Raw genomic sequence first — 91,365 nt, forward strand, 5'->3', positions numbered from 1 at the left:
GAAGAACTTAATAAAGAAGAAATTGTTATGATTGGAGATAGAAAGCACGATATAATCGGTGCGAATTATAATGAGATTGCTTCAATTGGTGTTTTATACGGTTATGGTAGTGAAACAGAGTTGACTGAAGTTGGTGCGACTCATATCGTAAATGATGTAAAAGAACTACATCATTTTTGTTTAGAAAATAGTTTGATAAAGAAGTAAATATAGAGACTAATAATCCCTTTATAACGTATGATGATGAAATCGTTTTTGTTTAAAGGGATTTTTTATATGTAATCGAATATGTATAATTAGACATTTTTAGCATGAAAAATTTGTATGAATAAGAGGAGGGATGTCAGAATCAAAAGATTAGTAGTAGAAGTTTATCAATAAAAGTTTGAATTTTCTGTTAAAGGAGGGGTATAATTGGAGCTAGTTATTATATTATTAGCACTTAGTTTACTTATGTTTGTAGCTTATAGAGGCTTTTCTGTTATTTTATTTGCACCGATTTTTGCTTTATTTGCGGTATTTTTGACAGAGCCTAGTTTTGTATTACCGTTCTTTTCGAATATTTTTATGGAGAAAATGGTAGGTTTTATTAAACTATATTTTCCTGTATTTTTACTCGGGGCAATATTTGGGAAAGTAGTAGAAATGTCAGGGATTGCGGACTCAATTGCAAAGACAATTATAGAGTTAGTTGGTGAAAAACGTACAATATTAGCGATTGTATTAATGGGTGCTATTTTAACGTATAGTGGTGTTAGTGTGTATGTAGTAGTGTTTGCTGTATATCCGTTCGCAGCTAAGTTGTTTCGACAAGCGAATATTCCAAAACGTTTAATTCCTGGAACAATCGTTCTTGGAGCGGTCACGTTTACGATGGATGCGCTACCTGGATCACCACAAATTCAAAACGTTATACCTACAACGTTTTTTAAAACAGACATTTATGCTGCGCCGATACTTGGTATTGTAGGGGCAATTTTTGTACTTACGTTAGGTTTACTATATTTAGAGAGTAGACGTAAGAAGGCGAAAGCAGCTGGAGAAGGATATTTTGGTTTTAACGATGGGAATACGGAAATGGCAGCTTCTTTACAAGCAGAACAAAAAGATATGCAGCTGGTTAAAAATATTGAAATTACAAGAGCGCAGCAAGTAATTGCTTTTATACCACTTATTTTAGTAGGTGTAATGAATAAAGTTTTTACTATTATGATACCGAAGTGGTATCCGAATGGTTTTGATTTTTCTGCAATTGGTATGAAAGCATTTGGAAAAGTAGAATTAAGTGCAGTAGTTGGAATCTGGTCAGTAGAATTAGCACTTATCATAGGTATAGTAACAACGTTATTATTATATTGGAAACGAGTAGTAACAGGATTCCAAGCTGGATTGAATACAAGTATTGGTGGAGCGCTACTTGCAACAATGAATACAGGAGCTGAGTTTGGATTCGGTGGTGTTATCGCAGCACTTCCAGGTTTTGCGATTATGAGAGATGGCATTTCTGCCACGTTTACCAATCCGCTAGTGAACGGAGCAGTCACGACGAATATTTTAGCTGGCATTACAGGTTCTGCATCAGGAGGAATGGGAATCGTTTTAAGTGCAATGGGTGATAAGTTTATTGCAGCAGCTAATCAATTCGATATTCCGTTAGAAGTAATGCATCGTATCGTATCAATGGCATCAGGAGGAATGGATACATTACCACATAACGGAGCTATCATTACTATTCTTACAGTAACTGGGTTAACACATAAACAATCTTATAAAGATATATTTGCTATTACAGTTTTGAAAACGTTTGCTGTATTTTTAGTTATCGCGTTCTATACTTTAACAGGAATTTATTAAATAGATATTTTATAGACGAAAATATTAATTAGGGAAAGAAGAGGTGGAGTACTTGCAAGAAGTTGCTGAATTTCGTATGCCGAAGTCTGTATTATATGGAAGAAATTCGCTTGAAAAACTGGGGGAACAATCCAAGAAGTTTGGAAAAAGAGCTTTTATAGTAACTGATACAATTATGGAGAATTTAGGATATGTTGAGAGTTGTATACAACAATTAAATACAAAAGGTATTACCGTTATTACATATAATAAAGTAAATGCTGAGCCTACAAATATACATGTGTTAGAGGCGTTAACTATTTGTAAAGAGGAAAAGTGTGATTTTATTATCGGTCTTGGTGGTGGAAGTTGTATTGATGCAGCAAAAGCAGTTGCGGTGTTATATACAAATGGCGGAGAAGTGGAAGATTATGTCCAAAAGGATATGGAAATAGACAATGATCCGCTACCGCTCATTGCAATTCCAACAACTTCGGGTACTGGATCAGAAGTAACAAGTGTAGCAGTAATTACGAATAAACGAACAGATGTAAAAATGATGATGAAGAATCCGAGTTTTACCCCGCAAGTAGCGATTATTGATCCGATTTTAACACGTTCCGTACCACCTCATATTACAGCAGCAACAGGGATAGATGCATTATGTCATGCAGTCGAAGCATATATTTCTAAAGTTTCACAATCACTTACAGATGTACTCGCTCTTTCCGCTATTGAAAGTATTATGAAATATTTACGTATTGCATATGAAGATGGAGAGAATATGGAGGCAAGAGAAGCGATGATGATTGCTTCCTTACAAGCTGGAATTGCATTTTCAAACGCATCTGTTACATTAGTTCATGGAATGTCAAGACCAGTAGGAGCGTTATTTCATGTACCACATGGTATATCAAATGCAATACTATTACCTACAGTTTTAGATTATACAAAAGTGAGTGCAGTAAAAAGACTAGCAGAAATTGGACGCTGTTTAAATAAAGATATGTATTCCTATTGTGATGAAGAAGTAGCCGATTACACGCTCAGGGAAATAAAAAAACTTTGCTTTGATCTTCGTATTCCAAATTTAAAAGAATACGGAATTGGTGAGGTTGAATTTGAAAAAGCTATTTCTAAAATGGCATCAGATGCAATTGAAAGTGGAAGTCCAGCAAATAATCCACGAGTACCATCCTATGATGAAATTAAACAGTTGTATCGAGAATGTTTTCATTATCGATATGAAGATTCTATAAAAACATTAGAGTTTTAATTTCAGAATATTCTTATAAAATTTCCTTGGAAATAGTTAAAACAAGACTTTATATTTTGAACGTAAAGTCTTGTTTTATTATGTATAATATACATAATAAAATGTTTGAATCAGGTTATAAAAATAGTGTGAGGTAGGTGTAGTAGTTATGAAAACAATAGGATTAATTGGTGGTATGAGTTGGGAATCAACTGCTGAATATTATCGAATCATAAATGAAGAAATAAAAAAGAGATTAGGAGGGTTACATTCAGCAAAATGTATAATCAATAGTGTGGACTTTGAAGAGATTGAACGGTTCCAATCTAACGGAGATTGGAATGGAGCAGGAGAGGTATTAGGGAATGCAGCATATTCGTTACAGAGTGCAGGGGCAGATTTTATAATTATTTGTACAAATACAATGCATAAAGTAGTTGAGAAAATAAAGGAGAATATTCATATTCCAGTCTTACATATCGCAGATGCAACTGCGAAAGAAATGAAAAGAAAAGGTATTCAAACTGTTGGTTTACTTGGAACAAAATATACAATGGAGCAAGATTTCTATAAATCACGTATTAAAGAGAATGATATAAAAGCCATAGTACCATTAGAAAAAAATAGAGAAAAAATAAACGAAGTCATATATACAGAATTATGTTTAGGAAAAATCGTATCTCAATCCAGAGAGTATTATAAAACAGTTATAGAAGATTTAGTGCAAAAAGGCGCACAGGGTATCATTTTAGGTTGTACAGAAATAGGATTATTAATAAAGCAGGAAGACGTATCAGTTCCAATATTCGATACAACTTATATACATGCAGTTGAAGCAGTTCATTTCGCCTTACAAAATAGATTATAATTATATTATGTAATCTAGTTCGTGTATGTGGAAAACATTCAGAAAATATTTTATAATGTAAGTGGTTACATTGAAGGGGGAATGCGTGTGTTTTCAGTTCAACCAATCGCATTTGTACATAATGAAAGAAAGGAAATAAAAGATGATGAGTGGGGAGAAGTAAAATCCTATATTACTTTAACTGAAATGTATACAGAAGAAAGTATACAAGGGATTGAAGATTTTTCACATATTGAAGTTGTTTTTTATTTTCATAAAGTAACTGATGAACAAATTCAATATTTTGCTAGATATCCTAGAAATAATCATGATTATCCTAAAGTAGGTATTTTTGCACAGCGTGGAAAAAATCGTCCGAATCGTATAGGAGCAACCATTGTAAAGGTAATCAAAAGAGAAGGTAAATCAATTATTGTTGAGGGGTTAGATGCTATTGATGGCACCCCTGTATTGGATATAAAGCCAATAATGAAAGAGTTTATGCCGAAAGAAGAAATTGTACAGCCTAAATGGGCAACGGATATAATGAAACGGTATTGGAAGGGGAATGGAGTAAAATGAGAATATATGAGGCAACAATTGCAGATTTAGATGGACTAGCATCGGTTTTTAATAACTATCGTATGTTTTATAGACAAGATTCCGATCTAGAAGGAGCAAAAGTATTTTTACGAAATCGAATGGAGAGAAAAGAATCTGTTATCTTCGTAGCAGTTGAAGATGGTGAATATATTGGATTTACACAATTATATCCATCATTTTCTTCTATTTCGATGAAAGAATTATGGATTTTAAATGATTTATTTGTACAAGCTGCTAAGCGCGGGGCAGGAACAGGGAAAAAATTATTAGAAGCTGCGAAAGGATTCGCCTTAGAAAATGGTGCAAAAGGTGTAAAATTACAAACAGAGATTGATAATTTATCAGCACAGCGATTATACGCTGAAAATGGATATTTGAGAGATAATCGTTATTTCCATTACGAATTAACGTTTTAAATAATATTAAATTAAAAGAGGCGCTTTCATTTTGAAGGCGTCTCTTTTAATTCGCATTATAGTTGACTTAAAATCCAATTTGTCGCATCTTCAAAGTTTTCTGCAATGTAGTTTGGTTCAATATGTGCCCACTTGTCTCGGTACGTATGTAAAGCGTCGTATCCAGCACCTGTTCGTACTAAAATCGTTGTCGCATTCACTTTTGCTCCTGCAACGATATCAGTCCAGCGATCACCAATTACAGCACATTGTGTTAAATCAAGCCTGTGTTTTTCGGCTGCTTGTAGCAGCATGCCTGTATTTGGTTTACGACATTCGCAACCATCACCGTGTTTATGAGGACATACGTAAATATCATCAAAACCGAAGCCTTTTAATTCTTGTGAGAAATCGGCTATGGTCGCTATCCCATCCGCGATACCTGGTTGATTTGTGAAAGAGAAAATTTTTATATGATTAGCTTTTAATTTTTGCAGTGATGCTTTTGTAAAAGGAAATAATGTAAATGATCCTGGGTAATGTATTGTAGTGTCGCCGCCAATTGTACCGTCACGATCAATGAAAATTGCTTTAATAGTTGTCATAGTTATAGTCCTTTCTATTAAGAAGTAATTTAAAAATGTTTTACAAATCGATATCCATTCACTTCATATCCTAATTTTTTGTAAAAAGGATGAGCTTCTACTCTTTTTGTTCCACTAACTAGCCATGTGCCAATGCAATTATGCTTCTTTGCTAATTGCTCTGCATAATCCATTAATGCTTGCCCAACGCCTTTCCGTCGTATTGTAGAATCAACGCTAATAATTGAAATTTCTCCATACCGAGTTACATCTTCTAAATTTTCACGTATACGAAACCCAAGTAATCCAAGTATAGTTTTTTCTTCCTCATAAACATATAAAAAATCAAAAGGACTCATTTGTACGAATTGCAATCGGTTGTTCATATCTTCATACGAAATAGAGGAACCTTTTAATTCTTTTGTTAAAGAACAAAGTGCATCTATATCGTCTATCGTAGCTTCACGAATTTGAAAAGACATATTATCCACTCCAATTAAATGTAATCAAACATTAAGTATTCTGTTAAAAAATATTTATTCCTGCTATGAAAATAAATATTTTATAATGATATATAGATAGTTATATGTTATTCTTTTCCTAGTTTGTATTGGAAATGGAAAGAAGGGGAATGTATGTTAGAAGTAAATATCCGTTCTGCTGGATATGAAATAGGTGAAAAAACAATTCATGATATTGCCTTTTCGATTGAGCAAGGCGAATTAGTTGCTCTTATTGGCGCAAATGGTGCCGGGAAAAGTACAACGATTAAAACGATGCTCGGGTTACTTGTAAATGTGGATGGTGAAATATCATTTGGCGAGAAGAAAAATCCGTATGCATATGTGCCAGAACACCCGACATATTATGATTATTTAACGCTTTGGGAACATATTGAATTATTAATGGCTGCTCGCGAGAACGAAGCCGGAAGCTGGGAACGGAAAGCTGAAGAGTTATTACATATGTTTCGAATGGATAAGCATAAACATGAGTATTTATCAAAGTTTTCAAAAGGGATGAAACAAAAATCGATGCTTATATTAGCATTTTTAACTGAACCAGATTTTTATATCATTGACGAACCTTTTATCGGTTTAGATCCGGTAGCTACGAAAGAGTTTTTAAGTTATTTATATAAAGAAAAAGAACGCGGGGCAGGAATTTTACTTTGTACGCACGTATTAGATACAGCTGAAAGAATTTGCGAAAGATTTTTACTCATATCTCAAGGTACATTAGTCGCAGATGGCCATTTAGAGGCAATTCAAACGTTAGCAGAAATGCCAGGAAGTTCATTATTAGACTGTTTTGATGTAATTGTAAGGCGTGAACAACATGATTAAAAAACAATTTTATAAAAGATTACGCCATGAACTAGGGCGGAAATGGAAGTCCATACGTTCTATAACGGATTGGACGGTTGCGCTATATATTGTTATTCCAGCATTTATATTTATGGGGATTTATTATCGTTCACTATGGACGGAAGAATTATCGATGGGAGAGACTGTTTATTTCGGATTAAGTCTACTCGCATTTTATGCGATTACATATGGAAGAGGAGTTCGCTCATTTTTTGAGCAAGCGGATAGTTTATTTTTAATTTCGTACCCCGCTCACATGCAAAAATTAATCCAGTATGGCATGACATATACGTTTATTCGAATAGCAATAACGAATGTAGTAGTTGTTGTTGCGATGTTACCAGTGTTGATGAAAAGTATTGGAGTGACGAAGATACAAGTCGTATTATTTTGGCTATTCTTTACTGTATTTCGATTTTTGTTGGCGTTATTAACGAGATTTATTCATGTACGTGTGGGGAAACGATGGCTACTATGGATTATAAAAAATGTAATATTTTCTATAAGTCTATCCTTTTTTGGATTGAGTTTGTTTCTTATTTATAAAAATCCATGGTATTCTATACTAAGTATCGGTCTAACAGTGTTTCTAATTATCATATTGATAAAAGAAAAATTAAATTATAAAAATTGCTTTTTTAAAGAAGTTGAGAGAGAAAAAGAAGAAAGTATGCGCTGGACGAGTCGGATTATGCAAGTTGGTGGTCATACAGCTAAACCGAGTAGTTCGAATAAAAAGGCGTGGATGTTTCCATGTTCTAAAAAGTTTTTAGGGAAGAAAAAGGATTCTCGTATTGTTGAATCCTTTTTAAAAGAATTTTTTCGTACAAGTAGTGCGCGAATATTTTATATTCAAATTGTATGTATAAGTACTGTTAGTATTATTATGAGTCCGAAGTGGATTGCCGCTATTATTCTTGCATTTGCTTTATTTGCAATTTCCCGTTATGCGCGCGACTATTGGAATGAGTTTACGAACAAAATGTTTCTTCATTTATATTGTGATGAAGGCAAATTACTCTTGTTAAGATGGAAGACAGATCGCTATTTATTGTTTCCAGTAATACTTTTGTATGGAATAGTTATACTTTCTCATTTTTATTTATTACCAGCTGTAATTGCCGGGATTATTTTTATAGTATTAATTGGTTGGATAGTATTCTTACCATAGAAAAAAGAGCCGAAAAATGGCTCTTTTTTCTAATCCGTAACACATTGATAAATAAAATATACTAAAACGAGTATGCTTGCGGCGGAATACATGACATCTAAAGTCATCGGATCTCCTCCTCATTGTTGTTGTATTTTATTGTATGAAATCTTACAATTTCATATTCAAGTGAAAAATATGTGAACGTTAACAAAATTGTAAAGTGCAAAAATTACAATCATTTTGTATAATAGAGAAAACAACCGTTATATAAAATATAATGAGTGAAAGGGGAGGAAACATACATGCCAAATTGGTTTAGAAAAACCTTAGTCGCATTAATTACCGTATTTACATTTGGTTTAGTGACGCCTCCTTCCATATTGCTTGATAATGCCAAAGCTGCGGACAAGCCTACGAGCACAGCTGGGCAACAAAATTTGGAGAGTACGTCCTATACATATGAAGAAACGAATGACAGGTTAACCACCGATACTTTTATTACGTATGCAATGCAAGAAGCAGAGAAGCAGTCGATGCAAAAGTTTGGAACTAAAATTGGTCCAGTAATTGAAGATGAATTTAAAGATGTAATATTACCGAAAATTGAAGAGGCAATTGCTGAGCTTGCCAATGATGTACCAGAAGATTCACTACAATCATTAGCGATTTCCCAAAAACCAGCTGGTGGGAATAATGAAAAAATCTTTCACGTTTATGACACGAAATCAGGAAATGACTTATTGCGATTTCATGTAAGGAGAGATCATCCACCGCAAGATGGTTACTATTTTAATTTCCACTATCACCGTTTTGATGATGGGTACTCTGGACACCATGAGTTAGGGAATATTTATTGGAATACGAATGTACCGCCAAAGTGGCTTTCTTAAAAAGAACAAGAGAAAATCTTGTTCTTTTTTATGTGTATGGAAGGGTAAGACAACTACGGTGTTGAATAAGATAGGTTTAGAAAAAGAAGCAAAGGGAGTATGGGAATGCAAAAATATATTGTTTTTGACTTTGATGGCACATTAGTAGATTCACAAAATACATTTGTACCAATTTATAATCAAATTGCTAAAAAGCACGGATATAAAACGGTAAAGGAAGAAGAAATTGAGTATTTACGTAAATTAACGATGCCAGAGAGATGTAAACAACTCGATGTACCATTGTATAAACTACCGATATTAGCACTAGAGTTTTATAAATTGTATCAACCTGCCATAAAAGATCTTATTTTGTTCCATGGGATGAAGGATGTATTAGATGAGTTACATAAAAAAGGCTACGGAATTGCAGTCATATCATCCAACTCAGAAGAGCATATTCGGGCATTTTTACACAATAATAATATAGAAAATATACAAGAAGTATATTGTTCTAAAAATTTGTTCGGTAAAGATAAAATGATAAAAAGATTTTTAAAATCGAAAAAAATAACTGAGCAAGATATGTTATACGTCGGTGACGAACAGCGAGACGTAGCAGCGTGTAAAAAGGCTGGGGTGAACGTAATATGGGTATCTTGGGGATATGATGTCATTGAAACAGTGAAAAAAGATGCACCAGATTATATGGTCAATACACCGATGGAAATTGTGCAAGTAGTACAAGGAGCGTATTCTTAATAGGAATAAACTTCGAGCAGGCATTCATCATATGTAATTTTGGGTAGCGTATACACCAAATGTAGAAATGTAAGGGGGAATATGCATGAAAACAATTACAACATGGCAAAACAATATACAAATAGTAAAAGATGCAACGAATATTGTAGAAATTTCTAAAGGTTTTTCACCGGATAAGAAATATATAGTTACGACAATTGATGAGGAAAAATATTTGTTACGGATTGGCGATATACAAGAGTATGAAAGAAGAAAAATAGAGTTTCAAATTTTAAATGAAATGGTAAAACGTAACGTACAGGCACAAAGGCCAATTGAAATAGGTATATTGGAAGAAGAAGGTGTATGCTATAGTATTTTTTCATATTTAGAAGGGGAAGATGCGAAGAAGCTATTGCCTACGTATTCACCAAAAAAACAATATGAAATTGGCATAGAGGCAGGAAAAGATTTAGCAAAAATGCATACATATGAAGCTCCTAATGATACACTTCCATGGTATGAAAGAGCCATGAAAAAACATCAAAAATATGTAGAGGCATACAAAACATGCGGAATAAAAATAAAAAATGATGATAAAATCATTAAGTTTATTGATGAAAATGAAATGTATTTACAAAATCGCCCCAATCAATTTCAACACGATGATTTTCATTTAGAAAATATAATTGTACGGGATGGGAAATATGTAGGTGTTGTTGATTTTAATGGTTATGATTGGGGCGACCCACTTCATGATTTTGTAAAAATAGCACTATTTGCAAGAGACATTAGTATTCCGTATTCAATCGGACAAATAGAAGGATACTTTAATGGGAGAATACCAGAGGAGTTTTGGAAATTATATGCGGTATACGTAGGTATGACAGTGTTCTCATCAGTTGTATGGACATTACGAGCAGCACCACATATGTTAGATGATACGCTAGAGCGTCTTACTGTAGTTTTAGAGGATCATAAAGACTTTGAGCTATTAAAGCCAATTTGGTTTCAACCAGAAAAAATTGATATAAAAAAATAAAAGGCAGGTGTGAATCACATCTGCCTTTTATTTTTTACCATTCTTCGTTTTGAAGTAGTTGCATCCTTTTTGCATAGAGAAAAGGGGAATAGAGGGAAGAGTTATCGTCCCTCTATTAAAATATTTATTTTGTTTTCTTAAATGCAAGTGGCTGAGTACTAAGTGTAGCTGGCACATGTAACTGAAGCGATGGAAATTCACCACTCACATTCATTTCATAAGCGAATAATAAACTCATTTTCATTTGGAATAAATCAACTTTTGCAGAAAAGATGTCGTAATGATGATGCGTTAATTGAATGTCCATCTCCATAAATTGTACAAATAACGAATCATCTCGTTTGTATACTTGTAATGTTCCGTATGCAGGGTGTTCAAAAGTACCAGTATAATCCTCTAACTTGTGCGAAGGTGTAGTCCCTTTCATTTGTTCTGGGAGGGATTCAGTTGCTTCTTTCATCATTTCCTTCATTTTTTCAGTATCTTCTACAGCACGTTTATGCCAATCAATGGATTCTAATTCAAGTAGTTCGTCATAAATTTGATTAGCGAGATAAGTAGGAAGTAATGTTCCTCCAGCATTCGTTAAAATGACAAGGCCTATGTTTTCTGTTGGTATGAATGAAACAAGCGCTGAAAATCCATCGATATTACCGCCATGATGAATCACTTTTTTACCACGATAAGCGCTAATAAACCAACCAAGACCGTAACTATTTAATGGAGATTCAGGGAGTGATAAAACCGGTTGGTCTGGAATGGAATTGTGTGGTGTATACATTTGTTGTAATAATTCAGAGGAGATTAATTCATGATCTCCAAATTTTCCTTCATTTAAGTGAAGAAGTACCCAATTTGCCATATCTTTAATTGTAGAATTGATACAACCAGCAGCGCCAACGGTATCAATGTTGCGGAATGGAACTTCTTTTATTTCACCGTCATTTTCAATGTAAGGTAAAGCGTATTCATCTGTCGTTTGTGAATCGGTAACAGAGAAGTTTGTATGTCTCATATTTAAAGGTTCTAAAATATGTTCTGTAGTGTATTGCTCCCACGTTTGATTCGTTATGTTTTCTACAATATAGCTAATTGTCGCATACATTAAGTTGTTATATAGAAATGATGTGCGGAACGGTGCATCAAGTGGTAAATGTTTTATTTTTTCAACGAGATCTTTTCGAGATAAGGAAGAGCTGTACCAAAGGGCATCATGACGACTTACCCCGGTACGATGAGAAGCTAAATCTCGTCCTGTAACTTGTGAACTAGCAAGTAGTTCAGATAAAGAGAAGTTAGGTATATAAGACTGGACAGGAGTATCCCAATTAAACCTTTTTTGCTGTGCTAACAAACTTAATGAAAGTGTGCCAAAAGCTTTCGTTGAGGAACCAATTGCGAACAAAGTACGCGGTGTAACTGGTTCTTTTGTCTCTAAATTTCGATAGCCAAATCCTTCTGAAATAATAACGTCACCGTCTTTTATAATAGCTACAGCAGCTCCCGGAACGTTTAAATCCTTCATCATTTTTTCAACCGTTTTTTGTAAAGAAGTCATAACAGGCGTTTCAATTTTAGACATACTTCTAACCTCCAAATATAATTTTTGTTCTACCGCACTATACTTTCGGTAATAGAAAATAAAAACCTTTATAAATATGGAAAGTTAATAATTTTGTAAGGATGAATGAAATTATTATTTATTTAGAATTTTGTTTTTATTATAATTAATTTAAATTAATATTTAGAAAAGATGGTGAAGAAGTGTGCTAATAATAAAGAAATTGCGCTGTGATAATAAAAATAATCCGATAGGTATAGATTCGAAAGTTGTTAAAATTAGTTGGCAACTCGAGTCGAGTAACCGAAATGTAAAACAACTTGCGTATCAATTGCAGGTTGCGAAGGATAAAGAGTTTCAAACTATAGTATTCGATTCGCAGAAGGTAGAGACAGATCAAAGTTTATATATACCAATCAATTCGTTTTCATATAGTAGGGAAACACGCTATTTTTACCGAGTGAAGGCATGGGATAATCATGAAGAAGAGTCAGCTTGGTCAGAAGTAGCATTTTGGGAGACTGGATTACAAGGGCAAGATAATTGGAGCGGGAACTGGATTGCTGCGAAAAAAGAGCGCACGAAGGTAATGTCTTTTAATAAAAGCTTTTCTATTAAAAAATTAGTTGAAAAAGCACGTTTATATATCACTAGTTTAGGATTATACGAGGCTTCTATAAATGGAGAGCGTATTGGAGATTGTTATTTTACCCCAGGATGGACAAGTTATGATAAGAGAGTGTTGTATCAAACGTATGATATAACGCATGTATTAAAGATTGGTCAAAATGATATTTCCGCAATGGTAGGAAATGGGTGGTATAAAGGGCCGATTACTATGCATCATGTACGTAATTATTACGGGAGAAGGAGAGCGATAATTGCTCAAGTACATATCACGTATAAAGATGGAACGAAAGAAAAAATTGTAACAGATGAAACATGGAAAGTAACTCCAAGCCCTATTTTGTATTCGGAAATTTATGAAGGAGAAGTTTATGACGCTAGGCTAGAAGAAAGTGATCAAGAGCTAGAAGATGTTGAAGTAATTGAGCATGCCAAACAAATAATTGTTGCACAGGAAAATGAAGCGATTCGTAAAATGAAAATTATAAAACCAATCGCTATTTCAAAACTACCAAATCATGAATGGCTTATTGATATGGGACAAAATATGGTAGGTTGGGTTCGGTTTAAAGTCCGTCATGTTTATACTGGACAAAAGATAGAATTGCATCATGCTGAAATATTAAATAAAGACGGTAGTTTTTATAATGGAAATCTCCGCAAGGCAAAACAAAAAATAGTGTATATAGCAAAAGGAGAGGAAGAGGAAACGTTTGAACCTCATTTTACCTACCAAGGCTTTAGGTATGTGAAAATAAGTGGATTAACCCAGCCGCCTCAAATAGCAGATTTTGAAGGGTGTGTATTACATACAGATATGGAAAAAGCGACAGCATTTGAAACGTCTAATCCATTAATCAATCAACTTCATCATAATGTGGAGTGGTCTCAAAGAGGGAACTTCTTTGATGTACCAACAGATTGTCCGCAGCGAGACGATCGACTTGGATGGACAGGAGATGCACAAATGTTCATTGGGACGGCTACACAAATTATGAATGTGCAATCGTTCTTTAAAAAGTGGCTCCAAGATTTATCATTAGACCAAAATGTTAACGGAGCAGTGCCGTTAGTTATTCCAGATGCATTTGGGAAAAGACCGGACTTTGATTTAGATACTTCTGGCGGTTGGGGCGATGCAGCAATTATTTGTCCATGGGTTCATTATTTACATTACGGAGATGTATCCATTTTAAAAGAACAATATGACAGTATGAAGAAGTATATAGATTACATACGTTCACAAGGTGAAAATGAGTATTTATGGGATACAGGCTATCATTTAGGGGATTGGCTCGCATTAGATACGAAACCTGATGTATATGAAGGCGGAACAGACAAGCATTTTATTGCGACAGCTTATTATGCGTATTCTACATCGCTTTTACGAAAGGTTGCTGAGATTTTAGGTGAAAATACAGATGCTAAGTTTTATGCAGAGCTACATGGAAATATTGTTCAAGCGTTTCAAAATGAATTCGTTACACCGAATGGTAGGTTAATTTCAAATACACAAACAGCCCACATATTAGTACTTCTTTTTGAATTAGTGAAAGATAATATGAAGGAGAAAGTATTTAATCGCTTAATTGAGCTTTTAAAAGAAAATAAAAATCATTTAACAACAGGTTTTATAGGAACACCGTATTTAAATTTAATATTAAGCAAGTTTAACCGTCATGACCTTGCTTGTAAGCTTCTATTTCATGAAGATTATCCATCATGGTTATACCAAGTGAAACAAGGTGCCACAACGATTTGGGAACATTGGGATGGTGTGAAAGAGGATGGAGCCCTTTGGAATGATAGTATGAATTCGTACAATCATTACGCATATGGTTCTATCGTTGAATGGATATACCGATATATTATTGGATTAGAAGTGGATGAAACAAAACCAGCATATAAACATTTTTATATTCAGCCTCATTTTAATTCTAATCTAGATTGGGTTTGTATTAAGCGTGAAACAGCATATGGGGAAATTAAAATTGATTGGCGTGTAGAACATGGACAAGCAGTATTAAACGTTGATGTGCCAACAAATACATCTGCTACATTACGAATAGTGGAAGATGATTGGAGGTCAAGTGATATGCCTGAAATGAAATTAGGTTCAGGCGCATATGAATTTAGATTTTGTAAGAACATACAGAAGTAGAATTTTGTTAAGTATAGAAATGTTTTTTTATAAATTTAGTTTGTTCAATCTGTTAGCATTAAATTTATGATAAAATCCATATAGACTAGAGATTTGAAAGAAGGTTTTTCTACATATGAAACATGCTGAAAATGAATACTTAAATTTATGCCGCCATGTAATGGAGCATGGTACGAAGAAAGAAGACCGTACAGGGACAGGCACTGTATCTGTATTTGGATATCAAATGCGTTTTGATCTAAGTAAAGGTTTTCCTTTATTAACAACAAAGAGAGTGCCGTTTCGACTTGTAGCAAGTGAGCTACTTTGGTTTATGAAAGGTGATACAAATATTCGTTATTTATTGCAGCATAATAACAACATTTGGAATGAATGGGCATTTAAGAGTTGGGTAGAAAGTGACGAGTATACGGGTCCTGACATGACTGATTTCGGTCTTCGCTCACAACAAGATGAGGAATTTAAAGTTCAGTACGATGAGCAAATGGAATTGTTTAAAAAGAACGTTTTAGAAGATGATGACTTCTCAAATAAATATGGTTATTTAGGAGACGTATACGGTAAGCAGTGGCGTGCTTGGAAAACGACAGCTGGTGAGACGCTTGATCAATTAAAAGATGTAATTGAAATGATTAAAAAAACGCCAGATTCACGTCGCCTAATTGTATCTGCTTGGAATCCTGAAGATGTACCAAGTATGGCATTACCACCTTGTCATACGTTATTTCAGTTTTATGTAGCAGACGGTAAACTTTCTTGTCAGCTATATCAAAGAAGTGGTGATATATTCCTTGGAATTCCATTTAACATTGCAAGTTACTCGTTACTAACACATTTAATTGCACATGAATGCGGACTTGAAGTGGGAGAATTTGTTCATACAATTGGAGATGCCCACATTTATACGAATCATTTTGAGCAAGTAGAAAAGCAATTGGCGCGTGAACCACGTCCGTTCCCAAAACTTACATTAAATCCAGATGTGAAATCTGTGTTTGATTTTGAAATGGAAGATTTAACGATTGAAGGATATGATCCACACCCAGCAATTAAAGCACCGGTTGCAGTGTAATTGTAGAGGAGATGAAAAGATGATAGTTTCATTTATGGTCGCAATGGACGAGAATAGAGTAATTGGTAAAGATAATAATTTACCTTGGCGTTTACCGAGTGAATTACAATATGTAAAGAAAACAACGATGGGTCATTCGCTTATTATGGGAAGAAAAAACTATGAAGCGATTGGTAGACCGCTGCCTGGAAGACGTAATATTATTGTAACTCGTAATGAAGGGTATCATGTTGAAGGCTGTGAAGTAGCACATTCTGTAGAAGAAGTGTTTGAGCTATGCAAAAATGAAGAAGAGATCTTTATTTTTGGCGGAGCGCAAATTTATGATCTCTTTTTACCTTACGTAGACAAGTTATATATAACAAAAATCCATCATGCATTTGAAGGAGATACATTCTTCCCAGAAATGGATATGACAAATTGGAAAGAAATTTTTGTTGAAAAAGGTTTAACGGATGAAAAAAATCCGTATACGTACTATTATCATGTATATGAGAAGCAACAATAGTAAAAAAGATTGATGTGAAAATTCACATCAATCTTTTTATTTGTATCCATCAATATAGGTTTAAAGATGAGATTCGATAGTGCTATAATGAATGGTAGCATGTAAAAATGCTAAAATTTTCAAGAGTATTAAGATAGAAAGAGGAGGAGAATCGATTGAGAAAGGTATGGGGGATTCTTTTTCTTTGCTTAACATTCATGTTAGTCGGATGTGGTAAAGAAGAAAAACCACAAGAAGCATTTGATACATATGCAAAAGCATGGAATAAACAAAAATTTGCAGAAATGTATGATCAATTGTCAGAAAAGGCGAAAAAAGATATTTCAAAGAAAGAATTCACTGAGAAATATGAAAAAATTTATTCTGGCATTGAAGTGAAAGACTTAAAAGTAGAAGCAGGAGAAGTAAAAGAAGATAAAAAAGATGAAGGTCCTGTTCCTTTTAAAGTAAGCATGGATACTGTTGGTGGTAAAATCAATTTTGCCCATGAAGCAAAAATGGTGAAAGAAAAGGATGGAGATAAAGAATCTTGGAAAATAGATTGGACTCCTGATTTTATATTCCCAGGTATGACGAAAGATAGTAAAGTGCGTATGCAAACGACAGAGCCGAAGCGCGGAGAAATATATGACCGTAACGGTAAATATCTTGCGGTAAATGGTAAAGCTTCTGAAATCGGATTGATTCCTGAAAAATTAGGGGATGCAGCTCCGCAAACGAAAGAAACGGTAGCGAAGTTACTAAATATGTCTGTCGAAGAAATTGACCAAAAACTAGCAGCTAAATGGGTAAAACCAAATTACCTTGTACCAATTGGAATATTGCCTGAAGGAGCAACACAAAATACGTACATAGATTTACCTGGTGTTGCAACAAAGCCAGTAAATGTTCGCTCATATCCATTGGGAGAAGAAGCCGCACATCTTACTGGCTATATTGGAAAAGTGAATGCTGAAGATTTAAAAACGTTACAAAAGAAAGGTTATCAAGCAGATGATCCAGTAGGTAAAGCTGGTTTAGAGCAAGTACTGGAAGAAAAGCTACGCGGTAAAAAAGGTGGTCGTGTCTTCGTAGAAGATGCACAAGGAAAAGAAATTAAAAATTTAGCAAAAACAGATGCTGTTGATGGAGAAAATGTAACTTTAACGATTGACAGTGCAGTTCAAACCGAAATTTATAATGAAATGAAAAATGAGGTAGGATCAAGTGCAGCAATTAATCCAAAGACTGGAGAAACACTTGCACTTGTGAGCACGCCAGCTTATAACCCAAATACCCTTACAAGAGGGGCGTCAAAAGCGCAACGTGATGCGGTAAATAATGATCCGAAAAAACCGATGACGAATCGATTTACACAATTATCAGTTCCAGGATCTGTATTTAAGCCGATTACAGCTGCAATCGGTCTTGAAACGAAAACAATTGATCCAAAAGAAGAGTTAAAAATTGAAGGATTAAAATGGACAAAAGATTCTTCTTGGGGTAATTATTATGTAACACGTGTAAAAGATGCAAATCCGATTGATTTTGATAAGGCGATGAAATACTCGGATAATATTTATTTCGCACAAGAAGCTTTGAAGATCGGGAAAGATAAATTTATGAGTGAAGCGAAAAAATTCGGATTCGATGAGAAATTACCAATTGAATATGGATTCCCAGCTTCTAAAATCGCAAATGATGGTATTAAAAATGATATTCAAATGGCAGACACAGGTTATGGACAAGGACAAGTATTAATGACGCCACTCCATCTAGCATTAACGTACGCACCAATTGTTAATGAAGGAAACATACCTTCTCCATATATAATTAAAACAGATAAGCAACCAAAAGCTTGGAAAGAGAATGTAATTTCAAAAGGCAATCAGGATATATTAAAAACTGCTATGACGAAAGTAATTAATGATCCAGATGGTACTGGGAAAATTGCTAAAATTGATGGCATGACTCTTGCTGGAAAAACAGGTACAGCGGAATTAAAAGTATCAAAAGAGGCTGAAGGAAAAGAATTAGGCTGGTTCGCTGCATTTGATTTAAATTCACCAGATATGGTTATTACTATGATGATTGAAGATGTAAAAGGTAGAGGCGGAAGTAATATTCCAGCTGAAAAAGTAAAACATGTATTTCAAAAATAATATGTAATAAAAGGTTAGCTCTATAATTTGTAGAGCTAGCCTTTTTCTATGAAGGAATCCTTAATATCTGTATACTGAATTTTAAGGAAACAAAACAAATCATTAACTTACGAAAAAAAAGTAGCTATTTTTTATTGACATCGAACGAAACTTTTCGTATTATACTTACATAAGGTAAGTTATTTACTTTCAAATTATAAATCTCAAATTAAAGATAAAATGTAGAAAAGGGAGAGAATACAATGACAAAAGTACTATTTATTACAGCAAATCCAAATTCAGCAGAAGGTTCTTTCGGAATGGCAGTAGGGGAAGCTTTCATCGAAGCTTATAAAAACGAACATCCACAAGATGAAGTTGTAACAATTGATTTATTCAATACTACAGTACCAGCAATCGATGCAGATGTATTCGCTGCTTGGGGTAAATTTGCAGCAGGTGAAGGATTTGAAGCTTTAACTGAAGCTCAACAACAAAAAGTTGCAGCAATGAACACAAACTTAGAAACATTTATGCATGCAGATCGTTATGTATTTGTAACTCCAATGTGGAACTTTAGCTATCCACCAGTAGTAAAAGCATACTTAGATAACTTAGCAATTGCAGGTAAAACATTCAAGTATACTGAAAATGGTCCAGTTGGCTTATTAGAAGGTAAAAAAGCACTTCACATTCAAGCGACAGGTGGCGTTTATTCTGAAGGAGCATACGCAGCTGTAGACTTCGGCCGCAATCACTTAAAAACAGTATTAGGATTTATTGGTGTAAATGAAACTGAATATATTGCAGTTGAAGGTATGAATGCAAACCCTGAAAAAGCACAAGAAATTAAAGAAGCAGCAATTGCTAATGCTCGTGAATTAGCAAAACGTTTCTAATATAGAATGGTTAAAAAGTCCAAACACTTGTTGTTTGGACTTTTTTTCTTCTTTTTCCTTCGTTTGTCTAGTATAATGAAGGTCGGAATGATAATAGGTGGGGGTTCTGTATGATTCAAACGTTTTTTAAAATCTTTTATTTAATTTTAATCGTAATTGCGATTACACCAAGAATGTGGCGTCTTAAAAGACAAGTAAATACGATGTCGCCACAAGAAAAAGATAACGCTGTGTACAAAACGACAAATTGGTTTGGTAAGAAAATGGTACGTGTAGCTGGGGGAACAGTAGAAGTTAAAGGACTTGAAAATGTTCCGAAAGATAAGCCGGTACTAGTTGTAAGTAATCACCAGAGTAATATGGATATCCCTGTTTTACTAGGTTATTTAAATAAACCAATTGGCTTCGTTTCAAAAGCGGAGATTAAAAAGTTTCCAGTTGTACCAACTTGGATGGAACTTATGAATTGTGTATTTATGGATCGTAGCGATCGTCGCCAATCACTTCAAGCGATTAAAGATGGAATTGAACTATTGAAGAATGGACATTCTATCGTAATTTTCCCTGAAGGAACGAGAAGTAAGGGTGGCGAAATTGGAGAGTTTAAGGCTGGGAGTTTTCATCTGGCTGTAAAATCTGGTGTAGCAATCTTACCTGTAACATTAGATGGGACATATAAAATGTTTGAAGCGAATGGAAATCGTATGAAGCGAGCTCGTGCAACAGTAACAATTTCTAAGCCGATTACACCTGAAGAGTATGCGACTATGGATATTAAAGAGTTAACGAAGTATACACAGGATGTTATCGCATCACAATTACATAAGTAATAAAAAAGGTTTCAGCTTACATTAAGCTGAAACCTTTTTTATGATGCTGTAGGTAGGACGTAAAAGAGTACGCAGAAGAACATCATCGCACTACCACCTAATACGAAAAGATGCCAAATGGCATGGTTGAAAGGTAACTTTTCCCAAAGAAAGAATATAGCTCCTACAGAATATAAAATTCCACCTGCTAAAAGTAGTGAAAAACCATGTCCAGTTAGATTTTCATAAAGTGGTTTAATAGCAACGATTATGAGCCATCCCATTATGATATAACATAGCGTCGATGCCTTAATAAAGCGACGTACAAAGAAAATTTTGAAGATGATACCTCCGATTGCTAGTGTCCATATAATTGCGAGTAACGTCCAACCTAATGGTCCACGAAGCGTAATAAGTAAAAAAGGAGTATATGTGCCAGCGATTAATAAATAAATGGCTGAGTGATCTAGTATAGTAAATAATTTTTCTACTTTTGGATGGTGAATGCTATGTAACAATGTCGAAAACAAGTACAGTAAGAACATGCTTACACCGTAAACCGTAAATGCAACAACAGCAGATGCGGTACCATGTTTAGAGGCATGAATAATCAATATGATTAAGGCAGGGATGCTTAAAATGGCACCGATACCATGTGTAATTGCATTTGCAATTTCTTCTTTCACAAATTGTGTCATTCGTGTCATTTTTTCAGTCATAATGGTAATCCTTTCTACTATCATAAAATAATATGTCTTTTCTCTTACCATATCATACACAAGGGCAATAGAAAATGAAATTTGTATAATTGATTATATTTTTGAATTTTTTTGACAAAAGTCAATGGATTTGTTGACGTTTTCAAACTTTTTTGACAAAATAAAATTATGTAATAGTAGGACAAGGAATCTACTAATAAAGGGGATGGGGAAATGTTTTCAAATATTGGCTTTCCAGGATTAATTTTAATTTTAGTAGCTGTACTTATTTTATTTGGGCCGAAAAAATTGCCGGAAATCGGAAAGGCTTTAGGGGAAACGTTAAAAGAATTCAAAAAATCAACGAAAGAATTGACTGATGATGCATTTCAAGAGAAGGAAAAGAAAGAAAAAATGTAATGAATTTTCTTCGAAATGGATAAATAAAGTGTGGTGAACGAGATGGAAGATCGGGAAATGAGTGTAGTAGAACATATAGTTGAGCTTCGCAAACGAGTAATATATACCGTGTTATCCTTTGTACTATTTTTAATTGTTGGGTTTACTTTTACGAAGGATATTTATTTTTGGCTTGTAAAAGACTTACCAATGAAATTAACTGTTCTCGGTCCAAGTGATGTATTGTGGATTTTTTTCTCGATTGCTACAGTATTTGCTATCGTTTGTACAATTCCTTTTGCTGCTATACAAATTTGGTTATTTGTAAAACCAGGTTTACATCCAAATGAACAAAAGATGACGTTAATGTATATACCGGTATTGTCTATATTATTTATTGCAGGTTTATGCTTTGGATATTTCGTTGTAATGCCGTTTTTATTTCATTTTTTAACTACTATAGGTAATGAAATGTTTAATACGATGTTTACGACAGAAAAGTATTTTCATTTTGTTCTTAATTTAACAGTTCCATTTGCTGTAATTTTTGAATTACCAGTAGTAGTAATGTTTTTAACGAGTATTGGACTATTGACGGCGGAATTTCTAATAAAAATAAGAAGGTATGCTTACGTAGCATTGATTATCATTGCATCGTGTATATCACCGCCAGATTTTTTATCACATAGTTTAGTTGCGGTACCGCTTATTTGTATTTATGAAATTAGTATCGCTTTATCAAAGATTGTTAATAAGCGAAAAAAGAAAAGAGAAGAAGAAATTCAGTCGAAAAGTGCCTCGTTATAAAGGCACTTTTTTTATTTATTTGTTATACTCTAGTTATAAACGTATACAATATAGAGAAGAAAAAAATTATAGAATCTCCAAAATTTAGACAAACTTTGCGCTTTTATAAGTTTATACTGAATATATTAAGCAATATACGGATAACGAGTCCTTGTCTTATTAGGAATTTAGGATGGGGGATGGATTAGGTGAAGATGAATAGAGTATAAATCTTTTAACCATAAGGACTACAGAGATTGTCTAAGGATACTTTTGTATTCATGGGAGTCGCCACTTTAAACAACGTGTTACAGCGTAAAGTAGAAGAAGTTCAAAAATCCAATGAAAAAGAGGATTGATATTGTGATTACGAAAAGTTTTTATTTCACTCATTCAACAGGGGAGTGTATTAAAATATTTGAAATCCCTGTCCTACAAGCGCAGCATCCATTATCGTTTCTAATACAGTCTCGTCTTCAATTATTTATTGCAAAAATTCAAAAACAAAAGCACCCAAGATTTTCGTATTCTTTCCGTGAATATTTACAAAATTGTTTGAAGTGGAATGATTATTTAAATGTATATAAAACAAATACTCTTGAAAAAAATGCATGATATAGAGTGGGGACAGGGTTAAGAGCTCTGTCTTTTTCATTTTAGATATAAAAATATAATTAATTTAATGAAATTTCGTTTCAAATTGTTGAAAGCAATGGGAATACTAGTATAATAACAAGGAGAGCGTATTGGAAAGGGAAGAATATAATATGCAAAAAATTAAAATTGTAACAGATTCAACGGCAGATTTATCACAAGAGGTAATTGAGAAATATGACATTCATGTTCTACCATTATCAATCTCTGTAAATGGACAAACATATTTAGATCGCGTTGATCTACAACCAGATGAATTTATTGAAGAAATGATTAAATCAGAGGAACTACCAAAAACATCACAACCAGCAATGGGTACATTTGTAGAAATGTATGACAAGTTAGGTGAAGATGGAAGTGAAGTACTTTCCATTCATATGACAAGTGGAATGAGTGGTACTGTGGCAACTGCAAATAGTGCTGCATCAATGACCGACACAAAAGTAACAGTTGTTGATTCGCAATTTATTACACATGCTTTAGCATATCAAGTAGTTGAAGCTGCGAAAATGGCAAATGAAGGACGCTCACTAGAAGAAATTTTAAAACGTGTAGATGAAGTAAGGAAGAATACTCGTTTATATGTAGTAGTAGATACATTAGAAAACTTAGTGAAGGGTGGGCGTATCGGTAAAGGAAAAGCGTTTATCGGTTCGTTGCTTAATATAAAACCAATTGCTAGCCTTGAAGATGGTGTTTATAACCCTGTAACGAAAGTGCGTAGCCAAGGTCAAATTGTAAAAACGTTAGCTAAGTTATTTGAGGAAGATACAGCTGGGAAAGTTATAAAAGCTGTGGCAATTCCGCATGCGAAAGCAATTCCTTTAGCTGAAAATGTAAAAGCGGCTGTTGAAAAAGTAAGTGGATTTGCTAAATCAGAAATTTTCTTTACAACGCCTATTATTAGTACTCATACAGGTCCGGGTGCAATCGGATTTATGTATTTAGCAGAGTAATAAAAAAGCTACTTGAAATTTATTTCAAGTAGCTTTTTTATGTGAATAGAAAGTAAGAAATAAGAAGGGCTATACAGGCACTCCCGCTAATGATATAGCGAGTCTGTAAATATTCATTCATAGAAAACACCCACTAATTAAAGTTTCACTTTATGATTTTCTATAGTATATGTTGGATATAGAAGATAAGTAGTTACGTTATACATGTAACGTGTTAATTTTTTCATTCACTTTCTTAGCATGTGTTTCGCCATTATAAGTGAAAGTTTGACCTAAAAAGAGTACATGCAGTTGTTCCCACGGTAACATACGTAAATTCCAATTATTTCGAAGTCTTGTTATTGCCTCGCGAGGTGTTTCATCGGCGAGTGCAAAAGCTCCGTAATGCATTGGTATAAAGTGTGTAGCATTTAAATCTAAATAAGCTTGCACTGCTTCTTCAGGTGAAACGTGAGATATTTTCATAAACCATTCTGGTTCATAAGCTCCAATTGGCATAAGGGCAATATCAATTGAAAAGCGTTTGCCAATTTCTTTGAAACCTTGGAAATAGCCACTGTCTCCACAAAAATAAATGGTTTCCTCCACATTGTCATTTTTAATAATCCATCCACCCCAGTGAGATGTGTTCATATCAAATAATGATCTTCTCGTCCAGTGCTGAGCAGGTACGAAGTGAAAGGAAACATCATCAATAGTCGTACTTTCCCACCATTTATACTCTTCTACATTGTTGAATTTTTTACGAGTAAATAATTTTTTTAGCCCAATGGGTACTAAGTATAATACGTCATCATTAAGTTGGCGAAGTGTTGAAAAATCTAAATGATCATAATGACCATGTGAAATGAGGACAATATCAATTTTAGGTAGTTCTTGTATAGAAAGACCAGGTTCAGTAAGTCTTGGGACTAGCTTCAATTTATTGGCCCATACTGGATCCGTTAATATATTAAGTCCATTCGTTTGGATAAGAAAAGTGGAATGCCCAATCCATGTGACAGTCGTTTTTTCAACATTACTTTGCAAAAATGCACTTTGTTTAACGGGTGATTGTTCTACTAAGAAAGAAAAATCTTTTTTGTTTTGCTTTCGTTCTTTACGCCAGCGTATAAAAGAGCGAATTGATTTTTTTGTACTCACATTATCCATATTTTCATAGCGCTTTGCCATGAACATCACCTCATTTAAAATCGTTGTAATTGTATTGTACCGAAATGTTGTTAAGGAATACAGTGTATAACATGGATGAATGTTTAAGGAATTGTTAAAAAATAGGGGGATCTATTTACAAAAGTAACAATAAAATTAGTTTTGTAACTTCTATTTAGAGAAATAATAGTGAAAAAATATATTTTGTCTAGTAATTCGCTTGAAATAAAGAAGTAACATACGTAAATTCGTACGATTTCGTGAACAAATGTAGTAAACAATTTTCTCGTAGTGTTAACTTTTGTTATGATAAGCATAGCCTATTTAAATTTAGGATAGAGAAAAGAGGTTTATAAATGAAGCGTTATCAAAAAATAATTGGTCTTATGGTTGTATTTTGTCTCTTTGTACTTGCTGGATGTAGTGGATCAGGTTCAAAGCTTCGTAAACCATTAAATTGGGATTTAGAAACTTTCCAATTTACAAATCAAGATGGAAAGCCATTTGGTACAAAAGATTTAAAAGGGAAAGTTTGGGTTGCAGATTTTATGTTCACAAACTGTCAAACAGTTTGTCCGCCAATGACTGCTAATATGGCAAAATTACAGAAAATGGCGAAGGAAGAGAAATTAGATGTTCAGTTTGTATCATTTAGCGTAGATCCTGACCTTGATAAGCCAGAAAACTTGAAAGCTTTCATTCAAAAGTTTACAGAAGATACAAGTAACTGGAACCTGTTAACAGGTTATTCGTTAGAAGATATTACAAAGTTTTCAAAAGATAATTTCCAATCACTTGTAGATAAACCAGAGAATGGTCAAGTTATACATGGAACATCATTTTATTTAATTGATCAAAACGGAAAAGTAATGAAAAAGTATAATGGTATTAGCAATACGCCGTATGAAGACATTATACGTGATATGAAACGATTAGCAGAATAAAAAGAGGGGTGCAGATTAAAGCACCCTTCTTTTTTACATTAGTCTATGGATAAAATGTCATGTTGCTGTGGAAGTTTTGGTGCCCGAATTTCTAACACGCCATTTTGATATGAAGCTTTCGCTGCTTTTTTATTAATTGAATACGGCAACTTAATTAATCTTGATGCTTCTGAAATGGAACGTTCTCGGCGATAATAGTTATGGGATGTTTGCTCTTCTTCTTCCAGTATCTCTTCTTTTACAGAGACTTTTAAGTATTCATTTTGTATTTCAATTTGAATTTGTTCTTTTTGTATACCTGGTAGTTCAGCTGTAACAACGAGTTCTTCGCCAACTTCGTATAAATCTACAGGGAATGTTAATAAACGATTTCCTTTTTGGAAAAAATGATTTAAATCAGCAATTACATTGCGAAGTGGTGTTTGCTCGAAGAAATCATCAATTTGCTTTAAATAATTGCGAACCGGTGGGCGAGAAGAGTCTTTTTTTTCTTCACTCATGGTATTCCCTCCTAGAAATCAATTTGCAATATCATATGACAAAAGCGGAGAAAGGTGATTGCCTAATTTTCATGTTTTCATAAAAATTTGTTAAAAATGTGAAATGGAGTGATTTTTTTATAGTTTTTGGTCGCCATATTCAGTTGATTATGCTAGTATAAATAGGGTTGATATAGTAGTATAGAGACAGAATGAAAACTGAAAGAGGGTAAGAAGTATGTGTGGTTTTGTAGGATGTTTATGTGAAAACCCTAGAGAGTTTTCAGAAACAGAAAAACATCAATTTGAAAATATGAACACGATGATTTTCCACCGTGGTCCAGATGACGAAGGATATTTTCGTGATGAGCATGTACAATTTGGCTTCCGCCGTTTAAGTATCATTGACTTAGAGGCAGGACATCAGCCGCTAACTTATGAAAATGATCGATATGTAATTATTTTTAATGGTGAAATTTACAACTATGTAGAATTACGTGAAATGTTACTTGAAAAAGGTGCAACGTTTGCAACGCAATCTGATACAGAAGTTATCATTGCATTGTATGCACATATGAAAGAAAAATGTGTAGACTACCTTCGTGGTATGTTTGCATTTATGATTTGGGATCGTGAAGAAAAGAAACTTTTCGGTGCACGTGACCACTTCGGTATTAAACCTTTATACATCGCACAACAAGGTGATACTACATTCTTCGCATCTGAGAAGAAAAGTATTATGCATGTGATGGAAGATAAAGGCGTTAACCCAACGTCATTACAACATTATTTTACGTACCAATATGGTCCAGAGCCAGAAACATTAACAATTGATGTTAATAAAATCGAACCTGGTCATTATTTCGTAAAAGAAATCGGTAAAGAGATGGAAATCCATCGCTACTGGAAACCTTATTTCAATGCTTCAAGTGCAACGAAAGAGGAGCATATCCAAGCAATTCGTGATGTGTTATATGATTCAGTAAAAGTGCATATGCGCAGTGATGTACCAGTAGGTTCATTCTTATCTGGTGGTATCGATTCATCTATCATCGCTTCTATCGCAAGAGAAATGAATCCAAATCTTTTAACATTCTCTGTTGGGTTTGAGCAACGTGGTTTCAGTGAAGTTGATGTTGCGAAAGAAACTGCTGAGAAATTAGGCGTTAAAAACCATAACGTATTCATTTCAGCGAAAGAGTTTATGGATGAGTTCCCAAAAATCATTTGGCATATGGATGATCCTTTAGCAGATCCAGCAGCTGTACCGTTGTACTTCGTTGCTAAAGAAGCACGTAAGCATGTAACAGTTGTTCTTTCAGGCGAAGGTGCAGACGAGCTATTTGGTGGTTATAACATTTATCGTGAGCCAAACTCACTGAAAATGTTCTCTTACATTCCTAGCCCAGGTAAGAGCGTTCTAAAAGCACTAAGTGGTGCTCTTAAAGAAGGCTTTAAAGGAAAGAGCTTCCTAGAGCGTGGATGTACGCCAATTGAAGAGCGTTACTATGGAAACGCGAAAATCTTCCGTGAAGAAGAGAAAGCTGAATTAATGAAGTATTACAATGAAAGTGTTAACTATATGGATATCACGAAACCATTGTATAACGAAATTAAAGATTATGATGATGTAAGCAAAATGCAGTACATTGACATGTTCACATGGTTACGCGGTGACATTTTATTAAAAGCTGATAAAATGACAATGGCAAACTCATTAGAACTTCGTGTACCGTTCTTAGATAAAGAAGTATTCGATGTTGCATCTAAAATTCCAACTGAATTTAAGATTGCTAACGGAACTACGAAAGCTATTTTACGTGAAGCAGCACGCGGAATCGTTCCAGATCACGTATTAGATCGTAAAAAACTTGGATTCCCAGTACCAATTCGTCACTGGTTAAAAGACGAAATGCATGATTGGGCTATCAATATTATAAACGAGAGTAAGACAGAGCATTTAATCGACAAACAGTATGTATTAAACTTACTGGAAGCACATTGTGCAGATAAAGGCGATTATAGCCGTAAAATTTGGACTGTACTTGCGTTTATGGTATGGCATCAAATTTATGTTGAGCATAAATACGATACGAATAAGTTCCACGAAGAAACGAAACGTGCGTATAGCTTAGTTTAATTAGAAAAACCTTAAGATCGTATATGGTCTTAAGGTTTTTTTCATAAATAGGACGTATTATTGATACAATAATAGTAAAAGGATGGACAACATATGATTACGTTTGAAAAAGTAACTGTAGAAAATGAAAACGTTGTAAAAGAAATGTTTCGCTCACATAGTTTAAGTGAGAAACAGGTACAGTATTGTGTGAAAGTCGATGATACATATATTGGTGTAATAGATTATCGTGTTCAAGGGGAGACTGCGATTTTATCTCAGTTAATTATTCACTTTGACTATCAAAGTTACGGTTATGGGACAAATACATATTTCACATTTGAAATGATGATGAAAGAAAGAAATGTGAAAGAGATAAAGGTATTACAAACGGAATTAACAGAACCAGTGAAATCTTTCATAGAGAGCTTTGGATTTAATGTGGAAGACGGAATATATGTGAAGAAAATATAGCGATGAGTAGTTATGCGGGATAAATATAAGGCAGGTGGATGTATGACGATGACTTCTGGTCTTGTATTAATTGGAGGGTGTTTTTTAGTAGCGGAGCTAAGCCATATGTTTATTCGAAAAAGAATGAATAAGAAGAGAAAGCCGTATGAATTACAATATGCTCCAGTGTTTTTCCTTTTGTTTTGTATGCTACTTACATTACAAAACATAACGAACTTTCCACCTCTTTTAAATGTTTTTTTAAAGTTCGGTTTGCTGTATAGTACCACTGGCATAGCCCTTTTATTTCTTTTATTTTGCATACGTTATATTCACTATCAATCGTATATATTTATATTAAATTGGTTAAAGCAAAATGATAGAAACCGCCTTACATAAGGCGGTTTTTTTATTTACGCTATGTATTGATTGGAATTACAATTACTTTCTTATGCCCATTACTTTTTTACATGTTACGCTTAAAAAATTTGAGTAGTAAATAGGTACAAAAATATTTTGAATAAAAATGAGGGCGGAATTATATATATTGAAAAAGTTTTCTGATATATCTATTGACAATGTATGAGATATACATTAATCTTTAAGTGTAAATGATAATCAATTTCATCTAGGAGGGCTTATGACACGCACTAAAAATATTCTTATACTTTGCGTTATGTTACTAATGGTCGTAATCGCAGGGTGCGGTAAAGAAGAAGAGAAGAAAGATAAAGATACATTAGTAAAGGCAAAAGATTCTTATAGTATAAAGCATGCAATGGGCGAAACGACAGTAAATGGTACGCCAAAAAGAGTTGTTGTTTTAACAAATGAGGGTGCTGAGGCACTTTTAACTGTTGGAGTAACGCCGGTTGGAACGACGAAACCACGAGCTGGTGATGAATGGTATCCTCATTTAGCGAAAGAGTTAAAAAATACGAAAGTAGTAGGAACTGAGCGTGACATTAATTTAGAAGCAGTAATGAAGCTTCAGCCGGATTTAATTATCGGAAATAAAATGCGTCACGAAAAAATATACGAGCAGTTAAAAGAAATCGCGCCAACAGTATATGCTGAAACATTACGCGGTGATTGGAAAGAAAACTTCACACTTTATACAAAAGCTGTAAATAAAGAAAAAGAAGGGAAAAATGCTCTAAATGATTATAAAAAGCGTATTGCAGCAATAAAAGGACAATTAGGTGATAAAATTAATTCTAAAGTTTCAATTATTCGCTTCGTCCCTGGTGATGTTCGTATTTATCAAAAAAATTCATTCTCAGGTGTTGTATTAAATGATATTGGATTTAAACGACCACCATTACAAGATAAAGATGAATTTGCAATTAAAGGAATTACAAAAGAGCAAATTCCAAATATGGACGGGGATTATTTATTCTATTTCACATCTGATAAAGACGCGGATAAGAATAATGAAGGAAATACATTAGCAAAAGAATGGACAGAAGATCCACTATTTAAACAACTTCAGGCTTCTAAAGATAATAAAGTATTCCAAGTAGATGAAGTGATTTGGAATACAGCAGGTGGTATTGTAGCTGCAAATCTTATGTTAGATGATATTGAAAAATATTTTCTGAAGTAAATGAATAATCTAGTGCATCACTTTAAATAGGTGATGCACTTTTTATTTTGTTAAAATACAGAAAATTCCTTCTTTTGAGTGTGCATAAGTTGTACAATTAAAATAATCATGAAATAAAGGAGTGGGAATAAATGAAAGCTACTCATAAAGATTGGGTTTTATTTAACGGAAGAATTGTAAATACGAAGGAAGAACAGCCGATGATTCCATTAGAGGAGAGAGGCTTTCAATTTGGTGATGGTATATACGAGGTATTCAGACTATATGATGGGAAGCCACATTTATTAGATTTACATTTAGAACGATTCTTTCATTCTATGGAAGAAATAAAATTAATTCCACCGTTTACTAAGGAAGAGTTAGTGGAAGAGTTATATCAAATGATTGAAAAAAATCAATTTCAAGAAGATGGTAATGTATATTTGCAAATATCAAGAGGTGCTCAAGCACGTAATCATGTATATGAGTCAAATATGCAACCAACATATTTTGCAAACATTGTTTCTTTTCCAAGGCCAATCACGGCTATGGAACGAGGAATAAAAGTTACTGTAGAAGAGGATATACGCTGGAAGTTTTGTCATATAAAATCCTTAAATCTGCTACCTAATATTATGATTAAAAATAAAATAAACGAACAAGGCTATCAAGAAGCGATATTAGTACGAGAAGGAATTGTAACGGAAGGGTGTCATTCAAATTTCTTTATGGTGAAAAATAATAAATTGATTACACATCCGGCTGACAATTTCATTCTACACGGCATTACACGTCACTACGTTATTACATTAGCGAAAGAGTTACATATTGAAGTAGAAGAAAGAGAATTTTCACTTCAAGAAGTGTATGAGGCCGATGAATGCTTCTTCACAGCGACGCCACTTGAAATATTCCCAGTCGTTCAAATTGGTGACGAGCAGTTCGGAAAAGGCGAAAGAGGACCGATTACAAAGAAACTCCAAGTTGCATATGAAGAAAGTATTCGTTTGTTTAAAGTTACGAACTAATATTGAAGAAAAAAGCTGGTATTACTCCAGCTTTTTTTCATGATATAATTCAAGCATAGGACAAGATTTGAAAACGCTGTAAAAAGGGGATTTAATGTATGAATTATGAAGATTTTAAAGAAGTAATTCACGGTAGACGAAGTGTTAGAAAGTTCACGGAACAAGAAGTAGCCACTAGTGATATAAAAGATATTATTGATTGTGCTCGTTATGCACCGAGTGATACAAACTCACAAACTTGGGAGTTCTTGGTCATTATGAACCGAGAGAAAATTAAAGAAATTGAACAAATGACATGGGATGCATTACATAAACTTGCGGCAAAAGCGGCAAAAAACGGAGAAGAGAAAGCGGGGAAATTACTTACACGTTCTTTTGGACCATATGCAACAGCTTTCTCGGAGGCACCAGTATTAATCGTATGTTTGGCAACGCCATATGAATCAAAGTTTCGTGAAAAGATATTTGATCCGATTGCTTTTGTTCCAGATTCAGTTTGGGAAGAAGAAGGAATTAAGAGCAGTTGTTTAGCGGCACAAAACTTAATGTTGGCTGCACATGCGAAGGGGCTTGGTACATGCCCAATGACAGGACCGGTATTGTTAGCTCAAGATGAACTACGACAATATTTACAAATTGAGCCTGAAAAACAAATAAATATGGTTATATCGCTCGGTTTTCCGAAAGATAAGCCGAAGAAACTTCCAAGAAAAGAAGTCGATGAGATTACAACATTTGTTTTTTAAAGCTCAAAATAAAAAGACATTGAATAAACAATGTCTTTTTATTTTGGATAGGTATGTAATTAATCTGTTAGGCTAAAATGATAGATAAGAGGGAATTACTATTTATCCCAATTTATTTCATAAAAAAAATTAATGTTCTATTAAGGAAAGTATGATACATTAATCGTGAGCAATATTCTATTTGTTCATGAAAGTGTTGAAAATAGTTTTAAAATTTAAAAGTTATTTTTGTATAATAAATTATAATGAAATGACAGGGGGGATGAATTTTGAAAAAATTCATAATCACTGGATTGTCTGTATTGTTATTAGCCGGTTGCGGCGCTCCACAAGAAAAAGAGGGTGCGCAATCAAAGCAGGAAGAAAGAGTTGTAAACGCAAGTAATGAGAATATAGTAGTATTTCCTGAAGGAGCAGTGCCAGTCGGAGAAGGAAAAGTAAAAGTTATTACACCAGACGGTACTTCTGAGAATGGTAATATACCAGCTGTATTCATTAAAAAGGATACTTTAATTCAACACGTTGAATTAGAGCTCTCTAATTTTCAAAATGATAAAGAAACATTCGTATTTGTAGATCGAGTGTTTGCAGATAAATATCAAGTAACTAGTACAACACAGACAACAGTACAATTAAAAGAAAAGACGCTTGAAACAGGTAGTCATACGATTACGGCAGTTCAGTATGAAAACAATGATCCGAAAGGAAAGGTTATTAGTTTTAATCAAGCAACATTCGAAACAAAACCAGCGTCATAAGAAGAATAAAAAGTACATTGCTCAAAAAGTAGTGTACTTTTTTGTTTATACTAGAGGATGTAATAGTGAATCACTTGTTTTGTTTTCTAATATGATTAAATTAGGAAGAGATCACTCGTTACTACTATGACAGAAAAAGCGGTTGAAGAGGTGAACCGGTATATTTGTATCTTCTTGATTAATATGATGATGTCAGTAATTTGGTTTATGATGCAAGTTACGTTCCATTATCAAATTTATGACTTATCGATAGGGTCTATTTGTTTTACCATTGTTTAGCTATTATATGATAAACTCGGAATAAGGTAAGTTTCAGAAGAAAAATGTAGGTATTTCATTTGAAATGTCGAATAGTACGTACGATGTCGTAATAACAAATTTTCTATTGTTTACTGTGAAACAGGAGAAGGAGAGATAGTAATGAAACGAGCTCTTATAAATATTGATTATACATATGATTTTGTAGCAGAGAAAGGTGCTTTAACTTGCGGTAAGCCAGGCCAAGAAATTGAGAAGGAAATTGTCCATTTAACGAAGCAATATATTGAAAATGGAGATTATGTTGTCTTTGCGATCGATAAACATGAAGAAAATGATGTATATCATCCTGAATCAAAATTATTCCCGCCTCATAACATAACGGGTACAAATGGAAGAGATTTGTTTGGTGAATTACAAGATGTGTACGAAACATATAAAAATGCAGAGAATGTATATTACATGGATAAAACGCGATATAGTGCATTTGCAGGAACAGACCTAGAGATGAAGTTACGAGAAAGAGGAATAGAAGAAGTGCATCTTGTAGGGGTTTGTACTGATATTTGTGTTCTTCACACAGCCATAGATGCTTATAACAAAGGATTTAAAATTGTAGTTTATGAAAAGGCAGTTGCATCTTTTAGTGCGCAAGGGCATGAATTTGCACTTGGACATTTTAAATCTTGCTTAAACGCAGAAGTGAAGTGAAAAAAAAGAGGCCTTTAAAAAAAGGTCTCTTTTTACGTTTAAATTGAGACGAGGTTTTGCTCAATTAATTTTTTTATAAATGGGCTAATATTCTCTGGTAGCTTATCAAAATCAAAAAATTGTACACTTAATGATTCGATCCCATCAGCTTTTAGCAAGCCGCCTTTAATGTCTTTGCAAAGATATGCGATTGTTATAGGATAAAACTCATCCCCGTTTGGTAATTTTACAAAAAATTCTTTTCCAGAAAATACGCTTATTAACTGTAAGGTTCCTATTTCAATCCCTGTTTCTTCGAACACTTCTCGTCTCCCAGCTTCTTCTGTTGATTCACCAAGTTCAACGAATCCACCAGGGGCACCCCAAATACCATTCTGCCTTTGTTGAAGTAATATTTGTCCTTGTTTATTGAAAACAGCTACAGCAACTCCTGCTAGATTGAGTGGTCTTGATCCGACAACTTTTCTAAGTTCTTCAATATATCCCATTGTATGTAACCTCCGTAAGAAAAAATAAGAGCAAATATACTATTCGTTGTTGTGTAAATATTTTCCTCTTTATAAGAGGGAGAGATATTCTATAACTTGTTTGTTTTATTTGGTAAAATATACATCAAAAAAGGTCAAACAAAATCTTTGACCTTTTTTGACCAAGTGTTATAATAAAGACAGAAAGAGATAATCTTTCATTCATAAATAATAAGGAGGAAAAAATATGCGTAATTTATTTCCAGAGATAACAAAACGTCAAAATGGTATTTTTGATTTTGGGCCTTCTTTATTAGAAGGGATGACAGATGCTTTCTTTAAACCGATGAACATGGATACTTTTAAAGTAGATGTTCATGAACAGTCTGATAAATATACAGTAAAAGCAGATTTACCTGGTTTTCAAAAAGAAAACATTCAAGTTGAATTTGAACAAGATGTATTAACGATTCAAGCAACTAATCATAATGAAGTAGAAGAAAAAAATGAGAATGGCATATATATTCGTAAAGAACGTTCTATAGGTTCTGTAACTCGACGCTTTAATTTTCAACAAGTTGAGGAAGAAAATGTTAAAGCAAATTATAAAGATGGCGTACTGACAATTGAATTGCCAAAATTGAAAGAAGAAAAAAACAGTAAAACAACAATTAATATCGAATAAAAGAGCTGATAAATTCAGCTCTTTTTTTATCTAGTTAATGAATAAATTAGTTGAAATCGTAATGAGTAGAATAAAGTTTTAACGTTTAAAAAATTTCACGATTAGCTCCCCTTAGGTTATTAAAAAGGGTATATTTAAAGGGAAAGGAAAAGAACAGCTAGACATACTGTTTAAAGTGAATTAGTAATAAAGCCAAAATACATAGTAAGGGTAGCAGCATTTTAGAGTAGATAATAGATTGTCCTAGAACAAACTGAGACGATTATGAATTTTTTAATTAGTAAGGAAGTGGTTAGATGAGTTTATTAACGTATACTGAAGAATTTTTTAATTATGTAAGAGAGTTTTTACTTTTAAGATTTTTACTATTTGCTTTCGTTCTAATCATTATTTCATTTGTCATAAACCGCATTATTGATTGGTTTTTTAGGAAATCAAGCTTTTTTGATGAAGAGGTAGAGCAAACGATTCAAAGTGTGATTCGATCTATTTTTAGATATATCATTATCATTAGTCTAATCATATATTTAATTAGCCAATTTGTAGATATAAAAAGTATCATTGCAGGCGCAGGGATAGCGGGGGTTGTTATCGGTTTTGCTGCACAACAGATGCTGAAAGATGTTATATTAGGCTTTGCGAGATTAGCGGACAAAGAGTTTCGTGTTGGCGATTTTGTTACTTTTAACGGAACAAACTCAGGAACGATTGAGGAAATTAGTATTCGTTTTATGCAAATTCGTGAATGGTCAGGAAAACTCCTTACCATACCACACGGAGAGATTAGAACGATACAAAATTTTAATAAAGGCTGGATGCGCGTAATTGAACGAATTACGGTAAGTTATCAGGAAGATCCGACAAGAGTTAAGGAATTGTTAGAGGAAGTTTGTGTGAACTGTAATGAAAAATTGGCCTCAAGTCTTTATAAAGTAGAGGATGAAGCTGTTGAACCTTTTAAATATGTAGGTGTTACAGATTTAAATCCGAATCTGAAATACGTTGGATATGAATTTTGTATTACAGGTTTAATAAAGCCAGAAGATTATTTTGAAACTTCTAGACAAGTAAGATTTGAATTAATGTCTATATTTCATAAGAATCGAGTACAAATGCCAGCAGCAAATATGGTCGTTACTACTGAAAGTTTACAGCATACCCATAGCGGACAATCTGTATCGGACAGCTAAAGTAGAATAGTTTGGTAACGGAAATGCTGCTTTCAACATTGGATAGAAAATTAATAATAAAATGATCGATATAAACAAAGAGCTGAAGAAATTCAGTTCTTTTTAATTTGTAGAATTTAGAAATTTCTTAATGTTATAATGATAGATGGTGATGAAAATGAACTTTGAAGAAAAAGAGATGCATCGTTTAGAGGCATTAAAAGCAATTGCTGAATTATTAAATGAAGCAACAGACTTACAAGACATGTTGGAAAAAGTGTTACATACATTGTTACAAGTTATGAATTTGCAAACAGGCTGGATCTTTTTTATTGATGAAAGTGGAAAGCACCGTATGCTTGTGGATGAAAACTTACCGCCAGCTCTTACGTGGCAAGAGAAGAAGCCGATGTGTGAAGGAGATTGTTGGTGTGTAGAGCGTTTTGTGAATGGAAGATTGGAAAAAGCGACAAATATTATTGAATGTAAGCGAATAGAGGATGCGATTGAATGTAATTGGGGAGATACCGAAAATGTTACGCACCATGCGACAATTCCCCTTAGGTCTGGATCGGAGAAGTTTGGTCTATTAAATGTCGCCTCTCCTCAAAAAACACATTTTTCAGAGGAAGAATTAGCATTATTAGAATCGATTGCATTTCAAATAGGAACAACTATACAACGTATTCAATTAGTAGAGAAAGAACGTAAATATGTAGTTGTAGCAGAACGAAATCGACTTGCACGTGATTTACATGATTCAGTAAAACAATTGTTATTTTCTATCATGTTAACCGCAAAAGGTACGCTAAATATGACGCAAGATAGAGACTTGCAAGAGATGTTGAGCTATATTGGAGAATTATCACAGGAAGCATTACAAGAGATGACACTCTTGATTTGGCAATTAAGACCGGAAGGATTAGAGAAAGGGTTAGCTGAAGCAATTAAAAATTACGGAAAGTTGTTAGGAATTCACGTGGAAGTTCGAATTGATGGAATGGTTTCAATTGGTGATGAAATAGAAGAAGTTTTATGGCGTATTAGTCAAGAAGCGATACATAATTGTAAAAAACATGCTTCGTGTAAAAAGGTACATGTTCTTTTAAAAATAGAAGATAACCAGTTATATTTTTGCATAGAGGATAACGGAATAGGATTTATACAAGGTCAGGTACGAGAGTCAGCACTCGGTTTAAAAAGTATGAAGGAACGTATTCAGTTAATGAGGGGATCATTTCAAATAAAAACGGAGCTGAAAAAAGGTACGAAAATTGAAATTCAATTGCCAGTTTGAAGGGGAGAAGAAGGTTGAAAATTAAATTACTACTAGTTGAGGATCATCATATCGTTCGAAGAGGACTTGTATTCTTTTTGAAAACGAGAGAAGAATTTGAAATTGTTGGGGAAGCAGAAAATGGAGAAGATGCGTTAACATTCGTCCAAACAAAAAGGCCAGATGTAGTATTAATGGATCTATCAATGCCGAAGATGGATGGCATCGAAGCAACAAAACGAATAAAACAATATGATGAAACGATAAAGATACTAATATTAAGCAGTTTTTCAGAGCAAGATTATGTTTTACCAGCACTTGAAGCCGGAGCAGATGGTTATCAATTAAAAGAAGTACAACCTGAGCAACTTGTAGCTTCTATTATTGCAGTACATGAAGGAAATACGAATTTTCATCCGAAAGTAACACCAGCACTATTAGGACGATCAGTAGTCAAGAAAGAAAAAGAAAACGAAAACCCTTTTTCTATGTTAACGAAAAGAGAACAAGAAGTACTTCGTGAAATTGCGCAAGGGCGAAGCAATAAAGAAATTGCAGCAGTGCTTCATATTACAGAACAAACTGTAAAAACACATGTTTCAAATGTTTTAGCTAAATTGGAAGTAGATGATCGTACGCAAGCTGCATTATATGCGGTGAAATATGGGGTTATTTAGGAGGAGTGTATGAAAGTAAGGACTACATTACAGGGGTACATGTCAAGTTTGTCTGAGGCTAGTTATTTTAATGGTACGGTACTGATTGCAAAAAATGATGAAATATTGTTAAGTGAAGCATTTGGAACAGCGAATTTCACATTTAACATTCCTCATACTATTGATACAAAATTTCGAATTGGTTCATTAACGAAAGGGTTTACCAGTACAGCAATTTTACAATTAGAAGAACGTGGATTGCTCTCGGTAGAAGACTCAATTTCAAAATATATAGAGGGATTCTCTTATGGAGAAGATGTTACAATTCACCACCTATTAACTCACACATCGGGTATTTCAAATTTTACAAGTTGGCCTAATTATTGGTCGGATATAATGAGAAAATCTGTATCTAAAGAAGACATTGTGCATGTATTAAAGACGTACCCGTTAGAGTTTAAACCAGGTGAGAGATATAGTTATACAAATTCTGGTTATATTTTATTAACAATTATAATCGAAAAGATTACTGGTTTATCATATAAAGAATATATACATAAATATATATGTCAACCACTTCAAATGCATAATACCGGATGTGAGGATGAGGGTAGAGAAATAGTAGAATCTTTATCAACAGGATATACGATATTTGGAGATATAAAACAAACTGAACATATTGATATGTCATTTCCATTAGGGGCATATGGAATGTATTCGACAGTTAAAGATTTGTTTAAATGGCATAAAGCATTGCGTAGTAGAGAAGTGATTTCAGAAAGTTCACTTCAAAAAATGTTTACTGCATATTCGGATCATTATGGATATGGTTGGGCTATTGAACAAGAAGAATATATTTCTACTAGTCATTTTGGTGATATAAATGGTTTTGTGAATTATTTGATTCGATATGAAAAAGATAATGTTTGTATTATTGTACTAAGTAATATAAATATTACACCGGTCATAGAGATTGCAAATAACATAGCTAAGATTATAAATGGGGAAGAGATTCAGATGCCGAGACCTATAAAGGTGTATGAGGTGAATTTTTTCGATAAATTAAAATGTGTGGGGAAATATATAACAGAAAACAATGAAGTAATTCAAGTTATAGAAAAACAAAATAAACTCTATGTTATAGTGCCGAAACGTTATGGTGTATTGTATAAACTTGAGCTGTATCTTTGTTCTTTTCAAGAGGAAGTTGCAATGTTTCGAACGAAATACGTTGATGAAAAAATAAAAATAAATACAAAAACAGGATCATTATCTTTTGAAGATGTTACGAAAAAATGCATAAAAGCTAATAAAATATATAGTGAAGCTGAATAAAGGTTTTTCTTCTTTCAATAATTAGGTACAATAAAGTGAAACTTTAATCAGTGGAGGGGCTATTCCCCACTGATTATTAGCGCATACCAATTGTGTTTTTACGGGATAAAGCTACGATGGAGGGAGAAGATATGCTATGCCTGGTACAAGAAGTGGGATTGGAAAGATTCAAGCTTCGTTAAACGGTTTATCACCGAAATTGCGAAGTATTGCTGAACATATTTTAAAACATCCACAAGATGTTGTACATAAATCTATTACTGAATTAGCAGAAGTTACGAATAGTTCCGAGGCTACGATATTTCGCTTATGTAAACACCTTGGTTTGCAAGGGTTCCAAGATTTAAAGATTACATTAGCTCGTGAAATTGTCCATACACCGATGCAAAATATTCATGAAGAAGTATCAGCAGAAGACAGTATGGTAACTGTTGCTAAAAAAGTTTTTCATTCACATATTACAGGACTACAAGATACATTGCATTTGTTAAATGATACGGCATTAGAGCAAGCTGTAAAAGCTTTGCAAGAAGCAAATCGAATCGAGTTTTACGGAAATGGTGGTTCTGGTATTATTGCGATGGATGCATATCATAAATTTATGAGAACGGGTATTTCATGTATTGCTCATACTGATTCGCATTTTCAAATTATGGGAGCAGGTTTACTCTCGAAAAATTCAGTTGTTATCGGCATTTCTCATTCTGGTAGCAATAAAGGGTTACTGGAAGCGTTAGAAGTAGCGAAAGCAAGAGGAGCTAAAATTATTGCGATTACGAGCTATCAGAAATCGGCATTAAGTCAACTGGCTGATATTACATTATACACTTCAACACGTGAAACGGAATTCCGCACAGAAGCAAGTTCATCAAGATTAGCGCAGTTAAGTTTATTAGATACTTTGTACGTTGGGTTATCGTTACAACGCCAAGAAGAAACGTTGCAAAATTTACAAAGTATCCGTGAAACAATTTCGATGAAACGAATATAAAAAAGAGGCTGTCCCAAAAGGTGCTTTTTAGCCAAAATCGAATAAAAAGTGAAAGGCAGAAATGTTGATTTTATAACGTTTCTGCCTTTTCAATTTCATGTGATCTTACTTCGAAAGAGACTTATGAGACAGCCCCTTTTTTATTAGTGAATAGTTTATTTATTTTCTTGTAGAAATATGTGACTTACTTATAGCCAGTGATGACTCTCATTTAAAAAAATAAAAAACGATTTATACAACAATTCAAACATTGTTCATAATTTCACAATTTGTTTTTGAAGTGTCATGTTATGATGAACATGTAATGATGATTGAACACTTAAACTTGGCACAATGATTAGCCAAACTAGTGAAGACAGAAGTTATGAGATGAACTCATGAAAAATTCTAAAACACTAAAGGGGAGATCACATATGAAAGCAGTAGTAGTTAATAAAAATAGTAAAGCAAACATTGAAATTATTGAAAAGGAATTACGTCCGTTACACTCAGGTGAAGCGCTAGTAGATGTAGAGTATTGTGGAGTTTGTCATACTGATTTACACGTTGCAAATCATGATTTTGGAAACACAGATGGCCGTATTCTTGGTCATGAGGGTATAGGTATTGTGACGAAAATTGCTGATGATGTTACTTCACTAAAGGTGGGGGACCGTGTAAGTATTGCATGGATGTTCCAATCTTGTGGGCGTTGTGAATATTGCGTAACGGGTAGAGAAACATTTTGCCGTGAAGTGAAGAATGCTGGTTATTCAGTAGATGGTGGTATGGCTGAACAATGTATTGTTACAGCAGATTATGCGGTGAAAGTACCAGAAGGATTAGATCCTGCTCAAGCATCATCCATTACATGTGCGGGTGTAACTACATATAAAGCTATAAAAGTATCGGATATTAAACCTGGCCAACCTATCGTCATCTATGGTTGTGGTGGATTAGGTAACCTAGCTATTCAATATGCTAAAAACGTATTTGGTGCAAAGGTAATTGCAGTAGATATTAATGACGATAAATTAGCCTTAGCAAAAGAGGTTGGCGCTGATATGACTATCAATCCAATTTCTCAAGGTCCTGCTGATAAGATTGTTCAAGAAGAGTTTGGTGGTGCTTATGCAGCTGTAGTAACAGCCGTTTCTAAAGTAGCATTCAACTCAGCAGTAGATGCGGTACGTGCTTGTGGTAAAGTCGTTGCAGTAGGTTTACCAGTGGAAACGATGGATTTAAACATTCCACGACTTGTACTAGATGGAATTGAAGTAGTTGGTTCTTTAGTCGGTACTCGTAAAGACTTAGAAGAGGCATTCATGTTCGGTGCAGAAGGAAAAGTAGTGCCGGTCGTTCAAACTTGTTCTCTAGATAAAGTACAACATGTATTCGAAGAAATGGAACAAGGTAGAATTCAAGGACGTATGGTAATCGATTTTAAACACAATAATTGTGATTGCAATTCACTTTAAATATAACAAGTATGAGTCTAGCTAAAGACATGTAAAAAAGTTAGGCGACAGAAAGAAGATGATCCCTGTTAAATGCAGGGATCATCTTCTTTGCATTCCACTACTATCAATATCGAGTAATGGGAAAGGATTAAAGGTTCACTTTATCTACAAACGAAAAAGAATCTTTACCTTTAACAAATTTTTTACGATCTGGAACGCTTTGAATTGCTACAACTTGCGTATCTCTTGCTTTCAGTGCATCTTGAATCCCGATTGTCATAAGCTTAATAAATAGAATCGTAATAAAGAATGAAGCAAGGGTGTAAAAAATAATCCACCATGAAAGATTCATTTCATTACGATTTAATCCAATAAGTCCTGCCCAATCATTAGATAGAGAAACAGGTTTCAGCACTCCGTCATAGAGTTCCCGCATTTGTATCCCGCCAATTACAATGTTAAGCAACGCTAAATGGATAACGAGTATGAGTGTTTGGACGATATGTTCCATAAATAATACAAATAAGCGGTCAAGTAATAAGACTCGTAAGTGTTTTTTCATAATATGAAAACGGCTAGCACCCAATAATTGTGAACTTAAAATGTAATCTCGTTTCATAAATTCATCAACCTCTGAGGATATATATAAAGAAAGTGTAGGCAGAGCGACGAAAATAAGTACGAGTACTTGATAAAACGTAAATGAAATATTTGGATTTAACCCATCAGCATTTGATGTGATTACAATATTAACGGGTGTGATGAGTATGAATGCGATAAATAAAGTTGGAATATAATAAAAAACTTCTGAGCATGCCTGGAAAAATCTCTTGAGTTTTGGAGCAAATAAACTTAAGAGGATTCCTATACATGTTCCGCATAAAATTCGAAAGAAGCTAATTGCCACGGCTAATAAAATAGTGAATTTTGCTCCTTCTATAATTTGTAAGAAAACAGACTCACCAAAACGATCAGATCCAAAAGGCGGAATTAACGATGGTGGAAAGGGGGCCTTTCCAAGTAATTCGTTATTGTCATTGTAAAGTAACTGTGGAGGTTTTGGGATGTTATCTTTAAAGAACCAACTATAAATAAAACTAGCTGAAATAAGTATGAATAAATAAGTGAAACCGATTAAAAAGCGTTTTGATTTCCAAATAGATTTCATAATGCTACTCCTTTCAAGTGCTTGTGCCATCTATTCATCATGAATGAGATTATTTGAAAAATAGTATAAAACGGTAAAATAATCATGACCAGTATGATAAATGCAGCGGGAGGTGAAATAAACGCCTTATTAAATAAAAATTGAATAATGCCATCCATATTAAAAACAAATTCTAAAATGAATAAATTAGAAAGTAAGAAAACAAAAATCGTTTTTAAATGGTGGAAGAAGTGGATAGATATATTTTTGAATAAATGAATGCGTAGTATATAACTTGATGAAAGGCCTTTTCCATAGGCAACTTCTACATAAGCTTTTCCATGTTCTTCTTTTATGTATAACACCATCATCCGAAACATTTGTAATGTAGGTAAGACCGCTAAAGATAAAATAGGGAGTAAATAAGCTCGATTTTCATTAAAAGAAATAATGGTGACAGGAGTTTCCCCGAATTTCTTAAGTAACCATATGAAAAATATTTGCAAACAAATCATCATCATCATATCAGGGACAGCTTCTAATATGAACACAATTCGATTTACCCATTTTTTTATATAATCTTTTGCTAAAAAATAAAAAAATGCCATGCTAGCTGATAGAAAGAGCGCAAGTAAAAAGGCTAAAAATAATACAGTAAATGAATATAGGTAAGGTTCTAAAACGGTTGGGAATAAGGGTGTTTTTTTGAAACTACCAAATTTCGGGTCTGATCCTATAACCACTAATGATTCAGGGGAGAAAACATCCTTTAACATAGTAACAATCTGATTAAAAAAAAGAATTGGTTGAAAGGTAAATCCGTTTTGAGTGATAAATAAATAAGGTAAATTTAATAATAGTAACAGTGATAAAAAAATGGATGAAAGCTTAATTGTGAATTGAGATATTTTATGTAACATTAAATCCCTCCGACATCTTTTTACAACATTATACAATAAAGTTTGAAATATTGTTTTATTTTTCTGAAAAATAAAAATATTATTAGGTTTTATCCTTTTCGGCAAGAAAACTCCATCTAATTTGTGTTATGGGTGAAACCCAACAATTTAGGTGAGATTGTTTCTTCTTTTAGGTTATGTGTGGGGAATTTAAAAAACTCCTAGGGATCAATGAATACCTAGGAGGGCGCCTGCGTCATATAACAAATTTACAATTATGTTGTGTTTTTGTTTGAAATGCATATTGTTTCATATACATTGTAATCAATATATTTAAGTTTATAAGAGTTATACTTTTATCTAAACTCGTAACCAAAATAACCACTAAATCCAAATAGTACTATTGCGGCTGATTTAGATATCCATTTAATTAAGATTGGATTTAGAAAAATTCTAGTAAAATGAACAAAGCCTAAAAGATACCAACAGCTATTATGATAAATGTAGATGTACTTGCATTATCTAATGAAGAGACTAGAACCAGACCGAAGACCCCTATCCAAAATACAAAATTAGCCGGTGATAGAGCAATCATAAAAGTTCTTCTATTTTATTCAATTACTATTCTTTTCAATTGTTTCAACAAAAAACAAGATTGTGGTGATTCTTTACATTACTTCTAGCGAGTTACAAAAGTATCTCTTTGTTGAAGTTCATTGCTTAAAACCCCATAAGATCCTTTACATGTTTAGCGTTCTGTTTAGATGTTAGTTTTTCAAGTAATAAAAATGCAACATCAAAAGCTGTACCTGGATTTGAAGATGTAATAATATTTCCATCTTGAACAATTAAATCATTTTGTACTTTTGCACCGAAATTCTTTAACTGCTCTTTTCGTTTACTCGTTGGATGACTGTATGTGGTAGCTTTTTTACCTATAAGAATTCCACTTTTACCAAGTGCTAATGATGCAACACAAATACTTGCAATAGGTTTCTGTTTGACATGAAAATGTTGAATAACATGTAAGAATTCTTTACTGTATGCATCCCGATAAAAACCAGCTTCTTCAAACCCTCCTGGAATAGCTAGTGCATCAAACTCATCCAATTGAATATTATCAACCGTTTTTTCGGGTATGATAGTAAAATTCCAAGTACAAGTTAATTTATCCCGAAGACCAACTGTTATGACCTCGGTTGACCCGTCTCCCTCCCACTTATTCCAACCTAGTACGTCTGTAAATACACTAGCTTCTACTGCTTCAAATCCGTCAGCTAATAATAATAAAATCTTTTTCATATAGTAAATCGCCTCCTAATATCCTTATTTTATATGGATATAAAAAGCTGATGAATAAGTTAAATAAGGATATTTAATTGTTTGGCTTTATTATGTAAAGAATTTAGATTATTATATTTTATAAAAAAAGGTTGGGTACTTTATGGATCAAATTGATAAAAAAATCTTAGGGTTATTACAGTCAAATGCAAAAATTTCAATGAAGGATTTAGCTGAAGTAGTTCACTTATCTTCTCCGTCAGTAACTGAGCGAGTAAGAAAGCTAGAGGCGCAACAAATTATTGAAGGTTACCATGCACATATTTCCCTAAAAAAAATTAACCGCCCAATTTCGGCACTTATTCTGTTTAAATCAACGAATTGTAAAGCGTTATCTAACTTTTGTTATAATCATCCGGATGTAATTGAGTGTTACAGAGTAGCGGGGGAAATTAGCTATATTGTCAAATTAGCAACTGATTCTGTAGAAAGTTTAGAACAATTTATTGATGATTCAATGCAGTATGGTACGCCATCAACAAATATTGTATTATCTTCTCATGAAAAAAAGGTAATCGCTCCCTTTATTAGTGAAAAATAAAAATACATGCCTAATCAATTAACTATTACTTCCTTAATGTTTTTTTGAAAATAGCCCTTATTTTTCGGACTTGTATAAAAAATAAGGGTCTCTAATCATTTTTCTTATATTGTTTTTCAACACCTTTTTCATGCAAATGAGTAAAAAGTAAAGTTTGGAAGGACTATGTATGAATGTGTTGTTAATGAAAGAAAAATAGTGTGTTGCGTAACGAATATAACGTAACTTTACCGCCGGGGGGGAATTTAAATTTAGTATGTAAGTGAAATGTCATGAGGGGAATTATATTTTATTATGAAAAAAATTTTCTTTTTAAAACTTGATTAAAGAAAAAATATTTTATATACTAATTCATGTAAACGGTTTACTAGATCATATTTTGCTAGAAACGAAGGGAAGATTCGCATGGAAACAAGGGGGAGAGTAATCGGGATTGATATCGGTACCACAAGTACAAAAACGGTTGTGTTCACAGAAAAAGGAAAAGTCGTTGCATCACATGCAGTAGATTATCCAATTATTCAACCGAACGTCGGATGGGCTGAGCAAGATCCCGATGTAATATGTGCTGCTGTTTATAAAACTGTAAGCGTTGCCATAGAAAAAAGTGACGTGTTACCAGAAGATATTTCTTCAATTGGTATTAGTACAGCAATGCACGCATTAATTGCAGTAGATGAAAAGGGTGTGCCGTTAACGCGCTCTATCATTTGGGCAGATAATCGTAGTACGAAACAAGCGGAAAAATTATTACAACATATGAATGGACATGAAATTTATAGACGTACAGGTACACCAATTCATCCAATGTCGCCACTATCTAAATTACTATGGATGAAAGAAGAGGAACCAAAATTATATAAAAGTGCTTATAAATTTATTTCTATTAAAGAGTATGTTATTTACCAATTGTTTTCACGCTACGTAGTTGATTATTCCATTGCTTCTGCTACAGGGTTATTCAATTTAGAAACGTTAAATTGGGATGTTGATGTGCTGGAAATGTTAAATATTTCTTCAGAACAATTATCAACCCCAGTACCAACTACATATATTTTATCGGGTATGAAACCGGAATTAGCACAAAAGATGGGTATTCGTGAAGATACTCCAGTTGTTATTGGTGCAAGTGATGGTGTTCTTGCGAATGTAGGCGTTGGGGCCATATCGCCTGGATCAGCTGCAATTACGATTGGAACAAGTGGTGCAGTTCGAACAATTTCATCTAATGTTAATACAGATGAAAAAGGAAGAACGTTTTGTTATGCATTAACAGACGAGCACTGGGTGATTGGCGGACCAACGAATAATGGTGGCATATTACTGAGATGGTTACGTGATGAATTTGGTAGCCCAGAACAAGAAGTTGCAAGAAAACTTGGCATTGATCCGTATGATTTATTAATTAAATATGCGGAAAGTGTACCAGCTGGAGCAGGTGGATTGCTATTTTTACCTTTCTTATCTGGAGAACGTGCACCTTACTGGAATGCAAATGCTCGTGGTACATTCTTCGGAATTAATCTTCAGCATAAACGAGAACATTTTATTCGTGCAGTCATGGAAGGGGTTTGTATGAGCGTATATTCTGTTGCACTCGCAATCAGGGATTGTACAGGGCCACTTACTGAAATACGCGTTTCAGGAGGATTTGCGAAATCTGCATTTTGGAGACAAATGTTATCCGATATGATGGGAAAAGAATTGCTTGTTCCTGAAAGTCATGAAGCATCTGCGCTTGGGGCAGCGGCAGTTGCTTTATATGCTGTAGGAAAAATTGATTCTCTTGAAGAGGTTAAGGATTGGATTGATATTGTTCATCACCATGTACCGAATAAAGAAAATACGGCTATATATTTAGAAATGTTTTATATGTATGAACGACTTTATAATCGCTTGAAAGAAGAATTTGATTGTATAGCTGCTTTCCAACGTAAACAATAGGGGGATTGGGAGAAATGGTAGTTGGAATCGTACTAGCGGCAGTTGTCATACTACTTTTACTTATTACGGTAGTAAAATGGCATCCGTTTGTCGCGTTAATTTTAACAGCAATTGGTGTAGGGCTAGCAATGGGAATGCCATTGATTGGAACTTCACCAAAAGATCCAGGGATTATTGATTCTATTAAACTAGGGCTTGGTAATACGTTAGGGTTTTTAGCGATAGTTTTAGCATTAGGAACGATGCTTGGAAAAATGATGGCCGAATCTGGCGGTGCTGAACGAATTGCTAACACATTAATTGATCGTTTTGGGAAGAAACGTGTTCACTGGGCAATGATGTTTGTTGCATTTTTAGTAGGGATTCCGGTATTTTTCCAAGTTGGATTTGTACTACTAATTCCATTGGTATTTACAATTGCATTAGAAACAGGGGTATCACTTATTACAATCGGTATTCCACTAGTAGCAGGATTATCCGTTGTACACGGACTAGTGCCACCGCATCCAGCAGCGATGGCAGCGGTAGGTATTTTTAAAGCAGATGTAGGGAAGACAATTTTATATGCGTTAATTGTCGGACTTCCAACTGCAATTATTTCAGGTCCACTTTATGGAAAATGGATTGGTGCTCGTATACATAAGGAAGTACCATTAGATATAGCGGAGCAATTTGTTGAAAAAGATAATAAAAAAGAGCTTCCTAGCTTTGGAAATACATTGTTTACAATTTTACTTCCAGTATTTCTTATGCTTGGTGCATCAATAGCGGAAGTTGCATTAAATAAAACGAGTCAACTAGCACAAGTATTACACTTTATTGGAGATCCGATTGTCGCTTTATTAATTGCAACCATTTACTCTTTCTTTAGTCTTGGATATGCAAAAGGTTTCTCAAAAGATAAAGTATTACAATTTACAAATGATTGCCTTGGGCCAATTGCAAACATATTGTTAGTGATTGGTGCAGGCGGCGCATTTAATAAAGTATTATTAGATTCTGGAATTGGAACGACAATTGCAGATATGGCGAAAGAATCGCATATTTCACCAATATTATTAGGGTGGGGAATTGCGGCACTAATTCGAATCGCAACTGGATCGGCAACTGTTTCTATGATGACAGCAGCTGGTATTGTTGCACCGATTGCAGCAAGTACACCAGGTGTAAATGTTGAATTGTTAGCACTTGCAACAGGTGCAGGGTCATTAATTTTATCACATGTAAATGATTCTGGATTTTGGATGATTAAAGAATATTTCGGGATGACTGTGAAAGAAACATTATTAACATGGACGGCAATGGAGACAATATTATCTGTTGTAGCACTTGGACTCATTTCGTTATTAAATATATTTGTATAGAATGGGAGATTGGTTAATATGAAACTAGGTTTAATTGGATTAGGAAAAATGGGATTCCCATTAGCGGAACACTTATATGAAGACAAACATGAAGTTGTTGTATATGACGTAAATAAAGAGCTTGTTGAAAAGGCTGGGGCTTTAGGGATTACTGCTCGTCATACATTAAAAGAAATGATCGCTGAACTAGAAGCTCCTCGTACAATTTGGGTAATGGTACCTGCGGGGGAAGTTGTTGAGTCAGTATTAAAAGATGTATATCCATTATTAGAGGAAGGCGATATCGTTATTGAAGGCGGGAATTCATTCTATAAAGATACGTTACGTCGTGCTGAAGAAGCGAAAAGCTTTGGTTTACATTACGTAGATATCGGTACATCAGGAGGTGTAGAAGGAGCTAGATACGGTGCTTGCTTAATGGTTGGTGGAGAAAAAGAAATTTACGATCAATTAGAACCTTTATTTAAAGATTTAGCAGTAGAGAATGGGTATTCTTATGCTGGCCGTGTTGGTAGTGGTCATTTCTTAAAAATGGTTCATAACGGTATTGAGTACGGCATGATGCAAGCAATTGCTGAAGGATTTGAAGTGTTAGATAAAAGTGATTTTGATTTCAATTATGAAGATGTTGCAAAAGTATGGGCGAACGGATCAGTTATCCGTGGTTGGTTAATGGACTTAACTGAAAAAGCATTTGCAGAAGATCCGAAACTAGATGGCATTAAAGGTGTAATGAACTCTTCAGGAGAAGGAAAGTGGACTGTTGAAACTGCACTTGAACTGCAAGCTGCAGCACCAGTAATCGCAATGTCATTATTTATGCGTTACCGTTCTCAGGAAGATGATACATTCCACGGAAAAGTAGTTTCAGCCCTTCGTAATCAGTTCGGTGGACATGAGGTTGTGAAAAAATAGAGGATGATTTTTGAAAAGAAACTTGTGCATAAGCGCAAGTTTCTTTTTTATAGTTTAAGAAAAAGGGTGTAGCAATATAGCAGCAGACTTAAAGTTGCTTGGTAGTTGTACTAAAATGGGTGATTTGTCATCTAGCCAAATGTAATCCAACAAAATAAAACCTCCTCTTAGACTTTGAAATGTACGGATTCCCGCATTATGTTTTTTGTATTGATTGTATCAAGTATAAAGCGCTGCATGAAATATGTCCCAACATAAAAATAAGAATAAATAAAATGAAGTTTTCATAAATAGTAAAAGGATGGTTATGTCATCAGTGTAGCTAAGAAATGATGTTACATATGAAAAGAGCGTGTTAATAAAATATGAGGTGGTTAAATGGGAAATGAGCAAGTGAAGTCTGTAAAGGAAGAAAAAAAGTTATGTCTTTGTATGATTGTTAAAAACGAGTCTAGGATTATGGAAAGATGTTTAAATGCTACGAAATCAATTGTAGATTTTGTTTCTATTTGTGATACTGGATCGACGGATAATACACCTGAAATTATTGAAAATTGGTGTAAGGAAAATGAGATACCTGGGACGGTTCATCATGAGCCGTTTCAAAACTTTGGTTATAACAGAAGCTTAGCTGTTTCGTTAGCGCAAAAAACATACCCAGAAGCAGATTATTTATTAATATTAGATGCGGATATGATTTTAGAGGTTGATCCGAATTTCGATAAAACGAGCTTAACGGAAGATCATTATCTTACATTGCAATATGATGTTCATATTAAATATTGGCTTACACGTCTGTTAAAAGCTTCTTTACCATGGAAATCTGTCGGTGTTACTCATGAGTATTGGGATATAGATCGTTCCAAAGTTGGAGAGAATTACAATACGAGAGTAGCTAGACTGGAGACGCTTGTCGTTAATGACCCTGGTGATGGTGGGAGTAAAGCGGATAAATTTGAAAGAGATGAGAGGCTGTTATTACAAGGATTGAGTGATCCAGAAACTACGCCAGATTTGCATATAAGATATTTATTTTATTTAGCCCAAACTTATTTTCATTTAAGCCAATTTGAAGATTCGATTAAATGGTATAAAAAACGAGTGGAAGCAGGGGGGTGGGTTGAAGAGGTATTTTATTCGTTATTGCGAATAGGATTTTGTTATGAACAATTAGCAACTCGTTCAGCAAATAAACAACATGAAGTAACAGAAGTGGATGAAAAAGAAAATGCTAAGAAACAAGAAGAGCAATATACAGCATTAGCTGTTCTTTATTTTCAAAAAGCGTGGGAATATAGACCAACTAGGGCTGAGCCGTTATATCAACTTGCAAGAATGTATCGATTAAAATCTCAAAATAACATTGCTTTGATGTATGCCCTGCAAGGGAAGGAAGTTCCTTTTCCAAAAGATGATCTTCTATTTGTAGATTATCATGTGTATGATTATTTATTTGACTATGAAATTTCTATAAGTGCTTTTTATATACCACATAAAAAACATTTAGGTGCAGTGTCACAAAAATTTTTGGAATCGAAAAAAGATGAGTTACCGTTGCATATAGCAAATATGGTAGAAAGTAATGCGAAATTTTATTAAATACAATTTCGGTTAAAGGAGTAGTGGAGTAATAATGGAATTAATACGATGGGCGCTAGAGCTAGGAGAATCTGTGCATGGAAATACGTATGAAGAATTGTTGCCACTACTAGATTATTATTATGATCGTGATCATTTAAAAGCGTATTGTATCGCAAATCTTCTGTTAAACATGGACGTATCAGATGAACATCAGCAAAGAATCGAATTAAGAAGGTGCATTGCTGCTTATTATGCTGGACTATATAAAGTAGCAAAAAAACATGCAAAGGATCTTTTACTGAAATATCCGGATGTGGATTTATATAAGAATAATTTAAGGCTAATGGAAGCTTATTTGAATAAAGAATATGATTATTGTTTGTTTATATGCCCAAAGACGTATGGTAGTTTTATAGATGTTGCGCGAGCTTTGAAATGGCGATTGGAGCAAGAGGGAAACACAGCAATCATATCAGAAACAATACTCGAAAATGTGGGGAATACAATTGTTTTTGGAGCGCATACATATGCACATAGCCCACATCTCCTTCCGAAAAATGCAATTATTTATAATTTAGAACAGCTATATGAAGGAAGCCCTTATGCGCATCCTCTTTATTTAATGTTATTAAAAGATAAGGAAATTTGGGATTATAGTAAACAAAATATAGAATGGTTAAAACAAAGAGGAGTAGGAAAAGAAATAAAACATGTAGGCATGAACTATGCACCAACTTTAGAAATAAAAAAAGATGCATTTGATGAAGAATTAACTGAAGACATTGATATACTGTTTATAGGTGCTCTTAACCCAAGACGGCAAGCTATATTGGATCAATTAAAAGTCGTTGCCCCGAATTTAAATATTGTTTTTAAAAATAATGCGTGGGGAATTGTTAGAAATGAGTTAATTGCCAGATCTAAAATTATATTAAATATCCACTTTTATTTATCTGGTATTCTTGAAACTCCTCGAGTTTCTTATGCAGTGGCAAATAAGAAATTTATTATTTCGGAAAATAGCAACCCAGAGGACGAAATAGATTGGCCGGGAATTGTATTTACTCCGTATGAAAAAATAATAGAAAATATTATGAAATATGTAGAATTGCCAGAAGAACGTATCAAATTAGCAGAAAAAGCGTATAACCATTTTGAAGCTAAAAGAAGCAATGGCATACTGAGCAATAAAGAGAAAGAAAAGTAAATGTGAAAAACTCATACTTTCGTATGAGTTCTTTTTTCGCCTATCATACTATTTTATTAAGCTAGTTCCCTCTTTATATTGTGTTTTGTATAGAAATTTCTGATAATATATAAGTATAACTTGAAAACAAAGGGGAGAAATGATGATGAAACTAGTTGTTATTAACGGTACACCAAGAAAATTCGGTAGAACTCGTGTGGTGGCAAAATATATTGCTGACCAATTTGAAGGGGAGTTATTCGATTTAGCAGTAGAAGAACTACCTTTATATAATGGGGAAGAATCACAACGTGAATTAGAAGCGGTAAAAAAATTAAAGGCGTTAGTGAAAAATGCAGACGGCGTAGTGCTATGTACACCTGAATATCATAATGCAATGAGTGGGGCGTTGAAAAATTCGCTAGATTACTTAAGTAGTAGTGAATTTGTTCATAAACCTGTCGCATTACTTGCAGTTGCAGGAGGCGGTAAAGGTGGAATTAACGCATTAAATAGTATGCGTACTGTTGCTAGAGGGGTATACGCCAATGCCATCCCAAAACAAGTTGTGCTTGATGGACTTCATGTACAAGACGGTGAACTGGGTGAAGATGCAAAACCATTAATTCATGATTTAGTTAAAGAATTAAAAGCATATATGGGCATATATAAAGAGGTGAAAAAGCAACTAGGGGTTGAGTGATATGTCATCTCTTTATAAAGATTCACGCTTGTATTTCATTCTAGGGGCCAATAGTCTATCAGCTATTGGTTCCGGTATTGTAATGATAACGATTCCATGGTTGTTAATTAAAGAGAGTGGAGGAGAGACAACGTTTGGTTATGTTTCCATCATCTCAACACTGATTATGTTTTTGTTAACTCCGTTTATCGGGCAAAGTATTGATCGTTTTTCAAGAAAATCTTTATTATTATGTAATGAAGGTATTGGGATAGCCGTAATCGGAATAATGGCTATATGGGGATTTGCTGGGCAACCTTATCATTCTATTCATTATATTCTAATATATATAGCAGGGTCATTTTACTATTTATTATTTTATCCTACAATATTTGCGTTCAACCAAGAGATATTTCAAGCAGAACATTATAAAAATTTAAGCGGAACAATGGAGATACAAGGACAGTTAACGCAAGTTATTTCAGGAGCCGCTGCTAGCTTCCTTATTGAAATCATTTCTTTAAGATGGATCTTGTTAGTAGATATGTTAACTTTTGCAGGTGCATTTTTCCTTTTCTTATGTATACCGTACGTAAAGAAAAAGGAAGTGAAAAGGAAAGTAACATTTAAGAAGCAATTGTTCGAAGGAATTCACTTTATGAAAAAATATCCTAAACTCTTTTGGTTCTTACTAGCTACTTATATGCCATTTATAGGTGTCATGATGGCAAATTATTTAATACCGGTTTATATTTCGGATATACTCAAAGCTAATGCCTCTGTATACGCAATAGAGGGCATGATGTACGGTGTCGGAGCGGTTGTTGCAGGGATCTGTATTCCACTCATAATGAAATATGTCAAAACAGAAGTTTCAATCGTTATGACGATGTGCATTTATGTAATTTCAATTACCGCAATGATTATTGAACCTTCCGTAATGTTGTTATATGGACTAGCGATTTTTCATGCGATTGGAAATGCGGGGACAAGAGTGGCGAGAAATGTATTGATGATGGAGGAAATCCCAAACGAAGTAATGGGACGTGTTGACAGCTTATTTCGATTAATTGGTACAGGAATAAGAATTGTATTATTAATGCTGTTTACAGCTGGTGTATCTAAAGCTGGGGTAATGCTGCCGTTTTACGTATTAAGCTGCATATTAATCTTCTCATTAGGTATCGCTATTTATTATGTACTATCACAACGTAAAGTAAGAACGAACATTTCTAATAAATCAATCATATAAAAAATACTTCTGCCTTCCTATCTTTTTCTATATAATTAAAAAGAAAGGGAGTGCAAACGTATATATGAACAAATGGATATTACTTATAATCTTATTATTACCACCACTATACATTCTTTATATGACCTTTCGAATGAAGAAAGTTGCTCGTGAAAAGTTGAGCCATCACTCTCCGTACGTTCTTATATTAGGTGCAAAGTTATTTGGAGATAGACCGTCTTTATCTCTTCAAAACCGTTTGGATGTAGCATTGGAATATTTAGTTTCTCATCCTGAAGCGAAAGTAATTGTTTCAGGTGGTCAAGGAGAAGATGAAGATATACCGGAAGCTCATAGTATGAGGAACTATTTAATGGTACATGGTATAGATGAGAGTCGTATTTTAATAGAAGATCAATCTACAAATACGTATGAGAATTTAAAGTTTAGTATAGATTTATATGATGTGAAACATGCGGTAGTTGTAAGCAATACGTATCATTTATATAGAACGAAAATAATTGCGAAGCGTTTAGGCATGAGGATGGAGGCACTAGCTGCTGAAACGCCAATGCGCTCTAAGAGAAAAATGTATGTCCGTGAATATGCCGCTATAATGAAAACAATATTGTTAGACCGTTAGAGCTCAAGTGTGAGCTCTTTTTTTGTTGAATAATGCGTATCATTTGAAATGAATTCCATATTCCATCAAAATAAAGGAAACAACGATAAAGGAGTTGTATTTGTGATTCAGTTTAATCAAGTGTCAAAATCATATGAAGGTGGCACAAAAGCAGTGGATTCATTGCATTTAGAAATTAAAAAGGGAGAATTTTTTGTCCTTATTGGTCCGAGTGGTTGTGGGAAAACAACGACAATGAAAATGATTAATCGTTTAATTGAAACGACAGAAGGCTCAATCTTAATCGATGGAAAAGATATTCAAGAATACAATATTAATGAATTACGCTGGGATATAGGGTACGTGTTGCAGCAAATCGCTTTGTTTCCGCATATGACAATTGCTGAAAATATTGCAGTTGTTCCTGAAATGAGAAAGTGGAGCAAAGAAAAAATAAAAGCTCGTGTCGATGAGTTGCTCCAGATGGTCGGGCTAGATCCAGACGTATATCGCGATCGCATGCCTGATGAATTATCAGGTGGGCAAAAGCAGCGTATTGGTGTTGTACGGGCATTAGCCGCAAATCCGAAAATCGTTCTTATGGATGAACCATTTAGTGCGCTAGATCCATTAAGTAGAGAACAGCTTCAGAAGGATATCGTACAATTGCAAAAGAAGATTCAAAAAACAATTGTATTCGTAACACATGATATGCAAGAAGCATTATCACTTGGAGATCGCATTTGTATTATGAAAGAGGGAAAAATTGTTCAATTAGATACGCCAGAAGAAATTATACATAACCCAAAAAATGAATTTGTAGAAGAGTTCATTGGAAATCGTGGGCGACCTTGGTATGAGGGGAAAAGTATAGAAGATGTATTGCCACTTGATGAAAGTATGCGGATAGAAGGGGAAGCACTATCATTACATTCTTCTTTACAAGAAGCATTAGTTCGCCTGCGAGCTGATGAAGTCGTTCCAGTTGAAGAAAATGGTCGATATGTTGGAGCTTTAACAAGTCGTCATATTGTCAATTATATTGTTGAACAAATGAAGGAAAGAGGCTAAACAGTGACTGATTTTATACAAACGTTTCAAGAACGAAAAATAGAATTACTAACTGCATTAAGTGAGCATTTACAAATATCGCTTATTTCATTATTTTTTGCAGTAATTATTGCGGTACCGCTTGGCATTTTATTAACGAGAAAAGAACGAATGGCTGAGTTTATTATAGGAACTTCTGCAGTTATGCAGACGGTGCCATCACTTGCATTACTCGGATTATTAATTCCGTTAGTAGGAATCGGAAAACTGCCAGCCATTATTGCATTAGTTGTGTATGCACTATTACCTATTTTACGCAATACATATACAGGAATACGGGAGTTAGATGAATCTTTAATCGAAGCAGCGAAAGCTATGGGGATGAATAGCTGGAGAAGACTGTGGAAGGTAGAGCTTCCTCTTGCTTTACCAATTATTATGGCCGGTATTCGTACGGCAATGGTATTAATTGTTGGAACGGCTACATTAGCAGCACTTATAGGTGCTGGTGGGCTCGGTAAACTCATATTACTCGGTATCGATCGGAATGATCATGCACTTATCATTTTAGGGGCCGTACCAGCCGCGTTACTCGCTTTATTCTTTGATGTAGTACTTCGAGTGCTTGAGAGGCCAACACGCTCGTCTAAGCGTGTTATATTGACGATATGTATTGTTTGTATAATGGTTGCTTCTCCATTTCTTTGGAATACAGAAAAGAAAGATATTGTTATTGCGGGCAAACTTGGATCAGAACCTGAAATTTTAATTCAAATGTATAAGCAACTTATCGAACAAGATACCGATTTACACGTACAATTAAAACCAGGTCTTGGAAAAACAGCATTTGTATTTGAAGCGTTAAAATCAGGAGAAGTAGATATATACCCTGAGTTTTCGGGAACAGCTTTATCTACTTTTGTGAAAGAAGAGCCAAAAAGTACAAATCGGGATGAAGTATATGAACAGGCTCGCGTTGGAATGGAACAGAAATATAATATGGTTATGTTGAAGCCGATGGAGTATAACAATACATATGCACTAGCTATGCCGAAAAAAATAGCAGATCAAAATAATATAAGTACAATTTCTGATTTAGGAAAAATTGCACAGAATGCGAAAGTAGGATTCACATTAGAATTTGCTGATCGTGAAGATGGTTATAAAGGAATGCGAAAATTATATAACTATAAGTTTTCAAATGTGAAAACGATGGAACCAAAATTACGTTACAGTGCAATTCAATCAGGGGATGTGAATGTAATTGATGCATACTCAACAGATAGTGAATTGGAACAATATGGACTTAAAGTGCTAAAAGATGATAAAGGATTATTTCCACCATACCAAGGTGCACCTTTATTAAGAAAAGAGACGTTACAAAAATATCCTGAACTTGAAAAAGTATTAAATAAATTATCTGGAAAGATTACAGATGAAGAAATGCGAAAAATGAATTATGAAGTAAATGTAAATGGTAAAAGTAGTGAAGAAGTAGCGAAACAATTTTTACAAAAAGAGAACTTACTTCGTTAAATTTACAAGAAATATACAAATTTATATGTATAAAATGACCGTTCATTACAAAATGAACGGTTTTTTTGTGCATACTTATACATTTTTTCAAAAAAGTATTCCATTTTTCTTCATTTTCTTTTAGAATAAGTAATGTTTTCCTGAAAAAATATAAGAGAAGCGTCTATTAGAGAAAAAGGTGACTTTAATAGTTGAACGAACATAACACCTAGAATGACAGATGGGGTGGTACAAATAGAAAAGAAGTTAGGTTTTTTTCCATTAATTGCATTAGTAGTTGGAACAATGGTTGGTGGCGGTGTTTTTAGTTTACCGCATGATTTAGCAGTAGGAGCAAATAGTGGCTCTATAATAATTGGCTGGTGTATTACAGCGATGGGAATGATTCCACTCGCGCTCGTATATCAAACGTTAGCAAGAAAAAAACCAGAGCTTGAGGGCGGAATTTATAGTTATGCACGTGCTGGTTTCGGTGAATATATTGGATTTAACAGTGCTTGGGGATACTGGCTAGCAGGAATTTTAGGAAACGTTGCAACAATCATGTTACTGTTTAGTACATTAGGCTATTTCTTCCCAATTTTTAAAGGTGGAAATAGTGTTGCGTCTATCGTAGGAGCATCACTTTTATTATGGACACTTCATTTTCTAATTTTATTTGGAATTCGTGAAGCATCTATTATGAATGTGATTGCAACAATAGGGAAATTGGTACCAATCGTATTATTTATTGTTGTAATGGTAACAGCGTTTCGCTGGGATACATTTACACATGATTTTTGGGGAGAAGGAACTATTTCAGTTTCCTCTATACTTGGTCAAGTGAAGAATACAATGCTTGTAACTCTTTGGGTTTTCATCGGGGTTGAAGGAGCGGTAGTATTATCTGGAAGAGCGAAAAATAGTCGAGACGTCGGTAAAGCGACAGTATTAGGACTTATTTTAGTAATGTCTATTTATATTTTAATTTCTGTCTTGTCAATGGGAGCGATGACAAGAGGAGAGCTTTCTGTTTTAGAAACGCCGTCAATGGGACATGTATTAGAACATGTTGTTGGGACGTGGGGCGCAGTAGCGATTAACATCGGGTTAGTTGCTTCACTTGTAGGTACATTAATAGGTTGGTTTTTACTTGTTTCTGAAATTTCCCATGTAGCAGGAAAAGATGGCGTGTTTCCGAAAGTCTTTACGAAAACAAATAAAAAACAAACGCCGCATATGGCATTATGGATCTCAAATGGCGTTGCCCAAGTTATATTTATAATCGTTCTGTTTTCAGAGTCAACATATCAAATTATGTATTTCATAGCGTCAACATCAATTTTAGTACCATATTTATTATCAGCGTTATTCCAATTCAAATTAGTAATTACAAATGAACTAAAAGATGCAAAAGTGAAAAATGGTTCGCTAGCTTTAATTGCTTCACTTTACTCTATATGGCTTATTTATGCAGCTGGTTTGAAGAATTTATTGCTCGTTTCAATCGTATACGGGATTGGGATCATTGTTTATGTGTATGCAAGAAAAGAAAAAGGAAATCGTTGTTTTACTCGTATAGAGAGATATGTAATGTGTGCAATTGTCGTAGCAGCTGTTACATCTCTTTATATGTTATTGACTGGAAATATAAAAATGTAAAAGTCCTTTTCATTTAAAGGGCTTTTTCTTTGTCTATAGAATATTTAATACATAAGATATTCAGGAGGGATGAAAATGGAAGAAAAAGAACAGTTGAACAGAATTGTTGATTTAGCGAGTGAAGTAAGGAAAGTATTAGTGCAAGAATCTTTTTTTAATCATCATCCTGAACTGCGAGGAGTGATTGAAAATTTAGCGAGTGCGGTAGAGAATTTGGCGGAATTACAGCAACATAAAGATGAAAACGCTGAAGATCGTTTACGATATGTACTTGCTAAAATGAAAATTGCTCATAATGCCATCTTACAAGAGAAAAACGCATTTCCATCTCATTAATATACGATTTCATTTTGAACCTGGCGGATAACGTCAGGTTTTTTGTTTCTAGTTTTGCGTTTCTTTCATACACTAAGAATAGTATGAAAAAAAGAAGGTGACGAAGGTGAAATTACATAAAGCTCTTCAGCCAAGTTTTATAAAACGAATGTACTATATGAGGTTTATTGGGAAGTTTACAAAAGCAGAGAGTGAGAAGAGTGGAGAGAATTTCTTTGTACAATGCCTATCGCCAATACCATTCACATTGCAAGAGCAATTGAAAAATGAACCATATGTATTTGAAGGTTTATGTAGCAATAAAAAGAATGAAAAAGTCTTTTCGGAATTAAAGAAAAGAAAACTAGAAAAGCAATTGATTATGTTTCGTCTCTATTATGAAAGAGGACATATATACGTGGAGTTAATTTGTACAGAAGAAGCGCGAGAAATAGCAAACGGTTATAAAATGATTCCAGTACCTAAAGTTTCCGATTATAAAAAGGGAGAGTCTTTAGAAAGAAAACTTAGTAATGGTTATTTGTCATTTCTAATGCCAAAATATCCGAAAGACTTTGAGCCTCCTGAGTTATTGTGGCATGAGGGAAGGTTATATGGAAATATATCTTTAAAGTCATCGTCAATTAGTTCAATCGCATATTTTGAACAGCAGCGGGAATGTAAGTATATAGAACTTAATGACTGGATGAAGTATGTAGAAATAGCGGTAGAAGATCAATTATATTTTGTAAGCAATCATGTGTATGAGCAATTAAAAAAACGAATAACTGAAGAAGGTAAGCTTGTAGAGGTAGAGGAAATAAAAGTGCAAAAGGATGAATGGGAATGGGATGAGCGTGAATCCGTCTTTTTACAGTATGTGAAAAGTTTTGTACGTAATAAAGGGCTATATTTGGATGAAACAGATATTTATAACTTTCATATAAGTACAAAAACAAATATGTTGACGATTCTGGGTGGTATACCAGGCGCTGGAAAATCCCGTTTTGTGCAAGCTTATGCAGAAGCACTTGGATTACAATACGGGGAAGAATTGGTTTGGATCCCGATTTCACCATCATATCAAGAACCACATGATTTACTTGGTTACCTTCACCCAAATGGTACTTTTATTGAAAGTGAAACAAAATTAGTTAGGGCGTTAATGAAGGCAAAAGAAAATCAAAATCAGCTGTATATAATCGTTTTTGATGAAATGAATATGTCACATATTGAGCATTGGTTTACTCCATTTCTATCTGTTCTTCAACTTGAAAAGCAAAATCGTATTTTAAATTTATATGAAGGTGTGCAAGAAAAAGAAAATCCAATTCCGCCAACAATTGAAATTGGAGAAAATATTATATTTGTTGGTACTGTGAATTTTGATGAAACGACGAAGGAGCTCTCAGATCGATTATTAGATCGGACGAATGTAATAACTTTACGAAAGATTCCGTTTTGTGAGATGTGTATGGAGCAAGAGAAAGTTGTATTACAACCACCTCTGAAAGTAACTGCAGGAGAATTTCGCATAAATTGGGTCAGGAATAAAACGATGATTGAGGTGTTTTCTGAAGAAGAGTTAGAGCTATTAGATAAGTTACATGGTGTATTGTCATCACACGATACGTCAAAGGGAATTTCTTTTCGATGTGCAAATGCAATTGCTACTTATTTGCAAAATATACCGTTCCAAAATAATCATTCTTATATGATTAGTAGAGAGGAAGGATTTGATTTACAAATAAAGCAACGTGTATTGACGAAAATAAGAGGGACTGAAATGATGGTTGGGTCTTTACTTTCAGAGGAAGTAAAAAGGGGGGCAACATTAGTACCTCTTTTGCAATCTCCACTTGCAAACAGAGTATCTACATTTGAACACTCTTTAGCATATATAAGAGAAAAGCGTAGAGAACTGGAGTTGTATGGTTATGCAAAATGATGGACGATACGAAACAGAAATCGTTGATACGAAAGAAACGCTTCCTTTTGTATTAAAGTTAATTATTGGAACGGAGTCAAAAGGAGAATATATTTTATTAAATCGTCTTTGTACCTCTGCAACAGCATTAGCTCAATGTATTTATAAAGTGCAAGAATTAAAACCAATTAGATTGCAATACCATTATGAAAATCCAATGAATATTACTTTTATATGGAATAAAGTCTATGAGGGACAGAAGAATATAAAAGAGACAAAATATGAAATAAATGACCAAAAACAAAAGGTATTAATATATGAACATGGAAAAACGGAATTCTTTTATCCATGGCGTTGTGGTTTATATCATTTTGAAGTGAATATAGAAGATCGAACGTATTATGGCGCTTTTCAAGTCGTCCCCAAAAATTTTTTTGATGATCAATTTGAAATGATTCAAAACTATGTGAAGTCGATTTTAAATGAGTTGATTTTAGATAGAGGTTATTATAAAAAGACTTTCTCTGCACTTAGCGATATTGAAGATTCTTCTTATTTAGTGTTACTTAGAAAGTTGCCGCAAAAAATGAAAAAGATAAAGCAAATTTTTAAGAAAATAGAATCGAGTTCAAAATTTATACATGAATATAAATGGGAAGAAAAGGAGCGGAAAGCAACGAGGAAAGGAGCGGTAGTGGCGGAAAGAAAACCGTATGCAAAATATTATAATCGTAAGTTTATCGAACAAAAAAATAGTATGGAAAATGCATTTCTTAAATTTAAAGCGATGCAATTTTATCTTTATTTACTTGAAGCGGAAAATTTTTTGCGTCAAACAATTGAAATATTAGAAAGAGAAAAAAAGAAGAAATCAGAAGAATTTCAAGCTGTAAAAACGATTATACAAACAATTGAGCGTAATGGATCAGTGACCGATAGAGAGAAACAAAAATATAAAAATATACATTTACTAAAAGAGGCGGATTTACGAAAAAGTTCTATGAAGATACAAGAATATAAAATTTTAGCGCATTTTGTACATGATAGTGTACAATACTTTCAAACTTTAATGTATTCTCCATTTTGGAGAGAAGTTTCTGAAACGGGTAAGATGAACTCACATAATTTACCGATACCACATCAACAATTACTACAGCATTTAGATTTACTTCCACAATATACAGATCAATCTCCATCTTTATTATTTGTTTATAAACCAACTTTTTTAGTGTATGAATATTACGCTTTCTTTATCGTTATTTCCATGTTAGAGCAAATTGGTTTTGAAGCTAGAAATTCCATTCGTGAACAAATACAAGAACATTTTTATGTAGATGGATTACAAGATGGAACGACAGTAGTTTTACATCGAGATGATATGAAAGTCCATGTCGCATTTAATGATTTAATTGAAACACATCCTCTTATTGCATTAAGTAAAGGGAGTAATTTTTATAATGGAGAAGACACGAAGAAGCCAGATATTCGATTAGACTGTTATGTAAAGGAGGAAGAGAAATACGTATATCAATCTTCTATTATTATTGAAGTGAAGTATAGCCCAATGTACAATATTTTTCAGCACGTTGGGAATACGAAAGCAACTGAGCAAATGTATAAGTACTGGTCTATAAAATTTGTAGAAGAACAGGATGGAAAGCGAATCTATCATCGAAGGGCCATTTATGAAGTCATTTGTGTATACCCAGGAAGTCATATGCATAGTAAAAAAATTGAGTCTGGATGCGGTGTTTTCTTGCAATTATACCCATATAAAACGAAACAAGGAGAAGAGAAATTAGCGGGAAAACATGGAATGGTACAAATTTTTGAGAAGTGGTTAAAAAGCATGAAGAAGTAAAAGAAATCCTTTTTTATAAAGGATTTTTTTAGATTAAGAAGAATTATATGCAGTATGGGAGACAGCTTCATATGATATGAATTTGCAAGTGATAGAAATATATTTTGAGAAGAACGGTACATGAGGGATAAAAGGCGATTATGATGGAATTTAATTTATTTTGCAGAATATAATAAGGCGTAAATGTTTTTAGTTGCATACGAAGATTTGTTCTTATATGATAGATAGTGAAAGCGTTATCAAAAACAGAGCGGCGATGGGAAAGGCGGGGAAATATGTTCCAGCGTGTTCAAACAAAGGAAGAACATTTTTGGTTCGAGCAACTGTGGGGAGATTTTTGTGAAGAAAGAAACTTAATGTTCGTAGAACGTAATTTAAATCCATCACGATTTTTATTAATAGAAGATGAACATCATATCGGTACAGTAGAATGTATTAAGTATACGGTACCAGAACAATCAAATTCTGAGTTTTTCTATCCGTTTTCTAAAAATGATTTAGTGAAAGATTTGCAAAATGTATATGAAATAGGCAAGTTAAGTATCGCGAAAACGTCTCGTGGGAGAGGACACTTCAAAAGACTAACAGCTATTTTATTTATGCATGCATTAGAAACAAAAGCAGAATGGTATATTGCAGCGGTTACAAAAAGAATGTATATGTATTTATTAACACTCGGTTTCCCAATTGAACCGATAGATAAGCCATTTCAATTTCATGATACTTTACAAGGTGTACCAGTACGAATTCATGCCCGAAAAGGGGCTACGCATTTGTATTCTTTAAAAGAATTTCGAGATGTAATTCAAGGAAATGCCCATGCACAGGCATTAATCGCAGAATACAGTAAGAATATTATGTTAACCAAATAAAACGAAATGAATATGTATAATAAAGAGAATGCGATTTTAAAATGAAATCATTCTTCATGAAAAAGACCCTTATTATTTTAATAAGGGTCTAAAAATTATAATCCAAATATACTAAAAATCATTTTACGGCGCTTCGGTTTCTTTTCACGTTCATATATTGGCTTTGTATCGGGAGTAATATAGATTGGTTCTTCTTTCTTGAGGGTAGCTTCTAGTTTTTGAATTCGCTCTAACATTTCCTCCATTTCACGGCGATGTTGTAAAAGTTGGTACGTAACAACATCATTTGCCTTATCTTGCATTTGTTCTTCCATTCGATCTAGTCTTCTCGTAATTGTGTTTAATTGAGCGGTTAATTGCTCAAAATCATGTGATGATATGTTTTGAACAATTGTATTTACTTGAGTTTTCAATTCTTCAACATCATTTGATGATGTTTTTTGAGTAGGGTGAGTGTTTTGGGACTTCTCTATTTGTGAAAGATGGTATTCTAACATTTGGTCTAAATCATCTTGTGTAAAAATAAAGTGACCATATTTATTTTTTTCTATAGTAAGATTTAATTGTTGTGCAATCCGGACAACAGCCTTTGGGCTAACACCTAATTTTTTTGCGATAAATGGTGTTTTATATTCCAAAATAATCCCTCCTATATATATCCTGTTGAATGATTTCGATCTATGAAGTAAGTTCCCTTCCAGTGTGACAAAAGAAGTGTGGAATCGGCAAAGAAAGTGTTTTTTCACGAAATGAAGTTAGGAAGAATATATCGTGAATATAAAAGTTTTTATCTTAAAATTTAGAATCATTTGACTGAGGGAAATGAATTAGATTATCATAATGATAAATATCTTTTTTATGTATGCATATAATATATAAAAAGGTGGTTGCTAATGTAGAATTTTGTTAGAGTATTAGAATGCTTACTTCACTTGAATAAAATTAAGTAGGAGGTGGCTTCCTTGCTTACAATGTAAGTAAGGAAAAGTATTTGGACATATATAGTATAAGTATAGTGATTGTTTTAATTGCCTTAACGGCATTTTTCGTTGCAGCAGAATTTGCAATTGTTAAAGTGCGAAGTTCAAGAATTGACTATTTAATTGCAGAAGGAAATAATCGCGCAACATCTGTCAAAACAGTCATTACAAACTTAGACGAATATTTATCTGCTTGTCAGCTAGGAATAACAGTTACAGCACTGGGAATTGGGTGGTTCGGTAAACCTGCGTTAAAGCAAATGTTTGACACATTTTTTGTGAATTTGAACATTTCTACTCAACTAGCAGATATTTTTGCTGTAATTTTAGTGTTTTTGTTTATTACATTTTTACATGTTGTAATAGGGGAATTGGCTCCAAAAACATTTGCGATTCAAAAAGCTGAACAGGTGAGTTTATTTGTTGCTAAACCGTTAACTTTCTTTTATCGTATGGCGTTTCCTTTTATTTGGCTATTAAATGGATCAGCCCGAATAATTACGAAGTTGCTAGGGCTGAAACCACCGAAAGGGCACGATGAAGTTCATTCAGAAGAAGAATTACGGTTATTAGTTTCAGAAAGTTACAAAAACGGAGAGATTAATCAGTCTGAATATAAATATGTAAATAAAATCTTTGAATTTGATGATCGTATAGCAAAAGAGATAATGGTACCCCGAACTGAGATGCATATTATAAGTAAAGAAATGCCTGCTGAAGAAGCGTTGCAAAAAATGTCTCGGGAAAAATATACGAGATATCCAGTTGTTGATGGCGACAAAGATCACGTAATAGGCTTTGTGAATTTTAAAGATATTTTCACAGATTTTGTGCAGCATAATGCGGTTAGTAATAAGAAAGTAGAGCAATATATTAGGCCGATTATTTTAGTTATCGACTCCATCCCAATACACGACTTATTTTTAAAAATGCAAAAAGAAAGAACACATATTGCTATATTGATAGATGAATATGGTGGTACGTCTGGACTTGTTACTGTTGAAGACATTTTAGAAGAAATAGTTGGAGATATTCAAGATGAGTTTGATACAGATGAACAGCCAGAAATCCAACAAGTTAGTGAAACGAAAACAATACTAGAGGGAAAAGTACTTGTTAGTGAAGTAAATACGTTATTAGGTTTAACGATTGATGATAATGGTGTTGACACAATAGGTGGATGGATTTTAACGAAGAATATAGAAATTGCTGAAGAGGATTTCATTGAAATCGAAAATTATAAGTTTTGCGTAAAAGAATTAGATGGACACTATATAAAGAGACTAGAAGTTACAAAAACTGTAGAATCAATTGTTATTTTAGAAGATGAAAAACAAATTTCATTGCAAGAACAAATTAGTTCGTAGACTCTGCTAGATGGCAGAGTTTTTTTGAGCATAATGTTTTTTGCAGAATAAGGGCTATGTTACAATGACATAAGTCAGACCTTTCACTAGGTGAAGTATTGTTGTATACATATATTTGAAAGGGGAAGAATTATGAAAAAGCATTTATATATAAATGGAGATTGGAAGTCTGTAAATACGTATAAGCCATTATATGCACCATATTCTGAAGAAACATTAGCGGAAATCGCGCAAGGAACGGAAGAAGATGTAAAAGAGGCTGTTATTGCTGCAAAGAATGCAATGAAAGAAATGAATAGATTATCTGCATATGATCGTGCGACTATTTTAGAGAAAGTCGCACAAAAAATGGATGAAAGAAGAGAAGAATTTGCAGAGATTATTGCAAAAGAGGCTGCAAAACCAATACGTGCTGCAAGGGGAGAAGTAGATCGTACCGTTCAGACATACAAATTTGCAGCTGAAGAAGCGAAGCGTATATACGGTGAGACACTGCCACTTGATGCAGCACCTGGTGCAGATGGGCGCATTGCATACACAATACGAAAACCGATTGGGGTTATAGGAGCTATTACACCATTTAATTTTCCATTAAATTTAGTGGCACATAAAGTGGGCCCTGCAATTGCCGCTGGAAATACAGTTGTGTTAAAACCAGCTGATCAAACGCCTCTATCATCTTATGCATTAGTTGAACTATTTGAAGAAGCAGGATTGCCAAAAGGGGCTTTAAATATTATTTCTGGTCCTGGTTCAACTGTAGGAGAAGCAATAGTTACAAATGATGATGTTGCTTCCATTACTTTTACGGGAAGTCCGAAAGTTGGACTTGGAATTAAGGCAAAGGCTGGGTTAAAGCGAGTTACGTTAGAACTAGGATCGAATGCTGCTGTTATTATTGATGAAGATGTTGAATTAACAGATGAATTAATTGAACGAGTAAAATGGGGAGCATTTGTTAATAATGGACAAGTTTGTATTTCGGTACAACGTGTTTTTGTACATGAAGAGAGAATGGATGAATTTTTATCTAAGTTACAGAAAGCGATGGAAACAGTTGTTGTTGGTGATCCGTTGCTTGAGGAAACGGATGTATCAGCTTTAATTTCGAAAAAAGATGTCGAGCGTATCGATAACTGGGTGCAAGAAGCAGTTAAAGAAGGAGCGAGCGTTTTGTATGGTGGTAACAAACGTGATGAAAGGATTTTTAAACCAACTGTATTAACGAATGTTCCAGAGCATGTATCTGTACAGTGCCAAGAAGTATTCGGTCCACTTATGACAGTAAATACATTTAAAGAATTTGATGAGGCCATAGAGCAAGTAAATCATTCGCGTTACGGTCTACAAGCAGGCGTATTTACAAATAATTTGTTTAAAGCAATGCGTGCAATTGATGAATTAGAAGTTGGTGGTGTCATGATAAATGATATTCCAACGTTCAGAGTAGACCATATGCCTTACGGTGGTGTGAAAGAAAGTGGTACGGGGCGTGAAGGAATTAAATATGCAATCGAAGAAATGACAGAAATGAAATTAGTGTGTATTAAAAAATAAAGTAACTAGAACTTAAACATCGCAAAAAAACGAGTAGGAAATGTTTACGATTCCATACTCGTTTTTTTGTTTATTTGACGTTTCTTAGAATGATTTCATTTAATCAAGTGTACCTTTTACTTCATTTCTTGTTTGAAAATAGCATCTTCTACATAAATTTGTTCTTTGTCGACAGCAGTGCTATGAGATAATACTAAACCGATTGGTGTTTCTATACCTTTATTTTGAACAATTGTAAAAGGAACATTTTTTTCATTCGCTAATTTAATGTATTTTGATAAATGTGGGTAAGCAATGCCACCATTTAGGAATATTTGTAATGATTGAGAAGAGCGCATGCTACTAGCTACTTCAGAATATACATTACTTTGCATTACTTGACCGATAGTTAAAGCGATTTCTACACGCTCACGTAATGTAGTTAAATACATATTACGTTCTTCTGGTTTGTTTTGCTTTTGGCCGTAAATGCCTTCTTGGAGATAATCTTCCACATTTTTATTTACCATATTTTTCACACCTTTCCTTTTCTATTGTACGAAAGAATGAAGCAGGATGCAAAAAAAGTCGCATCGAATATAAAAAATTTGAATGAAAGGAAGGAAAATGGAATGTAACAATCTAAACAATTAATAAAGTTATAAAAATTTTATCAACACATATTAACAAAATGTGACAATAATCTATTAACGAATCATGTTTTTTGTGTTAATATTCAAAATATAAAGGGTGTTCGTCGCATGGAAATGGAGGAATGGAGGTTTTTCCAATCGATAAGGATATTAAAGAAGTATTTTGTTCGCACTTGAAAAACAACAGGCACCAATTCGTTGAGAACTGGAAAAACAAAATGATAATTTCCGATAAAGATCCATTTAGACTAGAAGCAGTTCAAAATGGAGAGGATTTATTAGAGTTTATTATTGAACTTACTATGGAAGAAAAAGATATAAATTATCTTCAGCCATTATGCGAGAAAATTGCTATTGAACGTGCAGGAGCAGATGCGAATATAGGTGATTTTGTTTATAATGCAAATGTGGGAAGAAATGAGCTTTTCGAAGCGATGTGTGAATTAGATGTTAGTGCACGTGAATTGAAACCAATTATGGCCCAAATACATACTTGTTTTGACAAATTAATTTATTACACTGTTTTAAAATACTCGGAAATTATATCAAGAAATTTAGAGGAAAAACAGCAATATATTAACGAAACACATAAAGAAAGGCTGACGATTTTAGGGCAAATGTCAGCTAGTTTTGTACATGAATTTCGTAATCCACTTACTTCCATTATGGGGTTTGTCAAATTATTAAAGGCAGACCATCCTAGTTTATCGTATTTAGATATTATTTCTCATGAATTAGACCAATTAAATTTTCGCATTTCGCAATTTTTACTCGTATCGAAAAAAGAAATGTGGACTGAATCTGAACGGTTTTGGCTAAATGATTTGTTTCAAGACATTATACAGTTCTTATATCCAAGTTTGGTCAATGCAAATGTTTCTATTGAAAAGAATTTGCCATATCCAATTCCGCTTACTGGTTATCGGAGTGAAGTGAGACAAGTATTTTTAAATATATTAATGAACTCAATTGACGCTCTTGAATCAATGAAAGAAGAACGAAAAATTATCATTGATGTATTTGAAGAAGATCAATCGATTCGGATTGTAATAAAAAATAACGGGCCAATGATTCCAGCTGAAAATGTAGAAACGATTTTTGAACCATTTGTAACTACTAAAAAGTTAGGAACTGGTATTGGGTTATTTGTATGTAAACAAATTGTAGAAAAGCATAATGGGTCCATCATGTGTCGTTCAGATAATGATTGGACAGAATTTCAAATTGCATTTCAAAAATAAACAGTCTACACCAAATGAATGGTGTAGACTGTTTTAATTCGTAAGTATAACGGCTTCTAATTTAGGATCTTTCGTTGAATAACCTAAAATTGAAATTGTATAAATAATGTTCGGTTCGACTTTGAAATCCGGTATAGTTAGTAAGACACTTTGATGATCTGCGAGTGAAACTTCTATATCGGCTGTACCAGGGCTAACTTCTAAAAAATCTGTTATTTGTTTAAAGAGTACATTTTCAAATAAATGATCGCCACCTTTTAAACTTACATTTACAACAGGGGTATCGGGAGAAAAGTGCGCAAAGCGTATTTTTGCCTGGCCTGCTGGTAAATGAGTATTATCAAGCATAGGTTGTAATTGTAGATGATTATCACTATTTATTGCAGCAAAAGTATAAGTGTGATTTCCCATTATTGGTACTAAAGCTGAAAAGATGGGCGTTTCATTTCCGACAGGAACAATATCTATTCGGTACTTACCTTGTACTAATGTTAAATAGGGACTAAATTGTTTAAATGAAATATTTTTAATTACCTTTTGCCCGTTTACTAAAATGTCAACGGCAGGTGTATTTGAAGCAGAGTGAAAAAATCTTATGTGCGATGGTAAAGCAGCTTCTTGTGAATCTCTTTTTTCGTATGCCTGTACAAGATTCGTAAGTGCATCATAATATTTCATATATAGTTCTGCATATTTTTTTGGATTATGAAATTGATAGTAACGAGCGAGCTGTTCGTAACGTGCAGCTTCTTGTCCATATTTTTCGATTTCAGATTGAGACATGAACATTCCTCCTTTGTCATCATTAAAACTATATGCTTAGCAAGAATGAGGTTATGCGAAAAAAATTGTTTTTTAAAAGAGAAAGGTTGAAAATTAATAATAAGTATTTTTTAAGGATAAGTTAAGTTTAGGTGAACGAGAGTTATAATTTTCTAGAGGATACAAAAATATATCATCCATATTGGCTGAGGAAGTGTATATTTCGAAATGAAAAATTTGAGAGCATAATACGTGACATGTCGAAACCATGTCCTGAAACCCTTAGGAAACTAGGGATTTTTTAAATTATGGGCAAATACACATACAAAGTAATAATTGTCCTACATAAATTATAAAGGAAAGGTAGTTTGAAATTAAGGAAAGGAATGAAACCTTGGGATGGGGATATCCCGCAAGGAATTGTGAATGGAGTTATGGACGGTGTTGTGCTTTATATTGTAGGATGAATTGTGATTTTGTAATACTATTGTTTCTATTTACGTTAGCAAGTGACGGTATTAACTGATAAAAGAGCGTCGTGCCGAACTGATTAATGTGGTTAATCGGTTCTTTTTTTATCCGATTTTAATGGGCAGTAAGACCCACATCTCAAAATTCAGCGAAAACAAAGAAGTTAGGTGGGGGTCGGGCTGCCCATAAAAGTCCGATTGGTGAGGGCTGATTAAAGTTTCACTTTATTGTATAAATGGAGGAGAATGTATGTGAAATATTGGGTTCTATAAAAATAATTGCTATGCATTTAGTAGGATTAATTGTCGAGATTTGTTTGAAAATATGCAATATAAAGTAGGAGAACAGGAAGGAGTTTAAAGGGAGTTTCGTCGAAGTTTACACAATGTCGGCATTTGAGGGAAGCTGACATTATGTTGGGAAAATATTTAGTGAAGCGTTAATTTTATATAAGGGAGGGTTATTTGAGCGTATAGATAAGGGTTGGTCTTTAATTTAAGTTCTGAATTTTCTGTTTTTAAATTGATATTTAGCACTCATTTGTATATTTTATAATAGTTTTTTGATAAATTCACTGCTTTCGCAGAGGGTTCTTTTTTATGAAAGAAACGTCAATTTTCTTCATATATATATACAAATTGGAGAAATGGGGGAGCGCTATGCGCGATTACTTAATTAAACCACTTGTTGGTCAGCCGTATCCAATGATTTCACATGGAAAAGGTGTGTATTTGTATGATCAAAACGGAAATAAATATTTTGATGGCTCGTCAGGAGCAATTACGGCAGGTATTGGGCATGGCGTAAAGGAGATTGCGGACGTTATCAAAAAGCAAGCAGAGGAGATTGCTTTCGTTTATAGATCACAGTTTACGAGTGAACCAGCTGAAAAATTAGCTAAGAAATTAAGCGATTTAAGTGTAGGAGATTTGAACTGGAGCTTTTTTGTAAATAGTGGTACGGAAGCAAATGAAACAGCTATGAAAATTGCAATTCAACATTTTCAAGAGCGAGGTATTCAAGGGAAACATAAAATTTTGTCACGATGGATGAGTTATCACGGTATTACGATGGGCGCCTTATCAATGTCTGGGCATCCACTGCGTAGACAACGTTTCGTGTCAATTTTAGAAGATTATCCAACTATTCCAGCTCCATATTGTTTTAGATGTCCGGTGCAAAAAGTATATCCAACTTGTCAGCTTGCTTGTGCGACTGAACTAGAAAGATCAATCGAAAGAATTGGTGCAGAACATATCGCAGCTTTTATCGCTGAACCGATTATCGGAGCAGCTGGAGGCGCAGTCGTTCCGCCGAAAGAATATTATAAAGTTATTAAAGATATTTGTAGTCATTACGATATTTTATTTATTGCTGATGAAGTAATGACTGGGCTTGGTCGTACTGGCGCATGGTTTGCGATGGAGCATTGGGGTGTAGAACCGGATATTATGACCCTTGGTAAAGGTTTAGGAGCTGGATACACACCGATGGCAGCGACGGTTGTAAGTGACCGTGTAATGGAGCCAATTTTACGAGGATCGCGTTCTGTTATGAGTGGGCATACGTTAAGTGCAAATCCATTATCTGCAGCAACAGCTCTAGCTGTTATTGAATATATGGAGAAACATAATCTACCTGAAAAAACAGCTGAAAAGGGAGAGTATTTAATAAAGGGATTACAGAAAGTTCAGCAACAATCGACAATCATTGCTGATGTGCGCGGAAAAGGGTTGCTAATTGGAGTAGAATTGCAACCGTTTACAAAAGCGTCGGAACTTATTTCGGTTGCAGCTAAAAATGGTCTTCTTTTATACCAAGCTGTTTCAGGGCAAGCAGGAAAAGAAGATAGTGCACTGCTTGTAGCACCGCCAATGACAACTACATATTCCGAGTTAGATGAATTACTTTCAATTTTTGCAAAAAGTGTTGAAGAAATGATGCAAAAAGGAGGGCATAGTATCGCATGACAACTATTACGAATACATTCAGTAAATTAAAAGAGATAGAGGAAGTAATTTCTTTATTCCACGATGATATGACATTAATGTTTGGGGGATTTGGGGGGATTGGATCCCCTCCATCTTTAATACAGGCGATTTTAGAAAAAGGAGTTACAAATTTAAATTTAATTGGAAATGATACAGGATTTCCTGATGTAGGAATCGGTCGTCTCGTTACGAATGAAAGAGTAAAATCATTAATTACTTCTCATATTGGATCAAATCCAAATGCAGGAAGACAGTTAAACGAAGGAAGGTTACAAATTGAGTTTTCTCCTCAAGGAACATTAGCAGAGCGTATTCGCGCTGGTGGTGTAGGACTTGGTGGCGTATTAGTTGATGTAGGTGTTGATACGATTGTAGAAGAAGGAAAACGTACTGTTGAAATGAATGGTAAAACATATTTAGTTGAAACAGCATTAACTGCTGAGGTTGCGATTGTATACGCGAAAAAGGCGGATCCATTCGGTAACCTTGTGTTTGATAAGAGCGCTCGTAACATGAACCCTCACGTAGCTATGGCCGGGGATATAACGATTGTAGAAGCAGAAGAAATTGTTCCACTTGGAAGTTTAGATCCAGAAGAAATTGTTGTCCCAGGAGTATTTGTAAATTATATCGTACCGTCGGAAGGAGTGAATTGGAAATGGGTATGGGCGTAGAAGTGAGAGATAAGATTGCTAGACGTGCGGCGAAAGAAATACAAAATGGTATGATTGTAAATTTGGGAATTGGTATACCATCGCTTGTACCGAATCATTTGCCTGACGATATAAACGTTATGTTTCATGCAGAAAATGGAATTGTAGGTATGGGACCTACGCCAAGTAAAGGAAATGAAGACGAAAATTTATGTAACGCAGCAGGTTTGCCAACTTCTCTTATTACAGGAGCAAGTTATTTTGATAGTTGCACAGCGTTTGGGATGATTCGAAAAGGTTTACTAGATATAACGATTCTTGGTTCATTACAAGTAAGTGAGAATGGTGATTTAGCAAACTGGATTGTTCCAGGGAAACGCGTTCCAGGTATTGGAGGAGCAATGGATTTAGCTCAAAAAGCGAAGCGGGTCGTTGTTGTGATGAATCATGTCGATAAATATGGAAATGCAAAAATTGTTTCGGAGTGTACATTACCATTAACTTCAAAAAAATGCGTAGATTTAATTATTACGGATATGGCAGTAATGGAAGTGACGCAGGATGGACTTATTTTGCAAGAATTAATGAGCCCATACACAGTAGAAGATATAAAACAACATACAGAAGCAAATTTTAAAATTGGTTCTAATTTACTAGTAATTGAATGAGGGGAGATGTAATATATGGAGCAATTAAAAAAACAAGTTTGTGATTATATTGAGAGTCATGAAGAAGAAAGCGTAAAATTTTTAAAACGATTAATTCAAGAAAAGAGCGTATCTGGTGAGGAAAGTGGTGCGCAGGCAATTGTAATTGAAAAATTACGTGAGCTAGGTTTAGATCTTGATATATGGGAGCCATCATTTTCTAAAATGAAAGATCATCCTTATTTTGTATCACCGCGTACAAGTTTTTCAGATAGCCCGAACATTGTGGCAACCCTTAAAGGAAGCGGCGACGGGAAATCTATGATATTAAATGGGCATATTGATGTCGTACCAGAAGGAGATGTGAATCAGTGGGATCATCATCCTTATAGTGGTGAGAAAATAGGAAATCGTATATATGGTCGTGGAACAACAGATATGAAGGGCGGCAATGTCGCATTAATGCTTGCGATGGAAGCAATTATTGAATCTCGTATTGAATTAAAAGGAGATATTTATTTTCAAAGTGTAATAGAAGAAGAAAGCGGCGGAGCAGGAACATTAGCAACTATATTACGAGGATATAAAGCAGATGGTGTTATTATTCCGGAGCCAACAAATATGAAGTTTTTCCCGAAACAACAAGGATCCATGTGGTTTCGTCTACATGTGAAAGGGAAAGCAGCACACGGTGGGACGCGTTATGAAGGAGTAAGTGCAATTGAAAAAAGTATGTTTGTTGTAGATCATTTGAGAAAGCTGGAAGAGAAGAGAAATGACCGAATTACAGATCCATTATTTAAAGGAATCCCGATCCCAATTCCAATTAATATTGGGAAAATTGAAGGCGGTAGCTGGCCAAGTTCTGTTCCTGATTCGTTAATTTTAGAAGGAAGATGCGGTATTGCGCCGAATGAGACTATAGAGGCAGCAAAAGAAGAGTTCGAGAATTGGATCGCTGAATTAAATGATGTGAACAATTGGTTTGTTGAAAATCCTGTAGAAGTGGAATGGTTTGGAGCAAGATGGGTTCCAGGTGAACTAGAAGAAAATCATGAGTTAATTACAACGCTCGAGCATAACTTCGTTGAAATCGAAGGGAATAAACCGATTATTGAAGCATCTCCGTGGGGGACTGATGGAGGCTTATTTACACAAATCGCCGGTGTACCAACGATAGTATTTGGCCCAGGAGAAACGAAAGTAGCGCATTATCCAAACGAATATATAGAAGTTGATAAAATGATAGCTGCCGCAAAAATTATTGCATGTACATTACTAGATTGGTGTGAGGTGAAAAAATGAAATACTATGAATCTTTTAGAGAACAGACGAATGGCCATACAGTAGAAGGCGTTTTGGACTATTTTAATAAACGTATTCGAGTAGACCACTACACAGGAAATATTGAGAGAATCATCCAAACAATTGACGAATTAGCAGAGAAACATTCTTTCACTAAATGTATTGTTAAAGGAAAGGGAGAGCATGTTTCAACATGGCTCTCTTTCGGTTTTTTATTAGAAGCAACAATACCACATTATTTTCAAGGTCACGATGCATACTTCTTCGTGAAATTTAATAATGATGAAAGACGAAATAGTATTCATTGGGCTGAGGAAGATACTATTTTAAGCGGTGTAAAAGCAAAAGAAGTAAAGGAAAAAATAGTTCCGGAAAAATTCCTATTAAGAAAAGCGACAGAAGAGGACGCAGAAGAATTAGCAGCTGTCTTTGGAGAAGTATTTGAAGTGTATCCGACTCCTTTAAACGAAGCGAGTTATGTAAAACAAACGATGAAAGAAGACGATACAATTTACTATGTGTATGAATTCGAGGGGAAAATAATTAGTACAGCGTCTGCAGAAATGAATATAAAAGAAGGAAATGCAGAATTAACGAATTGTGCGACCTTACCCGAATATCGTAAACATGGGTTTATGAAAAGTTTATTAATTAAGTTAGAAGAAGAACTTCAAGAAAAATCGATTTTCTGTTCTTATACAATTGCTCGATCGCTTTCTTTCGGAATGAATGCAGCCTTTCATCAGTTAGGCTATACGTATACAGGAAGATTGGCGAACAATTGCTACATTTTTGATAAGCTAGAAGATATGAATATATGGGTAAAAGATTTGTCTAAATAGTACGTTATAAAAATAGAACGGAATCGTCATGCTTATAATCGCACATAGGTGTGCCGGAAATTCGGCATAGTATTTGCTGGATTTTCGGCAAGAGGGGGGATGACATTGCTAGCAGTTTCGACACAAGAAGTCATTGAGGCGATTTTGGGCAGTATTGATGAGGCTATACACGCAGTAGATGAAAATGGTATTACAATTTTCTATAATACTGTAGCTGCAAAACACGATGGATCAAAAATTGAAAAAGTGTTAGGTAAACATTTGTTAGAAGCGTTTCCTTCTTTATCTAGGGAAACAAGTACGTTGATGAAAGTATTAGATACAAAAAAGCCAATCGTTCATCAAGTGCAGCATTATCAAAACTTAAATGGGGAAGACATTTGTACAGTAAATACGACGTTACCTATTTTCATAGATGGAAATATTGCTGGAGCTGTTGAAATTGCAAAAGATTATTCCACAGTACAAAAACTTACCGATACAATAGTCGATTTGCAGTCGAAAATAAAGCGGTCATCTAGAAAAAAAGCGGTCAAAAAGGATGTTGCATTTGAAACGATCGTGACGAATGATGCTCGGTTTAAACAGACGAAAGAATTAGCACAAAAAGTAGCCCCAACCGATGCGAATGTTTTAATATATGGGGAAACAGGAACAGGGAAAGAGTTATTTGTACAAGCGATTCATGAAGCCTCTAAGCGAAAGAACAAGCCGTTTATTGCACAAAACTGTGCAGCTTTGCCAGAGTCTCTATTAGAAAGTTTATTGTTTGGAACGACGAAAGGTAGTTATACGGGGGCAATTGAACGAGCGGGATTATTTGAACTTGTAGATGGAGGGACATTGTTTTTAGATGAACTGAATTCAATGCCACTCGATTTACAAGCGAAAATGCTACGTGTATTAGAAGATGGTGTTATTCGTCGTATTGGTGATAATAAGACGAGAAAAGTAGATGTTCGCGTTATTACCGCAATGAATCAGCCACCAGAAATATGTTTAAAAGAGAATAAAATTCGCACTGATTTATACTATCGATTAAATGTCTTTTCATTATATATTCCGCCGCTCCGTGAAAGAACGGAGGATGTATTATTGTTAGCCTCTTATTTTTTGAAAGAATATAATAAAAGTTATAAAAAAGGTGTACTTCAAATGGATAAGGAAGCGAAAGAAAGACTACAAGCTTACCAATGGCCTGGAAATGTTCGGGAGTTAAAACATACGATTGAACATGCTGTCATTATTGCAGAAGGGAATACATTAACAGCTAATTGTTTACCGCGTACATTTCGGAAAGAGAGTTTTCCAAAGAAGAAGGGCATATTGCCTCTTAGAGAAGCACTTCATCAAACGGAAAAAGAATTAATAGATCAAGCGTTAATTGAAACAGAAGGGAATATATTACAAGCTGCAAAAATGTTAGGTATCCCTCGTCAGACGCTTCAATATAAACTGAGTAAGTACGACAAAACCGCCGAATAATTGGCGGTTTTTGTGTGTTTGCACCAATAAAAGAGCGTTTACATATATAAAAAGTAATGAATATGATAGTATGTATGGATTTCATACAGTGCTTAAAAATATTTTTTTCGCTTATATAATAGGGTTATCCGTACATTTACTTATCAATAAAGTAAAGTTGGCATAACTATTGCTTATATAAAGGATGAGCGTATAAAAAGGGGGAATAGCAATGTTACATGATGTATACAAACCAAATCGTCACTGGAAGGATATCGAATTATGGAAAGATGTTACTGAAGAGCAATGGAATGATTGGGTTTGGCAATTAACGAATACGATCAAAACGTTAGATGACTTAAAGAAAGTGATTAACTTAACACCTGATGAAGAAGAGGGCGTTAAAATTTCAACGAAAACGATCCCGTTAAATATTACACCGTACTATGCTTGGTTAATGAATCCTGATGACCCACGCTGTCCGATTCGGATGCAATCTGTACCGATCTCGGAAGAGTTATATAAAACAAAATATGATTTAGAAGATCCGCTTCATGAAGATGAAGATTCACCAGTTCCAGGGTTAACACATCGTTATCCTGACCGCGTACTATTCTTAGTAACGAATCAATGTTCTATGTATTGTCGTTACTGTACACGCCGTCGTTTTAGTGGACAAATTGGAATGGGTGTGCCGAAGAAACAATTAGATGATGCAATTGCTTACATTCGTGAAACACCACAAGTACGAGATGTATTAATCTCTGGTGGTGATGGTCTTCTTATTAACGATAAAATTTTAGAATATGTATTAAAAAATTTACGAGAGATTCCGCACGTTGAGATTATTCGTATCGGAACGAGAGCGCCGGTAGTATTCCCGCAGCGTATTACAGAAAACTTATGTAACATTATTAAAAAATATCATCCAGTATGGTTAAATACACATTTCAATACATCTATTGAAATTACTGAAGAATCGAAAAAGGCATGTGAAATGTTAGCGAATGCTGGTGTTCCAGTCGGAAACCAAGCAGTAATTTTAGCTGGTATTAATGACAGCGTTCCAATTATGAAAAAACTAATGCATGACTTAGTAAAAATCCGTGTACGTCCATATTATATTTATCAATGTGACTTATCTGAAGGTATTGGTCATTTCCGTGCACCAGTTTCTAAAGGTCTTGAAATTATTGAAGGTTTACGCGGACATACGTCTGGTTATGCAGTACCAACATTCGTTGTTGATGCACCAGGAGGGGGCGGTAAAATTGCGCTTCAACCAAACTATTTAATCTCGCAAAGTGCAGATAAAGTTGTACTTCGTAACTTTGAAGGTGTTATTACAACGTATCCAGAGCCAGAAAGCTACATTCCAGGAAGAGCAGAAGGGTACTTTAAAGAAATTTATCCAAACTACGAAGAAAAACGTTCAGATGTTGGTATCGCAGGCCTTATGAGTGATAAGAAATTCAACCTTGTTCCAGACGACTTACAGCGTATGAACCGTCGTAAAGACTATGAAGAGAATGAAACGCATGCAACATTAAAAGATAAACGTGATAAGCGGGACCAATTGAAAGATAAAAAATATCAAGCACAAATGGCTAAATTAGAAGAAAACGACAAAAAAACCGAGGGTGATGCAGTATGAATTGTATGTGGTGTGACAGTACAGAAGCAAAAGAAAGCTTAAATACTGTATATTGGGAATTGCCAGATGGTACGAAAGCCATTGAAATCCAAGAGACACCATGCATTTCTTGTTCCTCATGTGGTATGGACTATCAATCAGATCAAACAGTGAAAGAAATAGAAGATCAATTGTTTTTAATTTATACGAAAGATTTACCAAAACAACTAACATATGAAGAATTAATGGGAAGACCCCGTCTATTAAAAAGAAATTATTTTGACTTTTAACCAGCTTTTCTGCTGGTTTTTTTCTTTTTTGCCTTGTATAATGTACCCAAGTAAGAAAGGTAGGGAATATTTTTGAAAAAGACATTTTACCACTATATGATGAAGCATCGTGCAGCTTTATTTAGTAATGAAATATCGAATTTAGCAGAGGCAATGTACGATGATTTAAGTTTTCCGAAGCAATCTGAAGATTACGATGAAATTAGTTCATACTTAGAGCTAAGTGGAATGCTAGCAAGTATGTCTATATTTGATGAAGCGTGGGAGTTATACATACAAGATAGATAAAAACTATATGAACTTTTTTGACGTGAAGCTAGTCTATTTGCTAGCTTTTTTTACGTTGTAAATAAATTTTCATATAGTGATATTTTTTATTGAAAAAATTTATGAATATACGCTTCTGTGATAAGCGTTTTTATGTAGGTTGCATATACTGTTATCAAAATCACGACGTCAAAAAAAGGAGAGATATAGATGGCAAGGAAAAAGCAACCTAAATATAACGTAGGGGACATAGTCGTGATTACGCTATATGGAACCGTTGGTAAAATCACAAATATGAAGGTTTTAGATGGAGTTTACGTATACGAAGTCAATAATCATGATGGATTTTACGTAGAGCAAACATTGCAGCATGTTACTGAGCAAGATATGAAAAAAGGTGAAACTGAGTGGATTGAATTAAACTATAATTTCACATTTGGTGATCTCGTGCAAGTAACAGGATACGATAAAGATGTGTTTCGAATTGTTGGTTTTCGTACAGAAGTATGGAGATATAAAAATGACGCATGGGAAGATACAATATATGAACTATCACGAATTACGGATGGTGAATGGTTAGAAGCGGATGAGTCAGATTTAACGTTACTTGCTAATGCTCAAACGGCAAATGCAATTTTGAAGAAAATGAAACAAGATAAAGCAGGTATGAATAAATTAGATTTAGGAAAATTAAAGTCAATTAACAACTCAAAAAAAGTGAGTGTTAAGACAAATCGTCAAGAAATCATTGATGGATTACTTGATATTTATAACGATTATCAATTGTTATTTGATACATTTAAAGATGAAGAATACAAAATTGTTATGGATGTTGTTCATAATTATTTAGTTAAATTGACAGAGAAAAAATAGTTAACTAGAAAGAGAGAATGAATTGAACAACAACATATGCAGTATAAGGTATGCCTACAACTATTAAAAAAATAAAAAGCCATTTAATAAGAGAGTCTGCCCATTGATCTTCATGCATGAACTCTTCTTTTGTTTGCCCTACTTCTTGCGTTACCTCGTATTGATATTCCATAATTATTTCCCCCTTTTGATAGCTTGTACTACCATCGTATGCATCTCGTCCAAAGGATATGACCTATAAAAAAAGAAAAACTATTTTTCTAATCTCATATACATAATTTTGAGATTTTTTCATAAAACAGAAATAAAGGAGTGATGCTCATGAAGGAAATTGAAGTCGTAATTGATACGGAAGAGATTGCGGAGTTTTTTTATGAGCAACTAATTGAAAGAGGATACGTCCCAAAACGAGAAGAAATTGAAGATCTTGCAGATATTACATTCGAGTACTTATTAGAGAAATGTATGATTGATGAAGTTTTTGATGAAGAGGATGAGTGAAAGTAACGACGGGCCTAACTCGTCGTTTTTTACTCTTTACAAACTTGTCACAAATGTAGCCAGCAATAGTTGGTATAATTAAAAGAAAATTTTACTCAAGAGGTGAAGGGATGTTCAAAAAAATTATTGATTCTTTATTAGGAAAGAAAAAATATCGTTCGTATTCTAGTAGTGATTATCGCCATAGAGGTCGCTCTTATTCAAGTAGCGATTATAAACGACGTTCATCTGGTTATGGGCATCATCATTATAAAAGAAAACGTAAAAGCCGTAGCTTCTTTTCAAGTAGCTAATGAAATGGCGTCGTATACTAGCTTTATTAGATAGACCACTACGAAAAAACACAATTGTCGCAGAACGTTATAAAATTGAATCAGTAATTGGAATGGGCAGTTATGGGGTTACATATGTCGTTAATGATTTACAAATAAATAGATATAAAGTCTTAAAACAATTAAGACAAAGTAAACAAAGATATGAGTCCGGTAGAAAATCATTTGAGCATGAGAAAATGATTTTACAAACATTAAACCATCATGCAATTCCTAGTTTATATGATCATTTCGTATGGGAGAAAAAAAGCTTTTTTGTGATGGAATATATGCCTGGTAAAAATTTCGAGGATTATATTTTCTCGGATGGGCATGTATATACAGAACGTGAAGTTTTTAAAATTTTATATGAAATATTAGAAATTGTATCAGTTTTTCATAGTAAAGGTATTATTCACCGAGATTTACGCATTCCAAACATATTAATGAAAGAAAACGAAATTAGTATTATTGATTTTGGATTGGCGAAATTGAAAGGCGAGGGGGATGAACGAGCTACAACTTATGAGGGTGAACAAGCTTTGATGCGAGAAGTTCACTTTCGTAGCGATTTTTATGCGCTTGGTCATTTCTCATTATTTTTATTATATGCAGGCTATGAATCTAATGAAAAACATGAAAAGCCATGGTATGACGAATTAACTTTGGAAAATTACAACCGTGAAATGTTGATGCGTATGTTACAAATAAAAACGCCGTACTATGAGAATGTACAAGATTTAAAAAAAGATGTAGCTTTTGCTTTAGAAAGGATGGAGGATCCATGTTTCAAAAGTTTTTAGCAAGCGTTGGTATTAGGTTTTAAAGCGCGTCATATAGAATGTGAAGAATTACCGTATCGATTACGTAAGCAAGTTCCATTTGCACAAGAATTTGAGTTTGTTCCTGTTTCCGGAGAGTATTATGGAAAATTAGATGAACTAGAATTATTAATTTTACCAAGTGCTTACGATCGCCTAGAGATTATTATGGAAGTAGACAGAAAATCTCGCGGATTAGCAGGTTTATTTGCAGAAGCACTTGATCTTGATGAGAAAGTGAGTCGCTTTACAGTAACGAATGAAGATATTCCAACGATGAAAGAAACAATTAACAATTATATTTTTTAATAAACTATGCATAAAAAAGAAATGGAGAGGAAAACTAAAACAACCGCTCCATTTTTTTGCATAGTGAGGTTATGTATGTGAAACGATATCGACATTTATACTTGTTAAGTTTTACGCTACTCATTTGTTTTGTCGTATTATCACTTTCGTATCATACCGCTTGTATTGAGAAATTTGACAATATAGTCGCACATTTTATTCAAAGTTTTCGAAACGATTATTTGACAGCCTACTTTACTTGGGTGTCTTTTATCGGTTCCAAAAGAATATATTTTCCGTTACTCATTATTCTTGTAATGTATTTTCTCGTTAGAAAAAAGTTGCTTAGTGCTTTACTTCTAACAATTAATTATTATGGATCTCGTTATTTAAACAGTATGCTTAAACTATGGTACGAGCGAGCAAGACCTGATGTAACACAGCTTGTTACTGCAACTGGATATAGTTTTCCGAGCGGTCATACGATGAATGCTACTGCTTTTTTAGGATTTATTGCATACGTCACGATTACAGAAGAACGTATTACGTTGCATAAAAAATTGTTGATTATTTTTATAGCGAGCTTTGTTGTATTATCTATTTCAGTTAGCCGAATATATCTTGGCGTTCACTATCCATCTGACATATTAGCAGGATGGGCAGCTGGCGGTAGCTGGCTCGTTTTATGTGTTATATTTCATAAAACGTTCATTAAAAAAGAACCTATGTCATAATAGGTTCTTTTTCCATTGGTTCAACATGAATGTGCGCATGATAAATGCCAAATTTTTTCCGAAGCATTGCCTCGATGTTGTCAGTAATACAGTGACTTTCTCCAACATCCATACGAGCATCTACCTCGATTGTAATATCAACGTACGTTTGATTCCCGTACATACGAGCGCGAATATCTACGATGTTTTCCACGCCACCAATATGTTCAATCGCATCAGCGTACTCTTCCATCTTATCTGGATCGATTCCATCCGTTAACATATGAGAAGCTTCTACGAAAATCTCCCATGCAGTTTTACAAATAATAAGACCGACAATTAAAGCAGCAATAGGATCTAAAATAGGCATTTGGAACTGCGAACCGACAATACCTACTACTGTACCAATACTTACGAGGGCATCTGATAAATTATCCTTTGCAGCTGCTTCTAATGATTTACTTCTTGTTCGTGCTGCAATCTTTTTCGTATACAAATACACACAGTACATAACGACAGCAGAAAATAAAGCTACCCATGCAGCAAGTACATTAGGTGCAGCTTGTTTCGGATTTAAAAAAGATTGAATGGCACTAATAACAACTTCTAATCCGACCGTTGCCATAATAAAAGAAGCAACAAGTGATGCAATTTGTTCTGCACGCGAATGCCCATAAGGATGATCTGGATCACGAGGTTTCCGAGAGATTTTTAGACCAATTAATATAGCTAAAGAAGCACCGATATCCGTTAAGTTATTTAAACCGTCAGCACGTAATGCGCTAGAGAGGGTAATATAACTGATGATGATTTTCATAGAGGATAAAAATATGTAGGCCATAATGCTGACAATCGCACCTTTATCAGCTTCTTTATGAGAAAGAGTATCCATTTTAATCACTCACCTTTCTACAAGGAATTTCTTTCTATAAATAGAGTATCAAACGAAAGTCGTGTGGGTCTATACAAACATTGTTGACGTTTTTTAGCTTTTTAAGAAGGGGATAACAAAGTTTCGTGAAGGAAAAATATGTTGTAAAGTGCAAAGTTAGGATATGAACGCGATTTTTTAAGGGAGGAGAAGGGAGTTCAAATATGTTCAATTCTGACAGCTGATTTTTGAAAAAATAAAAACCCTCTAGAAAATATTTTTCAGAGGGTTTTCATCTTAGTATGCTTCTAAAAACTCAGTAACTTGCTCTTCAGTTTTTGCGTTAGCACTATGTAAGTGGCCTAGCTTCTCGCCATTTTGATATACAAGTAAACTTGGAATACCCATTACTTGATACTCTTCAGCGATACTTGGGAACTCATCTTTATTAATAGAATACCATTCAAACTTATTGAACTCTTCCATTACATCTCCGATAAAGTTGTCCATACGTACACAATCTGGACACCATGTAGTAAAGAACTTAACAACTACTGGCTCCTCGCTTGCGATGATGTCTTTGAATTCCTGTTCTGATTTGATTTCTTTCATGTTTTTGACTCCTCTCAATGTCAATCGGATATGCTAGTATTTTTATGCAAAATCCGTAATTGCAAACAATAGTTTTGATGAAATAAATTGTTTGCAATATCTTCGACTGCTTCTATGTCCTGATCATTCATTTGTGATTTTTGGATATACACCTTAAATCCTAGTAACGAATATTAGGAACCTCACTTTTCTTTATAAGCTTTTTCATGAGCTATGTCAAACTTCTGAAATTACATAGGTTACCGTTATATGGCGGACAAACCAAACCGTAGTTGTTATAGCCTTCAACCATATTGCTCGTTTTCCTCAGAAATTTTTTGCAGATGGTCATTTAATGCCATTAAAGTAATGTCAGGCAAAACCAGCAATCTATTTCCTATAGATGTTTTAGGTTTATGAAATTTTTTTGTGATATGAGAGAGGGAACGATTAATAGATAAAGTTCTTCCTTCAAAATCAATATCCTTCCATTACTATCAAATCATTGATTAGCGGTATCGCCATGATTTTCCGATTTTATACAGCTCAAATGAAGATGATGAGTGTTCACTTGAAACGTATATTGATGGGGAAGATCACGATGAAATTGACAAGTCAATAAAATACCAACTCATTGATTACGCACTAGACAAAAGAAATGAAAAACTGTTCCGTAAGTTGATTGCGAATTAAGGGGGAGGTGAAAGGCTAGTGGTCCTTTACAAATTCAAACTCACTACCATTTTCGAACAATGGCCGAATGAAGAATATGTGGTAGCAGAAACTGAAGGAAAGGCAAGATTCCTGTATTGGCGAAAGTTCAGAACAAAGTTTCTAATAATGCCGATGGCTGAATTCATGAAGTTTGTAACGTGCGAGAATGAAGGTGTTTTTGATAGCAAGCGAATGTATAGCGCAGAACAAGCGTTTAAGAAAATGTAGCTGGCATGTGGGGTACGCGATCGTTGGAAACTGGAAAACTGATCTATTCGTTTTGTTCGATGGGGAAATTGAGAAGCATAATTGCCATCCTTATTGGGAAATTGCTTACTATAATGATGAGGGGAACGTGGTTCGAAGCTACCAGAAGGGAGAGTATGCGATATAAGAAAAAGAGGACTAGCAGTCGTACCTGCCGTCCTTTAGTAGGAGAAAAGTATTCTTGGTTAAAACTACGAATAAACAGAAAATCTGCTTGTAATTAGTTTTAACCTAAATGTACGTGTCTATACAAAAAAAAGGAGCTGTCTCATAAGTCTCTTTGGAAGTAAAATCACATGAAATTGAAAAAGCAGAAACGTTATTAAATCAACGTTTCTGCCTTTCACTTTTTATTCGATTTTGACTAAAAAGCACTTTTTGGGACAGTCTCTAGGAAGGGAAATCCCAAGCACCAAAATGGCTCGTATTGGTCTACAGGTTCAAAAGTAGTATATGTAAAACGAAAAAATCTCATACAAAAAGCAGACAACGATTTTGGTTGTCTGCCAGTGAGTCGAATGAGTTAGCTAATTGTGATAAATTGCATTCCCATTGCGAGAAGAGTGAAGCTGCTAGTTCAAACAGCTTGTTAGTATTATTTTCGATATTTTAAAAAATATACACAGAAAGCAGATAAGTGAAGAACCTATCTGCTTCTGCTGTAACAAAAGAAAGAAGTATTAGCCGTGGATACGGCGGCTTGAAAATAGTATGTATTTTTATTTGAAAAATATTCAAGGGGTGAAGACATAGGGAATCTTTGATAAACGGTGTCTATGAAAGTACTCAGTTAATCAATAAAGAAAAAGAGTAAATATAACAGCCATTGATTTAGTTTCATTTAGGAGATAGGAATGATGATAATGGTTAAAACAATATCAATTATCGTAGGCGTTGCTTGTGATCTGGTGGGCGTCTTGTTTGTTGTTAAGGAAAGATAAAGAGGTAGACTAGCAATTTGAAGAATAAATAGGAATATTATTAGTTTAAAACACAAAACATAGGCTAGTAAACAAGCTGTTTCCCCTTTTATTCATAGAATATAATGAATTCTATTTATAGAGGAGGTAATCATATTTATGGGATGGAATAATAATTTTCGAGATTGTGATAGATTTTGGGATGATTTAATGTTTAGCAGATGCAGACACAGAGATTGTGATGACCATCGTTGTAGACGTGATCGTGACTGCGATTGTGATGAGTGTCGTCGCAGACGTAATCATGAACGTGATCGTGATCATGATCATGATGATCGTCGAAATTGGTAAATTCCTTGGAAAGAGTGCTTTGAAGAAAAGCGCTCTTTTTTGTTCAGGGATAATAGGGAAAATAAAAAAAGAGAGCTAATGCTCTCTTTTTTTGGATGTGGTAATTAATCACAAATTGGTATTCCAAGCACTCTTAGAGCCAATGCTACTTGAAGCGAAATCTCTAATCTAGCAATTTCGATACCAGCTACTGAAAGAACTAAAAAAGGTTGTCCATTTACAAACACAACGCAACTATCCATGGTTACGCCTCCTTTCTAGCAATCTACTATAGTATATGAACGGATTATTAATATGTAATAGTTGAATTGATTGATTTTATAGAATTGATAGATTAGTCCATTTAAACAAAACAAACGAACTCAACGAATTGAACAGGCAAAACAAAGGTTAGAAGAGGAAAAGAGACAGAAGTTCGCAGCAGAAGTACGTGATCTATAAAACAAAAGAGCTAGAAAAAGAGAAAAATTAAAAAAAGATTTATTAAGGATGGTTGATGGGAAAGTTATGTTTTATGAGGTTATCTCATTGATAGATAGTGGATATAACCCTTACTTGTTATCGAAAGCATTGAATATAGATTGCCAAACTATAATTACAATTAAAGAATATAGAAAAGGGTTTAAAGTACCACGGAATTATAAAAGGATGATTAAACATCAAGATATAATGTACTCCTTAACTGGGAAGGAAGGTAAAGGAAATTCAAGATTAAATCATTTACTATAAAGTAGCGAATTCGCTGCTTTTTATTTTATAAAGAAAAAAGCCCTATCTGGGGCTAGATGATTTTCTTCATGCTACAATGACGGCATTCTCTTGAGAAGATGAAATTTTTAATGGAACTTTTGAATACGGAATTACCACAATTATCACAGCGACCGCTGATCTTATCAGGATGTTCTTCGTATGTGTATATTTTGCTTAAATCGTATTTTTGTTCATGTTCTTTATTTTCCATTTGTTTCACCTGCATATCAATCTGAATTAAAACAGCTGAAGCACAATAACATGGAGTGTTCACGTAGTGGACGCTTTTTATTTTGCAAAAAGAACCTGCAAACATGCAGATTCTCCCGATAATGATTTATGAAGTAAGACCCGAAAATATAATACAATGATTTGAAAATGAGTTCAAGTAAATGAAAAGAACCCGCTGGAGTTCGGGTCCTTTTCAGAAGTGATGATGTTTTCTCGGCTTGGGAACTGAGAAAATACAAAAATATAATACAATGAGTTTTAGAGAATTTCAAGACTGAATTAGAGTAATTTTGGAAGAGAATGAAGGATGGATAATCAAAATAACAAACTGGAATTTGCAATTATTGAATTAAGAATTCAAGTTACTGGACTGCAACAAACGATTAATGAATTAACACGAAGAGTAATTATGTTAGAAAGGAATTAGTAATGAAAGTTGATACAAATCATGTTCAAGAAATAGTCAAATAATCTATGGTAATTAAAAAGATTAACGACAATAAATCGGTAGGGATGGATTGTAAAGTTGGGTATGTAAAGAGAAGCCCACATAGTACGAGTAGCCGTTTACTCAGAAGAGTCCGTATAGCATCCTATATTTGGGAGATTAAATCTGAAATGGTTGAAAATGTATTTAGGGAAGCGATGGATGTAAGGAATGAGAAAATTAAGATTGCTTTTGCAAATACGAAAAAAGGTCCTGTTGTTTTCAACAGGACCTTTCCTAAAATGGCAAAGAGTAACTCTTACCTTACTCTTCTCGTATATAATACATGAAAAAGATAGATGTGTATACAACAAGAAATTCCAATATAATTATTCTAATATAGTGTTTAAAAAAATGGTGGAATTTTAAATAAGGAATTAAATTACAAACGTTGATTTATCAATTGGTTTGAATGTTTTTCTATCAACTTGTAGTAAATAAAGTAATATTGAGATAACAAGATATGTAATTTTGTATACCGGATTGTCAAGCTGAATAAGGGGGTAAATGATACGGAAGTTGAAGGAGAGTAATACTGAAATTTCATTTGCCTGTTTACTGTGTGAAATAAATTCATTTGAATAGAAGCAAAAATAGAGGTTTGCCTTAGACATTTATGAAGGTTAAGAATATTTATAAAGAAAGGAGTAAATACACAGGGCCAATTTTTGTAATGATGGAGGGAATTGATGTGGACATAACTCAAAGTATGGCGCGAATAGTGGTTAATGGGAAAGATCTTCCGTATAATTCAGTTAGAACTTCTGCATGGAATCAAGGGCCTGTAAATGATTTAATTGTTTTAACAAACCAAAGAGTCGAAGAGTTTTATCAATTCATGTGGTCACAAGTGCCAATTACACTTGCGATGTATTTTCTTCAAGGAGCGGACTTAATGAGGTTTGTTAGAATTATTGGGGTTAATCAAAGTGTAACGGGAGAATATATTTATCATTTTTCTTGGGGATAAAACGAATATAATGTAGCATAACAGCTGCTTTTTTATTTTGTGAAATTTTATAGGGTGGTGAATAGGAGGTTAGGAAAATAAGGTTAGAGCGTGATATAGATAATTTGTGAATCTATTTAAGCTCGTAAAGATACTCGGTTACTTTTTTTAATACAATGGGTTTTACAAACAAATGTATAGAAGTATACATAAGATAATATGAAATGAGACGAATAATATCCTCTTCATGTATATTACAATTAACACGAAGTACGTAGAGAAGGCGGCTATAAATATGAAATTTTTAAGGAGCACAAAAAATAAAAAAACAGAGAGACATATTTTGTCCCTCTGTTTTTTTATATTATTCACAAATAGTTCCGGTTGCTATACCAGTTGGGGCAACACCTACTGGAACCGTATCTATAACCGTATTTGTAGCAGTATTGATAACAGAAACAGTATTACTACCTTGGTTTGTAACGTATGCGAGAGTGCCGTCTGGTATGATCGTTACTTGATCCGGGGATAAAGCAACAGGAATTGTATCGATTACAGTATTTGTCGCCACGCTTATTACTGATACATTATTACTTACTTTATTTACAACGTAAATACGAGTGCCATCTGGTGTAATATCTATACCAACCGGTTCAGAACCTACGCTAATTGTATTAATAACGGAATTCGTAGTGGTGTCAATAACAGAAACAGTATTGCTATTTTGATTTGTGACATAGGCACGAGTGCCATCTAGTGTAAAGACGATTATTCTAGGAC

At 34.1% G+C, this 91,365-nt stretch carries 92 protein-coding genes and 5 pseudogenes; 75 read left to right on the forward strand and 22 right to left on the reverse strand.

Annotated features, from left to right (window positions below; genetic code table 11):
* The 6 genes from MR083_RS07395 to MR083_RS07420 all read left to right on the forward strand — a co-directional run.
* The coding region (locus tag MR083_RS07395; RefSeq protein ID WP_242268846.1) for an HAD hydrolase-like protein at positions 1-207 on the forward strand (207 nt) is incomplete at its 5' end.
* 207 nt (positions 208-414) lie between these two features.
* Entirely contained in the window at positions 415-1,854 is a 1,440-nt protein-coding gene (locus MR083_RS07400) for a GntP family permease (protein ID WP_000424303.1), read from the forward strand.
* A gap of 52 nt (positions 1,855-1,906) precedes the next feature.
* Complete coding sequence (eutG, locus tag MR083_RS07405; RefSeq protein WP_242268870.1) at positions 1,907-3,109, forward strand: alcohol dehydrogenase EutG; 1,203 nt, start codon at positions 1,907-1,909, stop codon at positions 3,107-3,109.
* A gap of 148 nt (positions 3,110-3,257) precedes the next feature.
* On the forward strand, positions 3,258-3,956 hold the full coding sequence (locus MR083_RS07410) for an aspartate/glutamate racemase family protein (protein ID WP_242268848.1): 699 nt from the start codon (positions 3,258-3,260) through the stop codon (positions 3,954-3,956).
* 87 nt (positions 3,957-4,043) lie between these two features.
* Positions 4,044-4,517 (forward strand): SAM-dependent methyltransferase, encoded by a 474-nt coding sequence (locus MR083_RS07415; protein WP_000493234.1) that lies wholly within the window; start codon positions 4,044-4,046, stop codon positions 4,515-4,517.
* Positions 4,514-4,954: a GNAT family N-acetyltransferase gene (locus MR083_RS07420; protein WP_001223874.1), complete on the forward strand. Its 441-nt coding sequence runs from the start codon at positions 4,514-4,516 to the stop codon at positions 4,952-4,954. Before MR083_RS07415 ends, MR083_RS07420 begins: the two co-directional genes overlap by 4 nt.
* Positions 4,955-5,010: 56 nt before the next feature.
* Here the strand turns inward: MR083_RS07420 and MR083_RS07425 are convergent, their stop codons facing one another.
* Positions 5,011-5,538 (reverse strand): HAD-IIIA family hydrolase, encoded by a 528-nt coding sequence (locus MR083_RS07425; RefSeq protein ID WP_242268850.1) that lies wholly within the window; start codon positions 5,536-5,538, stop codon positions 5,011-5,013.
* Positions 5,539-5,567: 29 nt separating this feature from the next.
* The gene (locus MR083_RS07430) at positions 5,568-5,999 is read right to left on the reverse strand and encodes a GNAT family N-acetyltransferase (protein ID WP_000009784.1); all 432 of its coding nucleotides are present in this window, start codon (positions 5,997-5,999) and stop codon (positions 5,568-5,570) included.
* 153 nt (positions 6,000-6,152) lie between these two features.
* Here MR083_RS07430 and MR083_RS07435 point away from each other — a divergent pair, with 153 nt between their 5' ends.
* The 5 genes from MR083_RS07435 (at position 6,153) to MR083_RS07455 (ending at position 10,689) form a co-directional block, all read left to right on the forward strand.
* A complete protein-coding gene (locus tag MR083_RS07435) occupies positions 6,153-6,863 on the forward strand; it encodes an ABC transporter ATP-binding protein (RefSeq protein WP_000895245.1) in 711 nt (236 codons plus the stop codon).
* Positions 6,856-8,055: an ABC transporter permease gene (locus MR083_RS07440; protein ID WP_014893784.1), complete on the forward strand. Its 1,200-nt coding sequence runs from the start codon at positions 6,856-6,858 to the stop codon at positions 8,053-8,055. Before MR083_RS07435 ends, MR083_RS07440 begins: the two co-directional genes overlap by 8 nt.
* Before the next feature lie 284 nt (positions 8,056-8,339).
* Positions 8,340-8,927: a YpjP family protein gene (locus MR083_RS07445; protein WP_001134412.1), complete on the forward strand. Its 588-nt coding sequence runs from the start codon at positions 8,340-8,342 to the stop codon at positions 8,925-8,927.
* A 105-nt stretch (positions 8,928-9,032) separates the two neighbouring features.
* Positions 9,033-9,668, forward strand: a complete 636-nt coding sequence (locus tag MR083_RS07450) for an HAD family hydrolase (protein WP_001175006.1) — start codon at positions 9,033-9,035, stop codon at positions 9,666-9,668.
* Positions 9,669-9,753: 85 nt separating this feature from the next.
* Complete coding sequence (locus MR083_RS07455; protein WP_000849690.1) at positions 9,754-10,689, forward strand: aminoglycoside phosphotransferase family protein; 936 nt, start codon at positions 9,754-9,756, stop codon at positions 10,687-10,689.
* 124 nt (positions 10,690-10,813) lie between these two features.
* Here the strand turns inward: MR083_RS07455 and MR083_RS07460 are convergent, their stop codons facing one another.
* Entirely contained in the window at positions 10,814-12,271 is a 1,458-nt protein-coding gene (locus MR083_RS07460) for a serine hydrolase (RefSeq protein ID WP_000034315.1), read from the reverse strand.
* A gap of 184 nt (positions 12,272-12,455) precedes the next feature.
* Here MR083_RS07460 and MR083_RS07465 point away from each other — a divergent pair, with 184 nt between their 5' ends.
* From MR083_RS07465 to MR083_RS07490, 6 genes are all read left to right on the forward strand, one after another.
* Positions 12,456-15,038 carry an alpha-L-rhamnosidase gene (locus MR083_RS07465; RefSeq protein ID WP_016717380.1) on the forward strand — a complete coding sequence of 861 codons (2,583 nt, stop codon included), beginning with the start codon at positions 12,456-12,458 and terminating at the stop codon, positions 15,036-15,038.
* 115 nt (positions 15,039-15,153) lie between these two features.
* Entirely contained in the window at positions 15,154-16,110 is a 957-nt protein-coding gene (locus MR083_RS07470) for a thymidylate synthase (protein WP_000679600.1), read from the forward strand.
* Between the two features lie 19 nt (positions 16,111-16,129).
* Positions 16,130-16,618, forward strand: a complete 489-nt coding sequence (locus tag MR083_RS07475; protein WP_014893782.1) for a dihydrofolate reductase — start codon at positions 16,130-16,132, stop codon at positions 16,616-16,618.
* 155 nt (positions 16,619-16,773) lie between these two features.
* Entirely contained in the window at positions 16,774-18,759 is a 1,986-nt protein-coding gene (gene pbpC / locus MR083_RS07480) for a penicillin-binding protein 3 (RefSeq protein ID WP_001233539.1), read from the forward strand.
* 242 nt (positions 18,760-19,001) lie between these two features.
* A complete protein-coding gene (locus tag MR083_RS07485; RefSeq protein WP_000170016.1) occupies positions 19,002-19,637 on the forward strand; it encodes an FMN-dependent NADH-azoreductase in 636 nt (211 codons plus the stop codon).
* Between the two features lie 110 nt (positions 19,638-19,747).
* The gene (locus MR083_RS07490; RefSeq protein WP_000616585.1) at positions 19,748-20,467 is read left to right on the forward strand and encodes a lysophospholipid acyltransferase family protein; all 720 of its coding nucleotides are present in this window, start codon (positions 19,748-19,750) and stop codon (positions 20,465-20,467) included.
* A 38-nt stretch (positions 20,468-20,505) separates the two neighbouring features.
* Here MR083_RS07490 and trhA read toward each other — a convergent pair whose 3' ends face one another.
* On the reverse strand, positions 20,506-21,165 hold the full coding sequence (gene trhA, locus MR083_RS07495) for a PAQR family membrane homeostasis protein TrhA (RefSeq protein ID WP_000136895.1): 660 nt from the start codon (positions 21,163-21,165) through the stop codon (positions 20,506-20,508).
* A gap of 213 nt (positions 21,166-21,378) precedes the next feature.
* Between trhA and MR083_RS07500 the strand changes: the two genes are divergently transcribed.
* The 4 genes from MR083_RS07500 to MR083_RS07515 all read left to right on the forward strand — a co-directional run bounded on the left by MR083_RS07500 (position 21,379) and on the right by MR083_RS07515 (position 23,939).
* The gene (locus MR083_RS07500; protein WP_000492443.1) at positions 21,379-21,564 is read left to right on the forward strand and encodes a twin-arginine translocase TatA/TatE family subunit; all 186 of its coding nucleotides are present in this window, start codon (positions 21,379-21,381) and stop codon (positions 21,562-21,564) included.
* A gap of 42 nt (positions 21,565-21,606) precedes the next feature.
* Positions 21,607-22,350: a twin-arginine translocase subunit TatC gene (gene tatC, locus MR083_RS07505; RefSeq protein WP_000390138.1), complete on the forward strand. Its 744-nt coding sequence runs from the start codon at positions 21,607-21,609 to the stop codon at positions 22,348-22,350.
* Between the two features lie 342 nt (positions 22,351-22,692).
* Positions 22,693-22,944 carry a DUF2535 family protein gene (locus MR083_RS07510; RefSeq protein WP_000629015.1) on the forward strand — a complete coding sequence of 84 codons (252 nt, stop codon included), beginning with the start codon at positions 22,693-22,695 and terminating at the stop codon, positions 22,942-22,944.
* Between the two features lie 152 nt (positions 22,945-23,096).
* Complete coding sequence (locus tag MR083_RS07515) at positions 23,097-23,939, forward strand: DegV family protein (protein WP_011040282.1); 843 nt, start codon at positions 23,097-23,099, stop codon at positions 23,937-23,939.
* 198 nt (positions 23,940-24,137) lie between these two features.
* Here the strand turns inward: MR083_RS07515 and MR083_RS07520 are convergent, their stop codons facing one another.
* Positions 24,138-25,112, reverse strand: a complete 975-nt coding sequence (locus MR083_RS07520; RefSeq protein WP_242268852.1) for an MBL fold metallo-hydrolase — start codon at positions 25,110-25,112, stop codon at positions 24,138-24,140.
* 335 nt (positions 25,113-25,447) lie between these two features.
* Here MR083_RS07520 and MR083_RS07525 point away from each other — a divergent pair, with 335 nt between their 5' ends.
* Positions 25,448-26,035: an SCO family protein gene (locus MR083_RS07525; RefSeq protein ID WP_000833339.1), complete on the forward strand. Its 588-nt coding sequence runs from the start codon at positions 25,448-25,450 to the stop codon at positions 26,033-26,035.
* Positions 26,036-26,073: 38 nt separating this feature from the next.
* Here MR083_RS07525 and MR083_RS07530 read toward each other — a convergent pair whose 3' ends face one another.
* A complete protein-coding gene (locus tag MR083_RS07530) occupies positions 26,074-26,535 on the reverse strand; it encodes an Hsp20/alpha crystallin family protein (protein ID WP_001288082.1) in 462 nt (153 codons plus the stop codon).
* Between the two features lie 217 nt (positions 26,536-26,752).
* On the opposite strand from MR083_RS07530, the gene asnB reads away from it, so the two are divergent.
* The 8 genes from asnB to MR083_RS07570 all read left to right on the forward strand — a co-directional run bounded on the left by asnB (position 26,753) and on the right by MR083_RS07570 (position 34,172).
* Positions 26,753-28,654 (forward strand): asparagine synthase (glutamine-hydrolyzing), encoded by a 1,902-nt coding sequence (asnB, locus tag MR083_RS07535; protein WP_000333816.1) that lies wholly within the window; start codon positions 26,753-26,755, stop codon positions 28,652-28,654.
* A 93-nt stretch (positions 28,655-28,747) separates the two neighbouring features.
* Positions 28,748-29,107 carry a GNAT family N-acetyltransferase gene (locus MR083_RS07540; protein ID WP_000627505.1) on the forward strand — a complete coding sequence of 120 codons (360 nt, stop codon included), beginning with the start codon at positions 28,748-28,750 and terminating at the stop codon, positions 29,105-29,107.
* A gap of 48 nt (positions 29,108-29,155) precedes the next feature.
* Positions 29,156-29,485 carry a hypothetical protein gene (locus tag MR083_RS07545; RefSeq protein ID WP_000200470.1) on the forward strand — a complete coding sequence of 110 codons (330 nt, stop codon included), beginning with the start codon at positions 29,156-29,158 and terminating at the stop codon, positions 29,483-29,485.
* Between the two features lie 241 nt (positions 29,486-29,726).
* Positions 29,727-30,692: an ABC transporter substrate-binding protein gene (locus MR083_RS07550; protein ID WP_000198715.1), complete on the forward strand. Its 966-nt coding sequence runs from the start codon at positions 29,727-29,729 to the stop codon at positions 30,690-30,692.
* A 131-nt stretch (positions 30,693-30,823) separates the two neighbouring features.
* Positions 30,824-31,699, forward strand: coding sequence for a D-amino-acid transaminase (gene dat / locus MR083_RS07555; protein WP_000648394.1), 876 nt, complete (start codon positions 30,824-30,826; stop codon positions 31,697-31,699).
* Positions 31,700-31,797: 98 nt separating this feature from the next.
* Positions 31,798-32,445, forward strand: a complete 648-nt coding sequence (locus MR083_RS07560; RefSeq protein ID WP_001105292.1) for a nitroreductase family protein — start codon at positions 31,798-31,800, stop codon at positions 32,443-32,445.
* A 269-nt stretch (positions 32,446-32,714) separates the two neighbouring features.
* Positions 32,715-33,203 (forward strand): putative periplasmic lipoprotein, encoded by a 489-nt coding sequence (locus MR083_RS07565; RefSeq protein WP_000713485.1) that lies wholly within the window; start codon positions 32,715-32,717, stop codon positions 33,201-33,203.
* A 420-nt stretch (positions 33,204-33,623) separates the two neighbouring features.
* Positions 33,624-34,172, forward strand: a complete 549-nt coding sequence (locus tag MR083_RS07570) for a cysteine hydrolase family protein (protein WP_242268854.1) — start codon at positions 33,624-33,626, stop codon at positions 34,170-34,172.
* A gap of 38 nt (positions 34,173-34,210) precedes the next feature.
* Here the strand turns inward: MR083_RS07570 and MR083_RS07575 are convergent, their stop codons facing one another.
* Positions 34,211-34,660: an NUDIX hydrolase gene (locus tag MR083_RS07575; RefSeq protein WP_242268855.1), complete on the reverse strand. Its 450-nt coding sequence runs from the start codon at positions 34,658-34,660 to the stop codon at positions 34,211-34,213.
* A 226-nt stretch (positions 34,661-34,886) separates the two neighbouring features.
* Here MR083_RS07575 and MR083_RS07580 point away from each other — a divergent pair, with 226 nt between their 5' ends.
* From MR083_RS07580 to adhP, 7 genes are all read left to right on the forward strand, one after another.
* Positions 34,887-35,324: an Hsp20/alpha crystallin family protein gene (locus MR083_RS07580; protein WP_001245060.1), complete on the forward strand. Its 438-nt coding sequence runs from the start codon at positions 34,887-34,889 to the stop codon at positions 35,322-35,324.
* A 296-nt stretch (positions 35,325-35,620) separates the two neighbouring features.
* On the forward strand, positions 35,621-36,514 hold the full coding sequence (locus MR083_RS07585; protein WP_000055419.1) for a mechanosensitive ion channel family protein: 894 nt from the start codon (positions 35,621-35,623) through the stop codon (positions 36,512-36,514).
* Between the two features lie 157 nt (positions 36,515-36,671).
* Positions 36,672-37,790, forward strand: a complete 1,119-nt coding sequence (locus MR083_RS07590; RefSeq protein ID WP_459553195.1) for a GAF domain-containing sensor histidine kinase — start codon at positions 36,672-36,674, stop codon at positions 37,788-37,790.
* A gap of 14 nt (positions 37,791-37,804) precedes the next feature.
* Positions 37,805-38,446, forward strand: a complete 642-nt coding sequence (locus MR083_RS07595) for a response regulator (RefSeq protein WP_242268856.1) — start codon at positions 37,805-37,807, stop codon at positions 38,444-38,446.
* A gap of 9 nt (positions 38,447-38,455) precedes the next feature.
* Positions 38,456-39,760: a serine hydrolase domain-containing protein gene (locus MR083_RS07600; protein WP_242268858.1), complete on the forward strand. Its 1,305-nt coding sequence runs from the start codon at positions 38,456-38,458 to the stop codon at positions 39,758-39,760.
* A 136-nt stretch (positions 39,761-39,896) separates the two neighbouring features.
* A complete protein-coding gene (locus MR083_RS07605) occupies positions 39,897-40,751 on the forward strand; it encodes a MurR/RpiR family transcriptional regulator (RefSeq protein ID WP_001119639.1) in 855 nt (284 codons plus the stop codon).
* A 413-nt stretch (positions 40,752-41,164) separates the two neighbouring features.
* Entirely contained in the window at positions 41,165-42,208 is a 1,044-nt protein-coding gene (gene adhP / locus MR083_RS07610; protein ID WP_000649103.1) for an alcohol dehydrogenase AdhP, read from the forward strand.
* Positions 42,209-42,338: 130 nt separating this feature from the next.
* Here the strand turns inward: adhP and MR083_RS07615 are convergent, their stop codons facing one another.
* The 4 genes and pseudogenes from MR083_RS07615 to MR083_RS07630 all read right to left on the reverse strand — a co-directional run bounded on the left by MR083_RS07615 (position 42,339) and on the right by MR083_RS07630 (position 45,538).
* The gene (locus MR083_RS07615; protein WP_000836561.1) at positions 42,339-43,358 is read right to left on the reverse strand and encodes an ABC transporter permease; all 1,020 of its coding nucleotides are present in this window, start codon (positions 43,356-43,358) and stop codon (positions 42,339-42,341) included.
* A complete protein-coding gene (locus tag MR083_RS07620) occupies positions 43,355-44,257 on the reverse strand; it encodes an ABC transporter permease subunit (RefSeq protein ID WP_049112871.1) in 903 nt (300 codons plus the stop codon). Before MR083_RS07620 ends, MR083_RS07615 begins: the two co-directional genes overlap by 4 nt.
* A 335-nt stretch (positions 44,258-44,592) precedes the next feature.
* Positions 44,593-44,834 (reverse strand): annotated as a pseudogene (locus tag MR083_RS07625) (LysE family translocator); the annotation flags it as partial.
* 122 nt (positions 44,835-44,956) lie between these two features.
* Positions 44,957-45,538: a DJ-1/PfpI family protein gene (locus MR083_RS07630; RefSeq protein ID WP_000722332.1), complete on the reverse strand. Its 582-nt coding sequence runs from the start codon at positions 45,536-45,538 to the stop codon at positions 44,957-44,959.
* Between the two features lie 142 nt (positions 45,539-45,680).
* Between MR083_RS07630 and MR083_RS07635 the strand changes: the two genes are divergently transcribed.
* The 4 genes from MR083_RS07635 (at position 45,681) to gnd (ending at position 50,341) form a co-directional block, all read left to right on the forward strand.
* On the forward strand, positions 45,681-46,118 hold the full coding sequence (locus MR083_RS07635) for an Lrp/AsnC family transcriptional regulator (RefSeq protein ID WP_049112869.1): 438 nt from the start codon (positions 45,681-45,683) through the stop codon (positions 46,116-46,118).
* Positions 46,119-46,523: 405 nt separating this feature from the next.
* Positions 46,524-48,062 carry a gluconokinase gene (gntK, locus tag MR083_RS07640; protein WP_000450017.1) on the forward strand — a complete coding sequence of 513 codons (1,539 nt, stop codon included), beginning with the start codon at positions 46,524-46,526 and terminating at the stop codon, positions 48,060-48,062.
* A 14-nt stretch (positions 48,063-48,076) separates the two neighbouring features.
* On the forward strand, positions 48,077-49,426 hold the full coding sequence (locus MR083_RS07645) for a GntP family permease (RefSeq protein ID WP_000260196.1): 1,350 nt from the start codon (positions 48,077-48,079) through the stop codon (positions 49,424-49,426).
* 18 nt (positions 49,427-49,444) lie between these two features.
* A complete protein-coding gene (gnd, locus tag MR083_RS07650) occupies positions 49,445-50,341 on the forward strand; it encodes a phosphogluconate dehydrogenase (NAD(+)-dependent, decarboxylating) (protein WP_000765993.1) in 897 nt (298 codons plus the stop codon).
* A gap of 60 nt (positions 50,342-50,401) precedes the next feature.
* On the opposite strand, the pseudogene MR083_RS07655 reads toward gnd, so the two are convergent.
* Positions 50,402-50,580, reverse strand: a pseudogene (locus MR083_RS07655) (DUF2711 family protein); the annotation flags it as partial.
* 139 nt (positions 50,581-50,719) lie between these two features.
* On the opposite strand from MR083_RS07655, the gene MR083_RS07660 reads away from it, so the two are divergent.
* From MR083_RS07660 to MR083_RS07715, 12 genes are all read left to right on the forward strand, one after another.
* Positions 50,720-51,940 (forward strand): tetratricopeptide repeat-containing glycosyltransferase, encoded by a 1,221-nt coding sequence (locus MR083_RS07660; protein ID WP_242268860.1) that lies wholly within the window; start codon positions 50,720-50,722, stop codon positions 51,938-51,940.
* Positions 51,941-51,974: 34 nt separating this feature from the next.
* Positions 51,975-53,129, forward strand: a complete 1,155-nt coding sequence (locus MR083_RS07665; RefSeq protein WP_041184531.1) for a CgeB family protein — start codon at positions 51,975-51,977, stop codon at positions 53,127-53,129.
* A gap of 145 nt (positions 53,130-53,274) precedes the next feature.
* Positions 53,275-53,811, forward strand: coding sequence for an NADPH-dependent FMN reductase (locus tag MR083_RS07670; RefSeq protein ID WP_242268872.1), 537 nt, complete (start codon positions 53,275-53,277; stop codon positions 53,809-53,811).
* A 1-nt stretch (position 53,812) separates the two neighbouring features.
* Entirely contained in the window at positions 53,813-55,042 is a 1,230-nt protein-coding gene (locus tag MR083_RS07675) for an MFS transporter (RefSeq protein ID WP_000097176.1), read from the forward strand.
* 64 nt (positions 55,043-55,106) lie between these two features.
* The gene (locus tag MR083_RS07680; protein WP_001045793.1) at positions 55,107-55,664 is read left to right on the forward strand and encodes a YdcF family protein; all 558 of its coding nucleotides are present in this window, start codon (positions 55,107-55,109) and stop codon (positions 55,662-55,664) included.
* Positions 55,665-55,766: 102 nt separating this feature from the next.
* Positions 55,767-56,714 carry an ABC transporter ATP-binding protein gene (locus MR083_RS07685; protein ID WP_061183513.1) on the forward strand — a complete coding sequence of 316 codons (948 nt, stop codon included), beginning with the start codon at positions 55,767-55,769 and terminating at the stop codon, positions 56,712-56,714.
* Positions 56,715-56,717: 3 nt separating this feature from the next.
* On the forward strand, positions 56,718-58,229 hold the full coding sequence (locus MR083_RS07690; RefSeq protein WP_242268862.1) for an ABC transporter permease/substrate-binding protein: 1,512 nt from the start codon (positions 56,718-56,720) through the stop codon (positions 58,227-58,229).
* 213 nt (positions 58,230-58,442) lie between these two features.
* Entirely contained in the window at positions 58,443-59,870 is a 1,428-nt protein-coding gene (gene arcD, locus MR083_RS07695; RefSeq protein ID WP_046646911.1) for an arginine-ornithine antiporter, read from the forward strand.
* A 75-nt stretch (positions 59,871-59,945) separates the two neighbouring features.
* Complete coding sequence (locus tag MR083_RS07700) at positions 59,946-60,206, forward strand: hypothetical protein (RefSeq protein ID WP_000391444.1); 261 nt, start codon at positions 59,946-59,948, stop codon at positions 60,204-60,206.
* A gap of 106 nt (positions 60,207-60,312) precedes the next feature.
* Positions 60,313-62,133 carry an AAA family ATPase gene (locus MR083_RS07705; RefSeq protein ID WP_061183515.1) on the forward strand — a complete coding sequence of 607 codons (1,821 nt, stop codon included), beginning with the start codon at positions 60,313-60,315 and terminating at the stop codon, positions 62,131-62,133.
* Entirely contained in the window at positions 62,123-63,973 is a 1,851-nt protein-coding gene (locus tag MR083_RS07710; RefSeq protein WP_014893777.1) for a hypothetical protein, read from the forward strand. The genes MR083_RS07705 and MR083_RS07710 overlap by 11 nt, the downstream gene beginning before the upstream one ends.
* Before the next feature lie 275 nt (positions 63,974-64,248).
* Positions 64,249-64,845, forward strand: coding sequence for a hypothetical protein (locus MR083_RS07715; protein ID WP_000487803.1), 597 nt, complete (start codon positions 64,249-64,251; stop codon positions 64,843-64,845).
* A 95-nt stretch (positions 64,846-64,940) separates the two neighbouring features.
* Here MR083_RS07715 and racA read toward each other — a convergent pair whose 3' ends face one another.
* Positions 64,941-65,483 carry a chromosome-anchoring protein RacA gene (gene racA / locus MR083_RS07720; RefSeq protein WP_000456007.1) on the reverse strand — a complete coding sequence of 181 codons (543 nt, stop codon included), beginning with the start codon at positions 65,481-65,483 and terminating at the stop codon, positions 64,941-64,943.
* A gap of 353 nt (positions 65,484-65,836) precedes the next feature.
* Between racA and MR083_RS07725 the strand changes: the two genes are divergently transcribed.
* Both MR083_RS07725 and MR083_RS07730 read left to right on the forward strand, forming a co-directional pair.
* Positions 65,837-67,192: a hemolysin family protein gene (locus tag MR083_RS07725; protein ID WP_002163665.1), complete on the forward strand. Its 1,356-nt coding sequence runs from the start codon at positions 65,837-65,839 to the stop codon at positions 67,190-67,192.
* A gap of 132 nt (positions 67,193-67,324) precedes the next feature.
* Positions 67,325-68,749, forward strand: a complete 1,425-nt coding sequence (locus MR083_RS07730) for an aldehyde dehydrogenase family protein (protein WP_000716444.1) — start codon at positions 67,325-67,327, stop codon at positions 68,747-68,749.
* A 116-nt stretch (positions 68,750-68,865) separates the two neighbouring features.
* Here the strand turns inward: MR083_RS07730 and MR083_RS07735 are convergent, their stop codons facing one another.
* Positions 68,866-69,258, reverse strand: a complete 393-nt coding sequence (locus tag MR083_RS07735; protein ID WP_000247570.1) for a YueI family protein — start codon at positions 69,256-69,258, stop codon at positions 68,866-68,868.
* Between the two features lie 245 nt (positions 69,259-69,503).
* On the opposite strand from MR083_RS07735, the gene MR083_RS07740 reads away from it, so the two are divergent.
* Entirely contained in the window at positions 69,504-70,622 is a 1,119-nt protein-coding gene (locus MR083_RS07740; protein ID WP_000451748.1) for a BA2291 family sporulation histidine kinase, read from the forward strand.
* Between the two features lie 33 nt (positions 70,623-70,655).
* Here the strand turns inward: MR083_RS07740 and MR083_RS07745 are convergent, their stop codons facing one another.
* Entirely contained in the window at positions 70,656-71,405 is a 750-nt protein-coding gene (locus MR083_RS07745; protein ID WP_000083249.1) for a DUF4397 domain-containing protein, read from the reverse strand.
* A gap of 1,109 nt (positions 71,406-72,514) precedes the next feature.
* On the opposite strand from MR083_RS07745, the gene MR083_RS07750 reads away from it, so the two are divergent.
* The 10 genes from MR083_RS07750 (at position 72,515) to MR083_RS07795 (ending at position 81,820) form a co-directional block, all read left to right on the forward strand.
* Positions 72,515-73,825 carry an aspartate aminotransferase family protein gene (locus MR083_RS07750; RefSeq protein WP_001205894.1) on the forward strand — a complete coding sequence of 437 codons (1,311 nt, stop codon included), beginning with the start codon at positions 72,515-72,517 and terminating at the stop codon, positions 73,823-73,825.
* Positions 73,822-74,520 (forward strand): acetate CoA-transferase subunit alpha, encoded by a 699-nt coding sequence (gene atoD / locus MR083_RS07755; protein ID WP_000208119.1) that lies wholly within the window; start codon positions 73,822-73,824, stop codon positions 74,518-74,520. Before MR083_RS07750 ends, atoD begins: the two co-directional genes overlap by 4 nt.
* A complete protein-coding gene (locus tag MR083_RS07760) occupies positions 74,505-75,167 on the forward strand; it encodes a CoA transferase subunit B (RefSeq protein ID WP_000525281.1) in 663 nt (220 codons plus the stop codon). The genes atoD and MR083_RS07760 overlap by 16 nt, the downstream gene beginning before the upstream one ends.
* 15 nt (positions 75,168-75,182) lie before the next feature.
* Positions 75,183-76,451, forward strand: coding sequence for a peptidase (locus tag MR083_RS07765; RefSeq protein ID WP_000436704.1), 1,269 nt, complete (start codon positions 75,183-75,185; stop codon positions 76,449-76,451).
* On the forward strand, positions 76,448-77,293 hold the full coding sequence (gene ablB, locus MR083_RS07770) for a putative beta-lysine N-acetyltransferase (protein ID WP_000878610.1): 846 nt from the start codon (positions 76,448-76,450) through the stop codon (positions 77,291-77,293). Before MR083_RS07765 ends, ablB begins: the two co-directional genes overlap by 4 nt.
* A 99-nt stretch (positions 77,294-77,392) precedes the next feature.
* Positions 77,393-78,778, forward strand: a complete 1,386-nt coding sequence (gene rocR, locus MR083_RS07775) for an arginine utilization transcriptional regulator RocR (RefSeq protein WP_011040293.1) — start codon at positions 77,393-77,395, stop codon at positions 78,776-78,778.
* Between the two features lie 211 nt (positions 78,779-78,989).
* Positions 78,990-80,411, forward strand: a complete 1,422-nt coding sequence (gene kamA / locus MR083_RS07780; RefSeq protein WP_000902137.1) for a lysine 2,3-aminomutase — start codon at positions 78,990-78,992, stop codon at positions 80,409-80,411.
* On the forward strand, positions 80,408-80,680 hold the full coding sequence (locus tag MR083_RS07785) for a YokU family protein (protein WP_000995764.1): 273 nt from the start codon (positions 80,408-80,410) through the stop codon (positions 80,678-80,680). The genes kamA and MR083_RS07785 overlap by 4 nt, the downstream gene beginning before the upstream one ends.
* Before the next feature lie 72 nt (positions 80,681-80,752).
* Positions 80,753-80,968, forward strand: a complete 216-nt coding sequence (locus MR083_RS07790; protein WP_000750723.1) for a YozE family protein — start codon at positions 80,753-80,755, stop codon at positions 80,966-80,968.
* A gap of 189 nt (positions 80,969-81,157) precedes the next feature.
* The gene (locus tag MR083_RS07795; protein ID WP_000101501.1) at positions 81,158-81,820 is read left to right on the forward strand and encodes a hypothetical protein; all 663 of its coding nucleotides are present in this window, start codon (positions 81,158-81,160) and stop codon (positions 81,818-81,820) included.
* Positions 81,821-81,824: 4 nt separating this feature from the next.
* On the opposite strand, the gene MR083_RS07800 is transcribed toward MR083_RS07795, so the two are convergent.
* On the reverse strand, positions 81,825-81,992 hold the full coding sequence (locus MR083_RS07800; RefSeq protein WP_011040294.1) for a DUF3930 family protein: 168 nt from the start codon (positions 81,990-81,992) through the stop codon (positions 81,825-81,827).
* Positions 81,993-82,141: 149 nt separating this feature from the next.
* On the opposite strand from MR083_RS07800, the gene MR083_RS07805 reads away from it, so the two are divergent.
* The 5 genes and pseudogenes from MR083_RS07805 to MR083_RS07825 all read left to right on the forward strand — a co-directional run bounded on the left by MR083_RS07805 (position 82,142) and on the right by MR083_RS07825 (position 84,475).
* Positions 82,142-82,321, forward strand: a complete 180-nt coding sequence (locus tag MR083_RS07805; protein WP_000658451.1) for a YozD family protein — start codon at positions 82,142-82,144, stop codon at positions 82,319-82,321.
* Positions 82,322-82,431: 110 nt separating this feature from the next.
* A complete protein-coding gene (locus MR083_RS07810) occupies positions 82,432-82,614 on the forward strand; it encodes a hypothetical protein (RefSeq protein ID WP_000473370.1) in 183 nt (60 codons plus the stop codon).
* Complete coding sequence (locus MR083_RS07815; RefSeq protein WP_000872048.1) at positions 82,614-83,435, forward strand: serine/threonine protein kinase; 822 nt, start codon at positions 82,614-82,616, stop codon at positions 83,433-83,435. The genes MR083_RS07810 and MR083_RS07815 overlap by 1 nt, the downstream gene beginning before the upstream one ends.
* 12 nt (positions 83,436-83,447) lie before the next feature.
* Positions 83,448-83,762, forward strand: a pseudogene (locus MR083_RS07820) (sporulation protein); the annotation flags it as partial.
* Between the two features lie 77 nt (positions 83,763-83,839).
* Positions 83,840-84,475, forward strand: a complete 636-nt coding sequence (locus MR083_RS07825; RefSeq protein WP_000833365.1) for a phosphatase PAP2 family protein — start codon at positions 83,840-83,842, stop codon at positions 84,473-84,475.
* Here MR083_RS07825 and MR083_RS07830 read toward each other — a convergent pair.
* The 3 genes and pseudogenes from MR083_RS07830 to MR083_RS28000 all read right to left on the reverse strand — a co-directional run.
* Positions 84,465-85,346, reverse strand: coding sequence for a cation diffusion facilitator family transporter (locus MR083_RS07830; RefSeq protein WP_000380386.1), 882 nt, complete (start codon positions 85,344-85,346; stop codon positions 84,465-84,467). The genes MR083_RS07825 and MR083_RS07830 overlap by 11 nt on opposite strands.
* Before the next feature lie 276 nt (positions 85,347-85,622).
* Positions 85,623-85,937, reverse strand: a complete 315-nt coding sequence (locus MR083_RS07835) for a thioredoxin family protein (RefSeq protein WP_000658777.1) — start codon at positions 85,935-85,937, stop codon at positions 85,623-85,625.
* Positions 85,938-86,151: 214 nt separating this feature from the next.
* A pseudogene (locus MR083_RS28000) lies at positions 86,152-86,350 on the reverse strand (site-specific integrase); the annotation flags it as partial.
* A gap of 277 nt (positions 86,351-86,627) precedes the next feature.
* Here MR083_RS28000 and MR083_RS07845 point away from each other — a divergent pair.
* A complete protein-coding gene (locus MR083_RS07845; protein ID WP_071713386.1) occupies positions 86,628-86,858 on the forward strand; it encodes a hypothetical protein in 231 nt (76 codons plus the stop codon).
* A gap of 1,118 nt (positions 86,859-87,976) precedes the next feature.
* Positions 87,977-88,168, forward strand: a complete 192-nt coding sequence (locus tag MR083_RS07850) for a hypothetical protein (protein WP_242268864.1) — start codon at positions 87,977-87,979, stop codon at positions 88,166-88,168.
* A 104-nt stretch (positions 88,169-88,272) separates the two neighbouring features.
* On the opposite strand, the gene MR083_RS07855 is transcribed toward MR083_RS07850, so the two are convergent.
* Together MR083_RS07855 and MR083_RS07860 are read right to left on the reverse strand one after the other, a co-directional pair.
* The gene (locus MR083_RS07855; protein ID WP_000376554.1) at positions 88,273-88,410 is read right to left on the reverse strand and encodes a DUF3956 domain-containing protein; all 138 of its coding nucleotides are present in this window, start codon (positions 88,408-88,410) and stop codon (positions 88,273-88,275) included.
* Positions 88,411-88,949: 539 nt separating this feature from the next.
* A complete protein-coding gene (locus tag MR083_RS07860; RefSeq protein ID WP_079995151.1) occupies positions 88,950-89,129 on the reverse strand; it encodes a DUF8096 family protein in 180 nt (59 codons plus the stop codon).
* 542 nt (positions 89,130-89,671) lie between these two features.
* Between MR083_RS07860 and MR083_RS07865 the strand changes: the two are divergent.
* Positions 89,672-89,836 (forward strand): annotated as a pseudogene (locus tag MR083_RS07865) (terminase small subunit); the annotation flags it as partial.
* 416 nt (positions 89,837-90,252) lie between these two features.
* A complete protein-coding gene (locus tag MR083_RS07870; RefSeq protein WP_242268866.1) occupies positions 90,253-90,606 on the forward strand; it encodes a hypothetical protein in 354 nt (117 codons plus the stop codon).
* Between the two features lie 343 nt (positions 90,607-90,949).
* Here MR083_RS07870 and MR083_RS07875 read toward each other — a convergent pair.
* Positions 90,950-91,365: YVTN family beta-propeller repeat protein (locus MR083_RS07875; protein WP_242268868.1), on the reverse strand; the 416-nt coding region annotated here is incomplete at its 5' end.

This window comes from Bacillus cereus group sp. BfR-BA-01408 (genome assembly GCF_022663305.1).
Classification (GTDB): Bacteria; Bacillota; Bacilli; order Bacillales; family Bacillaceae_G; genus Bacillus_A; species Bacillus_A pacificus.

What these genes read in the sequence shown, in the direction of transcription:
- MR083_RS07410 (WP_242268848.1), top strand. Translation starts at nt 3,258, where the DNA reads ATGAAAACAATAGGATTAATTGGTGGTATGAGTTGGGAATCAACTGCT.
- MR083_RS07420 (WP_001223874.1), top strand. Translation starts at nt 4,514, where the DNA reads ATGAGAATATATGAGGCAACAATTGCAGATTTAGATGGACTAGCATCG.
- MR083_RS07425 (WP_242268850.1), bottom strand. Translation starts at nt 5,538, where the DNA reads ATGACAACTATTAAAGCAATTTTCATTGATCGTGACGGTACAATTGGC.
- MR083_RS07430 (WP_000009784.1), bottom strand. Translation starts at nt 5,999, where the DNA reads ATGTCTTTTCAAATTCGTGAAGCTACGATAGACGATATAGATGCACTT.
- MR083_RS07435 (WP_000895245.1), top strand. Translation starts at nt 6,153, where the DNA reads ATGTTAGAAGTAAATATCCGTTCTGCTGGATATGAAATAGGTGAAAAA.
- MR083_RS07440 (WP_014893784.1), top strand. Translation starts at nt 6,856, where the DNA reads ATGATTAAAAAACAATTTTATAAAAGATTACGCCATGAACTAGGGCGG.
- MR083_RS07445 (WP_001134412.1), top strand. Translation starts at nt 8,340, where the DNA reads ATGCCAAATTGGTTTAGAAAAACCTTAGTCGCATTAATTACCGTATTT.
- MR083_RS07450 (WP_001175006.1), top strand. Translation starts at nt 9,033, where the DNA reads ATGCAAAAATATATTGTTTTTGACTTTGATGGCACATTAGTAGATTCA.
- MR083_RS07455 (WP_000849690.1), top strand. Translation starts at nt 9,754, where the DNA reads ATGAAAACAATTACAACATGGCAAAACAATATACAAATAGTAAAAGAT.
- MR083_RS07460 (WP_000034315.1), bottom strand. Translation starts at nt 12,271, where the DNA reads ATGTCTAAAATTGAAACGCCTGTTATGACTTCTTTACAAAAAACGGTT.
- MR083_RS07470 (WP_000679600.1), top strand. Translation starts at nt 15,154, where the DNA reads ATGAAACATGCTGAAAATGAATACTTAAATTTATGCCGCCATGTAATG.
- MR083_RS07475 (WP_014893782.1), top strand. Translation starts at nt 16,130, where the DNA reads ATGATAGTTTCATTTATGGTCGCAATGGACGAGAATAGAGTAATTGGT.
- MR083_RS07485 (WP_000170016.1), top strand. Translation starts at nt 19,002, where the DNA reads ATGACAAAAGTACTATTTATTACAGCAAATCCAAATTCAGCAGAAGGT.
- MR083_RS07490 (WP_000616585.1), top strand. Translation starts at nt 19,748, where the DNA reads ATGATTCAAACGTTTTTTAAAATCTTTTATTTAATTTTAATCGTAATT.
- trhA (WP_000136895.1), bottom strand. Translation starts at nt 21,165, where the DNA reads ATGACTGAAAAAATGACACGAATGACACAATTTGTGAAAGAAGAAATT.
- MR083_RS07500 (WP_000492443.1), top strand. Translation starts at nt 21,379, where the DNA reads ATGTTTTCAAATATTGGCTTTCCAGGATTAATTTTAATTTTAGTAGCT.
- tatC (WP_000390138.1), top strand. Translation starts at nt 21,607, where the DNA reads ATGGAAGATCGGGAAATGAGTGTAGTAGAACATATAGTTGAGCTTCGC.
- MR083_RS07515 (WP_011040282.1), top strand. Translation starts at nt 23,097, where the DNA reads ATGCAAAAAATTAAAATTGTAACAGATTCAACGGCAGATTTATCACAA.
- MR083_RS07520 (WP_242268852.1), bottom strand. Translation starts at nt 25,112, where the DNA reads ATGGCAAAGCGCTATGAAAATATGGATAATGTGAGTACAAAAAAATCA.
- MR083_RS07525 (WP_000833339.1), top strand. Translation starts at nt 25,448, where the DNA reads ATGAAGCGTTATCAAAAAATAATTGGTCTTATGGTTGTATTTTGTCTC.
- MR083_RS07530 (WP_001288082.1), bottom strand. Translation starts at nt 26,535, where the DNA reads ATGAGTGAAGAAAAAAAAGACTCTTCTCGCCCACCGGTTCGCAATTAT.
- asnB (WP_000333816.1), top strand. Translation starts at nt 26,753, where the DNA reads ATGTGTGGTTTTGTAGGATGTTTATGTGAAAACCCTAGAGAGTTTTCA.
- MR083_RS07540 (WP_000627505.1), top strand. Translation starts at nt 28,748, where the DNA reads ATGATTACGTTTGAAAAAGTAACTGTAGAAAATGAAAACGTTGTAAAA.
- MR083_RS07545 (WP_000200470.1), top strand. Translation starts at nt 29,156, where the DNA reads ATGACTTCTGGTCTTGTATTAATTGGAGGGTGTTTTTTAGTAGCGGAG.
- MR083_RS07550 (WP_000198715.1), top strand. Translation starts at nt 29,727, where the DNA reads ATGACACGCACTAAAAATATTCTTATACTTTGCGTTATGTTACTAATG.
- dat (WP_000648394.1), top strand. Translation starts at nt 30,824, where the DNA reads ATGAAAGCTACTCATAAAGATTGGGTTTTATTTAACGGAAGAATTGTA.
- MR083_RS07560 (WP_001105292.1), top strand. Translation starts at nt 31,798, where the DNA reads ATGAATTATGAAGATTTTAAAGAAGTAATTCACGGTAGACGAAGTGTT.
- MR083_RS07570 (WP_242268854.1), top strand. Translation starts at nt 33,624, where the DNA reads ATGAAACGAGCTCTTATAAATATTGATTATACATATGATTTTGTAGCA.
- MR083_RS07575 (WP_242268855.1), bottom strand. Translation starts at nt 34,660, where the DNA reads ATGGGATATATTGAAGAACTTAGAAAAGTTGTCGGATCAAGACCACTC.
- MR083_RS07580 (WP_001245060.1), top strand. Translation starts at nt 34,887, where the DNA reads ATGCGTAATTTATTTCCAGAGATAACAAAACGTCAAAATGGTATTTTT.
- MR083_RS07585 (WP_000055419.1), top strand. Translation starts at nt 35,621, where the DNA reads ATGAGTTTATTAACGTATACTGAAGAATTTTTTAATTATGTAAGAGAG.
- MR083_RS07590 (WP_459553195.1), top strand. Translation starts at nt 36,672, where the DNA reads ATGAACTTTGAAGAAAAAGAGATGCATCGTTTAGAGGCATTAAAAGCA.
- MR083_RS07600 (WP_242268858.1), top strand. Translation starts at nt 38,456, where the DNA reads ATGAAAGTAAGGACTACATTACAGGGGTACATGTCAAGTTTGTCTGAG.
- MR083_RS07605 (WP_001119639.1), top strand. Translation starts at nt 39,897, where the DNA reads ATGCCTGGTACAAGAAGTGGGATTGGAAAGATTCAAGCTTCGTTAAAC.
- adhP (WP_000649103.1), top strand. Translation starts at nt 41,165, where the DNA reads ATGAAAGCAGTAGTAGTTAATAAAAATAGTAAAGCAAACATTGAAATT.
- MR083_RS07615 (WP_000836561.1), bottom strand. Translation starts at nt 43,358, where the DNA reads ATGAAATCTATTTGGAAATCAAAACGCTTTTTAATCGGTTTCACTTAT.
- MR083_RS07620 (WP_049112871.1), bottom strand. Translation starts at nt 44,257, where the DNA reads ATGTTACATAAAATATCTCAATTCACAATTAAGCTTTCATCCATTTTT.
- MR083_RS07630 (WP_000722332.1), bottom strand. Translation starts at nt 45,538, where the DNA reads ATGAAAAAGATTTTATTATTATTAGCTGACGGATTTGAAGCAGTAGAA.
- MR083_RS07635 (WP_049112869.1), top strand. Translation starts at nt 45,681, where the DNA reads ATGGATCAAATTGATAAAAAAATCTTAGGGTTATTACAGTCAAATGCA.
- gntK (WP_000450017.1), top strand. Translation starts at nt 46,524, where the DNA reads ATGGAAACAAGGGGGAGAGTAATCGGGATTGATATCGGTACCACAAGT.
- MR083_RS07645 (WP_000260196.1), top strand. Translation starts at nt 48,077, where the DNA reads ATGGTAGTTGGAATCGTACTAGCGGCAGTTGTCATACTACTTTTACTT.
- gnd (WP_000765993.1), top strand. Translation starts at nt 49,445, where the DNA reads ATGAAACTAGGTTTAATTGGATTAGGAAAAATGGGATTCCCATTAGCG.
- MR083_RS07660 (WP_242268860.1), top strand. Translation starts at nt 50,720, where the DNA reads ATGGGAAATGAGCAAGTGAAGTCTGTAAAGGAAGAAAAAAAGTTATGT.
- MR083_RS07665 (WP_041184531.1), top strand. Translation starts at nt 51,975, where the DNA reads ATGGAATTAATACGATGGGCGCTAGAGCTAGGAGAATCTGTGCATGGA.
- MR083_RS07670 (WP_242268872.1), top strand. Translation starts at nt 53,275, where the DNA reads ATGAAACTAGTTGTTATTAACGGTACACCAAGAAAATTCGGTAGAACT.
- MR083_RS07675 (WP_000097176.1), top strand. Translation starts at nt 53,813, where the DNA reads ATGTCATCTCTTTATAAAGATTCACGCTTGTATTTCATTCTAGGGGCC.
- MR083_RS07680 (WP_001045793.1), top strand. Translation starts at nt 55,107, where the DNA reads ATGAACAAATGGATATTACTTATAATCTTATTATTACCACCACTATAC.
- arcD (WP_046646911.1), top strand. Translation starts at nt 58,443, where the DNA reads ATGACAGATGGGGTGGTACAAATAGAAAAGAAGTTAGGTTTTTTTCCA.
- MR083_RS07700 (WP_000391444.1), top strand. Translation starts at nt 59,946, where the DNA reads ATGGAAGAAAAAGAACAGTTGAACAGAATTGTTGATTTAGCGAGTGAA.
- MR083_RS07710 (WP_014893777.1), top strand. Translation starts at nt 62,123, where the DNA reads ATGCAAAATGATGGACGATACGAAACAGAAATCGTTGATACGAAAGAA.
- MR083_RS07715 (WP_000487803.1), top strand. Translation starts at nt 64,249, where the DNA reads ATGTTCCAGCGTGTTCAAACAAAGGAAGAACATTTTTGGTTCGAGCAA.
- MR083_RS07730 (WP_000716444.1), top strand. Translation starts at nt 67,325, where the DNA reads ATGAAAAAGCATTTATATATAAATGGAGATTGGAAGTCTGTAAATACG.
- MR083_RS07735 (WP_000247570.1), bottom strand. Translation starts at nt 69,258, where the DNA reads ATGGTAAATAAAAATGTGGAAGATTATCTCCAAGAAGGCATTTACGGC.
- MR083_RS07740 (WP_000451748.1), top strand. Translation starts at nt 69,504, where the DNA reads ATGGAGGTTTTTCCAATCGATAAGGATATTAAAGAAGTATTTTGTTCG.
- MR083_RS07745 (WP_000083249.1), bottom strand. Translation starts at nt 71,405, where the DNA reads ATGTCTCAATCTGAAATCGAAAAATATGGACAAGAAGCTGCACGTTAC.
- MR083_RS07750 (WP_001205894.1), top strand. Translation starts at nt 72,515, where the DNA reads ATGCGCGATTACTTAATTAAACCACTTGTTGGTCAGCCGTATCCAATG.
- atoD (WP_000208119.1), top strand. Translation starts at nt 73,822, where the DNA reads ATGACAACTATTACGAATACATTCAGTAAATTAAAAGAGATAGAGGAA.
- MR083_RS07760 (WP_000525281.1), top strand. Translation starts at nt 74,505, where the DNA reads ATGGGTATGGGCGTAGAAGTGAGAGATAAGATTGCTAGACGTGCGGCG.
- MR083_RS07765 (WP_000436704.1), top strand. Translation starts at nt 75,183, where the DNA reads ATGGAGCAATTAAAAAAACAAGTTTGTGATTATATTGAGAGTCATGAA.
- ablB (WP_000878610.1), top strand. Translation starts at nt 76,448, where the DNA reads ATGAAATACTATGAATCTTTTAGAGAACAGACGAATGGCCATACAGTA.
- rocR (WP_011040293.1), top strand. Translation starts at nt 77,393, where the DNA reads ATGACATTGCTAGCAGTTTCGACACAAGAAGTCATTGAGGCGATTTTG.
- kamA (WP_000902137.1), top strand. Translation starts at nt 78,990, where the DNA reads ATGTTACATGATGTATACAAACCAAATCGTCACTGGAAGGATATCGAA.
- MR083_RS07785 (WP_000995764.1), top strand. Translation starts at nt 80,408, where the DNA reads ATGAATTGTATGTGGTGTGACAGTACAGAAGCAAAAGAAAGCTTAAAT.
- MR083_RS07795 (WP_000101501.1), top strand. Translation starts at nt 81,158, where the DNA reads ATGGCAAGGAAAAAGCAACCTAAATATAACGTAGGGGACATAGTCGTG.
- MR083_RS07800 (WP_011040294.1), bottom strand. Translation starts at nt 81,992, where the DNA reads ATGGAATATCAATACGAGGTAACGCAAGAAGTAGGGCAAACAAAAGAA.
- MR083_RS07805 (WP_000658451.1), top strand. Translation starts at nt 82,142, where the DNA reads ATGAAGGAAATTGAAGTCGTAATTGATACGGAAGAGATTGCGGAGTTT.
- MR083_RS07810 (WP_000473370.1), top strand. Translation starts at nt 82,432, where the DNA reads ATGTTCAAAAAAATTATTGATTCTTTATTAGGAAAGAAAAAATATCGT.
- MR083_RS07815 (WP_000872048.1), top strand. Translation starts at nt 82,614, where the DNA reads ATGAAATGGCGTCGTATACTAGCTTTATTAGATAGACCACTACGAAAA.
- MR083_RS07830 (WP_000380386.1), bottom strand. Translation starts at nt 85,346, where the DNA reads ATGGATACTCTTTCTCATAAAGAAGCTGATAAAGGTGCGATTGTCAGC.
- MR083_RS07835 (WP_000658777.1), bottom strand. Translation starts at nt 85,937, where the DNA reads ATGAAAGAAATCAAATCAGAACAGGAATTCAAAGACATCATCGCAAGC.
- MR083_RS07850 (WP_242268864.1), top strand. Translation starts at nt 87,977, where the DNA reads ATGGGATGGAATAATAATTTTCGAGATTGTGATAGATTTTGGGATGAT.
- MR083_RS07855 (WP_000376554.1), bottom strand. Translation starts at nt 88,410, where the DNA reads ATGGATAGTTGCGTTGTGTTTGTAAATGGACAACCTTTTTTAGTTCTT.
- MR083_RS07860 (WP_079995151.1), bottom strand. Translation starts at nt 89,129, where the DNA reads ATGGAAAATAAAGAACATGAACAAAAATACGATTTAAGCAAAATATAC.
- MR083_RS07870 (WP_242268866.1), top strand. Translation starts at nt 90,253, where the DNA reads ATGAAGGTTAAGAATATTTATAAAGAAAGGAGTAAATACACAGGGCCA.